The 110,626-nt window shown below is 63.1% G+C and carries 110 protein-coding genes, 1 pseudogene and 2 riboswitches (2 of these 113 cut by a window edge); of the genes and pseudogenes, 50 read left to right on the top strand and 61 right to left on the bottom strand.

What is annotated here, in order from left to right; translation table 11 throughout:
- A protein-coding gene (locus tag ACTJKM_RS09950; RefSeq protein WP_057251792.1) for an outer membrane protein crosses the window boundary here: on the top strand, positions 1 to 459 show its 3' portion. Its footprint begins 168 nt before the window's first position; 459 of the gene's 627 nt are visible here — the last part of the coding sequence; the start codon falls outside the window, past its left edge; the stop codon is at positions 457 to 459.
- A gap of 106 nt (positions 460 to 565) precedes the next feature.
- Here ACTJKM_RS09950 and ACTJKM_RS09945 read toward each other — a convergent pair whose 3' ends face one another.
- From ACTJKM_RS09945 to ACTJKM_RS09910, 8 genes are all read right to left on the bottom strand, one after another.
- Positions 566 to 2,095 carry an FGGY-family carbohydrate kinase gene (locus ACTJKM_RS09945; RefSeq protein WP_057251793.1) on the bottom strand — a complete coding sequence of 510 codons (1,530 nt, stop codon included), beginning with the start codon at positions 2,093 to 2,095 and terminating at the stop codon, positions 566 to 568.
- A gap of 126 nt (positions 2,096 to 2,221) precedes the next feature.
- Positions 2,222 to 3,064, bottom strand: a complete 843-nt coding sequence (locus tag ACTJKM_RS09940) for a class I fructose-bisphosphate aldolase (RefSeq protein ID WP_057251794.1) — start codon at positions 3,062 to 3,064, stop codon at positions 2,222 to 2,224.
- Positions 3,037 to 4,785, bottom strand: coding sequence for a glycerol-3-phosphate dehydrogenase/oxidase (locus ACTJKM_RS09935; RefSeq protein ID WP_057251795.1), 1,749 nt, complete (start codon positions 4,783 to 4,785; stop codon positions 3,037 to 3,039). The genes ACTJKM_RS09940 and ACTJKM_RS09935 overlap by 28 nt, the downstream gene beginning before the upstream one ends.
- Positions 4,786 to 4,797: 12 nt before the next feature.
- Positions 4,798 to 5,793 (bottom strand): aldo/keto reductase, encoded by a 996-nt coding sequence (locus ACTJKM_RS09930; protein WP_440660280.1) that lies wholly within the window; start codon positions 5,791 to 5,793, stop codon positions 4,798 to 4,800.
- Complete coding sequence (locus ACTJKM_RS09925) at positions 5,790 to 6,800, bottom strand: sugar-binding transcriptional regulator (protein WP_058322903.1); 1,011 nt, start codon at positions 6,798 to 6,800, stop codon at positions 5,790 to 5,792. The genes ACTJKM_RS09930 and ACTJKM_RS09925 overlap by 4 nt, the downstream gene beginning before the upstream one ends.
- A 2-nt stretch (positions 6,801 to 6,802) precedes the next feature.
- A complete protein-coding gene (locus tag ACTJKM_RS09920) occupies positions 6,803 to 7,792 on the bottom strand; it encodes an ABC transporter permease (RefSeq protein ID WP_440635677.1) in 990 nt (329 codons plus the stop codon).
- A gap of 28 nt (positions 7,793 to 7,820) precedes the next feature.
- Positions 7,821 to 9,365, bottom strand: a complete 1,545-nt coding sequence (locus ACTJKM_RS09915; protein WP_440660279.1) for a sugar ABC transporter ATP-binding protein — start codon at positions 9,363 to 9,365, stop codon at positions 7,821 to 7,823.
- 59 nt (positions 9,366 to 9,424) lie between these two features.
- Positions 9,425 to 10,453: a substrate-binding domain-containing protein gene (locus ACTJKM_RS09910; protein WP_057251800.1), complete on the bottom strand. Its 1,029-nt coding sequence runs from the start codon at positions 10,451 to 10,453 to the stop codon at positions 9,425 to 9,427.
- Between the two features lie 236 nt (positions 10,454 to 10,689).
- Between ACTJKM_RS09910 and ACTJKM_RS09905 the strand changes: the two genes are divergently transcribed.
- Entirely contained in the window at positions 10,690 to 11,676 is a 987-nt protein-coding gene (locus ACTJKM_RS09905) for a substrate-binding domain-containing protein (protein ID WP_057251801.1), read from the top strand.
- 64 nt (positions 11,677 to 11,740) lie between these two features.
- On the opposite strand, the gene ACTJKM_RS09900 is transcribed toward ACTJKM_RS09905, so the two are convergent.
- From ACTJKM_RS09900 to ACTJKM_RS09880, 5 genes are read right to left on the bottom strand one after another with little or no spacing between them, the layout of a single operon-like run.
- Positions 11,741 to 13,006: an ABC transporter substrate-binding protein gene (locus tag ACTJKM_RS09900; RefSeq protein WP_058329781.1), complete on the bottom strand. Its 1,266-nt coding sequence runs from the start codon at positions 13,004 to 13,006 to the stop codon at positions 11,741 to 11,743.
- A gap of 24 nt (positions 13,007 to 13,030) precedes the next feature.
- Complete coding sequence (locus ACTJKM_RS09895) at positions 13,031 to 13,867, bottom strand: carbohydrate ABC transporter permease (RefSeq protein ID WP_057251803.1); 837 nt, start codon at positions 13,865 to 13,867, stop codon at positions 13,031 to 13,033.
- On the bottom strand, positions 13,864 to 14,778 hold the full coding sequence (locus ACTJKM_RS09890) for a carbohydrate ABC transporter permease (protein ID WP_058329780.1): 915 nt from the start codon (positions 14,776 to 14,778) through the stop codon (positions 13,864 to 13,866). The genes ACTJKM_RS09895 and ACTJKM_RS09890 overlap by 4 nt, the downstream gene beginning before the upstream one ends.
- Positions 14,771 to 15,937 (bottom strand): ABC transporter ATP-binding protein, encoded by a 1,167-nt coding sequence (locus ACTJKM_RS09885; protein ID WP_058329779.1) that lies wholly within the window; start codon positions 15,935 to 15,937, stop codon positions 14,771 to 14,773. Before ACTJKM_RS09885 ends, ACTJKM_RS09890 begins: the two co-directional genes overlap by 8 nt.
- A complete protein-coding gene (locus tag ACTJKM_RS09880; protein ID WP_440660277.1) occupies positions 15,934 to 16,776 on the bottom strand; it encodes a metallophosphoesterase family protein in 843 nt (280 codons plus the stop codon). The genes ACTJKM_RS09885 and ACTJKM_RS09880 overlap by 4 nt, the downstream gene beginning before the upstream one ends.
- Before the next feature lie 421 nt (positions 16,777 to 17,197).
- Here ACTJKM_RS09880 and ACTJKM_RS09875 point away from each other — a divergent pair, with 421 nt between their 5' ends.
- The 5 genes from ACTJKM_RS09875 (at position 17,198) to ACTJKM_RS09855 (ending at position 22,308) form a co-directional block, all read left to right on the top strand.
- Positions 17,198 to 18,286, top strand: a complete 1,089-nt coding sequence (locus ACTJKM_RS09875) for an ABC transporter ATP-binding protein (RefSeq protein WP_113132486.1) — start codon at positions 17,198 to 17,200, stop codon at positions 18,284 to 18,286.
- Between the two features lie 33 nt (positions 18,287 to 18,319).
- Entirely contained in the window at positions 18,320 to 19,618 is a 1,299-nt protein-coding gene (locus ACTJKM_RS09870) for an ABC transporter substrate-binding protein (protein ID WP_057251808.1), read from the top strand.
- Between the two features lie 209 nt (positions 19,619 to 19,827).
- Positions 19,828 to 20,742, top strand: a complete 915-nt coding sequence (locus tag ACTJKM_RS09865; RefSeq protein ID WP_057251809.1) for an ABC transporter permease — start codon at positions 19,828 to 19,830, stop codon at positions 20,740 to 20,742.
- 1 nt (position 20,743) lies between these two features.
- Complete coding sequence (locus ACTJKM_RS09860; RefSeq protein WP_058322891.1) at positions 20,744 to 21,565, top strand: ABC transporter permease; 822 nt, start codon at positions 20,744 to 20,746, stop codon at positions 21,563 to 21,565.
- 5 nt (positions 21,566 to 21,570) lie between these two features.
- A complete protein-coding gene (locus tag ACTJKM_RS09855; RefSeq protein WP_440660276.1) occupies positions 21,571 to 22,308 on the top strand; it encodes an aspartate/glutamate racemase family protein in 738 nt (245 codons plus the stop codon).
- Here ACTJKM_RS09855 and ACTJKM_RS09850 read toward each other — a convergent pair.
- Complete coding sequence (locus ACTJKM_RS09850; protein ID WP_057251812.1) at positions 22,266 to 23,210, bottom strand: LysR substrate-binding domain-containing protein; 945 nt, start codon at positions 23,208 to 23,210, stop codon at positions 22,266 to 22,268. The genes ACTJKM_RS09855 and ACTJKM_RS09850 overlap by 43 nt on opposite strands.
- Between ACTJKM_RS09850 and ACTJKM_RS09845 the strand changes: the two genes are divergently transcribed.
- The 5 genes from ACTJKM_RS09845 (at position 23,172) to nrdF (ending at position 28,389) form a co-directional block, all read left to right on the top strand.
- Positions 23,172 to 23,651 carry a hypothetical protein gene (locus tag ACTJKM_RS09845; protein ID WP_440660274.1) on the top strand — a complete coding sequence of 160 codons (480 nt, stop codon included), beginning with the start codon at positions 23,172 to 23,174 and terminating at the stop codon, positions 23,649 to 23,651. The genes ACTJKM_RS09850 and ACTJKM_RS09845 overlap by 39 nt on opposite strands.
- 289 nt (positions 23,652 to 23,940) lie before the next feature.
- Positions 23,941 to 24,165: riboswitch (cobalamin riboswitch) on the top strand.
- A 296-nt stretch (positions 24,166 to 24,461) separates the two neighbouring features.
- Positions 24,462 to 24,683, top strand: coding sequence for a glutaredoxin-like protein NrdH (gene nrdH / locus ACTJKM_RS09840; RefSeq protein ID WP_057251814.1), 222 nt, complete (start codon positions 24,462 to 24,464; stop codon positions 24,681 to 24,683).
- Between the two features lie 12 nt (positions 24,684 to 24,695).
- A complete protein-coding gene (gene nrdI, locus ACTJKM_RS09835) occupies positions 24,696 to 25,112 on the top strand; it encodes a class Ib ribonucleoside-diphosphate reductase assembly flavoprotein NrdI (protein WP_058322887.1) in 417 nt (138 codons plus the stop codon).
- A complete protein-coding gene (nrdE, locus tag ACTJKM_RS09830; protein WP_440660272.1) occupies positions 25,082 to 27,235 on the top strand; it encodes a class 1b ribonucleoside-diphosphate reductase subunit alpha in 2,154 nt (717 codons plus the stop codon). The genes nrdI and nrdE overlap by 31 nt, the downstream gene beginning before the upstream one ends.
- Before the next feature lie 179 nt (positions 27,236 to 27,414).
- Complete coding sequence (gene nrdF, locus ACTJKM_RS09825; protein ID WP_058329769.1) at positions 27,415 to 28,389, top strand: class 1b ribonucleoside-diphosphate reductase subunit beta; 975 nt, start codon at positions 27,415 to 27,417, stop codon at positions 28,387 to 28,389.
- Between the two features lie 83 nt (positions 28,390 to 28,472).
- On the opposite strand, the gene ACTJKM_RS09820 is transcribed toward nrdF, so the two are convergent.
- Entirely contained in the window at positions 28,473 to 29,669 is a 1,197-nt protein-coding gene (locus ACTJKM_RS09820; protein WP_440660269.1) for a multidrug effflux MFS transporter, read from the bottom strand.
- A gap of 207 nt (positions 29,670 to 29,876) precedes the next feature.
- On the opposite strand from ACTJKM_RS09820, the gene ACTJKM_RS09815 reads away from it, so the two are divergent.
- Positions 29,877 to 30,557, top strand: coding sequence for a TetR/AcrR family transcriptional regulator C-terminal domain-containing protein (locus ACTJKM_RS09815; RefSeq protein WP_058329767.1), 681 nt, complete (start codon positions 29,877 to 29,879; stop codon positions 30,555 to 30,557).
- A 115-nt stretch (positions 30,558 to 30,672) separates the two neighbouring features.
- Here ACTJKM_RS09815 and ACTJKM_RS09810 read toward each other — a convergent pair whose 3' ends face one another.
- The 4 genes and pseudogenes from ACTJKM_RS09810 to ACTJKM_RS09795 all read right to left on the bottom strand — a co-directional run bounded on the left by ACTJKM_RS09810 (position 30,673) and on the right by ACTJKM_RS09795 (position 33,082).
- Entirely contained in the window at positions 30,673 to 30,957 is a 285-nt protein-coding gene (locus tag ACTJKM_RS09810) for an acylphosphatase (protein ID WP_058322980.1), read from the bottom strand.
- A 204-nt stretch (positions 30,958 to 31,161) separates the two neighbouring features.
- Positions 31,162 to 31,317, bottom strand: a pseudogene (locus ACTJKM_RS09805) (FecR/PupR family sigma factor regulator); the annotation flags it as partial.
- 101 nt (positions 31,318 to 31,418) lie between these two features.
- Positions 31,419 to 31,925: an RNA polymerase sigma factor gene (locus tag ACTJKM_RS09800; protein WP_058329766.1), complete on the bottom strand. Its 507-nt coding sequence runs from the start codon at positions 31,923 to 31,925 to the stop codon at positions 31,419 to 31,421.
- Positions 31,926 to 32,164: 239 nt separating this feature from the next.
- Entirely contained in the window at positions 32,165 to 33,082 is a 918-nt protein-coding gene (locus ACTJKM_RS09795) for a LysR substrate-binding domain-containing protein (RefSeq protein ID WP_440660267.1), read from the bottom strand.
- 91 nt (positions 33,083 to 33,173) lie between these two features.
- Between ACTJKM_RS09795 and ACTJKM_RS09790 the strand changes: the two genes are divergently transcribed.
- From ACTJKM_RS09790 to ACTJKM_RS09770, 5 genes are read left to right on the top strand one after another with little or no spacing between them, the layout of a single operon-like run.
- Positions 33,174 to 33,566 (top strand): hypothetical protein, encoded by a 393-nt coding sequence (locus tag ACTJKM_RS09790; protein ID WP_058329764.1) that lies wholly within the window; start codon positions 33,174 to 33,176, stop codon positions 33,564 to 33,566.
- 2 nt (positions 33,567 to 33,568) lie between these two features.
- Entirely contained in the window at positions 33,569 to 34,246 is a 678-nt protein-coding gene (locus tag ACTJKM_RS09785; protein WP_440660265.1) for an SDR family oxidoreductase, read from the top strand.
- A 44-nt stretch (positions 34,247 to 34,290) separates the two neighbouring features.
- Positions 34,291 to 34,596: an oxidoreductase gene (locus ACTJKM_RS09780; protein WP_440660305.1), complete on the top strand. Its 306-nt coding sequence runs from the start codon at positions 34,291 to 34,293 to the stop codon at positions 34,594 to 34,596.
- Positions 34,593 to 34,970, top strand: a complete 378-nt coding sequence (locus tag ACTJKM_RS09775; protein ID WP_058329762.1) for a hypothetical protein — start codon at positions 34,593 to 34,595, stop codon at positions 34,968 to 34,970. Before ACTJKM_RS09780 ends, ACTJKM_RS09775 begins: the two co-directional genes overlap by 4 nt.
- Positions 34,967 to 35,983, top strand: a complete 1,017-nt coding sequence (locus ACTJKM_RS09770) for a zinc-binding alcohol dehydrogenase family protein (RefSeq protein WP_440635621.1) — start codon at positions 34,967 to 34,969, stop codon at positions 35,981 to 35,983. The genes ACTJKM_RS09775 and ACTJKM_RS09770 overlap by 4 nt, the downstream gene beginning before the upstream one ends.
- A gap of 17 nt (positions 35,984 to 36,000) precedes the next feature.
- Here the strand turns inward: ACTJKM_RS09770 and ACTJKM_RS09765 are convergent, their stop codons facing one another.
- The 3 genes from ACTJKM_RS09765 to ACTJKM_RS09755 form a co-directional block, all read right to left on the bottom strand.
- Positions 36,001 to 36,495: a GAF domain-containing protein gene (locus ACTJKM_RS09765; protein ID WP_058329760.1), complete on the bottom strand. Its 495-nt coding sequence runs from the start codon at positions 36,493 to 36,495 to the stop codon at positions 36,001 to 36,003.
- 342 nt (positions 36,496 to 36,837) lie between these two features.
- Positions 36,838 to 37,887, bottom strand: a complete 1,050-nt coding sequence (locus ACTJKM_RS09760; RefSeq protein WP_440635617.1) for a serine hydrolase domain-containing protein — start codon at positions 37,885 to 37,887, stop codon at positions 36,838 to 36,840.
- Positions 37,888 to 37,986: 99 nt separating this feature from the next.
- A complete protein-coding gene (locus ACTJKM_RS09755; protein ID WP_058329758.1) occupies positions 37,987 to 38,559 on the bottom strand; it encodes a TetR/AcrR family transcriptional regulator in 573 nt (190 codons plus the stop codon).
- 87 nt (positions 38,560 to 38,646) lie between these two features.
- Here ACTJKM_RS09755 and ACTJKM_RS09750 point away from each other — a divergent pair, with 87 nt between their 5' ends.
- The 4 genes from ACTJKM_RS09750 to ACTJKM_RS09735 all read left to right on the top strand — a co-directional run bounded on the left by ACTJKM_RS09750 (position 38,647) and on the right by ACTJKM_RS09735 (position 42,213).
- Positions 38,647 to 39,555: an SDR family oxidoreductase gene (locus ACTJKM_RS09750; RefSeq protein ID WP_058329757.1), complete on the top strand. Its 909-nt coding sequence runs from the start codon at positions 38,647 to 38,649 to the stop codon at positions 39,553 to 39,555.
- 159 nt (positions 39,556 to 39,714) lie between these two features.
- The gene (locus tag ACTJKM_RS09745; protein ID WP_057251839.1) at positions 39,715 to 39,969 is read left to right on the top strand and encodes a hypothetical protein; all 255 of its coding nucleotides are present in this window, start codon (positions 39,715 to 39,717) and stop codon (positions 39,967 to 39,969) included.
- A 332-nt stretch (positions 39,970 to 40,301) separates the two neighbouring features.
- The gene (locus ACTJKM_RS09740) at positions 40,302 to 41,291 is read left to right on the top strand and encodes a L,D-transpeptidase family protein (RefSeq protein ID WP_113511482.1); all 990 of its coding nucleotides are present in this window, start codon (positions 40,302 to 40,304) and stop codon (positions 41,289 to 41,291) included.
- A gap of 82 nt (positions 41,292 to 41,373) precedes the next feature.
- A complete protein-coding gene (locus tag ACTJKM_RS09735; RefSeq protein ID WP_440660264.1) occupies positions 41,374 to 42,213 on the top strand; it encodes a L,D-transpeptidase family protein in 840 nt (279 codons plus the stop codon).
- A gap of 48 nt (positions 42,214 to 42,261) precedes the next feature.
- Here ACTJKM_RS09735 and ACTJKM_RS09730 read toward each other — a convergent pair whose 3' ends face one another.
- Both ACTJKM_RS09730 and ACTJKM_RS09725 read right to left on the bottom strand, forming a co-directional pair.
- Positions 42,262 to 42,978 (bottom strand): L,D-transpeptidase, encoded by a 717-nt coding sequence (locus tag ACTJKM_RS09730; protein WP_440660262.1) that lies wholly within the window; start codon positions 42,976 to 42,978, stop codon positions 42,262 to 42,264.
- A 185-nt stretch (positions 42,979 to 43,163) separates the two neighbouring features.
- Entirely contained in the window at positions 43,164 to 43,919 is a 756-nt protein-coding gene (locus tag ACTJKM_RS09725; protein ID WP_440660261.1) for a L,D-transpeptidase, read from the bottom strand.
- Positions 43,920 to 44,034: 115 nt separating this feature from the next.
- On the opposite strand from ACTJKM_RS09725, the gene ACTJKM_RS09720 reads away from it, so the two are divergent.
- The 3 genes from ACTJKM_RS09720 (at position 44,035) to ACTJKM_RS09710 (ending at position 46,635) form a co-directional block, all read left to right on the top strand.
- Entirely contained in the window at positions 44,035 to 44,697 is a 663-nt protein-coding gene (locus ACTJKM_RS09720) for a response regulator (RefSeq protein ID WP_057251842.1), read from the top strand.
- Complete coding sequence (locus ACTJKM_RS09715; RefSeq protein WP_440660259.1) at positions 44,697 to 46,070, top strand: ATP-binding protein; 1,374 nt, start codon at positions 44,697 to 44,699, stop codon at positions 46,068 to 46,070. The genes ACTJKM_RS09720 and ACTJKM_RS09715 overlap by 1 nt, the downstream gene beginning before the upstream one ends.
- 130 nt (positions 46,071 to 46,200) lie before the next feature.
- Positions 46,201 to 46,635 (top strand): GFA family protein, encoded by a 435-nt coding sequence (locus ACTJKM_RS09710; RefSeq protein WP_057251844.1) that lies wholly within the window; start codon positions 46,201 to 46,203, stop codon positions 46,633 to 46,635.
- A 1-nt stretch (position 46,636) separates the two neighbouring features.
- On the opposite strand, the gene ACTJKM_RS09705 is transcribed toward ACTJKM_RS09710, so the two are convergent.
- Positions 46,637 to 48,313 (bottom strand): SulP family inorganic anion transporter, encoded by a 1,677-nt coding sequence (locus ACTJKM_RS09705; protein WP_112996264.1) that lies wholly within the window; start codon positions 48,311 to 48,313, stop codon positions 46,637 to 46,639.
- Positions 48,314 to 48,627: 314 nt separating this feature from the next.
- Between ACTJKM_RS09705 and ACTJKM_RS09700 the strand changes: the two genes are divergently transcribed.
- Positions 48,628 to 48,945, top strand: a complete 318-nt coding sequence (locus tag ACTJKM_RS09700) for a potassium channel family protein (RefSeq protein ID WP_058329749.1) — start codon at positions 48,628 to 48,630, stop codon at positions 48,943 to 48,945.
- Positions 48,946 to 48,996: 51 nt separating this feature from the next.
- Here the strand turns inward: ACTJKM_RS09700 and ACTJKM_RS09695 are convergent, their stop codons facing one another.
- The 3 genes from ACTJKM_RS09695 to ACTJKM_RS09685 form a co-directional block, all read right to left on the bottom strand.
- Entirely contained in the window at positions 48,997 to 49,599 is a 603-nt protein-coding gene (locus tag ACTJKM_RS09695) for a nitroreductase family protein (RefSeq protein WP_057251847.1), read from the bottom strand.
- Between the two features lie 46 nt (positions 49,600 to 49,645).
- Positions 49,646 to 49,858 (bottom strand): hypothetical protein, encoded by a 213-nt coding sequence (locus tag ACTJKM_RS09690; protein ID WP_057251848.1) that lies wholly within the window; start codon positions 49,856 to 49,858, stop codon positions 49,646 to 49,648.
- Between the two features lie 288 nt (positions 49,859 to 50,146).
- A complete protein-coding gene (locus ACTJKM_RS09685) occupies positions 50,147 to 50,341 on the bottom strand; it encodes a hypothetical protein (RefSeq protein ID WP_058322977.1) in 195 nt (64 codons plus the stop codon).
- A gap of 106 nt (positions 50,342 to 50,447) precedes the next feature.
- Here ACTJKM_RS09685 and gcvA point away from each other — a divergent pair, with 106 nt between their 5' ends.
- The 5 genes from gcvA to ACTJKM_RS09660 all read left to right on the top strand — a co-directional run bounded on the left by gcvA (position 50,448) and on the right by ACTJKM_RS09660 (position 56,719).
- Positions 50,448 to 51,347, top strand: a complete 900-nt coding sequence (gene gcvA / locus ACTJKM_RS09680) for a transcriptional regulator GcvA (protein WP_058329747.1) — start codon at positions 50,448 to 50,450, stop codon at positions 51,345 to 51,347.
- A 130-nt stretch (positions 51,348 to 51,477) separates the two neighbouring features.
- Entirely contained in the window at positions 51,478 to 52,302 is an 825-nt protein-coding gene (locus ACTJKM_RS09675; RefSeq protein WP_440660256.1) for an N-formylglutamate amidohydrolase, read from the top strand.
- Positions 52,303 to 52,316: 14 nt separating this feature from the next.
- Entirely contained in the window at positions 52,317 to 54,182 is a 1,866-nt protein-coding gene (locus ACTJKM_RS09670; RefSeq protein ID WP_440660254.1) for a flavohemoglobin expression-modulating QEGLA motif protein, read from the top strand.
- 8 nt (positions 54,183 to 54,190) lie between these two features.
- Positions 54,191 to 55,237 (top strand): glutathione synthetase, encoded by a 1,047-nt coding sequence (locus ACTJKM_RS09665; protein ID WP_057251852.1) that lies wholly within the window; start codon positions 54,191 to 54,193, stop codon positions 55,235 to 55,237.
- A gap of 207 nt (positions 55,238 to 55,444) precedes the next feature.
- Positions 55,445 to 56,719: a sugar MFS transporter gene (locus ACTJKM_RS09660; protein ID WP_440660304.1), complete on the top strand. Its 1,275-nt coding sequence runs from the start codon at positions 55,445 to 55,447 to the stop codon at positions 56,717 to 56,719.
- A 110-nt stretch (positions 56,720 to 56,829) separates the two neighbouring features.
- Here ACTJKM_RS09660 and ACTJKM_RS09655 read toward each other — a convergent pair whose 3' ends face one another.
- The 3 genes from ACTJKM_RS09655 to ACTJKM_RS09645 are packed head-to-tail and all read right to left on the bottom strand — an operon-like array spanning position 56,830 to position 59,752.
- The gene (locus ACTJKM_RS09655; RefSeq protein WP_440660253.1) at positions 56,830 to 57,582 is read right to left on the bottom strand and encodes an ABC transporter ATP-binding protein; all 753 of its coding nucleotides are present in this window, start codon (positions 57,580 to 57,582) and stop codon (positions 56,830 to 56,832) included.
- A complete protein-coding gene (locus tag ACTJKM_RS09650) occupies positions 57,576 to 58,643 on the bottom strand; it encodes a FecCD family ABC transporter permease (RefSeq protein WP_440660251.1) in 1,068 nt (355 codons plus the stop codon). Before ACTJKM_RS09650 ends, ACTJKM_RS09655 begins: the two co-directional genes overlap by 7 nt.
- Complete coding sequence (locus tag ACTJKM_RS09645; RefSeq protein ID WP_440660249.1) at positions 58,643 to 59,752, bottom strand: ABC transporter substrate-binding protein; 1,110 nt, start codon at positions 59,750 to 59,752, stop codon at positions 58,643 to 58,645. Before ACTJKM_RS09645 ends, ACTJKM_RS09650 begins: the two co-directional genes overlap by 1 nt.
- On the opposite strand from ACTJKM_RS09645, the gene ACTJKM_RS09640 reads away from it, so the two are divergent.
- Complete coding sequence (locus ACTJKM_RS09640) at positions 59,739 to 59,891, top strand: hypothetical protein (RefSeq protein ID WP_162733605.1); 153 nt, start codon at positions 59,739 to 59,741, stop codon at positions 59,889 to 59,891. The genes ACTJKM_RS09645 and ACTJKM_RS09640 overlap by 14 nt on opposite strands.
- A 50-nt stretch (positions 59,892 to 59,941) precedes the next feature.
- Here ACTJKM_RS09640 and ACTJKM_RS09635 read toward each other — a convergent pair whose 3' ends face one another.
- Complete coding sequence (locus tag ACTJKM_RS09635; RefSeq protein WP_440660246.1) at positions 59,942 to 61,075, bottom strand: ABC transporter substrate-binding protein; 1,134 nt, start codon at positions 61,073 to 61,075, stop codon at positions 59,942 to 59,944.
- Positions 61,076 to 61,180: 105 nt separating this feature from the next.
- Here ACTJKM_RS09635 and ACTJKM_RS09630 point away from each other — a divergent pair, with 105 nt between their 5' ends.
- Positions 61,181 to 61,984 (top strand): class I SAM-dependent methyltransferase, encoded by an 804-nt coding sequence (locus ACTJKM_RS09630; RefSeq protein WP_058329741.1) that lies wholly within the window; start codon positions 61,181 to 61,183, stop codon positions 61,982 to 61,984.
- A gap of 402 nt (positions 61,985 to 62,386) precedes the next feature.
- On the opposite strand, the gene ACTJKM_RS09625 is transcribed toward ACTJKM_RS09630, so the two are convergent.
- From ACTJKM_RS09625 to nirK, 3 genes are all read right to left on the bottom strand, one after another.
- A complete protein-coding gene (locus ACTJKM_RS09625) occupies positions 62,387 to 63,085 on the bottom strand; it encodes a Crp/Fnr family transcriptional regulator (protein ID WP_245296285.1) in 699 nt (232 codons plus the stop codon).
- A 229-nt stretch (positions 63,086 to 63,314) separates the two neighbouring features.
- Positions 63,315 to 64,232 (bottom strand): SUMF1/EgtB/PvdO family nonheme iron enzyme, encoded by a 918-nt coding sequence (locus tag ACTJKM_RS09620; RefSeq protein WP_058329740.1) that lies wholly within the window; start codon positions 64,230 to 64,232, stop codon positions 63,315 to 63,317.
- A gap of 101 nt (positions 64,233 to 64,333) precedes the next feature.
- On the bottom strand, positions 64,334 to 65,470 hold the full coding sequence (gene nirK / locus ACTJKM_RS09615) for a copper-containing nitrite reductase (RefSeq protein ID WP_058329739.1): 1,137 nt from the start codon (positions 65,468 to 65,470) through the stop codon (positions 64,334 to 64,336).
- A gap of 339 nt (positions 65,471 to 65,809) precedes the next feature.
- On the opposite strand from nirK, the gene ACTJKM_RS09610 reads away from it, so the two are divergent.
- Entirely contained in the window at positions 65,810 to 67,033 is a 1,224-nt protein-coding gene (locus tag ACTJKM_RS09610) for an NnrS family protein (protein WP_058329738.1), read from the top strand.
- Between the two features lie 68 nt (positions 67,034 to 67,101).
- Here ACTJKM_RS09610 and ACTJKM_RS09605 read toward each other — a convergent pair whose 3' ends face one another.
- From ACTJKM_RS09605 to ACTJKM_RS09590, 4 genes are all read right to left on the bottom strand, one after another.
- Positions 67,102 to 67,428 (bottom strand): metal-sulfur cluster assembly factor, encoded by a 327-nt coding sequence (locus tag ACTJKM_RS09605; protein ID WP_113511459.1) that lies wholly within the window; start codon positions 67,426 to 67,428, stop codon positions 67,102 to 67,104.
- Complete coding sequence (locus ACTJKM_RS09600; RefSeq protein ID WP_058329736.1) at positions 67,415 to 67,945, bottom strand: DUF2249 domain-containing protein; 531 nt, start codon at positions 67,943 to 67,945, stop codon at positions 67,415 to 67,417. Before ACTJKM_RS09600 ends, ACTJKM_RS09605 begins: the two co-directional genes overlap by 14 nt.
- On the bottom strand, positions 67,926 to 69,305 hold the full coding sequence (locus tag ACTJKM_RS09595) for a hypothetical protein (RefSeq protein WP_113511457.1): 1,380 nt from the start codon (positions 69,303 to 69,305) through the stop codon (positions 67,926 to 67,928). The genes ACTJKM_RS09600 and ACTJKM_RS09595 overlap by 20 nt, the downstream gene beginning before the upstream one ends.
- A 143-nt stretch (positions 69,306 to 69,448) precedes the next feature.
- Entirely contained in the window at positions 69,449 to 69,727 is a 279-nt protein-coding gene (locus ACTJKM_RS09590) for a DUF2249 domain-containing protein (protein ID WP_093235290.1), read from the bottom strand.
- Positions 69,728 to 69,949: 222 nt separating this feature from the next.
- Between ACTJKM_RS09590 and hemN the strand changes: the two genes are divergently transcribed.
- Complete coding sequence (gene hemN, locus ACTJKM_RS09585; protein ID WP_113511455.1) at positions 69,950 to 71,302, top strand: oxygen-independent coproporphyrinogen III oxidase; 1,353 nt, start codon at positions 69,950 to 69,952, stop codon at positions 71,300 to 71,302.
- Between the two features lie 79 nt (positions 71,303 to 71,381).
- Here the strand turns inward: hemN and ACTJKM_RS09580 are convergent, their stop codons facing one another.
- The 6 genes from ACTJKM_RS09580 to ACTJKM_RS09555 all read right to left on the bottom strand — a co-directional run bounded on the left by ACTJKM_RS09580 (position 71,382) and on the right by ACTJKM_RS09555 (position 77,002).
- Entirely contained in the window at positions 71,382 to 73,283 is a 1,902-nt protein-coding gene (locus ACTJKM_RS09580) for a nitric oxide reductase activation protein NorD (protein ID WP_058329733.1), read from the bottom strand.
- Positions 73,284 to 73,291: 8 nt separating this feature from the next.
- Complete coding sequence (locus tag ACTJKM_RS09575) at positions 73,292 to 74,104, bottom strand: CbbQ/NirQ/NorQ/GpvN family protein (RefSeq protein WP_058329732.1); 813 nt, start codon at positions 74,102 to 74,104, stop codon at positions 73,292 to 73,294.
- 62 nt (positions 74,105 to 74,166) lie between these two features.
- Entirely contained in the window at positions 74,167 to 75,513 is a 1,347-nt protein-coding gene (locus ACTJKM_RS09570) for a nitric-oxide reductase large subunit (RefSeq protein ID WP_058329731.1), read from the bottom strand.
- 24 nt (positions 75,514 to 75,537) lie between these two features.
- Complete coding sequence (locus ACTJKM_RS09565) at positions 75,538 to 75,990, bottom strand: c-type cytochrome (protein ID WP_057251870.1); 453 nt, start codon at positions 75,988 to 75,990, stop codon at positions 75,538 to 75,540.
- A 170-nt stretch (positions 75,991 to 76,160) separates the two neighbouring features.
- The gene (locus ACTJKM_RS09560) at positions 76,161 to 76,439 is read right to left on the bottom strand and encodes a cytochrome C oxidase subunit IV family protein (protein WP_058322845.1); all 279 of its coding nucleotides are present in this window, start codon (positions 76,437 to 76,439) and stop codon (positions 76,161 to 76,163) included.
- 5 nt (positions 76,440 to 76,444) lie between these two features.
- On the bottom strand, positions 76,445 to 77,002 hold the full coding sequence (locus ACTJKM_RS09555; RefSeq protein ID WP_057251872.1) for a cytochrome c oxidase subunit 3: 558 nt from the start codon (positions 77,000 to 77,002) through the stop codon (positions 76,445 to 76,447).
- 176 nt (positions 77,003 to 77,178) lie between these two features.
- On the opposite strand from ACTJKM_RS09555, the gene ACTJKM_RS09550 reads away from it, so the two are divergent.
- The 4 genes from ACTJKM_RS09550 to ACTJKM_RS09535 all read left to right on the top strand — a co-directional run bounded on the left by ACTJKM_RS09550 (position 77,179) and on the right by ACTJKM_RS09535 (position 79,659).
- Complete coding sequence (locus ACTJKM_RS09550; protein WP_089044838.1) at positions 77,179 to 77,334, top strand: hypothetical protein; 156 nt, start codon at positions 77,179 to 77,181, stop codon at positions 77,332 to 77,334.
- A gap of 280 nt (positions 77,335 to 77,614) precedes the next feature.
- Positions 77,615 to 78,298: a DUF1326 domain-containing protein gene (locus ACTJKM_RS09545; RefSeq protein WP_058329729.1), complete on the top strand. Its 684-nt coding sequence runs from the start codon at positions 77,615 to 77,617 to the stop codon at positions 78,296 to 78,298.
- Positions 78,299 to 78,527: 229 nt separating this feature from the next.
- Positions 78,528 to 78,956: a hemerythrin domain-containing protein gene (locus tag ACTJKM_RS09540; RefSeq protein WP_058329728.1), complete on the top strand. Its 429-nt coding sequence runs from the start codon at positions 78,528 to 78,530 to the stop codon at positions 78,954 to 78,956.
- 10 nt (positions 78,957 to 78,966) lie between these two features.
- Positions 78,967 to 79,659 (top strand): NnrU family protein, encoded by a 693-nt coding sequence (locus tag ACTJKM_RS09535; protein WP_058329844.1) that lies wholly within the window; start codon positions 78,967 to 78,969, stop codon positions 79,657 to 79,659.
- Here the strand turns inward: ACTJKM_RS09535 and ACTJKM_RS09530 are convergent.
- Together ACTJKM_RS09530 and ACTJKM_RS09525 are read right to left on the bottom strand one after the other, a co-directional pair.
- Entirely contained in the window at positions 79,656 to 80,234 is a 579-nt protein-coding gene (locus ACTJKM_RS09530; protein ID WP_058329727.1) for a UbiX family flavin prenyltransferase, read from the bottom strand. The genes ACTJKM_RS09535 and ACTJKM_RS09530 overlap by 4 nt on opposite strands.
- A complete protein-coding gene (locus tag ACTJKM_RS09525; protein ID WP_058329726.1) occupies positions 80,231 to 81,742 on the bottom strand; it encodes a UbiD family decarboxylase in 1,512 nt (503 codons plus the stop codon). Before ACTJKM_RS09525 ends, ACTJKM_RS09530 begins: the two co-directional genes overlap by 4 nt.
- A gap of 127 nt (positions 81,743 to 81,869) precedes the next feature.
- Here ACTJKM_RS09525 and ubiT point away from each other — a divergent pair, with 127 nt between their 5' ends.
- The 3 genes from ubiT to ubiV are packed head-to-tail and all read left to right on the top strand — an operon-like array spanning position 81,870 to position 84,308.
- Positions 81,870 to 82,388 carry a ubiquinone anaerobic biosynthesis accessory factor UbiT gene (gene ubiT / locus ACTJKM_RS09520; protein WP_058329725.1) on the top strand — a complete coding sequence of 173 codons (519 nt, stop codon included), beginning with the start codon at positions 81,870 to 81,872 and terminating at the stop codon, positions 82,386 to 82,388.
- Positions 82,379 to 83,356 carry a ubiquinone anaerobic biosynthesis protein UbiU gene (gene ubiU, locus ACTJKM_RS09515; RefSeq protein ID WP_440660243.1) on the top strand — a complete coding sequence of 326 codons (978 nt, stop codon included), beginning with the start codon at positions 82,379 to 82,381 and terminating at the stop codon, positions 83,354 to 83,356. The genes ubiT and ubiU overlap by 10 nt, the downstream gene beginning before the upstream one ends.
- A 7-nt stretch (positions 83,357 to 83,363) precedes the next feature.
- Positions 83,364 to 84,308, top strand: a complete 945-nt coding sequence (gene ubiV / locus ACTJKM_RS09510) for a ubiquinone anaerobic biosynthesis protein UbiV (RefSeq protein WP_440660241.1) — start codon at positions 83,364 to 83,366, stop codon at positions 84,306 to 84,308.
- A 57-nt stretch (positions 84,309 to 84,365) separates the two neighbouring features.
- Here the strand turns inward: ubiV and ACTJKM_RS09505 are convergent, their stop codons facing one another.
- The 4 genes from ACTJKM_RS09505 to ACTJKM_RS09490 form a co-directional block, all read right to left on the bottom strand.
- Complete coding sequence (locus tag ACTJKM_RS09505; RefSeq protein WP_440660240.1) at positions 84,366 to 84,836, bottom strand: RbsD/FucU family protein; 471 nt, start codon at positions 84,834 to 84,836, stop codon at positions 84,366 to 84,368.
- A 135-nt stretch (positions 84,837 to 84,971) separates the two neighbouring features.
- Positions 84,972 to 85,985, bottom strand: coding sequence for an ABC transporter permease (locus ACTJKM_RS09500; protein ID WP_057251881.1), 1,014 nt, complete (start codon positions 85,983 to 85,985; stop codon positions 84,972 to 84,974).
- Position 85,986: 1 nt separating this feature from the next.
- The gene (locus ACTJKM_RS09495; protein ID WP_058329843.1) at positions 85,987 to 87,549 is read right to left on the bottom strand and encodes a sugar ABC transporter ATP-binding protein; all 1,563 of its coding nucleotides are present in this window, start codon (positions 87,547 to 87,549) and stop codon (positions 85,987 to 85,989) included.
- Positions 87,550 to 87,667: 118 nt separating this feature from the next.
- The gene (locus ACTJKM_RS09490) at positions 87,668 to 88,600 is read right to left on the bottom strand and encodes a sugar ABC transporter substrate-binding protein (protein ID WP_057251882.1); all 933 of its coding nucleotides are present in this window, start codon (positions 88,598 to 88,600) and stop codon (positions 87,668 to 87,670) included.
- Positions 88,601 to 88,896: 296 nt separating this feature from the next.
- Here ACTJKM_RS09490 and ACTJKM_RS09485 point away from each other — a divergent pair, with 296 nt between their 5' ends.
- Positions 88,897 to 89,898, top strand: a complete 1,002-nt coding sequence (locus tag ACTJKM_RS09485; RefSeq protein ID WP_058329721.1) for a LacI family DNA-binding transcriptional regulator — start codon at positions 88,897 to 88,899, stop codon at positions 89,896 to 89,898.
- 62 nt (positions 89,899 to 89,960) lie between these two features.
- On the opposite strand, the gene ACTJKM_RS09480 is transcribed toward ACTJKM_RS09485, so the two are convergent.
- The 5 genes from ACTJKM_RS09480 to bioB are packed head-to-tail and all read right to left on the bottom strand — an operon-like array spanning position 89,961 to position 95,005.
- On the bottom strand, positions 89,961 to 90,950 hold the full coding sequence (locus ACTJKM_RS09480; protein ID WP_058329720.1) for a beta-ketoacyl-ACP synthase III: 990 nt from the start codon (positions 90,948 to 90,950) through the stop codon (positions 89,961 to 89,963).
- Entirely contained in the window at positions 90,947 to 92,215 is a 1,269-nt protein-coding gene (locus tag ACTJKM_RS09475) for an adenosylmethionine--8-amino-7-oxononanoate transaminase (RefSeq protein ID WP_058329719.1), read from the bottom strand. The genes ACTJKM_RS09480 and ACTJKM_RS09475 overlap by 4 nt, the downstream gene beginning before the upstream one ends.
- Positions 92,212 to 92,850, bottom strand: coding sequence for a dethiobiotin synthase (gene bioD, locus ACTJKM_RS09470; protein ID WP_440660238.1), 639 nt, complete (start codon positions 92,848 to 92,850; stop codon positions 92,212 to 92,214). The genes ACTJKM_RS09475 and bioD overlap by 4 nt, the downstream gene beginning before the upstream one ends.
- Positions 92,847 to 93,992 (bottom strand): 8-amino-7-oxononanoate synthase, encoded by a 1,146-nt coding sequence (locus ACTJKM_RS09465; RefSeq protein ID WP_440635580.1) that lies wholly within the window; start codon positions 93,990 to 93,992, stop codon positions 92,847 to 92,849. Before ACTJKM_RS09465 ends, bioD begins: the two co-directional genes overlap by 4 nt.
- Positions 93,989 to 95,005, bottom strand: a complete 1,017-nt coding sequence (gene bioB / locus ACTJKM_RS09460; RefSeq protein WP_440660236.1) for a biotin synthase BioB — start codon at positions 95,003 to 95,005, stop codon at positions 93,989 to 93,991. The genes ACTJKM_RS09465 and bioB overlap by 4 nt, the downstream gene beginning before the upstream one ends.
- A 412-nt stretch (positions 95,006 to 95,417) precedes the next feature.
- A riboswitch (TPP riboswitch) is annotated at positions 95,418 to 95,538 on the top strand.
- 160 nt (positions 95,539 to 95,698) lie between these two features.
- On the opposite strand from bioB, the gene thiO reads away from it, so the two are divergent.
- Genes thiO through ACTJKM_RS09440 form a run of 4 tightly spaced genes read left to right on the top strand, consistent with a single transcriptional unit; the run spans position 95,699 to position 98,243 of the window.
- Positions 95,699 to 96,670: a glycine oxidase ThiO gene (gene thiO / locus ACTJKM_RS09455; protein WP_058322830.1), complete on the top strand. Its 972-nt coding sequence runs from the start codon at positions 95,699 to 95,701 to the stop codon at positions 96,668 to 96,670.
- Positions 96,667 to 96,864, top strand: coding sequence for a sulfur carrier protein ThiS (gene thiS, locus ACTJKM_RS09450; RefSeq protein WP_057251890.1), 198 nt, complete (start codon positions 96,667 to 96,669; stop codon positions 96,862 to 96,864). Before thiO ends, thiS begins: the two co-directional genes overlap by 4 nt.
- 3 nt (positions 96,865 to 96,867) lie before the next feature.
- A complete protein-coding gene (locus ACTJKM_RS09445; RefSeq protein ID WP_440660234.1) occupies positions 96,868 to 97,641 on the top strand; it encodes a thiazole synthase in 774 nt (257 codons plus the stop codon).
- Positions 97,638 to 98,243, top strand: coding sequence for a thiamine phosphate synthase (locus ACTJKM_RS09440; protein ID WP_058322828.1), 606 nt, complete (start codon positions 97,638 to 97,640; stop codon positions 98,241 to 98,243). The genes ACTJKM_RS09445 and ACTJKM_RS09440 overlap by 4 nt, the downstream gene beginning before the upstream one ends.
- Before the next feature lie 41 nt (positions 98,244 to 98,284).
- Here ACTJKM_RS09440 and ACTJKM_RS09435 read toward each other — a convergent pair whose 3' ends face one another.
- Positions 98,285 to 99,970 (bottom strand): amidohydrolase family protein, encoded by a 1,686-nt coding sequence (locus ACTJKM_RS09435; protein ID WP_440660232.1) that lies wholly within the window; start codon positions 99,968 to 99,970, stop codon positions 98,285 to 98,287.
- A gap of 171 nt (positions 99,971 to 100,141) precedes the next feature.
- On the opposite strand from ACTJKM_RS09435, the gene ACTJKM_RS09430 reads away from it, so the two are divergent.
- The 3 genes from ACTJKM_RS09430 (at position 100,142) to ACTJKM_RS09420 (ending at position 107,055) form a co-directional block, all read left to right on the top strand.
- On the top strand, positions 100,142 to 104,257 hold the full coding sequence (locus ACTJKM_RS09430; RefSeq protein ID WP_058329714.1) for an AAA family ATPase: 4,116 nt from the start codon (positions 100,142 to 100,144) through the stop codon (positions 104,255 to 104,257).
- Positions 104,254 to 105,813: a B12-binding domain-containing radical SAM protein gene (locus tag ACTJKM_RS09425; RefSeq protein WP_058322824.1), complete on the top strand. Its 1,560-nt coding sequence runs from the start codon at positions 104,254 to 104,256 to the stop codon at positions 105,811 to 105,813. Before ACTJKM_RS09430 ends, ACTJKM_RS09425 begins: the two co-directional genes overlap by 4 nt.
- Before the next feature lie 168 nt (positions 105,814 to 105,981).
- Positions 105,982 to 107,055, top strand: a complete 1,074-nt coding sequence (locus ACTJKM_RS09420) for a glycoside hydrolase family 25 protein (protein ID WP_058322823.1) — start codon at positions 105,982 to 105,984, stop codon at positions 107,053 to 107,055.
- A 109-nt stretch (positions 107,056 to 107,164) separates the two neighbouring features.
- Here the strand turns inward: ACTJKM_RS09420 and ACTJKM_RS09415 are convergent, their stop codons facing one another.
- The 4 genes in view from ACTJKM_RS09415 to ACTJKM_RS09400 are tightly spaced (at most 4 nt apart) and all read right to left on the bottom strand, a layout consistent with a single transcriptional unit that may run on beyond the window.
- Positions 107,165 to 108,172, bottom strand: a complete 1,008-nt coding sequence (locus ACTJKM_RS09415) for a ScyD/ScyE family protein (RefSeq protein ID WP_058329712.1) — start codon at positions 108,170 to 108,172, stop codon at positions 107,165 to 107,167.
- Positions 108,151 to 108,924, bottom strand: coding sequence for a formylglycine-generating enzyme family protein (locus ACTJKM_RS09410; RefSeq protein WP_245299169.1), 774 nt, complete (start codon positions 108,922 to 108,924; stop codon positions 108,151 to 108,153). The genes ACTJKM_RS09415 and ACTJKM_RS09410 overlap by 22 nt, the downstream gene beginning before the upstream one ends.
- On the bottom strand, positions 108,911 to 109,972 hold the full coding sequence (locus tag ACTJKM_RS09405; protein WP_058329711.1) for an ABC transporter ATP-binding protein: 1,062 nt from the start codon (positions 109,970 to 109,972) through the stop codon (positions 108,911 to 108,913). Before ACTJKM_RS09405 ends, ACTJKM_RS09410 begins: the two co-directional genes overlap by 14 nt.
- A 4-nt stretch (positions 109,973 to 109,976) precedes the next feature.
- Positions 109,977 to 110,626: the 3' portion of a carbohydrate ABC transporter permease gene (locus ACTJKM_RS09400; RefSeq protein ID WP_057251899.1), read on the bottom strand. 217 nt of this gene lie beyond the right edge of the window; only the last 650 of its 867 coding nucleotides appear in the window; its start codon lies off the right edge, out of view — the gene reads right to left on this strand; its stop codon occupies positions 109,977 to 109,979.

The following is a 110,626-nucleotide window of genomic DNA, read 5'->3' as shown; positions in this document are numbered from 1 at the left end:
GGCAGCCCCAATCCCTTCGCCGATCGCAATGGCGTCGCGCTCGGCGTCCAGGCCGGCTACAACATGCAGGCGGGCCCGGGCATCGTCGGTGCCGAGATCGAGGGCTCCTACCTCGGCGACACGGAGCACAAGGTCAATGGTGGCAAGCTCAAGGAAAAATGGCGCGGTGCGATCAAGGCGAAGGCCGGCCTCACCTTCGACCAGACGCTCGTCTACGGCACAGCCGGCTATGCGATGACCAACTACAAGAAAGGCGGCGATGTTCGCAACGACGTCGGCTTCAAGGGCGGTTATCTCGTTGGCGCCGGCATCGAGCAAGCCTTCGCAGGCGGCCTGTCGGCCAAGCTTGAGTACAACTACATCATGACGCCCGATGTCCGCACCAGCACCGTTTCAGGCTCCAGTGAAAAGGACATCAACAGCCACGTCATCAAGGCCGGTATCAACATGCGCTTCTGACGGGGCCGCCGGTTCGCAGCGGCGCCCTGCTAAGCCGACGACCTTCCCGAAAGGGGGCCTGCCGTTGCAGGCCCGGCAAACGGCAGGGCGTCACGCCGAAATCGGATCACTCCGCCGCTTCCCTCGCCAACGGCTCTGATGTCGCCAGCCGGCGCCAGATCGGCGCCATGGCGGCGGCGATCTCACCGTAGATCGCGAAGCGCCGGTCATAGTGTGCACCGAGCGCGGCATTCGGTCGGTAGTGGCGGTCGGTTTGCACCATCGCCGCAGCTCCGGCGGAAATGTCCGCAAAGAGACCGATGCCGGCACCCGCGGTGATCGCAGCACCAAGCGCGCCGGTCTCGCGCGAACGCGCGACCGTCACCGGCACATCAAGCACATCCGCAAAGATCTGCGGCCAGATCAGGCTGCGCGATCCGCCGCCTGAGAGCACCGCCTCGTCGAAACCCGCGCCTGCAGCTCGCATCGTCGCGATGTGCTGCCGATGTCCGAAGGCGACGCCTTCGAGCACGGCACGGACCAGATGGCCCTTGGTGTGCCAGCCGGCGACACCGTAGAAACCCGCCCGCGCGTTGCCATCCTGCTGCGCTCCATAGAGAAACGGGTGGTAGAGCGGATCGTTCGCCGCAGGCGCGACCTCGGCCGCCAATTGGCAGCACAGATCGAAGGGTGAGCGGCCGTCCTTGCCGTCGTGTGGAAACAGTTCCCGTACCAGCCATTCGAGATTGGCGGCAGACGTCGCGCTCGCCTCGATCGCCATGTAGCGGTTTCGATCGAAGGTCGAGAACATGAAGATCGGATTGCTGAGGTCCGGCTTTTCGATGATGACCTGGTTGATGCTCCAGGTACCGGCAATGATCGAGGCCGCTCCGGTCTTTGTCACGCCGGATCCTATCGCCGAGGCGACGACGTCGAAGAGGCCGCCGACAACAGGCGTACCGGCCGCCAGTCCCGTTTGCACGGCTGCCTCTTCACTCACCCTTCCAACGATCGCGTCGCTTTCGGCGAGATCGGGCAACAGATCCATGCAGTCGTGAAGGCCATAGGCCTTCATCAGCCCATCGTCATAACGTCGCCCGGCGACGTCGAGCAGCCCCGCTCCACTCATGTCGGAGACGTCGCTGACGCGGGCACCGGTCAGGCGATTGACGACGAAGTCCTTGCAAAGAAACACCGTGCCGATCTTAGCGAAGAGGTCCGGGCGAAAGCGTTTCAGCCAGGCAAGCAGCGTCGGCGTCTGCGATGGCCAGGGCCGCTGCCCGGCGATCGGATAGGTGCGCTGGCCGACGCCTTCGGCTTGCCATTCCTCCACGAGGCCGGCTGCGCGGGTATCGAGCGACTGGATGCCGATCAAAGGCGCGCCGCTACGATCGAGCGCATAGAGGCCGTTGCCATGCCCGGCGCAGCCGATCGCAGCGATCTCATCAGCACGGATACCGGCACGCTCGATACAGGCGCGGATCACCACCTTTGCGTGGCTCCAGAGCTCACCGAGCCCTCGCTCGACATGGCCGGGCGTCGGAACCTGGCTATGCCCTTCCTCAGCGGCCATCGCGATCTCGTTGCCCTCTCGGTCAAATAGAACCGCCTTGATCACGGTGTTCCCGGCGTCGATCCCGAGCAGATACTCTCCCATGCGCGAACCCCTCCCAAGGTTCTAAATCCGTTCGACCGAGACGTCGCCGCTGTCCTCCACGGCGACGCGCTCCACCCTGTCACAAGAGGCGTCGCGCCCTGAGGCGCGATGCCGTCCCAGCGCTTCTCAGCCGCGCTGATAGAGCGCGTAAGCTTCTTCGCCGCCCGCATCCTCATGGATGATCGCCATCAGCCCGCGCACGACGGCGCTCGGATTGGCGTGCTGGTAGATGTTGCGGCCATAGACCATGCCCATTGCGCCCTGGCGCATCAAGGCCGCCGATTTGGCAAAGACGTTGCGCAGATCTTCTTTGCCGCCGCCGCGCACCAGGACCGGGCAGCGCGCCGCCTCGACGACCCTGTGGAAATCTTCCGCGTTGGTGGTCGGGTCCGCCTTGACGATATCGGCTCCCATCTCGCGCGCAAGCCGGGTCAGGGTCACGATCTTCTCGGCATCGCCATCGACCATGTAACCGCCCTGTTCGGTCACCGGCTGCATGACCAGGGGCTCGATCATCAGCGGCATGCCGTATTTGTCGCAATCGGCCCGCACCCGCGAGATATTGGCGACGCATTGGCGGAAGAGATCGGGCTCGTCCGGCAGCATGAACAGGTTGACGACGACGCAGGCGGCGTCCATCGCCAGCGCGCCGATCAGCGGCTCGGCCTCGTTCTGCAGCACCGCCCACATGTGCCGGTGGCGGATGCGGTTATAGGGGTTGCCCATGTCGAGACGCATGACGAGCGCCGGCTTGTCCTTGCCGGGCACGTCCTGCAAGAGGTCAGCCTGGCCATAGTTCATCTGGATCGCGTCCGGTGCCGCCGCAACCAGAGCCTTCACCACGGCGGACATGTCTTCGAGACCATTGAGGAAGGACGGTTCATTGCAGACGCCGTGATCGATCGCGACATCGAGGCAACGTCCACCACCGAAAAGACGGTTCATCCGGACCTTGCTGTTGTTTCGCATAATGCACTCCTTTGTTCGTTCCGTGCGGAGAGGGTTTCCTCGTCGACGCCATGGCGCTCGGCGAGGAGGGTGAGAAAGCGTTTGCGCTCGTGATCGGCGAGGGGCAACGACCAGTGTTTTTCGCTCGCGAGCAAGGCGAGTGCGGCGTCGGCCATGTCGAGCGAGAGTTCGCCAGATATCGCCAGCGTCGTGCGGCGCAGCAGGAGATCGTCGAGATGCTCGACGGCCTCGTTGCGGACCAGGAACTGCAGCTCCCGCGCGGAGTAATCCGGATATGGCAAGGCGTGATCGGCACCGCCAGCGATGAAATCGGCGATCTGCCTCGAGCCCGTTCCATAACGCGTAAACAGCGTGCGCATGCGCTCGCGCGAAAGTCCGGTGGATGCCGCGACGTCGTCGATCCATGTATCGCGATCGGACGGATACTGCCGCCCGCCGCCAATGGCGCGTTCGCCGGTACTGACACGGCGCGCCCGGCCCAGACGCTCCAATGTGAGATCTGCCGCCATTTCGCCGAAGGAGCGGAAGGTCGTCCACTTGCCGCCGATCATGCACAGCACCGGCGGGCCATCGTCGACTGCTTCGACGAAGGTGCAGAAATGGTCGCGCGGGATGCGTCCGGTAAAACTGTCCTCGCTTGCCGGCAGCGGCCGCACGCCCGAGAACTGGAAGACCACCTCCTCCCGCCGGATCTTGATATCAGGCAGAACCCAGGCGAGCGACTGCAGGATGTAGTCACGCTCGTCCGGTTCGCAGCGCACCGTTTCCGGGTCGTCGACGCGGATATCGGTCGAGCCCACCAGCACCTTGCCGAGATAGGGAAAGAGGATGCAGATGCGGCCATCCTCGTTCTCATAATAGATCATATGGCCGTCGAGCGCTTCCATCAGCGCCGGGTTGTCGATGATGAGATGCGATCCCTTGGTGCCGCCCATCAGCGGCGCCGGCTTTGACGTCGAGGGAAACAGCGCTCCGTTGGCGATATCGATCCAGCCGCCAGTGGCGTTGATGATAAGGGTGGGCTCGATCGTAACGACCGCGCCGCTGACACCGTCCTTCAGCTCGTATCGCCCGGGCGCCGCAAGGACCAGTTCGGCATAGTTGAGCGCATGGGCATGTGGGCCGGCAGCAAGTCCGTCCTTCAGGAGCTCGAGACCGAGACGCTCCGGCTGGCTGACCCAGGCGTCGTAGTAGGTGGCAGAACTCTTGATGTCGGGATTGAGCGCCGGCCAACGGGCAAGCGTCGCGCGCCGGCCTCGAAAGGCGTGCTTCGGCATCAGGGCCCGCTTGCGCGTCAGGAAATCATAGATGCCGAGGCCCAGCTTGACCGCAACGGCGCCGCGACGGCTCGGACGGCGGGTCAGCCCCATAAACCGCACGGCCCCGTTGGCGAGACCGGAAAAAATATCGAAGATCGGCACCGTCGTTGGAAGCGGCGCCACGTAATGCGGCGCGTTCTTGAGCAACCGGTCACGCTCGACGAGCGATTCCCGCACCAGGCTGAACTCGCCGTTTTCGAGATAGCGAAGGCCGCCATGCACCATGCGCGACAGCGCAGCACTGGCGCCCGAACAGTAGTCGTGCTTCTCGACGAGCAGCACGTTTATCCCTTGCAGCGCCAGCTCTCGAAAGACGCTGAGGCCGTTGATGCCGCCGCCGAGGACGCACACGTCCACCTTCGGGCTCTCTACGAGCCCGTTGAAAATCTCTTCACGGTTCATGATGCCAGCCCGTTACCTGTCCATGTTGACGAGCTTCGCCGCGATCGCCGCGTCGATTCCCTTAAGGTCTTCTTCGTCGAGCCGGATCGTACCCGCTCGGGCATTGTCGAGCGCCTGGCCCGGATTGCGTGCACCGCAGAGCGCGAAGGTCACGCCCTCCTGTGCCAGCGTCCAGGCAATCACGATCTGGGCAATCGTCGCGCCATGTTTCTCGGCGATCGACCGGATCGACTTGGCAAAGGCTGCGACCTTCTCGCGATTGCCGACGGAGAAACGTGGATTATCGCGCCGCTGGTCGTCGCCCGAGAAGACGCGCTCCGGCCCGATGCCGCCCGAAAGAAGACCGAGCGCCAGCGAGGAATAGCTGAGCGTCGCGACGCCGTTGCGCCTCGTCAGTGGCAAAAGATCGGCTTCGATCACGCGATCGATCATGCTGAAGCGTTCCTGGATCGCATCAAGCCCGCCGATCGCGATGTATTGTTCCAGTTCGCCGCGGCCGACATTGCTGGCGCCGATCGCCCTGATCTTGCCCGCCTGGCGCAGCTCTTCGAGGGCGGCCATGGTTTCCTCAATCGGCGTCGTCGGGTCCTGCCAGTGGGTGATGTAGAGGTCGATATAATCGGTGCCGAGCCGCTTCAGGCTCTGCTCGACCTCATGGCGGATGGCGTCGCGGCCGAGGTAGCGATGCACCGGCTTGCCGTCCTGGTCGAAGAAGTGTCGTCCCTTGTCCGTGTGCCAGACGAGCCCGCATTTGGTGGCGACGATCGCCTTGTCGCGTCGGCCGGCAAGCGCCTTGCCGACGATTTCTTCCGAACGCCCAAGGCCGTAGGCGGGCGCCGTATCAATCAGCGTCACGCCGGCGTCGAGCGAGGCCTGGATCGCGGCGATCGATTCCTGCTCGTCGGTGCCGCCCCACATCCAGCCGCCGATCGCCCAGGTGCCGAGCCCGACGGCCGAAGCCTTCACACCCGATCGGCCGATCTCGCGCATCAACTGTTCCCCACTCATGCCAGAAGTCCCTTTTCGCTTGCCATGGCGAGCACACGCTCACCGGTCGCTTCGTCCGTCACCAGTGTGTCGAGATGCCGCCCGCGCATGACGCTGAGGATCGGTCCCGCCTTGTTCGGCCCACTCGCCACGCCGATCTTCGTCGGGATCGAGGCAAACTCCTCAAGCGTCAGCGACACCAGCGAACGGTTGAGGCTGTAGTCGCAGACTCGGCCCTCATCATCGAGCAGATGGGCGAGCAGTTCGCAGCTTGCGCCGGAGCGTTCGATCGCCGCCCGGTCGGTGCTCGATGACGGATGCAGGTCGTAGTAACTCGAATCGTCCGACAGGATCGAGCCGATGCCGACCACCGCGACCTTCGCCTCGCGCGCCCTTCCGAAAACATCGGCCACCGCGCGCATATTGATCAGCATCGCCCGCTCGGCGGCGCTGTCGGCAAAGAGCGGCGCATGGATCTGGAACGAGCGGCCGCCGAGCCGGTCGGCCATCAGCGTCGAGACGTGGTTGACGTCGGTATAGTGCTTGCCCTGGACGCAGCCGGTCGCCGGGATGACCTCGACATCGAAGCGGCGCGGTGCCTGCAACCCGGCGACGACGGCGCTGACGCCCTTGCCGCCGGTGATGCAGATGGTGTCACCATCGCCGATCTCTTCGAGCAGCAGACGCGCCGCCGCCTCGCCGACCGCCTGAAGGGCGGTCTGCTGGTTGTCGGAGACAGTGGGCACGACGATCGCACGGCGGATGCCGCCGATCGCCAGCAGCTGCTCTTCCATGTCGACCAGCGGCTCGATCGGCGATTTGATCTTGATCTCGACCAGGCCGAGCTGGCGGCCGCGCTTGATCAGCCGGTTGACGGTCGGCTGCGAAATGCCGAGCCGGTCGGCGATCTGCGACTGGGTCAGCCCTTCGAGGAAATGCAGGACGAGCGCCTGGTGCATCTGCCTTGCGACGACAAGTTCTTCGCGCGCATTCGAAACCGGGGACAGCGTGGATTTGGCAATCGGCATGTTCAGACGGCCTTCCGCTTGTGCAGCAAGTGGTCGATGGAAACGGCAGCTAAGAGAATGCAGCCTTTGATCATGTCCTGCCAATAGACGGACACGTCGAGCAGGATCAACGAACTGGTGACGACCGAAAGCAGCGCGATGCCGAGAATGGCGCCGAGGATCGTGCCCGAGCCGCCGTTGAGCGAGGCGCCGCCGATGACGGCCGCCGCAATGATGTTGAGCTCCATGCCGACGCCGAAGGTCGGCGTCGCGGCTCCGAAGCGCGACATGTAGATGACGCCGGCGACACCGGCGAGCGTCGAGCAGAGCACCGTCACCCAGAACTTCACCTGCTTGGTCTTGATGCCAGAGTAGAGCGCCGCCTTCTCGTTGCTACCGGTATAGAACACCTTGCGGAAGGCGGTTGCCCGACGGAGCAGGAAATCGAAGAGGATGACGACGGCGACGAAGATCAGGATGACATAGGGGACACCATGGAAGGTGCCCTGCCCCACGGCCTTGAACGAGGCCGGCAGCGTGAACAGTGACAGAGGGGTGCCCTTGGTGATGACCAGGCAGAGACCGCGCACGATCACCATCGCCGCCAGCGACGTGATGAAGTGGTTGAGGCCGACGATGGTGACGAAAAAGCCCATGATCATGCCGATCATGCTGCTTGCGAGGATGCCGACCAGGGAGGCCGTCCAGGGATCGACGCCGGCGAGAAACAGCGAGCCGGCAAGCACCATGGCGAAGCAGACCACCGAGCCGACGGCAAGGTCGATGCCGCCGACGATCAAGAGGATCGTCATGCCGACGACGACGATGCCTTCGACCGAAAAGCTCATCAGCATGGCGCGCATGTTGCCGAAGGTGAGAAAATGCGGCGAGGCGAAGCTCATGACGAGCCCAAGCGCCAGGATGATCGCGATCAGCCCGGCTTCGCGCATCGTGCCAATGCGTTTCCAGGCCGGCGCCTGCCTCTCGGTTGCAACCATCGTATCAACTGCCATTTCCGCCTCCCCGGCTCTTTCCGTTCTTTCAGGCGACATTCGCTGTCCTGCCCGTCGCGATCAGATCCGTCGGCGTCACGCCGGACGCCAGGCGGATCACCGCCTCCTCGCTCATTTCCGTGTCATCGAGCTCGCCGGCGATCGCCCCCTCGCGCACGACCAGCACCCGGTCGCAGAGCCCGAGCAGTTCCGGCAGTTCCGACGAGATCACGACGATGCCGATGCCGGCTTCGGCGAGCTCGCGCAGCAGCCGGTGGATCTCGGATTTCGCGCCGACGTCGATGCCGCGCGTCGGTTCGTCCATCAGGATGACCTGCGGGCGAACGGCCAGCTGCTTGGCGATCGCCACCTTCTGCTGGTTGCCGCCCGAGAGCGACGACACCGGCATGTCGATGCCGCCCATGCGCACGCCAAGGCGCCGGACATAATCACGCGCCAGATCGGCTTCTGCCCTGGAATTCAGCAATCCGAGCGGGCCTGTCAGCGTCTTCAGATCGAGGACCGAAATATTCTGCGCGATCGACAGGTCGATGAAGACGCCTGAGCCCTTGCGATCCTCGGAGAGGTAGACGATGCCGGCGTTGACCGCGTCGCGGTAATTGGCGATGCGCTGCGGCTTTCCGCGCAGAGCGACCTCGCCCGTCGATTTCGCCCGCAGACCACAGATCGCTTCGGCGATTTCGGTGCGCCCCGAACCGATCAGGCCGCCGATGCCGAGGATTTCGCCGCGCTTCAGATCGAAGGAAACACTGTCGATGCGGTCGCCGTCGCTCAAGTTGCGGACCGAAAGGATGGGTTCGCCCGAGCGCGCTTCCGGCGCCTGTTTCGGCGGATAGAGCTGGCTGATCTCGCGGCCGACCATGCGGCGCACGACGTCATCAGGCGTGACGTCCGCAATCTTCTCGGTGACCACATGGCGACCATCACGAAACACGGTGACCCGATCGCAGAGCGAAAAGATCTCCGCCATGCGGTGGCTGATATAGATGATCGAAATGCCCGCGGCCTTGAGATCGCGGACGATGCCGAACAGCGCCTGGGCTTCCGCTTCCGTCAGCGCCGCCGTCGGTTCGTCGAGGATCAGCACGCGGCAGTCGAGCGTCAGCGCCTTGGCGATCTCGACGAGTTGCTGGCTGGAAATGCCGAGGTCGGCGACCTTCCGGCGGACGTCGATCGGTGCCAGCCGGTTCATCACACCTTGCGCCTCGCGCTCAAGCGCGCCGTAATTCATCAGCGGCGAGCGGCGGCGATTGGTGGCGGCCATGAACATGTTTTCTGCCACCGTCGCGTCCGGGCAGAGCGCGATCTCCTGGTGGACGAGGCCGATCCCGAGCGTCTGGGCGATCGCCGGAGAGCCTATTTTGACAGGTGCTCCGTCAACGAGGATCTCGCCCTCGTTCGGCTGCAGCACACCGGCAATGATGTTCATCAGCGTGGATTTGCCGGCGCCGTTTTCGCCGCAGAGCGCGTGGATTTCTCCCCGCTCCAGCTGGAAATTCACCTCGGTCAACGCCTTCACCGCACCGAAATGCTTGGTGACGCGCCGGACCTCCAGAACCGGTTGTGCTGTCATGCCGTCCTCCACCCGTATCATTGGCTGCCCGGAGCGGACCGGGCAGCCATTTTTCGCCCTTACTCGTCGATACCCTTGGTACCACGACGCTTCAGGTACTTGTCCCAGTAGAAGTCGTCGGCATTCTCGGCTGTGACGATCGAGAGACCATTGTCGACGAAGGGGATGCTCATCGGGTTGAAGCCGGCGCGCTTGGCGTCGTTCATCGGGTCGATCAGTTCCGGGTGCTTGGCCATCCACAGCAGCATGAAGCCCATATAGCCCTGCATGCCCTGGTTCGGGTTGATGGAGCCGAAGACTTCGCCGGCCTTGATCATGTCAAGGATGTTGGCGTTGACGTCGGCGCACATGACGAGCACCTTGCCGCCGCTTTCCTTGCTGGCCTGGGCCGCACCGATGGCAGAGTTCGCTTCCGGCATGAAGACTGCGCCGAGGTTCGGATTGGCCTGGATGATGCTCATCAGGCCCTGATAGGCCTTGTTCGGATCCTGGTTCGAGGCGGCGCGGCCGACGAGCTTCATGTCAGGCCACTTCTCGGCCATGCGATTGACGAAGGCGGTGATGCGCTTGTCGTGGTTGTCCTGGCCGGGGTTTTCGAGAACCGCGTACTCGCCCTTGCCGCCCATCTTCTCGGCGATCGCGTCGGCGGCGTAGGTGCCTTCGCGGCTGTTGTCCGAGGTGATGAAGGAAACACGCTTCGACAGCGGCGAGTCCGCGGCGAAGGTGACGACGGCCGTGCCCTGGTCGATCGCCCGGTTGATCGGCTCGATGAACGGATCGGAGTTCATCGGGTGCACCAGTATCCCGGCCGGATTCTGGGCGAGCGCCTGGTCGAAGGTGGCGATCTGCTTGTTGACGTCATACTCCGGCGTGCCGGTATATTCGGTCTCGCAGCCGAACTGCTGGCCGGCCTGCTTGAACATCTCATAGACCGGGAACCAGTATTCGACGCCGGATACCATGACGTTCATGACGTATTTTTCGCCGGGCTGGCAGCGAAACGGGTTTGTCGTTTCGGCGCTTGCCGAACCGGCCCAGAATGACGTTGCAATGACCGCCAGAGCGGTCGTGCTGAAAAATTTGCGCACGCGTTCCTCCTCGGGGCCGAAGCCCCTCCCAAAAACCGATGGACCGCCTGTTTGCGGCCGCTGAATATGTGAGTTCGCCGGAACTCCTCCTCGACTTCCGACGATTGCGATTAAAGCCGCGGACTCACCGTCTGTCAATATAATTCATGGCATGAATAATAATTCATGCGCGATGTGAAAAAACAGCGAGGGGTGGCCTTCAATCTGCTGTCACGGGGATCGGCTAGGGGGCAGCGATGGCTACCCTGCAACAGATCGCCTTTCATGCCGGCTGCTCGCTGGCGACCGTCTCGCGCGTGCTCAACGGCGAAGGCCCCGTCAGCGACGAGATGGTACGGCGCGTGCGTCGGGCCGCCGCCGAGCTCGGCTATCGGCCGGCGACGGCCGCGGGGCGCACCGCCAGCCGCAGCCAACCGGTCGTCGGCGTGCTGGTGCCGAGCGTCACCAACCCGGTCTTCGCCGCCTCGCTTGCCGGCATCCAGCACCGCATGCAGGTAGCAAGCCATGGCGTTCTGATCGCGCAATCGAATTATGATCCCGCACTCGAGGCGCGCGCCGTGCGCTCGCTGCTCGAGCAGCGCCCGACCGGGCTGATCCTGACGCTCTGCGACGCCCGCACCAGCGAGGCGCTTTCGGCGGCGCTGCCGCCGACCGTGCTTCTCAACAACCGGCCCGTCGCCCGCTTCGCCGCCGCCGTCACGGTCGACAATTACCGCGCAGGCTACGAATTGACCCGGCATATCCTTGCGCATGGGCATCATCGCATTGTCGTGGTCACCGGCCATTTCCACTCCTCCGACCGGGCGCGCCTGCGTTACGACGGATATTCCGCCGCCATGCAGGAGGCAGGCGTCCAGCCGATGGAGGCTGTCGAGATCCCCTTCGTCGACGGTTACGAGAACCTCGACCTCGCGGCGGTCCTCGCGCATCACCGCCCGACGGCGATCATCGCCTCCAACGACCTTCTCGCCCTCGGCGTAATCGCGGCGCTCCGACGCGAAGGCCTTTCCGTACCGGATGATGTCTCGGTCGCCGGCTTCGACGGCATCGCCCTCGGGCGATTGATGAGCCCAACACTCACCACGATAGCGATGCCCGACGGAGACATGGGGCTTGCGGCGGCGGCGCTATTGCTCGACATGGCCGAGAACGCCTCCGGCTGCCGCCATCTCAACCTCGACTGCCGCCTCTACGCGGGCGGGACCGTTCGCCACCTCGTCTGAGCGACACAGGAACGCCGCCCGCGGAATTTCCTCCGGGGCGGCGACAATCATCAAGGAAATAGTATCAGCTACGCGGCAGCAGGCTTTCGACTTCGGCTGCAGCCTCGTCCAGCGCTTCCTTCGGCGTCGTCGACTGCTCAACGATGCGCGACAGGTTCTCGACGATCGTCTGCGTGACCTTCACGCCGTTGCTGCCGGGGAAGGCATACCAGGGGCGCATCAGCGGCATCTGCTCGAGACCGGCGCGGAACAACGGGTTTTCCTTGTAGAAGTTGGCGAGATACTCCGGCGACTTGGCGGCGAGCTCGTTGTTCGGCACGTAGCCGGTACCGGGAACGACGACCGAGGCGCCATAGGGGCCGGCGGCGAACTTCGCGAATTTCCAGGCCGCTTCCTGCTTTTCGGCATCGCGCGTCAGGATGACGACGGCATTGCCGCCGGTCGGCAGCTTGCCGTTTACCGGATCGATCAGCGGAATGTGCGCGGTGCGCAGGTCGAACTTGCCGCCAACATTCTTGATCGTGTTGCGCAGCGCCCCGGTCGTCTGGAACGCAAAGCCGATCTTGCCGGCAACGAAGGCCTGCTCGCCAGCCTGCTTGGTCAGAACCGGCAGCCCTCCTTCCTTGACCATGCGGTCGAGCACGTCGACGGCCTTCTGGCCCTCCGGCCCGTTGAAGGCAACCTTGCTCTCGTCTGCACTCAGCATGTCGCCGCCGGCGCCGAAGAGCAGTGCGGAGAACATCCAGTCGTCGCCCTGCCAGCGGAAGTCGATGCCCTCGTTGCCGTCGCCGAGCGCCTTGATCTTTGCCCCGAGCGCGATGACCTCGTCCCAGGTCTTCGGCGGGCTGTCCGGGTCACCGCCGGCTTTGCGCACCAGATCGGCATTGTAGTACATGATCGGGTTGGAGGTGGCGAAGGCCAGGCCCACCTGCTTGCCGCCCACCTGGGCGAGCTTCAGGATGTTTTCTGAAAAGCCCTGCTCGGCCATATTGCCGTCCTTGGCAATGAACGGGCCGAGATCGACGGGGATGTCGCGCTCGTTGACCATGCGCAGGCGGTTGAGGCCGATGAAGGTCAGATCGGGCATCTCGGCCGTGCCTGCCTGACGCATGATCGTCTGGATGCCTTCCTCATAGGTGGCCGACGGGTTGGCGAAGGTGATCTTGATGTCGGGGTTTTCTTCCATGAACTTCTTCGAGATCGTGTCCATCACGTCCTTGAAGAACCCGGGCATCGGATAGTGGACCGTAAGCTGGGTCTCGGCGTAGGCAGGGGCTGCGAGCATCAGCGATGCGGCAGCCGCGGTGAAAAGCTGTCTCAGATGTTTCATGGGGTGCGCTCCAGGTTGGACCGTTCAGCCTTTGAGACCGGTCATGGTGATGCCCTCGACGAAGCGCTTCTGCGCCAGCAGAAATGCAGAAACGAGGGGAAGGGTAATGATGAGGGTCGCCGCCATCAGCGCGCCGTAGTCGTCGCCGGCTTCAGCCGCGCGGAAAAAGAGAAGGCCGAGCGGCGGAGTCGCGTAGTCCTGGTTGGTGACGACGATCAGCGGCCAGAAGAGGTCGTTCCAGTGGGCGACCACCGAGAAGATCGCAAAGGCGGTGATCGCTGGCCAGGCGTTCGGCACGATGACCCGTGCGACGATGCCCGCCTCCGACATGCCGTCGAGCCTTGCTGCGTGGATCAGGTCGTCGGGCATGGCGCGGAAGAACTGCAGGAACAGGAAGATCGCAAAGACCGAGATCGAGAACGGCGCCACAAGTGCTGCGTAGCTGTTCAGCACCGACAGCTTGTCGAAAGCGACATAGATCGGCAGCGCCGTCGCATGGATCGGTACCAGCAGTCCGAGCATGACCAGCACCATCATGGCGCGGGCCGCGCGAAACTTCAGCTTCGCCATGGCATAGGCGCACGGAATGGCGACGACGATCTGGATGACGAAGATCAGTGCGCAGACGACAACGCCGTTGAAAAGCAGGGTCGTCATCGAGACGCGCGACAGAGCCTTGGAGAAGTTCTCGATGTAGGACCACTGCTCCGGGATCAGCGACAGCGACGAGGAGAAGATCTCGCTTTGCGCCTTGCCCGCGGTCGAGACCATGAAGATGTAGGGCGCGAGGAAGAGCAGCGCGCCAAGCGACAGGACCGCGAGGCGGACGATACGGGCGACGGAAAGAGCGTTCGTGATCATGCGTAGTGCACCTTCCGGTCGAGCACGCGGTACTGCAGGAACATCAGGACGACGAGGATCAAGAGGAAGACGACGGTCATCGCCGAGGCGTAGCCGACGCGCAGGTAGACGAAGCCCTCCTGGTAGATGGTGAAGAGCAGCACTTCCGATGCCTTGTTTGGCCCGCCCTCGGTCAGCGTCTTCACCGTCTCGAAGACCTTCACCGAATTGATGATACTGATGGTGGTGACAAACAGCGTCGTCGGTCCGAGCATCGGCCAGGTCACCAGGCGAAAGCGGTCGAACCAGGATCTCGCACCGTCGACTTCGGCCGCTGAATAGAGCTCCCGCGGGATGGCGGTGAGACCTGCGAGGAACAGCACCATGTTGAAGCCGACCGACTGCCAGACGCCGATGATCGAGAGGCCGTAGAGCACCGTGCCGGAGGCGCCGAGCCAGTTGGGGCCGGCAATGCCGAAGAGGGCAAGGAAGGTGTTGATCGGGCCGATGGTCGGATGGAAGAGGAACTGCCAAACGGTCGCCATGGCGACGAGCAGCGAGGCGACCGGCAGAAAATAGACCGTGCGGAAGAAAGCCCGGCCCTTGGTTTCCGCTTCGATCAGCATGGCGATCGCAAGCGCCAGAACGATCGAGACCGGCGTGACGATCGCCGTGTAGACCGCGGTGTTCCAGAGCGACCGGCGGAAGGTGCGGTCGCCGAAGAGTTCGGCGTAATTCTCGAAGCCGACAAAACGAAAGCTGCCGTAGCCGAGCTCGAAATCGGTAAAACCGAGCACGATCACCGCAAGCGTCGGCAGCAGGATGAAGAGAAAGAGGAGGAGGATCGCCGGAAGCGCGAGCAGCCAGGCGATGCGGGCCTCGCGCGTCGCGGGCTCGGCGAGTGCGGTTTCGAAGGTCGCGACGCTAGCCATGAATCTTCTCCCGCGTCGCCGCAACAGCAAGCGGTTCGGCCGGAAGCCGCGCACCTTCGTGATCGAAGAGCATTGCGCGTTCGGGCATGATCTCGACGTCGACAGGCTGGCCGATCGCAAGCGATGCGGCCTCGGCAGGCGCCAACTTGGAGGTCATCACCTCGCCGATCGCATCGAGGCGGGCATGGACGATCACTTCCGAGCCGAGGAATTCCATCCGCTCGACCCGCGCGCTCAGCCGGCCGGCACCTTGCGGACTAAAGCGAACGAATTCCGGGCGGACTGCAAGCTTCACCGGCGCGTCAGGTGCCTGCCCCCGGTTCGCCATCAGCACCAGATCACCGAAGCGGACGATGCCGGCGGCATCAGTGCGGGTTTCCACCACGTTGATCTTCGGCTGGCCGAGGAAGCGCGCGACTTCGACATGGGAGGGGTTGTCGTAGATCTCCTTCGGGTTCGCCAATTGCAGCAGATTGCCGCCGATCATGACGGCGACCCGATCGGCCATCGACAGCGCTTCCGACTGGTCGTGGGTGACATAGAGCGTCGGCACGCCGGCGCGGCGGTGGAGATCGACGATCTCGCCGCGGGCATGGACGCGCAGGTTGGCATCGAGATTGGAGAGCGGCTCGTCCATCAGGAAGACGGCCGGACGCCGCACCATGGCGCGGGCGAGCGCCACGCGCTGGCGCTGGCCGCCCGACATCTGGCCCGGTTTGCGGTCAAGCAGGTGGTCGATCTTCAACGCCAGAGCCATTTCCTTGACCTGACGCTGGATATCGGTGCGGATCTGTTCCTGCCCCGGCAGGACATTGCCAACGAACGGCAGACGCTGCGCCGCCGTCAGGCGCCGCATGGCGAGCGGCACAGCGATATTTTCTCCGGCGGTCAGGTGCGGATAGAGGGCATAGGACTGAAACACCATCGCGACATTGCGATCGGCCGCAGCCTTGCGCACGACGCTGCGGCCACCGATGACGATCTCGCCGGTATCGCCGTGATCAAGCCCGGCCACGATTCGAAGAAGCGTGCTCTTGCCGCAGCCGGAAGGACCGACAAGCGCGATGAATTCGCCCACTTCGGCCTCCAGGCTGACGCCTTTCAGGATGGCGTTGCCGCCATAGGATTTGGTGATGCCGCGCAGCGAAAGCACGCTCATTGCGCCGCCTCCACCTTAAGCTTCTTCTTGGCGGCGAGCGGATAGACCTCCTCGACGATCGGATCGAGCACGTGGCTGACGAGCCCCGGAACGGCAACGATCTCGCTCACGACGCCGGCTTCGCTGAACGTGTGCACGACAGCACCGACCAGCCGTTCGCCCGGCATCGGCCGCTCCAGGGTGTCGATGATGAAGGAGGTCGGCGGCGCCCAGACGAGCGACATTCCGGCGTGTTCCCCCGTCCAGGCCCAATGCAGATGGCCGCTTGCATGCAACGCCACGCCGGACGCGGCGAAGAGATCAAACAGACGCCGGCGCTGGCGGGGGCGGATGCCCCAGTAGCCGGTGTCGCCTTCCTGCGGTCCATCGACGAAGAGCGGCTTGTGGGCAAAGACCGCCACCTTGCGCCCGTCGCGGTCTCGCAACTGCTCTTCCAGCCAGGCGAATTGCTTCTCCTCTTCCTCGTCCTCGAAGCCCACAAGAAGGCTGTTGAAGCCGACCAGTCGCCAATCACCGTGATCGGAGACCCAGTAGTCCGGGCCGGCGAGTCCGCGCCAGCGGGCAAGACGCTCCGGGTCGACCGGTTGGTGCGAGCCCGGCAGATGGCCGACGTCATGATTGCCGGGAACGACGAGCACCGGCATCGAGAGCCGGTTGGTCAGGCCCAGCGAAAAGGTGATGTCGTCTTCACGGTCGGCGCCGTCGATCGTGAGGTCGCCGGTGTGGATGACGAGATCAGGCGCCATTTCCTCGATCCAGGCGCGAACCGGCTCCCAATTGTTGTTGAAATGGCTCTTGGAGGGGCTGAGATGGGTGTCGCTGATCTGGACGATCTTCATGGGAACGGGCCTCCGACGATGGCTTCAAGGCGTGCCTCATCGGATGGATTTCTCTCCCCTCCGATGCGGTTGGCCGCAGTCTTTAGGGGCTTGCCATGTCAGTTTGGTAACAGTCGTTCTCAGCTGATTTTCAGTTTCTCCATGAAAGCGTCACCTTCAGGAAAGCCAACCGGTCGCGAAGTTCACCCTTGCGCGTCCCGATGGAAGCGTTGCGGTGGGTGTGCTCAAAATTTCATACTATTGTATACAATAATTTGCGCATATTGACGACGAAAAGCTCAATTCGTGAGCAGTCGCCCTAAACCGATAACGACTGCAGCCGGCAACCGAAACGGCCATTCTCGCGCGAAAACATAGCCTTAGGCTCGGCGAACGAAATTGGCACGATTGATGCTTCTTCTCTGGTGCAAGGAGAACGCTCATGTCGAAAGCCGCAGAGATCGATATCGTATCCGTTTCCAAGATGTACGGTGCGACCACCGCCGTGCACTCGATCAGCCTGAAGATCCCCGCGGGCAGTTATTGCTGCTTCCTCGGCCCTTCGGGCTGCGGCAAGACCTCGACGCTGCGCATGATCGCCGGCCACGAGAGCATCTCCTCAGGCGACCTGCGGCTCGGCAACGTCGTCGTCACCGATTTTCCGCCGGCCAGGCGCAGCACAGCGATGATGTTCCAGTCCTATGCGTTGTTCCCGCACCTCGACCTCGTCGACAACGTTGCCTTCAGCCTGAAGATGAAGGGCGTAGAACGCGACGCGCGCCGCGCCAAGGCACTCGAGATGCTGAAGTTGATGCAGATGGAGGCCTATGCTTCCAGGCGCCCGGCCCAGCTTTCCGGCGGCCAGCAGCAGCGCGTGGCACTCGCCCGTGCGCTCATCACCGAGCCGGAAGCGCTGCTGCTCGACGAACCGCTGTCGGCGCTCGACCCGTTCCTGAAGATCCGCATGCGGGCGGAATTGAAGAAGCTGCAGAAGACGCTCGGCATCACCTTCGTGCATGTCACCCATAGCCAGGAAGAGGCGATGGCGCTCGCCGATCTTATTGTCGTCATGAACAGCGGCCGGATCGAGCAGGCGGCCGCACCTCGTACGGTGTTCGAGCACCCGGCCACTGCCTTCGTCGCGCGGTTCATGGGCGACCACAACGTTCTCTCCGGAAAAGTCCGCGCGATCAGCGGCGATGTCGTCGAAATGGAGACCGCCGAAGGCCAGACCTTCGCGGTGCGCGACATCGCCCAGGAGGTCGGCCGGCCCATCGACATCGGCATCCGCACCGATCGCGTGCGGCTCGACCCGCCGGGCGAGAAGGGCCTCGGTTTCCAGGCGGTGGTTTCCAACATCGAGTACCGCGGCGCCTCGGTGAAGCTCACCGCCATCGGTGCCGGCAGCGACGACTTCACGCTGATCGTCAGCGACGCTGACTATTTCAGGAAGCCTGTCGCGGTCGGTGACGCGGTGTCCCTGAGCTGGACCCTGGAGGACGTCGTCCCCCTCGGCCGCCTTTCCGCATGAGCTAATCAACCATCACAAGAAGGGGAACTGCACATGACGACTGAAACTAAAACCGAAAAGCCTGGCGCCGGCCTGACACGCCGATCGTTGTTGAAGACCGGCGCTGCCGCCGTCGGCGCCATCGCCGGATCGGGTGCCATTACCGGCTTCCCTACCATTTGGGCCCAGAACCCGATCACGCTTCGCCAGTTCGGCACCGGCGTTTCCAACATCAATGCGATTGCCGAGAAGTGCAAACAGGACCTCGGCATCACCTTGGAAATGACGGCGACCGATTCCGACGCCGCCGCCCAGCGTGCGGTGACCCAGCCCGATTCCTACGACATCGCCGACATCGAATACTGGATTGCCAAGAAGGTCTTCCCAGCCGGCGTGATGCAGCCGATGGACGTGAAAAAGATCAAGTACTTCGACAAGATCGTGCCGCTGTTCATCGACGGCAAGCTGAAACCCGAAAGCGTGGTCGCCCAGGGGACCGCACCGCACACCGTCGGCTTCGTCGAGGCGCAAGATTCCAAGACCTTCGCCAAGTCGCCGACCGACTGGATGACGCTGATCCCGACGATCTACAACGCCGACACGCTCGGCATTCGCCCCGATCTCGTCGGGCGCGAGATCTCGACCTGGGCCGACATCATGGACCCGGCGTTCAAGGGTAAGACCGCGATCCTCAACATTCCTTCGATCGGCATCATGGACGCCGCGATGATCATGGAGGCGCTCGGCAACATCAAATATGCCGACAAGGGCAACATGACCACGGACGAGATCGACAAGACGATCGACTTCCTGATCAAGGCCAAGCAGGACGGCCAGTTCCGTGCCTTCTGGAAGTCCTTCGACGAGAGCGTCAACCTGATGGCTTCGGGCGAAGTCGTCATCCAGTCCATGTGGTCGCCGGCCGTCGCCGCCGTCCGTTCCAAGGGCATCGCCTGCAAGTACCAGCCGCTGAAAGAAGGTTATCGCGCCTGGGGCGGCGGCCTCGGGCTTGCCGCCCATCTCCAGGGCGCACAGCTCGACGCGGCTTATGAGTACATCAACTGGTACCTCTCCGGCTGGGTCGGCGCCTACCTCAACCGTCAGGGCTACTACTCCGCCGCGATGGAGACCGCCAAGGGCTTCATGTCCGAGGACGAGTGGGGTTTCTGGGTGGAAGGCAAGCCCGCCCAAGGCGACATCCTTTCGCCGGAGGGCAAGATCATGGAGAAAGCGGGTGCGGTGCGCGACGGCGGCTCGTTCGAGGAACGCATGGGCAAGGTCGCCTGCTGGAACTCTGTGATGGACGAGGACCGTTACATGATCAAGCGCTGGAACGAGTTCATCGCGGCGTAATCGCCGGCGCGGAAGCGCCCCCCTCACCCTAACCTTCTCCCCGCAGGCGGGGAGAGGGGACGTGCCACATCGGCCGGCCGAGCGTGCACATAGGCGATCAAGAATGAGCGGGACGGCGACGCATCTCCCTTCTCCCGCAAGCGGCGAGAAGGTGCCGGCAGGCGGATGAGGGGCGGACCCCGATCGCAGAAATCCAGAGAGGAACGACGATGGCGACACTTGCGACGTCCCAGCCAGGGGAAATCAGGACAGAGAAGGCATCACGTCGCCGGGGCGCTCCGCGCGCGCTGGCCTCCCATCTCCAGGCAACCCCTCTCCTTTTGATCCTCGGCTTCTTCTTCGTGCTGCCGATCCTGACCATCATCGTCGTCAGCTTCTGGGACTATGACTTCGCCGGTCTCTATCCGGACTTCCTGACGATGAACTACGCCGATACGCTCGGCTCGTGGGTCACCTGGAAGACCTATCTCAACACGCTGAAATTCACCGTCCTCGTCTGGGCGCTGACGCTCTTAATCGGCTTCTGGGTCGCCTATTTCCTCGCCTTCCATGTCCGCACAACAACCATGCAGATGGTGCTGTTCCTCGTCTGCACCGTGCCGTTCCTGACCTCGAACATCATCCGCATGATATCCTGGATCCCGGTGCTCGGCCGCAACGGCCTTGTCAATTCGACCCTGATCGAGCTTGGCCTGATCCCACAGCCGATCGAGTGGCTGCTCTACTCCGACTTTGCCGTGGTGCTTGCCATGGTGCATCTCAACACGCTGTTCATGGTCACGCCGATCTTCAATACGCTGATGCGGATCGATCGCTCGCTGATCGAGGCGGCGCGCGACTGCGGCGCTTCCGGCGGCCAGATCCTCTGGAACGTCATCCTGCCGCTCGCCAAGCCGGGCATCGCGATCGGCTCGATCTTCGTCGTCACGCTCGTCATGGCAGATTTCTCAACGGTGCAGGTCATGTCCGGCGGCCAGAGCGCCTCCGTCGCGCTGATGATGAAAAACCAGATGTCTCTGCTGCAATATCCGGCAGCGGCCGCCAATGCCGTGGTGCTTCTGATCGTCGTGCTCTTTATGGTCGCCGCGATCCTGCGCGTCGTCGACATCCGCAAGGAGCTTTGACATGAACCACGAGAGACGCGGCAAGGAATTCTACCTGCTCGCAATCTTCTTCACGCTGTTCGTGCTGTTTCTCTACGGCCCGCTGTCGGCCGTGCTGATCCTGTCCTTCCAGGGACCGGACGGCGGCCTGACCTTTCCGCTGAACGGCCTATCGCTGCACTGGTTCTACAACCTTTTCGAACGGCAGGCGGTCGGGGACTTCGGCGCCTCATTCCGGCGCTCCTTTACGCTCGGCCTGATGGTAATGGCGGTCAACGTCGTGGTCGCCCTGCTTGCAGGCCTTGCCTTCCGCCGACGCTTCCGCGGCGCAACCGCGCTCTTCTATCTCACCGTCGCAAGTCTCGTCGTGCCGTCGATCATCATCTCGCTCGGCATCGGCGTCGTCTTCCAGCAGTTCGGCCTGAAGCCCGCCTGGTACTCCTCCGGCTTCGGCGCGCATCTCACCTGGACACTGCCTTTCGGCGTGCTCATCATGTTTGCGGTCTTCAACCGGTTCTCACCGGCCTACGAAGAAGCGGCGCGCGATCTCGGGGCGACGTCCTGGCAGACCTTCCAGCACGTTCTCCTGCCGATGATCGCGCCAAGCCTGATCGGCGTCGGCCTCTTCGGCTTCACGCTCTCCTACGACGAATTCGCCCGCACGCTGATGACTTCGGGCAGCTACAACACTCTGCCACTCGAGATCTACGGCATGACTACGAATGTGACGACGCCGGTGCTCTATGCGCTCGGCACGGTCACCACCCTCTTCTCCTTCACCATCATCCTCGTCGCGCTCGCAGTCATTCTGACCTTGCGACGCCGCCAGGCAAAGCTGAGCTAGGCTAGATGCGCATCCTGATCATCAATCCCAACACCACCGCGTCGATGACGGCCAAGGCAGCCGCGGCCGCTCGGACTGTCGCCAACCCTGCCACGGAAATTCTCGCGCGCACCTCCAGATCGGGACCGGCCTCGATCGAGGGGCATTATGACGGCGCCGTCGCCCTGCCGGGCCTGCTCGCCGAAATCCGCGACGGCGAGGCCGCAGGCGCCGATGCCGCGATCATCGCCTGCTTCGACGACACCGGCCTCGAGGCGGCCCGTGCGCTCGCCCGCATACCGGTGGTGGGGCTCTGCGAATCCGCCGTCGCGACCGCTGCCATGCTGGCGCAACGTTTCACCGTGGTCACCACGCTCGAACGGTCACGGGTGCTGATCGAGAATCTCGTCCGGCATTACGGCATGGGCGACCGGGCAAGGGTCCGCGCCGCCAACATCCCGGTGCTCGAACTGGAGGACAAGGCATCAGACGCGCTCGCCAAACTCCGGCGCGAGATCGAGCTGGCGCTCAATCAGGATGGCGCAGAAGCGATCGTGCTCGGCTGCGCCGGCATGGCCGATCTCGCCCGGGCGCTCCAAGCGGACTATGACGTCCCTGTCATCGACGGCGTTTCGGCCGCGGTCAAGCAGGCGGAAGCGCTCGTGTCACAGGGACTTATGACCAGCAAGCGCGGGGCCTATGCGTCGCCGCTCAGCAAGCCCTATTCAGGTTTCATGAGCGCGCTCGCTCCGACCCCGGCTTGAGGTGATGCCGACCTGGAATCGCCCACGACTGTCGCCAGCAGCGCATTCGATGCGTCGGCCTCGGCAATAATCCAATCGCGAAAAGCCTGGATCTTTTTCTGCCGCCTGCTGCTCTGCGGATAGACCAGCCAATAGGCGCGACCATCTCTTACCACATGGTCGAAGGGCCGGATGAGCCTGCCGCTCTTCAGTTCGTCCATCAGGAAGGTTGAAACGGCAATCGCGATGCCATGGTCGTTCAAAGTCGTCGTGACGTCCATCGCCTGGACGTCGAAGATCAGTTCGGTACCGTTGCTCGCCGGTGGCTCCACCCCGGTTTCGATCATCCATCGCCGCCACCAGCTGGCGTTGCCGAAGCGCCGTACACGCAGGACGTCCGAGGGATGCCTGAGCTGGTGCTTCTCCATGAAAGACGGCGTGCAGACCGGCATGTAATCGATAGGGAAAAGCGGGAACACGTCGTTGCCGGGCCAGTCGCCGTTGCCGCTGCGCACCACGAGATCGATGGCGTCACGCTTGAAGTCGATCAGCTCGGTCGACATGTGCACCCGGATGCTGATGTTCGGATGGGCCGTCTGGAACGAGGCGAGCCGCTGGCCGAGCCAGCTCGACACGACGGTCGGCAGCACGGAAATGTGCAGGTGGTGTTCGGTCTTGTCGGCAATCTCCGAGAAGGCCGCCCCGAGAAGGTCGATCGCTTCCGTCACCTTCGGCGCCAGCTGCCGCCCGGCCGCCGTCAGCCGAACCTCGCGCGGAAGACGAACGAAGAGCGGCGTGCCGATGCGCTCCTCCAACAGCCGGATCTGGTAGCTGACCGCCGCCTGCGTCATGCCGAGCTCGTCGGCGGCGCGGGTGAAGCTCAGATGTCTGGCGGCCGCTTCGAAGGCGCGCACGGCACTCATGGGAGGAATCTTGCTCATGGCCCTGACATAAGCATTCTTTATGCCAGCATGCGAGAAATCGCTTTGCGCGAAGCAGCAAAAATCCTCACTTTTTTCGCGAACACAACAGCAAAAACAAAGAGGATAGCAATGCTTAGCGCAGTGCGATCAACGATCCTTCATGCCCTGAACTGGGCCGGGAACGCGCTCAACCCGACCATCGACATCGATACGTTCAGCGAATTCCAGCTGAAGGATATCGGATTGACGCGGGATCACGAGACCGTCCGGGCGCACATCGGCGATATTGCCGATCCGTGGCATTGGCCGACGGACGGCAATCCGCGCAAGTCACCGCCCTCGTCGGAGCGGGATTGCGGCGACGCGCCGCAAATGGCAAGGGCTTCGCCTCGAGCCCAGCCCGGAGAAAACAAAGACGTAAGCATGTCGCTCTGCGATTGACGGAGCGCAGAGGCAAGAGACAGCGCAGTTGTCGTGATCTGCCACCTGCCAGCACGTGGACCGAATTCGGGAGAGATCCGGCGTGGCGTTTCTAAAAGCGACGTGCCGGAGCCTCTTCGCAAGTGATCGGCAACGGAGCGAGCGCCGGGCTCGAAGCCGAGAAGCTCTCCACCCACAGGTTTCGCCGCATCCCGTCGTTTACTCCTTGTTATCCACACGGCGAAAGAAATCACCTTCTCTCCCCGGCTTCAGGCACCTCGAACCTATTGACGCAGATTTGCGATGAACTACTATATCTAGTGTTCGAGGTTCTTTCGATTCGCAGGGATTGAGAGCTAAGACGGGAATACGGTGCGTCGGCGAGTTTTCGCCAGGCTATGCCGTAGCTGCCCCCGCAACTGTAGACGGCGAGCGACTGTCCGGAATTGGACCACTGAGGCATGAGGCCTCGGGAAGGTCGGGATGGAAGCTGAGACCCGTGAGCCAGGAGACCTGCCTCGAGCAACAAACGTCCACGGGCGGGGTGTCCGGAGGGGTTGAGTTGCGTGCGGCAGGATGAGCCTGCCTGATCGTCTCGACATCTCCCCGGCAGCCTTTCCAAAGCTTCGGGGTGAAGTCATGTCCGCGTCATTGAAATTCTATCGCTCGCCAATCAAGAGGCGCGGTTTCCCGCGCAACTGACGAAGAGGCATGCCCGGGCGTCGAGATCCGAGCGAGCCACAGCCATGACAGCCCTGCATTTCGCCGGATCGCGGTTGCGTGTCCGTGCACCTTCTCATGCTCTCATCCAGCCGACCAAACGAGGAAGAAATGAACGTTACCGTCTATAGCAAGCCCGCCTGCGTCCAATGCACCGCGACCTACCGGGCGCTCGATCGCCAGGGTGTCAACTACGAGGTCATTGATATCTCCATCGACCAGGACGCGCTCGAAACGGTCAAGGGCCTCGGTTACATGCAGCTTCCCGTCGTCGTCGCCGGCCCCGAACACTGGGCGGGTTTTCGCCCCGACAAGATCAGCGCGCTTTCCTAGAGGAGACAGGCGGTGGGCCTGATCGTCTATTTTTCCAGCCGCTCGGAAAACACCCATCGCTTCGTCGAAAAGCTCGGCCTTCGCGCAGCGCGTATTCCGCTCAAGGAAAGTAAGGCTTCGCTTACGGTTTCCGAGCCCTTCGTGTTGGTCGTGCCCACCTATTGCGGCGACGACGGCCGGGGTGCCGTGCCGAAACAGGTCATCCGCTTCCTCAACGATGCGGGCAACCGCTCTCACATCCGCGGCGTCATTGCTGCGGGCAACAGCAATTTCGGCGCGACCTACGGGATCGCCGGCGACGTCATCGCGGCCAAGTGCCGGGTGCCCTACCTCTACCGGTTCGAGCTGCTCGGAACCGAGGAGGACGTCGCCAATGTCAGAAACGGGATGGAACGATTTTGGACGTCTCAACACTCGAACGCCCCCTGAAGGCGACGGAACCGGCGCTCGACTATCATGCGCTGAACGCGATGCTGAACCTCTATGATGAAGAGGGACGGATCCAGCTCGACAAGGACCGGCTGGCGGCGAAGCAGTACTTCCTCCAGCACGTCAACCAGAACACCGTCTTCTTCCATAACCTCAGGGAGAAGCTCGATTATCTGGTGACCGAGGGCTACTATGAACAGCAGGTGCTGGATCAGTATTCCTTCAACTTCGTGCGCGATCTCTACGACCACGCTTATGGGAAGAAGTTCCGCTTCCCGACTTTCCTCGGCGCGTTCAAATACTACACGTCCTATACGCTGAAGACCTTTGACGGAAAGCGCTACCTGGAGCGCTACGAAGACCGCGTCTGTATGGTGGCGATGACGCTGGCGCGCGGCAACGAACAGCTTGCCCGCGATCTCGTCGACGAGATCATTTCCGGCCGTTTCCAGCCGGCGACGCCGACCTTCCTCAATGCCGGCAAAAAGCAACGCGGCGAGCTCGTCTCCTGCTTCTTGCTTAGGGTCGAGGACAATATGGAAAGCATCGGCCGCGCGATTAATTCCGCGTTGCAGCTCTCCAAGCGCGGCGGCGGCGTGGCGCTGTCGCTCACCAACATCAGAGAGATGGGCGCACCGATCAAGCAGATCGAAAACCAGTCCTCCGGCATCATCCCGGTGATGAAGCTCTTGGAAGACAGCTTCTCCTATGCCAACCAGCTTGGCGCCCGCCAGGGAGCAGGTGCTGTCTATCTCCACGCCCACCACCCGGATATCATGCGCTTCCTCGATACCAAGCGGGAAAATGCCGACGAGAAGATCCGTATCAAGACGCTGTCGCTCGGCGTCGTCATCCCGGACATCACCTTCGAGCTCGCCCGCAACAACGAGGACATGTATCTGTTCTCGCCCTATGACGTGGAGCGCGTCTACGGCGTGCCGCTGACCGAAATTTCGGTGACGGAGAAGTACCGCGAGATGGTCGAGGAAGCTCGTATCCGCAAGCGGAAGATCAAGGCGCGCGATTTCTTCCAGATCATTGCCGAAATCCAGTTCGAGAGCGGATACCCCTACATCATGTTCGAGGACACGGTGAACCGGGCGAACCCGATCGCCGGGCGCATCACCATGAGCAACCTCTGCTCGGAAATCCTGCAGGTGAGCGAGGCGAGCGAATTCAACGACGACCTCTCCTACGCAAAGATGGGCAAGGATATCTCTTGTAATCTCGGCTCGCTGAACATTGCCGCGGCGATGGACAGTCCGGATTTCGGCCAGACGATCGAGACCTCGATCCGCGCGCTCACCGCCGTCTCCGAAATGAGCCACATCTCTTCCGTGCCTTCGATCGAGAAGGGCAATGACGACAGCCACGCGATCGGCCTTGGCCAGATGAACCTGCACGGCTACCTCGCCCGCGAGCGCGTCTTCTACGGCTCCGAGGAAGGCATCGATTTCACCAACATCTATTTCTACACGGTGACCTATCACGCCATCCGCGCATCCAACCGGCTGGCGGTCGAGAAGGGCGTGACCTTCAAGGGCTTCGAGAACTCGAAATACGCGTCAGGCGAATATTTCGACAAATACACCGAAGCCGAATGGCTGCCGGCGACGGAGAAGGTGAAGGGCCTGTTCGAAGCGGCCGGCATCCGCATCCCGACGCAGGACGATTGGCTGGAACTGAAACAGGCGGTCACGCAAGGGGGCCTCTACAACCAGAACCTCCAGGCGGTGCCGCCGACGGGCTCGATCTCCTACATCAACCACTCGACCTCCTCTATCCACCCGATCGTCTCGAAGATCGAGATCCGCAAGGAAGGCAAGATTGGCCGCGTCTACTATCCGGCCGCCTTCATGACCAACGACAACCTCGAATATTACCAGGACGCCTACGAGATCGGGCCGGAGAAGATCATCGACACCTATGCGGCTGCGACCCAGCATGTCGATCAGGGCCTGTCGCTGACCCTGTTCTTCCGCGACACGGCGACGACGCGCGACATCAACCGCGCGCAAATCCACGCCTGGAAGAAGGGCATCAAGACCATCTACTACATCCGCCTTCGCCAGATGGCGCTTGAGGGCACGCAGGTCCAAGGCTGCGTTTCCTGCGCGTTGTAGCGCCGCGTTCCCATTAAGTGCCCCTCACCCTAACCCTCTCCCCGCCTGCGGGGAGAGGGTACCTGCCACACTGACGGCCCAGATTATGCGAGATGGCGCGGCATACACCTTCTCCCCGCAAGCGGGGAGAAGGTGCCGGCAGGCGGATGAGGGGCGTCCACGCCCGAGAGGACAACGAAATGAACATGCACACCAAGCCAGCAAACCGCATCCGCGCCATCAACTGGAACCGCATCGAGGACGACAAGGATCTGGAGGTCTGGAACCGGCTTACCGGCAATTTCTGGCTGCCGGAGAAGGTGCCGCTCTCCAACGACATCCCCTCCTGGGCGACCCTGAAGCCGGAGGAGCAGAAGCTCACCATCCGCGTCTTCACCGGCCTCACGCTGCTCGACACGATCCAGAACGGCGTCGGCGCTGTCAAGCTGATGGAGGATGCCATCACTCCGCACGAGGAGGCGGTGCTTTCCAACATCTCCTTCATGGAAGCGGTGCACGCGCGCTCCTATTCCTCGATCTTCTCGACGCTGTGCCCGACGCCCGATGTCGACGATGCGTACCGCTGGTCGGAGGAAAACGAGTTCCTGCAGAAGAAGTCGGCGCTGATCATGGAGCAGTATGCCTCCGCCGATCCGCTCAAGAAGAAGGTCGCCAGCGTCTTCCTCGAAAGTTTCCTGTTCTATTCCGGTTTCTATCTGCCGATGTACTGGTCGAGCCGCGCCAAGCTCACGAACACCGCCGATATGATCCGGCTGATCATCCGTGACGAGGCGGTGCACGGCTTCTATATCGGCTACAAGTTCCAGCGCGGCCTGGAGAGGCTGACCGAGGAACGCCGGCAGGAAATCAAGGACTTCGCCTTCGACCTGCTGCTCGAACTCTACGACAACGAGGCGAAATACACGGAAGCCCTTTATGACGGCGTCGGGCTTACCGAGGACGTGAAGAAGTTCCTGCACTACAACGCCAACAAGGCGCTGATGAACCTCGGCTACGAGGCGCTGTTCCCGGCTGAGGCCTGCAAGGTCAATCCGGCCATTCTCTCCGCGCTGTCGCCAAACGCCGACGAGAACCACGACTTCTTCTCCGGTTCCGGCTCCTCCTACGTCATCGGCAAGGCGGTCGCGACCGAAGACGAGGACTGGGATTTCTGAGGAACCCCAGGCACCTGCGGGAACATGAAGAACCGCCCGAGGACATGATGTCTTTGGGCGGCTCCGCGCATCAAAGGGGTTCGTTATTCCGCCGCGACCACCCGGCTGCGGCCGATCGTTGCCTGCGTCAGCAGGAAGGCGGCAAGCGCGCAAGCCGCGATGGCTCCGGCCATCGGCAGGGCGGTTCCGTCGAAGAAGAAGCTTGCGACAACCATCGCGACGGCGGCGGTGACGAAATGCAGCGTGCCCATCAGTGCCGATGCGGTGCCGGCGATTTCGCCGTGGTCCTCGAGGGCCAGCACCGCCGATGTCGGGATCACCAGGCCGAGCACACCGTAGCCGACGAACAGGAAGGCGGCCATGACGGGCAACTGGTTGAAGCCGAGGCTCATGACGATGAACATGCTGGTCATGGTGAGCGCAAAGGCGGCGACGGCGAGGTGCATCACCCGCACCAGGCCGAAACGCTCGCCAAGCCAGCCGGTCGCCTGCGACACCGCGAAGAACGAAACGGCATTCATCGAAAAGGCAATGCTGTATTGCGTTGGCGTCAGCCCGTAATGGTCGATCAGCACGAAGGGCGAGTTGGCGAGATAGACCAGGAACCCGGAGATCCCGAGCCCGCCGATGAAGGTGAGCGTCAGGAAGTTGCGATCTCTGAGCAGCAGGCGGTAGGCGGCGAGTGCGCTCCCCAGGCTGCTATCGGCGCGGTCCTTTTTGGGCCGGGTCTCCTGCAATTGCGTCGACAGCAGGATCAGCCCGATGAAGGCGGCGATCATCACCGCATAGAATACGCCGCGCCAGCCGTAGAACTGGATCACCGCGCTGCCGGCCAGTGGCGCCAGGATCGGCGAAATGCTGAAGACGAGCATCAAGAGCGACATCAGCCGCGCCGCCTGAACGCCGGTGTGCATGTCGCGGACGACGGCCCTTGGAATGACCATGCCGGCAGCGCCGCCAATGCCCTGCAAAAAGCGGAAGGCGATCAGGGTTTCGATGTCGGTTGCGAGCGCGCAGCCGACGCTGGCAACGGTGAAGAGGCCGATGCCGAGATAGAGCGGCGCCTTGCGTCCCCAGATATCGGAAAGCGGTCCGTAGAGGAGCTGCGAAATGGCAAAGGAAATGAAGAACGAGAGCAGACTGAGCTGCACGACGCCGGTTTCAGCAGCCAGGTCTTTGCCGATCGACGGCAAGGCAGGCAGATACATGTCGATTGCGAAGGGACCGATCGCCGAAATCAGACCGAGGACGATGGCCGTGCGAAGGAAGGACGCTGTCATGGCAATGATCTTTCAGAAATGGCGACAACGCTCCGGCACGAGGCCAGCATTGCTGCCGCCAGGATTGAAACTCGAAAGATGACGGTCGTGCCAGGATCGAACGTTTGGGAGACGCATCCTGCGCTGACTACTTAGTCCATTAATTTGGACACAGCTGTAAAATTAGACAGCATTGTCTAAATCGTCAATGGGCTCTATCTTCGCTCTATGAAAAAACATGACTTCGCCTCGCCGGACCCCCGCGTGCAAAAAGGACAGCTGGCGAAACGCGTCTCGATCCTGGAGGCGGCAGCCGAGGTGTTCTGCCGGGAGGGCTTTTCCGGCGCGGCCATCGACGAGATCGCCGCCGAAGCCGGCGTGTCGCGCCAGACCATCTACAACCATTACCGCGAAAAAGAGACGCTGTTCATGGCGGTGATCCAGGACATTATGGATCGCGCCAATGGCGTGCTCTTTTCGATCCTCGCGACCTTCCCTGAAACCGCCGACAATCTCGAAGACGAACTTGTCGCCTTCGCCGTCCGCCTCAACAAGAACTGCATCTGCAATCAGGATGCCAAGTTCATCCAGAAGCTGATCGCGACGGAGGGCAACCGCTATCCGCATCTTTTCCAGTTCTGGCGCGAACAGGGACCGGGCAAGACCGACAGGGCGCTGGCCGCACTCTTTGCCCGGCTCGCCCACTCAGCACCGCTCGACATCGATGACTTCGACCTCGCCGCCCGGCAGTTCATCGCGCTGATCAAGGCAGACTTGCAGATGGGCGGGCTTTTCGGCGAGGCCCCGAGCGAAGCGGAACTGGAAGTCAGCGCCCATAAGGCGGTCATGACGTTTCTCCGTGCCTATGGCCGCGAGCAGAGAACGAGCAGTCTCGAAGCGCAACATTGATATCCCGCACGATCGCCGCAGGGCTGTGCCCATTGCGACAGCCGCGCACGCTCTAATGCGGCAGGAGAACTGAAGCTCAACCTGTATTAGGCAGCATCACTAGAGGCACGAATGCCTATCTGGTGATCCGAAAGCCGCTGACGCCTTCCGGCGCTTCGACGAACTCGGCAACGACCTTCGAAACCCACGCGGCCGGGGGCCCTTCATGCAGGCGCTCGAGCATGAGGGTGATTGCCTCCTCCGGGCCGCTGATCAGAGCGGCGACCGAGCCATCGGCTTCGTTTCGAACCCATCCGACGAGACCGAGCTTCTGCGCCTCGTCACGGGCCCAAACCCTGAAGCTAACGCCTTGTACCCGCCCGAGGATTCGGACCAACGCCGTCTTGCTGGTCTCAGACATGATCTCGTCTCCGTCACCGTTTGCCACGCTATCTGGCGCGAGGAGGGGCAAAGGCAAGTCATCCGCGAGCGAGAGCATGGCGAAACCCGCTGCAAGACAGAGCCCGACGAAACCGCCGACCCGACGGCGGCGTTGGGCGTGCAATTCACCGAGGCGCTCGCTGGGGATCGGCACGTCTCCGAGATCGCTCCAGAGCGCCCGCAATTCTTCATAGGCCATCCGGTGATCGGGATGTGCGCAAATCCAGAGCTCGAACGCCGCACGGTCGGCGGCCGTCGCGTCGTCGGACTGCAACTTCGCAACCCACGTCGCCGCCGCTTCCAGAACGCTGTCATCGATGGTCTGGCGATTGCCGTTCATGCGCGTCTTCCGGTCGAACTGAAAATGCCGTCAAGCGAACCCTCCAAGGGAATCGCCTCAATCATCTTAGAGTTGAAAGAACGGTTTGACCTGACGTTCGCTCAGAAAATAATCTCGGCGCGCATCTTCCGGCATTCGAGCAGCGCTCGAATGATATGCTTTTCGACCATGTTTCTCGAGATGCCGAGCTCATCGGCGATCGCGCCGTTGCTCAAGCCGTGCAGGCGGCTGAGGATGAAGACCTGCTGGCAGCGGTTCGGAAGGCCCTGGATGGTGCGCGCCATGATCAGCAGGCACTGGCGGGCGTTGACGATGCGATCCTGGATCGGTCTGTCCTCCGCATGCTCCAGGCCTTCGCTGTCCTTGACGAACATCGCTCGCTCCCGCGCTGCTCGCTCGGACGCGACCCGCGCGACCGAGCGAGCGACCTGGAACAGGTAGGCCTGCGGGTTCTCGATCAGCGTCGAGCGCGATGCCTCCAGCATGCGCACGAAGGTCTCCTGGGTGGCGTCGACGGCGTCCTCGCGGTTTCTGAGGCGGCGGCTGAAGAAGCGACGGATCCTGCCCTCTTCCCGCTCGTGAAGCCCCCGCACCATCGCATCGGTCATCAATCTGCCTCTCCAGCGTGCGGCTGTCGCACCATCATCCTGAACGTACGGCTCGATCGCTGCCGCTTATCTTGAATACGTTACTCATGTTTCATAAGTGAAGCGGAGGTGTGCTGCAATGCACTGACGTGCGGCATGACGAACCGAAACTGCGTCAGACCGGCCGCGCCGTCTATTGGAAAAGGACTGTTGCGCGAAGGCCACGGCGTCTGGTACGGGCGCGACCCTGATTGGCGGCTTCAGGTTTGTCCCTTGCTCGGCAAAACACTCTCGATGGAACTCAGCTCCGAGGCGATGCGGTCTATCAGCAGTCGCACCCGGCGCGGCTGGACGGTGAGCGGCGGATAGACGATCTGCAATCCCGTCCCACCTATAGAGAAATCCTTCAGGAGTTCGACAAGGGCACCGGACGCCAGGTCCTCGGCAATGTCCCAGACGGATTTGAGCGCGATGCCGTGCCCCGCGCGGCACCATTCCCCAACCACCCCGCCGTCATTGGCGACGCGCCTGCCGCGCACCATGACCTTGTGCGGCTTGCCATCGACCTGAAAAGCCCACTCCCTGTCGAGATTGGAGCCGAAGCGCATGATGATGCAGTCGTGACGGGAAAGATCGTCCGGATGCTCCGGTCGGCCCCTGGCCTCCAGATAGGCGGGTGCGGCGCAGGCGACCCGACGGTTTTCGCCGAGCGAGCGCGACCGGAGCGTACTGTCGGCAAGCACGCCGTGGCGGATGGCGAAATCCATGCCCTGCCCGACCAGATCGACGTAGCCATCGGTAAGGTTGAGATCCACCGTCACGTCGGGGTGCTCGGCAAGGAAGCGGTCGAGGATCGGTACGACGTAGCGTCTACCCATGTCCTCCGGCGCGCTGAGCCGGATCGGACCGGAGATCATGCGGGCGCCCGAGCGAATTCCGCTCTCGAGTTCGTCGGCCTCCGCCAGCAGCCGGCGGGCACCATCGACCAGCAGGCGCCCCTCCTCCGTCAGGCTGATTGCGCGCGTCGTGCGTTTCAGAAGGGCAGCACCGTAGTGGGCTTCAAGCGCCGCCAACCGCTCGGAAACAGAGGCCGGCGACAGGCCCTTTTCGCGACCTGCGGCGGAAAGCCCGCCCTTTTCGACGATCAAAAGGAACAGAGCCAGATTGTCGAGCAACATTTTTCGCCTCTTCCGAAATATACTTTTGGAAATAAGCCAATTATCCGGATGCGCCGCAAGAGCTAAATTCCTTCCCGAAAGGAGACGCGGCATGCATCTCGACCACGTGACCATCCGCACAGGCGACATCGCGGGCACGCGCGCGTTCTTCGAGACGGTCTTCGACCTGACCGTCGGCGAGCGCCCGGCGGCGATCCGGCGCATCCCGGGCTACTGGCTCTACGCCGACGGCAAACCGATCGTGCACATCATCGGCAGCCAAGGCAGCGGTTTCGACCGGGCCGCCGAGGCTATCGATCACGTCGGCTTCCGGCTCGACAACTACGCAGCCTTCCGGGCCAGGCTCGACCGGCTCGCCATTCCCTACTCGACCATGGACCTTGCCGACATCGGCGAGCGCCGGCTGTTTCTACGCACGCCCGGCGGTCCGTTGCTTGAAGCCGTCTTTTCCGAACCCGTTCCCCCACATTCCCCTGGAGCATGAGAATGACCATGACATTCAATGACAATACCGTTTCCGTCGTCATCGGCGGCACGAGCGGCATCGGCGCCGCCGTTGCCAAGGCGCTGACCCAGCGTCCCGGCCGGGTCGAGATCGCCAGCCGCGCCACCGGCCTCGATATCGCCGACGCCGCTTCCGTTGCCGCCTACTTCCGCAAGCTCGGGCCGATCGACCATCTGGTCGTCACGGCCGGTTCTTCGGCCCCCGGCGGCAAGGTTGCCGATATCGACCTGGATGCCGCCAAGGCCGCCTTCGACGTCAAGTTCTGGGGCTCGATCGTGCTCGCCCGCGAAGCGGCCAGGTATATACGTCCAGGCGGCACGATCACCTTCACCTCAGGTTTTCTCGCCCGCCGGACTGTTCCCGGCACCTTCGTCAAGACCGCGATGAATGCCGCTCTCGAGGCCGTGGCGAAGATCCTGGCCAGGGAACTGGCGCCGCTGCGCGTCAATGTCGTCAGCCCCGGACTGACGCAGACCGAGGCCTATGCCGGCATGGCCGGCGACGCCCGCGAGGCCATGTTCGATCGCGCCGCAGCGACTTTGCCCGCCGGCCGGTACGGGAAGCCAGAGGACATCGCCCGTGGCTACCTCTTTGCCATCGACAATCCATTCGCCACCGGATCCGTCATCGACATCGAAGGCGGCGCGCTCATCAACTGACGCAAACGCCCGCTCCGACGTTTCGCCCGTAAAAGGACCGCCCCATACCGACAACACTCTTTTCTCCTGTCTCCCTCGGCTCGTTGACCCTGCCGAACCGCATTGCGCTCGCGCCGATGACGCGGGCGCGCAGCAACCAGCCGGGCAACGTCCCGAATACACTGATGGCCGATTACTATGCCCGGCGCGCCTTGGCCTCGACGCAGGGTCAGGGCTCCTTCATCGCCAATCCGGACCTGCCGCGCCGGCTGAAGGAGGGCCTGCCGCTTGCAACGTTCGACAGAACCAAGCTTTTCGGCGGCAGTACCGACGGATATTCTACCTATCCGGCGCTGGAGGACGCCGCATGAGCGCGCCATTGACGGAACACGAGCGCGCGGAAGCCTTGGTCAACGATCGCATTGGCACCGAGCTGGTACTAAAGGAAGAGAGCCTGCGCGTCTGGCATCTGCGGCTGAAGCCCGGTGAAACGCTTCGCCCCCATCGCCACGACCGGCCCTATTTCTGGACGGCGCTGACCGACGGTACGGCACGGTCGCGCTCGGGCGACGGAAAGGTCACGGACGTGGTCTACCGCGCCGGCGACACGCGCCACTTTAGCGACCTGACGCCGGAGACCGCCTTCGTGCACGATCTGACCAATAGCGGCGGCGCCGAACTCGTCTTCGTCACCGCCGAATTCACAGCCCAAGACCATTCGTCCATGACAAGGAGCAAGCCATGAAAGCCGTCGCCCTCACCCGTTATCTCCCGGTTTCCGACCCGCAGTGCTTCCTCGATGTCGACCTGCCGAAGCCGGAAGCCAAGGGGCATGACATTCTGGTGGCCGTCCATGCGGTCGCCGTCAATCCGGTGGATGTGAAGATGCGCGCGCCGAAGGACAAGATCGAGGAAACGCCGCGCGTACTCGGCTGGGATGCCAGCGGCGTGGTCGAAGCGGTCGGCCCCGATGTGACCCTGTTTAAGCCCGGCGACCATGTCTACTACGCCGGCGACCTCACGCGATCCGGCACGAACCAGCAGTATCAGCTTGTCGACGAACGCATCGTCGGGCGCAAACCGAAGTCGCTAAGCTTCGCCGAGGCAGCCGCCCTGCCGCTGACGACGATCACCGCCTATGAAGCCTTCTTCGACCGGCTCGGGATCGACCGGGACGGTGCGGATCGCGGCCAGTCGATCCTGATTGTCGGCGGCGCCGGCGGCGTCGGCTCGATCGGCATCCAGCTTGCCAAGCGCGCCGGACTTACCGTGATCGCCACGGCCTCGCGGCCGGAGACCATCGCCTGGGTGAAGGAACTCGGCGCCGACCACGTCGTCAGCCACCGCGAGCCGCTGGTTGCCCAGGTCAGGGCGCTCGGCTTCTCCCATGTCGACCACATCGCCATCTTCAACGACATGCGCCATTGGGACGACGCGGTAGAGCTGATCCGGCCTCAAGGGGGCATCGTTTCGATCGACAACACCGACGTGCCAATGCCGATGGCGGGCATGAAGACCAAGGCGGCGAGCCTGCATTGGGAATTCATGTTCGCACGCCCGATGCACCAGACGCCTGACATGATCGAGCAGCATCGGCTGCTGTCCTTCGTCGCCGACGAGATCGATGCCGGACGGCTGAAAACGACGCTTGCCGAGGTGCTGTCGCCGATCAATGCCGCAAACCTGCGCGAAGCGCACCGGCGCGTCGAGACCGGTGCTGCCAAGGGCAAGATCGTCATCGAAGGTTTTGAAGGCTAGCGCGCCCAGCTACCGATCTAACTGAAATCGCTCGCCGCGACGTAAATCGCGGCGAGCACCTCGAAACCAGCCTGATCCTCGGCATCAAAACGGTTGGGGCTCGGGCTGTCGAGATCGAGCACGCCGAGCACTCTGCCATCCTTGAGCAAAGGCACGACGAGCTCGGAGCGGGACCCGGCATCGCAGGCGATATGCCCGGGAAAGGCATGCACATCGGGCACCAGCATCGTCTGCCGTTGCGTGGCGGCAGCCCCGCAGACCCCTTTACCGACCGGAATGCGCACGCAGGCGACCTTGCCCTGAAACGGCCCGAGCACCAGTTCGTCATTCGGCCGTAGGAAATAGAAGCCGGCCCAGTTCAGATCCGGCACCAGATCGAAAACGAGGGCGGAAAGATTGGCGGCATTGGCGATGAAGTCGCGCTCGTCATGCAGAAGCCCGCCGAGCTGGCTCGCCAGTTCGCGGTAGAATTCGGGTTTGTTGCCGGTCTCGATTGTCTTCGTGGCAAACACTGTCTTACCTTTCAATTCTTCGCATACTTTGGCGCTCTGTGGCGGCGCGGCAATGGTTGATCGCTCCTGTGCGACAATTCGCGTGCAGCAATATCACCAACCTCGAACGCAGCAAATTGCGATCGCTCGTATGCAATCGATATATCCAATCCGACATATCGATTGCATATGCACGCACGGGACTTTCGCGGCAATTCCCGACACCAGGTCGCCGGTATCGAGCTTGCAGAATTCGAGGCGTCTCAGGACGATTTGAAGGACGCGTCCGCGATCGAATGCCTGCCCGATATCGTGGGGCAGCTGTTGGGCACGCGCCAGCCGGCATGAGGCACGGCAGGCTTGTCATCCGTCCGTTTCCGGAGCGGCCTCCACCCTTGTGATGATCTCGCCGAGCACAAAGTGTAGAGCATCGCGGTAGCCGTTGCGGGCTGACGGTCCGCTCTCGGCCGAGGTCATCACCACGGTCAGATCGAGGCTCGGCACGATGTAGAGCATCTGCCCGCCGTAGCCCCAGGCGAAGTGCACCTCCTCGCCAGCGATCTGACGGTCGAACCAGCCGTAACCGTACTCGTCCCCGGAGAAACGCGAATTGGTGCGGTGCTGCCAGGATGCTGCGATCCATTCTGATGACACAAGCTGCTGGCCTGAGGTCGCGCGGCCGCCATTGCGGTAGAGTTCGCCGAAGGCAAGCAGGGAACGGGCGCTCATCGCCATCTGGTTGCCCCCGAGATAGATGCCTTGGGGATCGCGATCCCAGGATCCGATGCGAAAACCCTCGAGTAGCCCCAGCCAGTCGCTTGCCAGCGCCAGGGTTGACTTGCCGCTGACCTTCGTCAGGATCGCCGAAAGCAGGTGGGTCGATGCGGTGGAATAGAGCATCTCACCGCCCGGGTCGTCGTCGAAGGGCTGAGCGAGCGCCGTACGCACCCAGTTGCTGCTCGCGACCCATCGGCCATAGTTCGGCCCCGACAGCCGGCCAAGCCCGGCCTGCATCGACAGCAGGTTGCCGATGGTGATGTCGTTGATGCGCGGATCAGGCGAAGCCGGCAGGTCCGTCTTCAGGATCGGCGCGATCTTCTGGTCCGGCCCTTCGAGCAATCCCTTGTCGATCGCAATGCCGACCAGCGCCGAGATGATCGATTTTGACGCCGACTTGATGTTGGTCGAGTCGGTCACGCGGTTGCCGCGATAGCCGCGCTCGGCGAGGACCTTGCCGTCACGCGCGACGATCACGGTCTTCAGGGGCTCAAGCTCCTGCCGCGAAGCCAGTTCTTCCAGCAAGGTCGAAACCGGCGCCACCACCTGGGCAGCCGCCGGCAAGGTGAGCAACGTCAGGACGACGAGTGCCAAGGCGACGATCCGGGCGAAGAGAACGGCAGCAAATCTGAACATGGAACAGCATCTAAGACGATCTTCCGCCGCCGTCATCCACTGCACGGCCATCTCACGGCGATTTGACAACCGGGTGACTGAAAGGCCGTGGCGCTGACCTCAGGCCGTCGGTTGCCTTGCAAAGGCCTCAACGAAACGCCGCAGGCTCTGTTCGACGAACTCCGCGACAGGCACTTCTGGGTCGAAACTCCACCAGAGCAGCGATCCCTGCCATTGCGATGCCATCAGGAGTCCGAGTCCAGGGGCAGCGGCGGGCAATCCCGAAAGACATTCGTCGAGCACGCCGGAAAGCACGTCGCGCCATTTCGCTCCCCGCGCACGCAGCAGCGGGTCCCGCAGGTCTTCCCTGAGAATCCGGAGATCGTCGGCATAGGATTCGATGGCGCCATAATCGCCGGACAGGCCGACGAGCAGCGCGATGGCTCCCTCCGGCGTTCTCGGCACCGTCGCCACCAGCTCCGCCGTCTGGCGGTCAAGGCCGTCCCAGGCCTGGTTGAGCGCGCGCTGGATCAACTTCGTTTTGTTTTCAAAGCGCTGCACGAGCGTGGCGCCGGAAAGGCCGGTCCTTGCGGCGAGCGCCGCGAAAGTCAGGCCATCCGGCCCTTCGGCCCGCATCAGCGCAAATGCAGCCACCAGCACCTCTTCGTCTGGCATCGTTTTTGGTCGTGGCATCTTGACTCTCATTTATAACCGAACAATCATTTATATATCCCATTCAAGAGAGAGCACCAGCGGCTATCGGCCCCAAGGAGGAAAACAATGACGCTCGAAGGAAAAATCGCGCTCGTCGCCGGCGCGACACGGGGCGGCGGGCGCGGCATCGCCGCGGAACTCGGCGCCGCCGGCGCCACCGTCTACGTGACCGGCCGCACCACAAGGCAACAGCAATCCGAATACAAGCGGCCCGAAACGATCGAGGAAACGGCCGACATCGTCACCAGCCTCGGCGGCAAGGGTATTGCCGTTCAGGTCGATCATCTCCACCCGGCCGAAGTCGCAGCGCTGATCACGCGCATCCGCCGTGAACAGGGGCGGCTCGATATCCTCGTCAACGACGTCTGGGGCGGAGAAAACCTGTTCGAGTGGGAGAAGTCCGTCTGGGAGCACAATCTGGAGAACGGCCTGAGGCTTCTGCGCCTCGGCATCGACACCCACCTGATCACCGCGCACTACGCCCTGCCCCTGATGATAGAGAAGCCGGGCGGGCTGCTCGTCGAGGTCACCGACGGCACCGCCGAGTACAATGCCACTCACTACCGCATTTCCCCCTTCTACGACCTCGCCAAGGTGGGGGCCAACCGCATGGCCTGGGCCCATGCCAAGGATCTGGCGCCGCACGGTGCGACCTCGGTTTCGATCACGCCCGGCTGGATGCGCTCCGAAATGATGCTGGAGCATTTTCAGGCGACCGAGGAAACCTGGCTGGAGGGGGCAAAGGTCCAGCCGCACTTCGTCATTTCCGAAAGCCCGCGCTTCGTCGGCCGCGCCGTCGCGGCGCTGGCGGCCGATCCGGACAGGGCGCGCTGGAACGGCCAGTCGCTGTCGAGCGGTGGACTGGCTCAGGTTTACGGTTTCACCGATCTCGACGGCTCGCGGCCCGATTGCTGGCGCTATATGCGCGAGGTGATGGAGGCAAACAAGCCGGCCGATGTCACTGGATATCGGTAAGCCTGATGTCGCATGCCGCTGCGGCTTCTCGATGCATCCCGCCCAATAGAGCGCGAGAAATGACGGTCATGACAACGGCCGAGCTTGAACCGAAAGGCGGGCTCCTGTAGGTCCGGGTTCGACGGAACGGCGCGGCAGCGCAATCAGGTGTGATGGAAGATGGCGTCGCGGGATCGTTATTCGAGAAAGCTGGAATGCGCGAAATGCGGAGCGTCCGGTTTCGCCGAAGCCTCTGAAAATGACAAGGCGAAGGGCGGCAATCGCGGCTTTCTCATCGACGTCATGCCCAAGGGCTTTTCGACCGAGCGCACCTCTCCCGACCCCGCCAAGCACATGGTCCGCTGCCGCTGCGGCAACGTTTTTGCGTTCAGGCAGAAGACCGTCTACGCGCCCGGCAGCGAGCCACGGGACTGACGCGCCTGGGGCAATCCGGCGCCCGCGTTGAGAAAAAATTCACCATCTTGTCTCAACATCGACCCCATCGGCGGGCAGCTATGGCGGCGCGTGTTCAAGTATTGTTGATCGCCAGTGCCCAGGACAAAGGCTTGCAGCCAGGGCTGCCACCGCTTAATCGCTGAACTAAAGCCGACCCGCTGTGCGTCGAACGCATGCCGTCGGTAACCGCGCCGAACGCAAGACGCTGGGCGGCGGCAGCATAGCCAGGAGCCCGCATGCGGCGCGAGACGATACAGAGCCCCTCTTCCCAAACGCCCTCCACTGGCAAGTTTTTCACGCAGGTGCGTCGGATGCGGCATGCTCTGGCGATCGGCGCGCTGGCACTTGCGCTTTCCAGCTGCATGGCGCTCGATGCCGACGACGTGCGCGAACCGCCGCCGATCCCGGCCAAGCTGATCGCCGCCATGGCGAAGAACGGCAGCAAGCCTGAAAGCCCGGTTCTGGTGCGCATCTTCAAGCAGGAAAGCGAACTGGAGGTCTGGAAACAGAACAAGCAGGGCCAATACGCCCTGCTGAAGACCTACCCCATGTGCCGCTGGTCGGGGAAGCTCGGCCCGAAGACGAAGGTGGGCGACCGCCAGGCGCCGGAGGGTTTCTACCATGTCTCGGCCGGCATGCTGAATCCGAAGTCGCAGTATTTCCTGTCCTTCAATCTGGGCTATCCGAACCGGCTGGAATCGGCGCTCGGCTACACCGGCGAAGCGCTGATGGTGCATGGAGCCTGCTCGTCGTCGGGCTGTTACGCACTGACAGACCAGGGCGTCGGCGAGATCTACTCCGTCGTCCAGCGCGCGCTTGCCGGCGGCCAGGGCACCTTCCAGGTTCAGGCCTATCCTTTCCGCATGACCGCCGAAAACATGGCCAAGCACCGCGGTGATCCGAATTTCGAGTTCTGGAAGAACATTAAGCAGGGCTACGACATCTTCCAGACGACGAGGCGCCAGCCGAAGGTTTCGGCCTGCGGTCGCCGTTATGTCTTCAACACCGAATTCGCCGATGGCGAGCCGTCCGATCCGCTCGCGGCCTGCCCCGCCGCTGCGACGGCGCCAGACGCCGGGCTCGTGGCAAAGCTGCAATCGGAGGACGCGAAGCTCGCGGGCCTGATGGCAAACCAGACGTCGGCGCCGCTCAACGCCTATGTCGACGGCGGCATGCATCCGAGCTTCCGGGCGCTCCTTGAGAAAAACGGCGCCGAAAAGCTGGCAGCGAAGATCTCGGGAACTAAGTATCCTATTAGCCGACCCGAAGCGGCGCTGGCGGATCCCTACGCTGGCCTGTGATCGTTCGTCGGCTGGCGACGCACAATTGGCCTGAAAGATCGGTTGCATCGCCAGAAGCGAACACAGGACAATCGAGGGTTCTATGCCTGAAAGAGAGATCCGCCGCCGCACCTTCCTGCAACTCTCCGCGGGGCTCGCGGCCGCCGGATTGGCAGGCTGTGCCTCGACGCGGCCGACGGTGACGCGCTCCTATGCGCCGGAACCTATCCCCGAGATGAACGCCTTCCTTGCCGATATGTACGGCGAGAAGCCGAACGAACCCTATCCGCTGCCGGCCATTCCCTACGAGAAGATCGATCCCCGCTTCTATCGCCAGATGGTCGCCGACCCCACCGGCGAGAGGCCGGGAACGCTGGTCGTCGACGTCGGCAACCACTTTCTCTATCGGGTCTACGAGAACGGCCAGGCGATGCGCTACGGCGTCGGTCTCGGGCGCGCCGGCTTCGCCTGGGCCGGGCGCGGCGTCATCCAGTACAAACGCGAATGGCCGCGCTGGAAACCGCCGAACGAAATGGTGGCGCGCCAGCCCGAGCTGCAACAATTCAGCATCGAGGCCGGCGGCATGGACCCCGGCCTCAAAAACCCGCTCGGCGCGCGCGCCATGTATATCTTCCAGAACGGCGAGGACACGCTCTACCGCATCCATGGCTCACCGGAATGGTGGACCATTGGCAAATCGGTATCCTCGGGTTGCGTGCGCATGATCAACCAGGACGTGGTCGACCTTTACAATCGCGTGCCAAACGGCACGCCGATCGTCGTCACCGATCTCACGGGCGGGGGCATGGTGCAATCGCAGCCGATGCCGGAAATACAGCCACTTCCGGACTCCCAGCCACTTCCGGATTCGCAGCCACTGCCGCAGCCGCAGGACTACATGCAGATGGGACCGGACGGACTTCCGCCGCCTCAACCGCTCTGAGGCAAGCCGTCCGGTGATAGCTGGAAGGTCACGCCAAAGCGTAGCGCGTCACAAGACGAGCAGCAGCGTCTTACCTCTGACGCGATCGTAGAGATCGATCGCGTCCTGCTGCAGCATGCGCACGCAGCCGGCGGATGCGTTCTTGCCGATCGAGCGCCACTGCGGCGAGCCGTGGATGCGGTAGAGCGTGTCCTGACCGTTCTGGAAAATGTACATGGCGCGCGCGCCGAGCGGATTGTCGAGGCCCGGATCCATGCCGCCGGCGTCGATGCCGTATTTCTTGAGGTGCGGCTGGCGCGCTACCATGTCGTCCGGCACCGTCCAGCGCGGCCACTTGCGCTTCCAGTGCACGACCGCGCGCCCCTTCCAGGCGCGGCCCGCAGCACCGAGACCGACGCCGTAGCGGATGGCGCGACCGCCCGGCAGTACGTAGTAGAGGAACATCGTCTGGGTATCGACGACGATCGAATAGGGCGGCTCGTTGGTGGCATAGGCCACTTCCTGGCGCAGGAACTGCGGCTTGATCTCACCGTACTGGATGCCTGGAACGTCGTAGCCCTCGTCCTTCACCGGCGCATAGGCCTTGGCGTAGTCGAAGGTCTTCGTCGCCACGCCCGAGGCATCGGCTGCCTTCTCCGGCGAGCCACCGTCCCCGGCGATCGGCTCGATCAGCTTCGGCTTCGGTTCTGGTTTCGGGATCTGCGTGCAAGCGCTCAAGACAGAGCTGGCGATCACCGCGAGCAGCGAGCGGCGGGACAAATTCATCGACACGTTATTCTATTCCAGGTTGGGGATTTCGGTAGGAAATGTTCTGAGGAGAGGCCCGAGGCTGTTGGGCCGAACCGTGACCGAAATGTGGTGATAATCATTCTTTGGCGTGGATCGCCGCCCGCTGCGAGCACTCGTTTCCGGAGTGTTGCAGAATTCCCGCGCCACCTCTGTTGGCTGCCTTAGCCGATGGCCAGATCGCCCTTCGTGGGATCCGGAATGACGACGATGGTGCTACCGTCCCGCACCTGATCGTAGAGATAGACGACATCCTGATTGAGCAGGCGAATGCAGCCCGACGAGACCGCCTTGCCGATCGAATGCGCCTCGGGACTACCGTGAATCCGATAGAGCGTGTCCTTGCCGTCCTTGTGGATGTAGAGCGCACGGGCGCCGAGCGGGTTCTTGATGCCCGGCGGCATGCCGCCATTGGCGATGCTGTAGGGCGCGAGCTTCGGCTGGCGCGCGACCATCTCATCGGGCGGAGTCCACCGCGGCCATTTGCGCTTGTAGGCGACAATCGCCCGCCCGGACCACGCGAAACCCTCGCGGCCGACGCCGATGCCGTAGCGCATCGCCCGCCCGCCGGGCAGCACATGATAGAGATACTTCGCCGGCGTATCGACGATGAGCGTGCCGGGCCGCTCGCCGCTCGGATAATCCACCTCCTGTCGCCAGAACTTCGGATCGATCTCGGCGACCCTCACCTCGGGGATCGGAAACTCTTCATCCGGCATCGCGTGGTACATCGGCGGCACGACCGGCCCGGCCGCGGCGCGGACGGGTGTTGCCGCCGGCACGACCGCCGGCGTCGGACGCGCGGTCGCGCAACCGGTGACGAACAGCGAGGCTGCTCCGACGACAAGGCTGCGGCGGGTGAGCGTGATGCCGGTCTTGTGATCGGCCGTGGATGAAGAGGGCTCGTTTGGTTCGGTCATATCGGGCATTCAACGATTCGATTGTTGCAATGCCGCTTCAGAGGGAAGTCCTACCTTAAGGCTGCCTTAAGGGAGCGATTTAAGAGTTCCGCTCTCAAAAATGTGAGGAATAGCAATGCGAGTCCTGATCGTCGAAGACGACGATATCCTCAGAGACGGCCTGAAGGTCGGCCTGGCGCTGGCCGGATTTACCACCGATGCGGTCGGCACCTGCGACGCGGCGGCGACGGCACTCGCCGCCAACAGCTTCGACGCGATCGTACTCGATCTGATGCTGCCGGATGGTTCCGGCATGGATATCCTCAAGGACTTGCGCTCCAGCCAGAATGACACTCCCGTGCTCCTGCTGACGGCCCGCGACACAGTTCGCGATCGCGTGGCCGGCCTCGACACCGGCGCCGACGACTACCTCGGGAAACCCTTCGACCTCGACGAAGTGGCCGCACGGTTGCGGGCGCTGTCTCGGCGGTCTACCGGCCGTGCGACGGCGGCGCTCGAATGGGCAGGCCTGCGGCTCGATCCCGCCCGGCAATCGGTGGAACAGGCCGGCAAACCGGTGCAGCTCTCGCGGCGTGAGTATTCGATCCTGCACACGCTGATGGCACATCCCGGCGTCATTTTTTCGAAAACCAAACTCGAAGACAGGCTCTACGGCTGGCAGGAGGAAATCGAAAGCAACGCCGTCGAGGTCCACATCCATCATTTGCGCAACAAACTCGGCCCCGGCCTGATCGAAACCGTCAGGGGCATCGGCTATCGGCTGGGTGGGGCCGGCTGATGCGGTCGCTGCGCACCCGCCTCTTCGCCATACTGTTGATCACGACAGGACTGCTGTGGCTGTCAGCGACGGTGTGGATCTTCCTCAGCACGCGCGCCGAGGTGGAGCGTGTGCTCGACGCGCGGCTGATGGAGGCCGCGCGCATGGTGAATTCGCTGATCGTCAGCCCAGACATGATGAAGGAGGAAGGCGACGGTGACGCCAACCGTCCGGCGCAGAGCGCGATCAAGATTCCGATTCTGGAGCACCCGCACTACGACCGGCAGCTCTCCTGCCAGATCTGGTCGCTGGACGGCACGCTGATCGGCAAGTCGGACAGCGCTCCCGACACGACGCTCGCGCCGCATGCGATGGGCTTCTCGGAAACCGTCATCAACGGTGAGACCTGGCGGGTTTTCGCGGTCGAGAATGCCAGCCTCGGCGTACGCGTCCTCGTCGGCGACAACCTTCGCATCCGCGACCGGCTGGTCAACGATCTGGTCAAGGGGTTGCTGCTACCGGCGCTGCTGATCATCCCCCTTCTGGCCGTCTTGATCTGGCTCAGCGTCGGGCGCGGGCTGGCACCGCTCCGGAAACTTGCGGGCGATCTCGCCGCGCGCGAGGCTTCGGATCTGCACGCGATCGAAGACGTGGGCACGACGCGCGAAATCAGCCCGGTGTTGAAATCGCTGAACGGCCTCTTCGCCCGCGTCGCCGGTGCCCGCGAGCGCGAACAGAACTTCATCGCCTTTGCCGCCCACGAACTGCGCACGCCTCTGGCCGGCCTCAAGACGCAAGCCCAGGTCGCGCTTGCCAGCGACGACGGCGAGATCCGTGAAAAGGCGCTCGGCCAGATTGTCGCCGGGGTCGACCGGACCGGCAAGCTGGTGCGGCAACTGCTCGACATCGCCTCCGTCGAGGCCTCCGAGAGTGCCAAGCCAGCAGGAGCCTTCAATGCCGGTGAAATATTGACAGGTCTTCGGACCGAACTCGCCGGCCAGGCTCACCGGGTCGACGTCGCCATCGACCCGCACCTCTTCGGTGTGAAGATCGAGATGGATCCGGACCTGTTTCGCCTGGCGGCGCGCAACCTCCTGGAAAATGCGATCAACCATTCGCCGCCTGGCGCAACAGTCTCCTGCACCTGCGAGATGGCGGCCGGCCGCCTCGTCATTGTGATCAACGACACAGGCCCTGGCATTCCCGACGAGGAGATGCCGCACGTGACCGAGCGCTTCTTCCGCGGCCGCTTCAAGACATCGGTCGGCAGCGGCCTGGGCCTCAGCATCGTCGAACGGGCGCTGGATCGTACCGGCGCGGAGCTCGAGCTCCGCAACCGGCAGGGCGGCGGTTTGTCGGCTCGCATCGTGCTGCAGCAAAGCCTCATCCGGTAACCGGCTATAGGACCTAGCTCGAAAGGAGGCGTTGACCTCAGGATCAGGCGTGACACGCTCAGGCTTGGGTTCATATCGGCCATCCGCGAGAGCCCATTCTCCGGATGACGCGAACCGAAAGGAGACAGTCATGGCAGCGAACGGCAGCTACAACGGAAAGTGCTTCTGCGGCGCAGTCGAGATCGAAGTGAGCGGCGATCCGGCCGCCATGGGCTTCTGCCATTGCAATTCGTGCCGGACGTGGTCGGCGGGACCCGTGAATGCCTTCACGCTTTGGCCGCCGGAGAAGGTCCGCATCGTCAAGGGCGCGGACAATCTTGTCGGCTACCAGAAGACCGCGACGAGCGTGCGCAAATGGTGCAAGGCCTGCGGCGGTCACCTCATGACCGAGCATCCGCTCTGGGGCGTGACGGACGTCTTTGCTGCGGTCATCCCGGCACTGCCGTTCAAACCCGCGCTCCACGTCAACTATCAGGAGACGGTGCTGCCGATGAAGGACGGCTTGCCCAAGTATCGCGACTTCCCGCCGGCATTTGGCGGCACCGGAGAATTGATCGCGGAGTGAATCAGGCCGCTGCCGGAGCGATGCTCGCCAGATAGTGCTGAAGGGCTGTGCGCGTGTTGACGAACAGGCGATCGGGGCCGAGCTGATCGGCAAAACCGGAGGCCCGCACATAGGCGAGCACATCCGGGTTCAGCTCGGCCAGCCAGACGGTGACCCCGTGCTCGCTGATGCGACGCTCGCCCTCCGTCATCATTTGCAGCGCGGAATATTCGATATCGAAGACCCGGCTCATGTCGAGCACGAGAACCTTGGGCTTGTGCTTGGCGACCAGCATCTGCGCCTGGTCTGCCACTTGCTGTGCATTGGCAAAGAACAGGCGCCCCTCCGGCCGAAGGATCAGCAGCCCTTCGAAGGTCTCGTCGTCAGGATGATCCGGCGACAGCGGCCGGAGCCGATCGGTGCCGCGCTTGCGGCCGACGACATAGACCTTCGCCGATGCTGCCTGGCGGGCCAGTCCGATGAAGGAAAGCACGATCGCAACGATGATGCCCTGCAGCGTCCCGAAGAGCAGCACGCCGAGGAAAGCCGCCAGCGCCCACTGAAACTCCATTCGCCGGACCTTGCGGACCGACCAGAAATCCGCCGGTTTGATAAGCCCTATCGAATAGACGATGACGATTGCCGCCAGCACCGCCTGCGGCAGCAGACCCAGCATGGGCGCCAGCACCAGCATCGTGGCAGCCGCTGCCGCCGCGGTGACCAGCGACGCCACCTGCGAATGTCCACCGACGGCACGCACGACGGCCGTCTGTGATGTTCCGCCGCCGGCGCTCATGGCGCCGAAAAGCGCGCCGCCGAGATTTGCAGCGCCGGTTGCCAGTAATTCACGGTTCGCCCTGATCGGCGGGTCGGAGGGGGCGGCAAATGCACGCCCGGCGGCGATGGTCTCGGTGAAACTCATTAAAGCGATGCCGAGCGCGCCGGGCAGAAGCTCCTGCGCAAGACCGAGGCTCGGAAGCGTGATCGAAGGCAGAGACTGCGGGATGAAGCCGACGGTGGAGACACCGAGCGCCTCGAGGCCGGCGAACCAGGAAAGCGCAATGCCTGCAGCCACCGCCAGAAGCGGCGCCGGCGAATGCGGCCAGAGCCGCTCCATCGCAAGAAGCGCCACCAGCGCCGCAGCCGCAATTGCAAGCGTCAGTAGCGAGGTCTCGGACAGATGGCCGGCGATGCTCAGGATATCCCGGAAGAAGCCTTCCTTGGTGAAGTGAAGGCCGAGCAACTTCGGCACCTGGTCGAGCACGATGACGAGGCCGATGCCGGCCTTGAAGCCGATCAGGACCGGCGAGGAGATGAAGTTGGCGACGAAGCCGAAGCGGAGAAGCGAAGCCAGGATGAGAAGCCCACCGGTCATCGCCGTCAGCGTCGCGGTTGCCGTTATCAACTTGCCGGGATCGCCATCCGGGACGGCAAGGCCGAGCTGTGTTCCGGCGAGAATGGCAAGGGTCGTGGTCGACGAGACGCTCAGCACCCGGGACGTGCCGAGAAGCGCGTAGATGATCATCGGCACGAAGGCGGTGTAGAGACCGACACTGACAGGCAGACCGGCGACCGTGGCATAGGCCATCGCCTTTGGCAGAACCACGGCAGCGGCCGTGAGACCTGCAGTCACGTCGAGCCGGAAACCCGCAGTGGCACCGCGACCGTCGCCGACAGGCGAATGCTCGTTCGATGCCATCCGGACTATCCTCTGGCAGGAGCTTTCATGAAGTTATTCTAAAGCGATAGCACTGGGTAAAATCCGTTGCAAGGAACGCCTCAGCCACACTTCGGGCATCACTTGTCGCCTACCAAAGCAGACGCTGGCAGGCTGCTCGACTTGCGGATATCTTGAGGACTGCGGGTGCCGGGCCGAGAGGGGATTTCGGCGGCAGGGAGCGAAGCCAAGGCGGACCGTCGCAGGCGTACGGAATCGTTAGCACGGCGGGCTTCCTACCTGGCGAGAGGGAGGGTTGCGTGGCGAAATCTCATCGCAGGAGCCATTCAAAAAGAATGCGGCGCCTGTTCTTCTCCAATCTCTACCAGCAACTTCAGGTGCTCTGGCCGATCTTCTCCGCAATCCTGATCGTGATGACCGGATGCGGTGTCATCATTGGCCGCATCGAGGAATGGCGGCTCGATGAATCCCTCTATTTCACCTTCGTCACCGGGCTGACGATCGGCTACGGCGACATCACGCCCAAACACCTGAGCGCACGGCTGCTGGCTCTGGTGATCGGCTTTTCCGGCATCGTCCTGACCGGCCTCGTCGCGGCCATCAGCGTTCAGGCGCTGAACGCGACGAGCAAGGATGAAACGGACGATCGCTGAGGAGAGCGGGCCGGCAATGTACCCCCGCTCCCCGTCCAAGTCTGCCGAAGCTTAGCCGGCCACGAAGCGCCCTTCAGACACGATTTCGGAGAGGGCTTTGCGCGGGCTTGGTTGCTCGCGCTGTTGCAGAGCCTCCGGAAGCAGAGCCTTATCGCCGAGGCGTCCGATCGCGACGGCAGCCTCGATCCGGTAGTTTTCGGGAACTTCGAGTTCGGCCCGCGCGCGGTCGTAGTCGATGCCGGCCATGCCGTGCGCCTGCCAGCCGGAATGGGCCGCCTGAAGGGCGAGTGCGCCCCAGGCGGCGCCCGTATCGAAGGAATGGGTGTAGGAAGGCACCTCCTTGCTGGCGCCTGGCGGCAGCAGGGAGGTTTTCGACAGCACGAAGATGAGGGCCGAAGCCTCCTTTGCCCAACTGCGGTTGAACTCGTTCAGAAGACCGAGCAGCTTCTCCCAGTCCTGTCCGCCGCGGCGGGCATAGACGAAATGCCAGGGCTGGGCATTGTAGGCTGATGGCGCCCAGCGGGCGGCCTCCAGGATTTCGAACAGTTCGGCCTCGGAAATCTCTTCGCCCGAGTAGGCCCGCGGCGACCAGCGTTCGAGAAAAAGCGGATTGATCGCGTGATCCGCGACGCGTGAATTCACATGCAAGGTCATGGGGATGGTCCATTCATCGGCGACGTGCTGCCGCCTTTCGGGTTGGTCATTGACGGCCGAAGCTTTCGTATCGGTCGCAACGACTTCTTAAGGTCGAGATTTCATCGGAGAGTTCGGCGATGCGGTCCCTGAGCTCATTGGCCGTGCCGTCCTCGACATCGTCGAAGCCGAAACAGTCCCGCGCCTCGTGCAGTTCCAAACGGCCCTGCAGGACCTCGCGAATTGCGCTCAAACGCTCAAATTGCCGCAGCATACTCATCTCGGACCTCATTTTCAGCCGATCAACGCAAACCTGCGCCGACCGGAGGGCGTTTCTGCCCAGCTCGATTCCTGACCGAGCCTTCCGAGATTATCCACTCAAATAGTAGATTAAAGGAATTCTGACCCAAAGAGCAGGCGAGAGATGAAAAAGTGCTCCGCTTTTGGCGCACGTCAAAGCCGCGAGTGAAGGGGCAGTGCAATGGAGGAAGGAGGCCGCGGTGATGGTGATGCGCTCAGCGGAATTGACGGACCTGGGCGATGGGAGGCTCGCCCAGGTCGGAAGCGGTCAAGCGGTCGGGAGGTCCTTCGCGTCGGGGCGGTTGCCATCGAGGAAGCCCATGTCCCGTTTCAGGTGATCCGACAGGTCTCTGACGTCGACGACATCGAGCGCGCGACGCTTCCGCGCGAACAGAAGCGCCAGCCAGGAGCGCGCGGAAAAATCGTTTGTCGACGAAAAACTACGTACTTGAATGGTTGTCATAGCCGTCATCCTCTTCATCAATCCGTCTAATGGACGGACCTTGAAAATGGTTATGAACAGCATCACCTTCCAATCGAATATCGCTTACCATGCATAAGGCCATTTAATGCATAAGACCCTTCCGCTTCCACCATTGACGGCGATCCGCGTCTTCGAGGCGGTCGCCCGGCATGGAAGCTTCACCAAGGCCGCAACCGAGCTCGGCATGACCCAGGCCGCGGTGAGCTATCAGATCAAGGTTCTCGAGGATCGGCTCGGCGCGCCCTTGTTTTTGCGCCGACCGCGCCAGATCGCCTTGACAGAAGTCGGACAGCGGCTCGCTCCGGCGGTCACGCAGGCTTTCGAGCAGCTCAGCGAAGCCTATGTCACGGCGCGCGGCGGCGCCCAGGGAACGCTTGTCATCAGCACGATCGCCACGTTCGCCTCCAATTGGCTGGCGCGGCGTCTTGGCTCCTTTCAGATCGCCCACCCTTCCCTTGCCGTCCGCCTTCAAACGGAGCCTCACCTGGTGGACTTCAGCCGCGAGGAGGTCGATATCGGCATTCGCTCAGGCCGCGGCGACTGGCCGGGGCTTACGGCGCACCGGCTGATCAACGCCGACTTCACCCCTATGCTCAGCCCGAGCCTCGCGGCCAGTATCGGCGGGGTGAAGGAGCCGGCCGATCTGTTGCGTCTGCCGCTGCTCGATCCCGGCGATCCCTGGTGGGCGAAATGGTTTGCGGCCGCGAATGTGCCAGCAGAGGGGCTTTCCAGTCGTCCCGGCGCCAGCATGGGCGCGCAGGCCTATGAGGGCAACGCCGCCACGGCCGGCCAGGGCGTGGCGATCCTGACGCCGGCGTTCTTCGCCGCCGAGCTGGCCGATGGGCGCCTCGTCCAGCCCTTCGATCTTCTCTGCAACGACGACCATGCCTACTGGCTGGTCTACCCGGAGACGCGGCGCAATTCACCGAAGATCAGCGCCTTCCGCCAATGGATCCTCGGCGAAATCGGGGTGTCATCGCGCTGAAGCGGGAACCGAGAACGGCACCCCGAACCGGACTGATCTGCCATGGAATTTTGAATCATTGCGGAACTCTCGGGCGTGCCCGGGAGTTGCATTCCCGAAGCGCCCATAGTGAGGGCATGCGGGAGCGAACATGCAACGCGAGCCGACGGAACAGTTCCGTTCAGCCACGCAGAACGCCTGGTGGACCGTAAATCGCGGCGATGGACCGATCGTCGGCACCGCGATCCACAATGGGCATGCCATGCGCAGCGATGCCCGGGCGCTGGTGGCGTTGACGGAGGAAGAAAGGCTGCGCGAGGAGGACCCGTTCACCGAATTCATCATCCGGGACCTTGCCAACCGCATCGTCGTCCATCGCTCGCGCTTCGAGGTCGATATCAATCGTGCCCGTGCAGGCGCCATCTATCTCCAGCCCGCACAGGCTTGGGGCCTTTCCGTCTGGCGGGAGCAGCCGCCTGCAGAGTTGATCGAAACATCCCTTGCCGTGCATGACGAATACTACGCCATGCTGCGGTCGATGCTGACGGCGATCGAACGGCGCCATCAGCGCTTCATCGTGCTCGACATACACAGCTACAACCATCGGCGGCAGGGGCCGGAGGCCGAACCGGCCGATATCGCCGAGGCACCCGAGATCAACATCGGAACCTCCTCCATGGATCGGGCCAAATGGGCCGACGTGATCGATACGCTGGTCGCTGCCATCAGCGCCACCACGCTCGCGGGTCGGCCTGTGGATGTGCGTGAAAACATTGCCTTCCAGGGACGCGGAGAACAGACGCGCTTCATCCACGAGCACTTTCCCGATACGGGCTGCGCGATCGCGATCGAGTTCAAGAAGACCTTCATGGACGAGTGGACCGGCAAGCCAGACCTCGAAGCGCTGAGGTCGCTGCGCACACTGGTCGGATCACTCGTTCCGATCCTGACCGAGGCGCTCGCGAGGCAGCGATGACGGACGGGAGACCCATGCGCGCGAGCCCTGACCCGGAGTGGCTCGATGAAGCCATTGCCCGACTGAAGGATGGTCGCGCCGTGCGACGGGACTTCGGCGAGGGTGGACGGCTGCACATCGACCGCCTGCTTCCCTTCCTCTGCGTCCATATCGCAGCCGAGCACCAGCAGCCGGTCGCGCGCGATATCGCCCAGGCGAATGCCGCCTATCTGCTGGCGCCTAGCGTCGATATCGCCGCCGTCGTCATCGAGCGGGTCGGCCGCGTGATCGAAGAGCGGCAGGGCATGTTCATCGTTCTCGAGTTTGCCGAGCTCGAAAGCGATGACCCGCCGGCCAAGGACGCGCCGTTCCTGCCGCCCTTCCTGATCGAGGTCGTCGCCGGGCTAAGCGGCGCCGAGCAGGTTGCCGCGAAAGCACTGATCGAGACCGCTGCGACGATCGAGGGAAAGTTCCGGACCCCGCATGTGACGCTTGTCGAGCGGCAACCGGAGGCACGGGCAGGGCGAAAGACCCTGGCGCTCGACTATCCCCATCTCACCGTGCGTTTTGCCCCCATCTACTGCGAGCCGGGCACCCGCCGCATCTATCCGCAATTGCGCGAGCGGCTGGTTGCGAGCGTCTTCGATGCTGGGCTCCGCGCCGTTGCGGCCTTCGCCCGCGCGCGGTCCGATGACTTCCGGCTACCGACGCATCGCGCCCTTGGCCGGAAAGCCTTCGTCGACGCGGTCGTGCGTGCCGACCGCGGCATCGACGAGATCGCCTCGAGCTTCGATTTCCTGCTCGCGGTGACGCCGATCAACGCCGAAACCGCCTGGGCGGAATTCGCGTCGAGCGGCTTTTCCAGAAGCCCCCGCCTCTACTATCGGCCGCTGGCGCTGCAGATCGAAACGGCCAAGCGCAAACTCTTCACCCTCAACTTCGAACACCTCGAAGATCCGCTGCTTTATGCCCTCTATCGGGAAAAGCAGCAGGAGGTCGATCTGCAGCTCTCGATGATATCCGCGCGCGAGACCCGCAAATTCGTCGAGCTCGGCCGCGCACTCTACGGCCCGGTGGAAAGCGAACTTCTCAACGCCGCGTCCGACATCCTTGCACGCACAGCAGCCGATGGCGACACGTCGCCGGCATCCGGCAACAAGCGCGACTGCGACTACATAAGGGAGCGTGCCCAGGCGATGATATCAGCCTATCGGCGCCAGTCGGCCGATTTCACCGCCTCCGTCGAAATTCGCGACGACCTGCCAGCCGGCCTGCTCGTCTCGCGCGGCCAATTGCTGATCGCGCGAAGCTCGGCACTCGACCCCGATCGCGTCGAGGCGCTGCTCAACCACGAGGTCGGCGTGCACCTGCTGACCTATTTCAACGGCTCGGCCCAGGGCCTCCGAATCCTCCGCTCCGGGCTTGCGGGTTACGAGGGCATGCAGGAAGGGCTTGCCGTTTTCGCCGAATACTTAAGTGCCGGCATGACCGCGGACCGGCTGCGGGTGCTTGCGGCGAGAGTCGTCGGCTGCGCCGCCCTGCTCGACGGTGCCCTGTTTCCGGAGACCTACCGGCTGCTCGTCGACGGCCACGGCTTTAGCACGGCAGAGGCCTTCAACATTACGCTGCGCATCTATCGCGGCGGCGGGCTGGTCAAGGACGCGATCTACCTGCGCGGCCTGTTGCAGCTTCTCGAGCATCTCGCCGACGGCGGCAGTCTCGAGCCCTTCTGGATGGGCAAGATCGCCGCGTCGCATTTCGGTGCGATCCAGGAACTCAATTTGCGCGGCCTCCTTGGTGCCGCGGCCATTCGCCCTATTTTCCTCGATGACGTCAAAGCGCGCGACCGACTTCAGCGAGCCCAGAGGGGAATTACCCCGCTCGACATGGTCGCAGAGTAGGAAACTGAATGCGCATCGCCTTTTTCGTCAACTCCATCGAGGGCGAAGAGACGGTCTATGCGACGACATCGCTTGCGCTTGCGGCACTCGCCCGTGGCCACGAGATCGTCTACGTCACCCCTGGTGATTTCATCCTGAGGCCCGATGGCCGCCTGATGATCCACGCCCTCAACCTCGGCGCGGCGAAGCCGCGCAAGGCCGAAACCTTCATCGCCGCGTTGCGGAGCGGCGCCACGCGGCGTGAGACGCTGGACATCGCCGACGTCGACGTTCTGTTTTTGAGAAGCGACCCGTCGGAAGACGCCGGTCCGCGCCCCTGGGCCACCCAGGCGGGCGTGATTTTCGGGCGGCTTGCGGCCGAGCGCGGGGCAATCGTCGTCAACGATCCCGACGGGCTCACGCGGGCGCAGAACAAGCTCTATCTCCAGGACTTTCCCGAGATGGTTCGGCCGACCACGCTGATCTCGAAGCATATTGAGGAGATCAGGGCCTTTGTCGACGAGCACCCGGAAGGTGTCATTCTGAAGCCGCTGCAGGGCTCCGGCGGCAAGAACGTCTTCAAGGTTAGCTCCAGCCACGAGACGAACCTCAACCAGATCTTCGAGGCGGTCAGCGAGATGGGCTATGTGATCGCGCAGGAATATCTGCCGGCAGCAACGGAAGGCGACGTCAGGCTGTTCCTGATGAACGGCCGGCCGCTCAAACGCGGCGATACCTACGCTGCGGTTCGGCGCGTCCCGGCGGAAGGTGAGCTACGTTCCAACATGCATGTCAACGGCAGGCCCGTCGCCGCCGTCGTCACGCCGGAAATGCTCGCGGTGGCCGAGCAGATGCGGCCGAAGCTGGTGCGCGACGGCATGTTCCTCGTCGGTCTCGACGTGGTCGGCGACAAGCTCGTTGAGGTCAACGTCTTTACCCCGGGAGCACTGCCTGAAATCGCCGAACTGACATCGATCGAGTTCAGCGAGGACATCATGGCGGCGCTCGAACGGAAGCTCGACATCAAACGGGCCCATGTCGGCACACTTACCAATCGCGAACTGGCCACGCTCTGACCGATAGCCGGCCTGCGACCGGGGAAATCCTACCTTTCACACTGTCAAAGCCCTGTGCGCGCGGTATAAGCGCCGCGCAACCGGATATCTTCGTGCTCTCCCAAGTGAAGATCAACGGCTGCCGCCGGCGCGTCCAATGCGACGCCCTCCCAAGGCCCCAAGCTCCGGCGTCAACGACATCATGAGGTTAAACCATTGGCAGGTATCATCACCAAGGGCGCTGAGCCCACGCGCGCGGCCTCATCCGCGTCACCGGACGCGACGGGCTATCGATTTGCCCTCTTCGCGCTCACCTCACTGTTCTTCATGTGGGGCTTCATCACGTGCCTGAACGACATTCTGATCCCGCATCTGAAGAACGTCTTCTCGCTCAACTACACGCAGTCGATGCTGATCCAATTCTGCTTCTTCGGCGCCTATTTCATCGTCTCGCTGCCCGCCGGCGCGCTCGTCAAGCGCATCAGCTACAAATGGGGGATCGTGCTCGGCCTCGTCATCGCCGCCATCGGCTGCGCGCTGTTCGTCCCGGCGGCAAGCTATCGCATCTATGCGCTGTTCCTCGGTGCTCTCTTCGTGCTGGCAAGCGGCATCACGCTGCTGCAGGTTTCGGCCAACCCCTATGTGACCGTGCTTGGTCCGCCGGATACGGCCGCGAGCCGCCTGACCCTGACCCAGGCCTTCAACTCGCTCGGCACGACGCTGGCCCCGATGTTCGGTGCAACGTTGATCCTGTCGGCTGCTGTCGTCGCCACTGCCGGCGCGACGCCGGAGCAGCTCGACGCGCTGAGGCTCGCCGAAGCAAGCGCGGTCAAGATGCCCTACCTGCTTCTTGCCGCCGCCTTCCTGCTGCTTGCGGCGCTCTTCGCCGCCCTGAAGCTGCCGACCGTCGAAGTGCATGACGAGATCGAGCCGATCACCGACGGCAAGTCGGCTTGGCACTACCGCCACCTGGTCCTCGGCGCCATCGGCATCTTCGTCTATGTCGGCGCGGAGGTCAGCATCGGCAGCTTCCTCGTCAACTTCTTAAACCAGCCCGATATTGCCGGCCTCTCCGAAGCCGAAGCCGCCCATTATGTGATGTATTTCTGGGGCGGAGCGATGGTCGGCCGGTTCATCGGCGCGGTTGCGATGCGCTTCGTCGACGACGGCAAGGCGTTGGCCTTCAACGCAGTCGCAGCGATCGTGCTGTTGCTGCTAACCGTCTTTGCCGGCGGCAGCGTTGCCATGTGGTCGGTTCTGGCGATCGGGCTTTTCAACTCGATCATGTTCCCGACGATCTTCAGCCTGGCGCTCTACGGCCTCGGGAAATATACGAGCCAGGGCTCCGGCATCCTGTGCCTGGCAATCGTCGGCGGCGCGCTGTTGCCGCTCGTTCAGGGCGGCCTTGCCGACAACATCGGCATCCACCTTGCCTTCCTGATGCCCGTCGCCTGCTATGCCTACATCGCCTTCTACGGCCTGAAGGGGCACAAGCCGACCTGATCTCAGAAGCCGCACTTCGCCGCCTCGGCGGCGAAGTGCTTTCCAGCCTCTTGAATTGGTGCAGTTCCAGACGGAAACCGCTTCAAATTTTCATGGAATTGTTCTGGCGCCTAAAGCGACTCATCGACGATGACGACCGGGCGCCCCATGGAGCAAGCCTCCACACGCGCCTCGACGCGGTAGACCGAGCGCAGCATGTCCGCGGTGATGACCTCATGGGTCGGGCCGCTCGCCAGCACCGAACCGCCGCTGATGACGATCGTGTCGTCGCAGTAGCGCAGCGCATGGTTCAGGTCGTGCAGCGCGATCAGCACCGCCATGCCCGACTGCGCCGACAGGCGCTTCATGAAGCCGAGTACCTCGATCTGGCGGAAGAGATCAAGCGCCGAGGTCGGCTCGTCCATCAACAGCACTTCGGGCTTGCGCACCAGGGCCTGGGCTATGGAGACAAGCTGGCGCTGGCCACCGGAAAGCTCGCCGAGGCCGCGAAAGGCGAGGTCGGCGATCCGGAGCTCGGCGAGCACCCGGTCGATCTCGGCGAGTTCGGCGTCCTTCACCTTCCAGCCGGAACCCTGCTTGGCCGACAGAAGCACCGACTCGTAGACGGTGAGCACGGCATTGGCGCCGGTATCCTGCGGCATGTAGCAGATGCCCTCGGGCCCCTTGGACGTGTCCGAAAGGTGGACGGTGCCGGGCCCGGACGTCAGGCTTGCGATGCGCTTGAACAGCGTCGACTTGCCGGCGGCATTGGGACCGATCACCGCCGTCAGGCCACCGCCCCTAAGGACACCTGTATTGACGTCCGACAGCACCACGCGCCGGCCATAGTTCGCACCAACCTTTTCCAGCGTCAGGCTTACCATGCACGCCTCCTGTTGGTGAAAATCAGCACGAAGAAGAAGGGCACGCCGACGAGCGCGGTGATGACGCCGATCGGAAGCACCGCGCCCGGAATCAGCATCTTGCTGACGACCGAGGTGACCGAAAGCAGCAGCGCGCCGCAGAGCACCGAGGCCGGCAGGAAGAAGCGCTGATCCTCGCCGACCAGCATGCGGGCGATATGCGGCCCGACGAGACCGACGAAACCGATCGTGCCGACGAAGGAGACCGGGATCGCCGCAAGCAGGCTGACGGTCATCATCGCCTCGAGCCTTAGCCGGCGAACATTGATGCCGAAGCTCGCCGCCTTGTCGTCGCCGAGCCGAAGCGCCGTCAGCGCCCAGGCGTGCCGTGCAAAAAGCGGCAAGGCGAACAGGAGCACGGCGCCGGTGATCCAGACCTTCGGCCAGGTTGCCTTGGTGAGGCTGCCCATCGTCCAGAACACGACCGCGGCCAGCGCTTGCTCGGAGGCGAGGTATTCGAGCAGCGACAGCGCAGCATTGAAGGTGAAGACGAGCGCGATGCCGAGCAGCACGATCGTTTCCACTGTGACGCCGCGCATGGTGGAGGCGAAGTGGATGAAGAGCGCCGCCAGCATCGCCATCAGGAAGGCGTTGATCGGCACCATGTACTGGACCGCAACCGGAAAGACCGCGACGCCGGCAACGAGGCCGAGGGCCGCGCCGAAACCGGCAGCGGCGGAGATGCCGAGCGTGAACGGACTTGCCAGCGGGTTGGCGAGGATCGTCTGCATCTGCGCGCCGGCGACCGACAGCGAGGCGCCGACCGTCACGGCCATCAGCGCGATCGGCATGCGGATGTCCCAGATCACCACCCGGAGCTGGTCGCTCACGGTTTCCGACCGGAACAGCGCCGTCAGCACATCGGCAAGCGGATAGTTCGCGGGGCCGAGCGCCATGTCGACAGCGACGGACGCAAACAGCGCGCCGATGAGACAGAAGATCAACACCAAACGGCGCAGGACGAGGGCGCGGTAGCGCCCTCGTCCTTCCATGCCGGAAACCTGGTCGGTCATGGCAACCATCACTCACCATCCTTCGGAAGCGAAACGAAATAGCCCGGGCGATAGGTCACCGGCAGGAACTTCTCGTGAAACTCTCGGAAAGTCCGATCCGGGTCGAGGTCGGCAAAGAGCTCCGGATGGAACCACTTGGCAAACTGCTGGATCGGAATGAACTCGTAAGGCGCGCCATAGAACTGATGCCAGACGGCGTGAACGTTGCCCTCCTTCACCGCCTTCAATCCGGGAAAGCCCGGGCGCTGCATCAGGCCGCGCAGACGCTCTTCAGCCGCCGCCGTATCGGCGCCACGGCCGACGCTGACGAACTGGTTGAGATCGGATTCCGCCGACCAGTTGCTGCCGGTGATGATGACATGGTCGGGATCGCTGACGATGAGCTGCTCGGGATTGAGGTCGCCGAAGGTGCCCTTGATCACGTCCGAACCGATATTGTGGCCGCCGGCCTCTTCCACCATCTTGCCGAAATTGGCCGGACCGAAGGTTCGGCAGCAGACGACGTCGCCGGTGATACCGGGAGAGCGCTCGATAAAGACTTTGGGGCGTGCGATTGCCCCCGCCTTCTTCAGACGGTCCGTCACCAACGCGATCTGGGCATTGCGGTATTCGATGAATTCACGCGCCTTTGCCTCGGCGCCGAAGAGCTGGCCGAGGATTGCGACCGATTTCTCGCTGTTGGCAGCCGGATCGACGCGGAAATCGAGATAGACGACGGCGATGCCGGCGGCCGCCGCCTTCTCGATGAAGCCGGATTCCTCGACAGCCTTCTCAGCCTCGAGGTTCAGAGTCAGTACATCGGGCTTCAGCGCGATCGCCGCTTCGAGGCTGAAATCGCCTGAAGGGATATAGCCGAAACGCGGCAGCTTCTCGATCTCGGGGAAGCGCTCGACATAGGCGGCGTAGGAATCCGGGTCCTTTTTCACGAGGTCGTCGCGCCAGCCGACGATCGTGTCGAAGACATGCTCGCCTTTCAGCGCCGCCGCGACATGGATCTGCCGCGCCTCGCCGAGCAAAATGCGCTTGGCCGGAAGCGCGATTTCGACCTTGCGGCCGGTCACGTCGATGATTTCCGCGGCACTAGCCGGCAGAGCCGCCAGCACTATGGCGGCGATCATCGCCGACGCGATTTTCCTGAAGATCGGCATTCTCATTCCTTTCGATCGCGACGCTGCTGCTGTTTTTTTAAATCGCATGCGATTTAAGGGCGAAAACATGCAGCAATTCAAAGTGCTACGGCGACCTTTGCGCGTCTAATAAGACGCGCGGCGCCGTAGAGACCTCCCCTCCTCCGGCTGTCGATCTGCTTACTTGCTGGCCGTCAGCGAAACGAAGTAGCCGCTCTCATAGGGAAGCGGCAGGAAGCGCTCATGCAGCTCCTTGAACGTCGCTTCCGGGTCGAGGTCGGCGAAGAGATCCGGATGCAGCCACTTGGCGATCTGCTGGATCGCGACGAACTGGTAGGGATTGTTGTAGAACTGGTGCCAAATGGCATGGACCTGGCCGTCCTTGACCGCCTGGACGCCGGTAAAGGCCGGGCGCTTGGTCAGGTTTTCGAGCTTGCGGGCCGCTTCCTTTACATCCGCGCCATAACCGACCCCAACCCAGGCGCCGCCCGGCACGTAACCCTGCCAGTTGCCGCCGGTGACGATGATCTGGTCCGGGTTCGCAGCGATGATCTGCTCCGGATTGACCGTGCCGAAGGTGCCGGGAATGATGTCCTTGGCCATGTTCACGCCGCCGGCGAATTCGACCATCTTGCCGAAATTCTCGTTGCCGAAAGACATGCAGCAATCGTCGGAGTAACCGCCGGCGCGCTCGACGAAGACCAGCGGCTTCTTCGGGTTGGCCTTCGCCAAAACGTCGGTCACCTTGGCGATGCTGTCGGCGCGGAACTTGATGAACTCCTCGGCCTTCTCTTCCTCGCCGAGCAGCTTGCCCATTACACGCATGCTCGGCTCGGTGTTTTCCATCGGCTTTTCGCGGAAGTCGACATAGACGAGCGGAATGCCGACCTTGGCGAGCTTCTCGATGTAGCCGGCCTCCTCCGTCGCAGTCTTGGCATCGACATTCATCAAGACAACATCGGGCTTTAGCGCCACCGCCTGCTCGATGTCGAAAGTGCCGTCCTTCATGCCGCCGAAGGTCGGCAGCTTGGCGATATCAGGGTATTTCGCGAGATAGGCGGCGTAGCTTTCCGGGTCAGCCTTGGAGAGATCGTCACGCCAGCCGACGACGCGTTTGAACGGCTCGTCACGGTCGAGCGCACCGAGGAAATAGATCTGGCGCCCTTCGCCGAGGATCACGTGCTCGACCGGTACATTGACCTCGACATCGCGGCCGGTCACGTCTTTCAGCGTCACGACATCAGCGAAGGCTGCCGTCGAAAAAAGCACGCAAAAGCCCGTGGCGGCCGCAGCCACCCTGTTGAAAAACCGCATTGTTTTCTGCTCCGCTGGAAAAATCGACGCGATCTAATGTTTCATGACTTTATTAGTCAACATTTATCTTTTAGAACGCCTCCAAACAGAGACGGCGGTATCGACATGAGCGATGTAACGGATCGGCAGAACTACAACCTGCGGGATGAGATTAAGGCCTACTGGTCGGAGCGCGCCGCGACCTTCGATCTGTCACCGGGACACGAGATCTTCTCGGAGGAGGAGCGCGCGGCCTGGCACGCGTTGTTTCTACGCCACCTCGGGCCTGGCGCCGGGCGCGCCGCGTTGGACCTTGCCAGCGGGACGGGCGTCATCTCTCACCTGCTCGACGAACTCGGCTTCAAGGTGCAGGGCCTGGATTGGGCCGAACCCATGCTCGAACGCGCCCGCGAAAAGGCCCGCAAGCGTGGCCGCTCCATCCGCTTCGCCCTTGGCGACGCCGAAAATACCATGGAGCCCGACGGCCATTACGATGTGATCGTCAACCGGCACTTGGTGTGGACACTCGTCGATCCGGCCGCAGCCTTTGCCGAATGGCTGCGTGTCATGAAACCGGGCGGCACGCTGCTGATTGTCGATGGCGACTTTGTGAACACCACAGCACTCGAGCGGCTGTTCTCGAAGCTCAGCGCCTGGGGACAACGCCTCGGCCTCTTCAGGGCGGAAACGTCGACCGGTTCACCGCAGATGATGGCGACGCATCGCAGCATTCTCTCCCGCGTGCATTTCTCAGAGGGCGCCCGCGCCGAGGCCGTCGTCGAACTGTTGCAGAAGGCCGGCTTCGTCGACATCACCGTCGACAGGGACCTCCGTGAAATCCATCGCACCCAGGCCAGGAACTGGAATGTCTTCAAGGGTCTGGCACGGCAGTCCCAGCATCGCTACGCTGTTCGGGCGGAAAAACCCTAGCAAAATCCTGCCATTGGGATTGCCCGATATCGGTTGATCCCCCACATGATAGGTCGGAATTTCGACAGCCCTGTCGTGAACGATGAACTGAAAAAGGTAGAAAAATGCGCGCTACAATCTTGTTGGCAATAGTTCTGGGCCTCGCCGCATGCTCCCAAACCGGCGGTGGCGATTACAGCGGCAACTACGAAGGCGGCGACGGTGACTTCTATCCCGGGATCGTCGCTCCAAAGTAGACCCTGAACCACCGTAAACCGTGATCTGAGATCCCTTCCCGTCGACATTGTGCAATCTTGCCATTGGCGGGGTGGGTTCTCAATAGCTCGTCACTCGCAGGTGAATGGCCGTCATGCGATGTGGAAGAACGTCGCAGGATCGCGCTCTGGTGTACGGCCGACCATTCTAGCCGCCAATCCGCTCCGCCAGGCGCCGCAGGCCTGGAATGTCCTTGAGCGTCAGCTTCTGCCGCCCGCCCTGGACGAGACCCTGCCCTTCCCAGGCGCTGAGGATGCGCGAGACCGTGTGCAGCGTCGTCCCGGTCATTTCGGCGATATCCTGGCGCGAGATCGGGAAGTCGATGCGGATGCCGCCGCCGTCGGGTTTACCGGCCTGTTCGGCGAGCCGCAGCACCGTGTGCGCGACGCGGCGTTCGACCTCTTCCGTCGACATTTCGCGGATGCGGGTATGCGCCTCGTCGAGACGCTGCCCGATCGTATGCATGGCGTTGACGGCGAGGTGAGGGTTCTTCTCGACGAAGACGTTCCAGAGCTCCGTCGGCCAGGCGAGAACCAGGCTCTCGGTCGCGGCTGTCGCCGTTCCCGGATAGTCCCTGCGCTGCAGCGCACGGGCAAAGCCGAAGAGGTCGCCGGGATTGACGACCCGGACGATGATCTGCTGCCCGTCCTTGGTGACCTGGGTCACCTTCAGCCGGCCGTGCAGCAGCAGGAAGAAGAAGTCGGCCTGCGCACCCTGCTCGAACACGGCTTCGTTCTGCGGAACACGCCGCACCGTGGCGCGCGTCAGCAGCGAATCCAGTTCCTGATCGCTCATTTTCTGGAAAAGAGGGAGCGATTTGACGAGTGTGCGATCGAGTGCAGCCACTTTGGCCCTACATCCTGCCGTTTGAGTTGCTCTGCTCTAGCACAGCCCGGAACCCTGCAAAAGGACCACGGCGCCGCACGTCCTGTCAGATGCGCAAAGGACGCTATCGCACCACGATCGCCACATGCTTTTGCCCCTGGATCGATGACGATCCAGGGGCAAAAGCATGTATCGGACCCTATGTCGGCTGAGACGGACAGGCCCCAGCGGTTTCCCCGACCACGCCATGTCACCCGGCGCCCTGGAGCCGGCGTTCGAAGGCGTAGAGGAAGCCCGAATACCAGCGGCCATCGCGCACGAGCCGGAAGCCGAGATTGTCCGGCGGCACGCCGACGGCGCAGCCGCCGCTTTTCGGATCGCGGATGAAGAAGCTCATCGACGCCCGGTGCTTGCCGTTGACGACGAAGATGCCGCAGGCGGGCTGCTCCTTCAGCACCTCGCCATCGTCGCCGATCGTCACGCGGCGGTGGCAAGTCTCTGTCCATTCCCAGACATTGCTGTCCAGATCCGCAACGCCGTATTCGTTCTCGCCGAAAGCGCCCGAAGGCTGCGGCAGCGGGTCCTTCGCCCGCTGCCGGCTCGCCTCGCGCTCGTAGTCCGCCAACCAACGCAGCGCCGGATTGTCCTTGCTGCCGTCGATCCCGAGCGCATCGTCAGGAAACTTGGAGCCGGCGGCAAAGGCCCATTGCTGGTCGGTCGGCAGACGCCAGATTTCGCCGGTCTTCCTGGTCAGCCATGCTGCATAGTCGTTCGCGTCGGTATAGTTGACCCCGGTCATCGGCACGCCCGACAGGCCGGCACCATGGCCGCCCTCCGGCTGCTGGCAGGCGCCGTCGGCGATGCAGCGTTCAAAATCCTGACGCGTCACCTGGTACTTCATGATCTCGAGCGGCTGCTCGAGCGCCGCAACGACGATGGGCGCATCGACAGCAAAGCCGTTCTTCAGGAAGTGTCCCTCCGCCCGATAGCTCATTTGACGCGGTGCGATCGTCACGGTCACCGGCGGCCTGATCGACAGGTCGACGCCGTCCTTGAGATCATCGAACAGCCCCACCTTCGCCGAAAGCACGCCACCGATTGCGGCCAAAAGGACGGCCGGGGCCGCGAGCGAGAGGAGCGAAACCGCAGATTTCTTGTTGCTGGCCATGGGAGGTCTCCGGGGAAAGGGCACGCGCTGACGAGCGCGTGCCTTTGTTCGCGTGCGGGATCGCGCAGATCGCGGCCCCGCAATCACCTTGCTTCAGCCGTCTACATCGACGCCGGCTTGACGACCGAAGTCATGAGGTCGTCGTTCCAATCGCCGGTGACCTTGAAGTGGCCGGCAGCACCTAGTTCGAAGGCCTCGATCAGGTTGTGGTTGACGTAGGCGTACACACCCGGCTGGCGGAATGTGTAGAAGGCAGCGCCCGCGGTTCCGCCCGGAATGAGCCAGGTTTCCTGGTCGAGATCCGGCGGGTTGCGGAACTTGCCGGTCGCCCAGACGTAATCACCATGCCCACCGATCAGGTGCGGCCGCGTATCGCGGTTGGCCTGCGAATGGACGACGAGCACGCGCTCGCCCACAGCCGCTGTCAGAGCGTTGTCGCCGGTCAGCGCGCCGACCGCGCCGTTGAAGACGATGTGGGTCGGGGTCAGCGTGCGCATCGCCTTCACCGCATCTTCGTAGGCATCACCGGGGGTTTCGTACTTCTTGTAGTTCCCGGCCTCGTCCTTCGGCACGTAGAAATCCTGCTCGCCGACATAGTAGATCTTGTCATAGGTCAGCGGCTGACCCTTCTCGTCCTTCAGGCCCTCGCGCGGCAGCACCATGATGGCGCCGTTCATGCCCGAGGTGACGTGCCAGGGCACCATGCCTTCGGGCGCGCAATGGTAGACGAAGACACCGGGCTTGGTGGCCTTGAAGCGAAGCGTGGTTTCCTCGCCCGGGTTGACCTGCGTCAGCGCACCACCGCCCAGCGCGCCGGTTGCGGCGTGGAAGTCGATGTTGTGCAGCAGCGTGTTGGTCGCCGGGTTGATCAGGCGGAGCTCGACATAGTCGTTCTCATGCACCACCATCAGCGGGCCAGGCACCGAGCCGTTGAAGGTCATTGCGTGGATCTCGGTGCCCTCGCGGTCGATCACCAGCTTCTTTTCCTCGATCGTCATGGTGAACTCGACGACCCGCGGTCCGGTCTTGGCGACCTGTTCATGGGCGTGGACGAAAGGCGGCTTGACGAGGTCGACCTTCACGCGCGGCAGGGTCGAGATATCGACGGGGGCAGCGCCCGCTGCCGTGACGGCGCCGGCCGCCTGTGCCGAAGCGGTATGGAGAAGCGGCGCAACCGCGCCCGCCAGGGCAGCGCCGGCAAGCATCGTCCGGCGGGTCATCTGAAGTTGTTCAGTCATCTTGCTCTCCTTCGACGCGCTCCAGCGGCCGGAATTGGCCTTCTGCGAAACGCGCCTGTATTCAACGAGTTAGGGTGGGCGGCGCCGACTTGGGCGGCCTCACCTCCGGTCTCGACCACCGGTCCCCCAGCAGTCACAAGAGGAATAGAACCACAGACGAATCGCGTCTTTGTCTTGGAACAAATCGTTTCGAGGCGATCGTTTTTCTTTGTCCCCCATGAACACACCTGGCGAAGCGGGGCCGCGATACTTGCGTTTTCGCAAAGAGCCCCTCTGAAGCCATTGATAGATCAAGCCTCATCCGCAAGTCCGCAAGCACCCACGACGAGGACGACGATCATGTTGGACAGACTCATAAGACCGAAACCGAGCGGCGGTATCCCGCGCGGACTCTCCACCACCGGGCCGGTGCTTTTCTCCTATGGCTTCCGGCCGTTCTTTCTCGGTGCCGCGCTCTGGGCGATCGGTGCCATGGTGCTGTGGATCTCGGCACTGATTCTCGGGCTCGATCTTGCCGGCAACTACGGGGCCGCCCACTGGCACGCGCATGAGATGCTGTTCGGCTTCTCCTCCGCCGTCCTCGGCGGCTTCCTTTTGACGGCGATCCCGAACTGGACGGGAAGGCTGCCGGTCTCCGGCGGTCCGCTCGCCGCCCTCTTCGGGCTCTGGGTGGTCGGCCGGATTGCTCTGCTATCGAGCGGTTTGATCGGCCTGCCTGTCGCGGCCGGTATAGAAGCGTTGTTCCTGCCGGTGCTCCTGCTGATCTGCGCGCGCGAGGTGATCGTCGGTCGCAAATGGAAGGATCTGAAAGTCATCGGCGGGCTGGTGCTCCTGTCCGCCGCCAATATCTGCTTTCACCTTTCGGTTCTCAGCGACCTCGACGTCGATGCCGCGGCGCGACTGGCGATCGGCGCCTACACCATGCTGATCATGATCGTTGGTGGACGCATTGTGCCGAGCTTCACGCGCAACTGGCTGAACAAGGTCGGGCGCACAAATTTCCCGGTGCCCTATAACCGCTTCGACACCGCGGCGATCCTGATCGGTGTCGCGGCGCTCGCTGCCTGGACCTTCGCACCTGATCACATCGTCACGGGGACGATCGCGCTTGTCGCCTGCGCCTTCCACATGGTGCGGCTGTTCCGCTGGCGCGGATGGGCGACCCGGCCGGAGACGCTACTCTTCGTGCTGCACGCAGCCTATGCCTTCGTGCCGCTCGGCTTCCTGGCCGTCGCCGCCGGAGCGGTCGAACTCCTGAGCGAATACCCGGTCATGCACGTGCTGACCGTCGGCGTGATTGCCTCGATGATGCTCGCCGTCATGACCCGCGCCAGTCGCGGCCACACGGGACGGCCCCTGGTGGGATCAGCACTCACCACCGCCTCCTATGTCGCCATCATGGCCGCAGCACTGATCCGGCCGCTGGCAGAGGTGCTGCCCGCACACTATCATCATCTGATTGCACTTTCGGGCGTGTTGTGGATTGCCGCCTTCGCGCTGTTCGCGCTCGAATACGGGCCGATGCTGGTCTGCGATCGCCGATCGCCCCGCGCGTCATCCTGACTGCACGTTCGAACCCAAAACAAAAGGCGCCGCATCAGCGGCGCCTTTTGTTTGTTACAAGACAACTCTTAGAAGATGCCGCCGTGCGCGAATTCGATCGCACCGCCAGCCATCATCTCAGGCGTCCAGGGCGGCTCGTAGGTCAGGCGGACCTCGGCATATTCGACACCTGGCACATACCAGACGCAGTTTTGCACGGCCTCCTTGAGGAAGGCCGTCGCAGGGCACCCTTTGATCGTTGTCGTCATGGTGACGCGGGCGATGCCGCCTTCCTGGACGTCGATGTCATAGATCAGCCCGAGATCAACGACATTCTTGCCCATTTCAGGATCGATGATGATGCGCAGCGCATCGCGGATCTTCGCTTCGAGGTCCAGTGTTTCAGGCGCCGACATGAGATTGCCTCCCGCCAATGCGAACAAGGATGCGGTAGGTCTCGCCGGTCGCATCGAAATTGCCGGCCCATTTGTGCCCGCGCTTGGCGAGCTCCGGATAGAGGAACAGCGGCTCGCGTGCGAGCAGCGCGAACAGCACTTCACCCTCCGCCATTTTCTCGGCCGTCGCCAGAATGCGCACCATCGGCTCGGGCGGATCGAGTTCCGTCAGGTCGAGCTGGCGGCTCGGGTCCGGCCAGGTGTCGAGATCCGTTTCGCCGACCGAAAGCCTAATCTCGTCGACGTCTCCTTCGGGCGTGAACAGAACCTCCCAGTCGCCATTGTCGAGCGGGCGGTCCTGATGGGTGAAGCCACGCCCGGCCATGACGCTGTAGAGCGGAACGGGCCGGAAGGTTGCAATCAGCTTCAGCGCCTGGCCCGGCGCCAGACTGTCAACGGCATTCATGATGGCCTGGAACGGGTCGCTGCCACCGCGCAACAGCGGTCGGACATCGAGTTCATAGGGATCTTGGCTCATGGGAACCTCCGTGAGGAATGGATGGCAAAAACAGGCCTGGCCGAACAAGTCCATCAGGCAATCGAAGTTCAGCCGGAACGTTGATCAGACGCCGTGTTCGCACGAACTCCAGGATGAGCGCATTGACGGCAATCAATTGGCCGAGGCTCGCAAAGCGAAAGAGGACAACACTACCGATCAGCAGGGCCAGAGTACCGAGCGCTACCGTCAGATAATAGAGCCAAAACCAGCGAAGGGCCGAGACCTCGACGACGAGGTCCTGAACCCTTGGCGTTGGCATACGCCCAAGCGCCGGCCCGTAGCATTCGAGCCAGGTCATGAACGGCACGATCTTGTAGAGCTGGGCAAGGCCCATGCCCGTCAGCCAGCCGAAGGCGACGAGATAGATAACGGCACCGGAACCCGCGTCGAGACGGCCGGTCGCGAGCAGCGCGACGAACAGCGCAGTCGCAGCGATCAACGACGCGAAGGCGCCGATGCTGGCGCGGCTGTTGAGCTCGATCGCCTTGCGGCGACGCTCCCGATAGATCCGCAGGATATCGGCGATATAGATCGCCACCACGGCAGCGCCGGAGCCAACGGCGAGGAGTAGGAGCGAGGAGCGACCAAAAGTACCCGCGAGAATGACCGGCACCGCCGCTGCAAGAAGGCCGAGGCAAAGGGCACCAAGCGCGAAGACCACGCGACTGCTCGTCCGCTCCTTGTCCGGCGACAGCATGAACATGGTCAAAAGCCGATAACTGACGCCCATGGTGGTGAAGCTCAACCAGCCGCACAGGCCCAGGGAAGCATGCAGTGAAAGCCCATCGATCGTCAGGTCGATCGCAGCTTCCGCATCGATCAACCCCGACAGTACCCCGGCATAGACGCCGCCGAGCAGCATCGTGCCGAAGAGCGCAGCAAGACCGACGGCGACGAAGCGGGCCGGGAGCGGCAGGGGGCGGGCATGCCAGAGCGTGGCTGCGAAAGCAAAGCCAAGCACCGAAAACCCGACAATTGAGAAAGCGGCTCCCACAGGAAGCAGCATCACCGGAAGATCTATCGCGCCGGACAGGCTGACGAAACCAAGTGTCAGGCCGGCGATGCCGGCGATGAGGAAGAGGAGCGCCGGCAGCGCGACGCTCGGGAAGGAAAGCGGCCGGCCGACGAGGACGGGCACGAACTGCAGCAGCGCGCCGGTCATCAACAGGCTCAACCAGCCTAGGACGACGACATGGACGAGCGCCAGCGTTTCGGGCGCCTCGAGGGCTGAGACCGGGTAGCCGTAGCCGAGAACCATCATGATCTCGCCAAGGACGAGAAAGATCAGCGCCGCCGCGAAGTAGGACATCGTCCAGCGGGATAGCGTTGCTGCGAACATGGCGGTTCATCCCCTAGATCACGATGGCTTTGGTCGCGCCGACCAAAAACCAGAAACGTAATCGATTCTCGTAAGTTAGAGCGGGATGTGAGCGGAAATCCGCATCCACTTTTCCCGATCCCGCTCTTGAGGCGCACTGGGGCTCAGTGTCCGCCGCAGCAGCAATCGCAGCCGGAGGACTGCTGCCGGCCGATTTCGACACGCCAGACAGCCGGTCCCTGCTCGAGATACTCCCAGGTGAACTCGCCCGGATAGCGCGTCTCCAGCTGGTAGTGCAGCGGGCGCGGATCGTGGTCGTTGATGATGATGAAGGCGCCGCCCTCGGCAAGGGCATTCAGCATGCCGAAGATTTTCGGATGGCGCTCCACCGGCGGAATGGTCCGCACATCGATGAAGGGCTTGTCGGTCTCTGCAATGGTCATGGTCATCCGCTCTAGGCGCCGTTGTTTGATGATGGTCCGGGAAACGCCGGCGCACACGCCCCGGATTTCCGCAACCTAGCGACGATGGCCCCGCGACATTTTGTCGAAGCGCAAACAAATCCCGGTTTGGCCGAGACCACCCCCGTCCTTGACTTTTCGCAAAGAGTTGCCGGGCCGCGAGGCCTAGAAAGGTGCATCCATCGGCACCCAGATGAGGACGAAATGTTAGCTTCCGCGCTCCTGAAATACGGTGAAATGCGCCTGCCGCGCTACACGAGTTACCCGACCGCCCCACGCTTTGCCGCAACGGTCGACGACCACACCTACGGCGACTGGCTGAACGCGATCCCCGCAGGTGAGGACGTGTCGCTCTATCTGCACATCCCTTTCTGTCGCTCGATGTGCTGGTACTGCGGCTGCCACACGACGATCACCAAGAAGGACGATCCGATCCTCGATTATCTCGACGTGCTGAGAGACGAGATCCGCATGGTCGCCGACACCGTCGGCAGGCCGCTGCCTGTCGCGGAAGTGCACTTCGGGGGCGGCACGCCCACGATCATCGAGCCGCGCGAATTCCTCGCGCTGATGACGCTGATGCGTGAGCGCTTCGCACTGTCGCCGTCGGCCAACGTCGCCGTCGAGATCGATCCGCGCCGGCTGACACTCGCCATGGCCGAGGCGCTCGGCGAAGGCGGCGTCAAGCGCGCCAGCCTTGGCGTGCAAAGCTTCGATCCCGTTGTGCAGAAGGCGATCAATCGCATTCAGAGTGAGAAGCAGACGGCCGAAGCGGTCGCCCATTTGCGCGGCGCCGGCATTGGCGGGATCAATTTCGACCTGATCTACGGCCTGCCGCATCAAACGGTGCGCTCCTGCATCGAGACTGTCGAAGCGGCCGTCACGATGCGTCCGGAGCGGTTCGCCGTTTTCGGCTACGCCCATGTGCCAAGCTTCAAGAAGCATCAGCGCATGATCGACGAGACGGCACTGCCGGACAGTAGCGCCCGCGCCGAACAGGCGCTGGCCATCGGCGAGGCGCTGATCAAGGCCGGCTACCGGCAGATCGGCCTCGACCATTTCGCCTTGCCTGACGACGATCTCGTCACCGCCCAGGCGACCGGCCGGCTTCGCCGCAACTTCCAGGGCTATACCACCGACAACTGCGAGACGCTGATCGGTTTCGGCGCCTCGGCGATCGGCCGCTCGCGCGACGGCTATGTGCAGAACGAGGTGCCGCCCGGTGTCTATGCGAGCCGGATCGCCTCGGGCCGCCTCGCAACCACCAAGGGCTACCGGCTGACCGACGAGGACCGGCTGCGCGCCGCGATCATCGAACGGCTGATGTGCGATTTCAGTGTCGATATTCCCGCGATCGCCGCGGCGCACGGCCGGGACGGGCAGTCGCTCGTCGAAGGCAACGGCAAATTGGCCGAGCTGCGGCAGGATGGCGTGATCGACATTGCGGCTGGCGTCATCGCGGTCCGCCCCGAACACCGCTTCGTCATCCGCGCGGTGGCGGCCGCCTTCGATGCCTATATCGACGAGTCCCAGAGAGTACACAGCAAGGCGGCTTGAGCGATCTTATCCCGTCTTGAACGCGAAAGGCCCGGCGATTGCCGGGCCTTCTTGTCTTCTCGGCTGATTACCACCTCCACTATCCCACCAGATTGCGGTAGATCGCCGGCAGTGCCGCGGGCAGGCGCGAGATGTTGCCGACCACGGCGTAGCCGTTCTGGCCGAACATGGCAGGCACATAGGACTTCGCCTCGCGGTCGACCGTGACGGCGAAGGTATTGATGCCGCTGCGCCGTGCTTCCGTGACCGCGCGACGGCTATCTTCGAGTGCGAAGCGCCCCTCGTAATGGTCGATGTCGTTGGGCTTGCCGTCGGTGAGAACCAACAAGAGCTTCTTGCGGTTCGGTTGTCGGCGAAGCTCGGCCGAGGCATGGCGGATCGCAGCGCCGATGCGGGTGTAATAGCCGGGCTTCAGCGCCGCGATGCGCGCTTCGACCAGAGGTCCCATCGCCTCGTTGAAGGCTTTCACCGTTTCGACCCGCACCCAGTCGCGCCGTCGCGAGGTGAAGGTCAGGATCGAGTGGTTGTCGCCACAGGCCGACAGCCCGTGCGCAAGGATCAGCAGCGCCTCCTTCTCGACGTCGAGCACCCGCCGATTGTCGGACCAGGAATCGGTCGACAGCGAAACGTCGACGAGGATCGTCACCGCCAGGTCGTGCACCTGCGGCCGGCTCATCAGATGGATGCGGTCGCTGCCCTGGCCGCCGGCGGCGAGATCGGTGCGGGCGCGCACGACCGCATCGAGATCGAGATCGGCGCCGTCGAGTTGCGCGCGCAGCATCTCGTGCCGCGGGCGCAGCACTTCGAACTGGCGCCGCACCCGGCGGATCAGGCTCTTGCTTTCCTCCGTGAGCTCGGTCCGCTCTTCCTGGGCCGAGGCAGGCGTCGCCAGCACCCGGCAATGGTCCTTGAGGTATTGTCCGGTTCGGTAGTTCCATTCGGGATAGTTGAGCTCGGCCGTCAACGGCGTCGCATCGACGGCTTCCGGCGGCAGGTCGAGATCGAAGCGGAAGCGTGCCGAGGGGCGTCCCTTGCGCTCGCCAAGCGTCATGTCGTCGAGTTCCTCGGCCGCCTTGCTGTCGTGGTCGTCGCTGTCGTCGCCGGGACGGTCGACATTGACCATTTCGGCCATGGCGAGGATCTTTTCGAAGCGGTTGAGAATGAAGGGGCTGCGCTCCCCCTTGCGGTTTTCCGGATTTTCGCGCACGGCGACGTGGCGTTCGACTTCGGCAACCGCACTCTGAGTGCCCGGTGTCGCGGCGACATCCTCGTCGCGCGTGGTCGTCGTTTCTGTGCGCAGCAACGTGTCTGGCCAAAGCGGCATCGGCAGCATCGGCAGGTAACCGGGCGGCGCGCGATGCGGGAAGATCACCGGCAGCGTCGCATCCGCCTCACCTACGACCTTGCGCAACAGGCGCAGGATACGATTTTCGAGATGCTGCTCGATCGATGGCAGCGCGCCACGCTGCCGCTCGGCAAGCGTCGCCTCGGCCAGGCGCCGATAGCGCCGCCGGAGACCGGGGAACCGCTGGAATACTTCCTCGACCGTTTCCTGGGCGCGCGATACCAGCGCCAGGTCGCGACGGAGCGGATCGGTTTCGTCGATGGGATCAACGGGCATCGTCGCCATATAGGCGACGAGCCAGTGATAGAGATCCCGGTTCAGGTCTTTCGTCGGAAAGATGTCGATCTCGCCCGGCAGCATCAGCGACGCGTGGTCGCGCGCCGGCTGGACGAGCTTCTCTTCGCCGAGCCCCATGCGCTGCCGCCACCGCAAGCGATGGCCCGACGTGCGACCGCGGGCCGGCACGATCTGCACCGCCGCCTCACCGCCGTGACCGCGAAAGCATACGGCGAGCACCGGCATCATGTCGGCGAGCTTCACCGCCTCTTCCGGGTAACGTCGCCAGGTTCTGGTATTGCCGACGAAGCGGTGCCAGGCTCGTCCGACGGTCTCTTCGAGCTCGAGGAAATCAAGCATGGTCCACCTCAGGCAATCAGCGAACCGGCCACTTCGAGAAGTGCCGCACGCACATCCGGTTCATCCGTGAGCGGCTCGATCATCGCTGCCCGCACCGCGTCCCTGACCGGCGTGCCGGCATCAATGAGGGAGGCGCAATAGACGAGCAGCCGGGTCGACACGCCTTCTTCCAGGTCATGCCCCTTAAGCGCGCGCAGCCGCTGCGCGAGATTGACGAGCGGCGCCACCTGGCTTTCCAGCAATCCACTTTCCTGGGAAACGACTGATATCTCTTCGTTCCGCGGCAGAAAGTCGAACTCGATCGCCACGAAGCGTTGCCTTGTGCTGGGCTTCAGGCTCTTCAGAAGGTTCTGGTAGCCGGGATTGTAGGAAACGATCAGCATGAAGCTCGACGGGGCTTCGAGCAGTTCGCCGGTGCGTTCGAGCGGCAGCATGCGGCGATCGTCTGTCAGCGGGTGCAGGACCACGGCGACATCCTTGCGGGCCTCGACGATCTCGTCGAGATAGCAGACGCCGCCGTTGCGCACGGCGCGGGTCAGGGGGCCGTCGACCCAGACGGTGTCGCCGCCTTTCAGCAGATAGCGGCCGGTAAGGTCGGCGGCGGCAAGGTCGTCGTGGCACGAAACGGTCGAAAGTGGCAGGCCGAGCTTCGCTGCCATGTGGCTGACGAAACGGGTCTTGCCGCAACCGGTCGGTCCCTTGAGGAGCAGCGGCAGTTGCCGCACCCAGGCGCTTTCGAAAAGCGCGCATTCATTGCCGGAGGGACTATAAGCGGGAATATCGAGCGCCGCGCGGCTGACGGCGGTTTGGACAGGGCTCATTGCAAGTCTCCATGGTGGGAATTCTTGGGGTGCCGGCGCGGCAAGCCGCGCCGGTTGGCTCGTCATTCGGCAGGCTGGACGATGCCGGCGAGCTTCTCGCTGCGCTCGCGGCCGGGGACGAGAACCGCCCAGATGAACATCAGCGCCGAGATCAGCACGACGGCACCAGAGCCGAGGCGGATCCAGTAGAACAGCGCGAGCTGGTCCTGGACGTCCATGTAGCTTTCGCCGAGCACCCGCTGCAGATGCGCCTGGAGGACGCCGGCGAAGGTGAGCGCGAAGGTCATGACCGACATGGCGGTGCACATGGTCCAGAAGCTCACCATCGACAGCCACTGGTTATAGGGCGCGCGGCCGCGGATCTCCGGGATGGCATAGGCCATGACCGCCAGGTTCAGCATCACATAGGCGCCGAAGAAGGCGAGGTGTCCGTGGGCCGCGGTCACCTGCGTGCCGTGGGTGTAGTAGTTCACCGAAGACAGCGTGTGCAGGAAGCCCCAGACGCCGGCACCGAAGAAGGCCATGACCGAGCAACCGATCGACCAGAGGAGGGCTGCGCGATTCGGATGCTTGCGGCCGGCCTTCCAGGTCATCACGAAGGTGAAGATCACCATGGTGAAGAAGGGGGCCACTTCGAGCGTCGAGAACAGCGAACCGATCCACTGCCAGTAGCCCGGCGCACCGATCCAGTAATAGTGGTGGCCTGTGCCGAGAATACCGGAGAAGAGCGCCAGGCCGACGATGACATAGAGCCACTTCTCGACGACTTCGCGGTCGATGCCGTTGAGCTTGATCATCAGGAAGGCGAGCACCGATGCCATGATCAGCTCCCAGACGCCTTCGACCCAGAGGTGAACGACGTACCACCAGTACATCTTGTCGAGCGCCAGGTTGATCGGGTTGTAGAAGGCGAAAAGGAAGAAGATCGCCACACCCCAGAGCCCGAAGATCAGGATGTTGGTGACGGTGGTCTTGCGGCCTTTCAGCACCGTCAGCGTGATGTTGTAGAGGAACATCAGCGCGACGATGACGATTCCCACCTTGATTGCGAAGGGCTGTTCGAGGAATTCGCGCCCCTCATGAATGTGCAGGAGGTAGCCGACGACGGCGACGGCCGCGGCGATCAGGAAGATCCAGAACTGCGCAATGGCGATCTTCGTGCTGTAGAGTTCGGTTTCCGCCTCTTCCGGCAGCAGGTAATAGGTCGCGCCCATGAAGCCCATGAGCAGCCAGACGATCAGCGCGTTGGTGTGGACCATGCGCACGATATTGAAGGGAAGGAGCTCGGAGAGCGTATTGGGTAGGACATAGATGGTGCCGGCAAGCACGCCGAACAGCACCTGGGCGAGGAACAGGCCGAGCGCTCCGTAGAAGTAGAGCATCGCGACCTTCTGGGTTTGGTATTTCATGGTGTCACACTCCAATTGCTCTGCTCAACCCGCCTCGTTCGGCGGCCAGTTCTGGGTCTTGATGCGGCTCGTCCATTCGAGGAAATCGGCGAGGTCGTTGAGTTCCTGTTCGGAGAGGTTGAACTGCGGCATCTGTCGCCGCCCCTCGATGCCGGTCGGCTGGGCGGCCATCCAGGCTTTGAGCGTTTCGCGGGCGCCGTCTCGATCGGCCTCGCCGCCGAAGCGCTTCCAGACATTGCCGAGCTCGGGCGCGAAATAGGCGCCCTCGCCCAGGAGCGTGTGGCAGTTGATACAAGAGTTCTTTTCCCAGACGTGTTTGCCGCGTGCGACCGCATCGGTCAGCGTCGTTTCATCCGTCGAGGTCGTCCGCATGTAGTAGTGGCTGTGAGCTGTCAGCCCGACGAAGATTGCGAAGAAAAAGAAGGACCCGCCGTAAAAGACGTTACGGGCCCCGGTTTTGGTGAGGCGTTCTGCCATCACGTGGTCCTTTCGATTTCAGTTGGCCGCGAAGAGCGCGGCCGGCTGATCTGATCCCCTCCCCGTGTGGCGTCGGTACTTCCAACGCCGGCAACAATCGGGGCGAACCCATGTCTAGGGAAATCGGCGGCGGCTTCTTTGCGTTTCGGCAAACAAGTCGGCGGGTGAGCTCAGATGAAGAGAACAGTGCTCAACACCAGCTTCGCTGCGGCGAGCAGGACGAGCGTTACGGGCCAAATCAAAAGGCCTAAGCGAAGGGCGGACGGCGCCTGCCTGAGCCCCATGAAATCGAGCGCGACGAACCGGCATTTGACGACGGCGAGCCCGAGCAAGACCGCGATGACGGGAGCTGTCGGCCCGGCGATCGCCATCAACGCCATGCCCGCGATCACGACCACGGCGAGCACGAGCCAGGTGTTGAACAATTGTCGGGGATTTCGGTCGGTCATGGCACTCACACGAGATAGACGAGCGGAAACATCACGATCCAGACCAGATCGATCACATGCCACAGCGTGGTGATCAGGGTGACGTTGCCGGATGCCGGGCGCCACGCAACGATGAGCAGCACAAAGGCACCGAAGACGACGTGCAGCAGATGGAAACCGGTGACGAGGAAATAGAGTTCGAAGAAGGAGCCGAATGCAGGATCGCCGGCGACGCCCGCCTCCGTGCTGTATTCGAAGAGCTTGATCGCCACGAAGGCAAAGCCGATAAGCGCGGCATTCACCAGCGCCCGCCGGCGCTGCCCGAGCGACGCCCTCGGCCTTGTCGCCAGGGCCGCCTGCCAGCCGCTGGTCAGAAGAACAAGCGTGTTGATACCGGCAAGCAGCGGATCGAGATGCAAACGGGCGGCAACGAAAGCGTCCGGCTGGACGAGACCGACAAGCAGAAAACCGGCAAGCAGAATGCCGAAGGCGGCAAGTTCGCTCCAGACGAGCACCCAGAGCAGCAGTGTGTCCGTCGTGTCCTCTTCCGCCGTCGCGGCAATCGGATGACTGCGCGCATCCATGTCAGCGCCTCCGTGGGCTAGAGCGGGATGCGGGCGGAAAACCGCACACACTTTTCCTCATCCCGCTTCAAAAACTTGAGGCTTGAGCTAGGCACGGGCGCCCACCCTGTCTTTGCGATTGAGCAAAGAAGGCGGCAGGGGGCGGGGCTATTGGCGGGCAACAAAGGAGCCTTCCGATGACAGACGCACAGATCGGCCTTTCCGTCGCCACCCCCATCATCATCGTCTTCGCCCTCGTGCTCTACCGCATGGGCGTGCTTCAGCGCGGCGCGACGTTGTCGGCGATCCTTTCCTCTGTTGCCATCGCGATCGTTCTCTTCCTCGATCGCTGAGGCACGAAGTCTTCCGCGGCGCCAGCTGCCTGGACGCAAGGAAGTGGACTCATAACCACGCTCGCGGACGGCTTGTCAGAGTCCTCTTTTGGAGCGGTGAGCGGCCCTTCCGAGTCATGCTATAATGGGAGTTCGAGCCTCGCGGTTGACACATTGTCAGCACTGCTCAGGTTCGGTTTCTTCCGCATCCAAACTGGGCGTGTGTCGCGGGCGCGGAGCGATGCAGAAGAGTTCAGCCTGACGAGCTGCCCTCTCTCACGGACTAGGGGAGGATCAGGGTATGATCGACCAATGGCTATTCAAGAGCGAGACTTACGATAACTGCAATTGCGCCATGAACTGCGGCTGCCAGTTCAACCTGCCGAGCACCCACGGCTATTGTCAGTCGGCATTCGTCGGCAACATTGTGGAAGGCTACTTTGGCGATACGCCGATAGCGGGCCTGAACTGGGCGGCGATGTACAAGTGGCCAGGTGAAATCAAGGATGGAAACGGCCAGCGCCTGATCGTTATCGACGAGCGTGCGGATCAAGCGCAACGGAGCGCGCTTGAAGCGATCATCTCGGGCGAAGCAGGCGCACCACTCAGCAATCTGTTCTCCGTGTTCGCATCCACATGCTCGGAGTTTTGCGAGACATTGTTCCTGCCGATTTATCTTGAAGCGGACCTGGAACTCAGAACCGCCAGAGTAGAGATACCCGGCGTCATGCGCAGCAGCGGTCGGCCGATGATCAACGAGTTTACTGGTCAACCGTTCCACATTGCGATGGCACGTCCGAGTGGCAGTTTCGAGTTTACCTACGCAGAGATCGGGCTAGGCACGACTGCGGTCACCGGAGGTATGGAGATGGCCTACGAGGATTCATGGGCGCATTTTTGTGTTCACCACTTCAATCAGAATGGTTTGGTCCGCGAAAGATCAAGACTGACTGCATGGCTTGATCGATTGACACCGCGTCCGTGAATGACGGCGACGGAGCCAAGCCCGGCCAAAGGCCGCGGCCGTGTTCCGGGCTTGCAAACTCCAAGTCACAATCTGATTGCTGTGACAAGGACGCCCGTCGCCAACGCGTTCGTATCGCGCGAGACAAGCGTCCGAGCCATGAACGGTCACGCCGCAGACTTTGAGAAATGTCAAAGAGGACCGTTGCCGTTGGGTGTAGTTCAAGCACGACACTCAACGGAGCAGATCGATGCAGCAGCAATTTTCGGAACACCACGAGCTGGGACAGGCTTACCGCGAGCTTCTTTCGCTGTGCGATCGCCTCGAGACGCTCGCCGATTCCATTCCGCGCCGCATCGACCTGACAAGCTGCCGCGTGATCATGACGGAACTTCCGGAAAAGCTCCGGCGCGTCCACGCGCTGGAGGAAATGATCCTGTTTCCTGCAGTCGAAGGCCGGCGAGCGACTGATGATCGCGACGCCTTGATCGCCCGACTGCGCGCCGAACACGACCAGGACGATCGGGCAGCCGCCGAACTGGTGCACGTGCTGAAGGCCGTTCTCGACAACAGGGCTTCGCTCAGCTGGGATGCGATCGGCTACATGTTGCGGGGCTTCTTCGAAACCGTTCGCCGCCACGTGGCAACGGAACGCCTGCTTCTCTGGCGCCATGCGTGAGGAGATCGACATGACCTATTTCCTCCTCGCCTTCGCCGTCTTCCTCCTGCTCCATCTGGTGCCGGCCTGGCCGGCGCTGCGCCAGGGCCTGATCGACCGGCTCGGCCGCTCGACCTATTTCGCGGTCTACTCGCTGCTGTCGCTGCTCGCTCTCGGGTTCGTTTTTCACGCAGCGCTGCAGCTCGATTTCATCCCGCTCTGGGAACCGGCCGCCTGGCAGGCGTGGATGACCTTCATGCTGGCGCCGCTAGGGATCTTTCTCGTGCTGGCCGGCCTCTTCAGCGAGAACGCGCTGTCGATCTCGATCTACCAGGGCAACGAGCGGCCCGGCGCCATCGTGACGATCACCCGTCATCCGGTGCTCTGGGGCTTCCTCCTCTGGGCCGCCGGTCACATCGTGCCCAATGGCGACCTGCGCTCGCTCGTGCTTTTCGGCGGCTTCGCGCTGTTTTCCGTCGGCGGTTTTTTCATGCTCGAAAAGCGCGCACGCCGTCGTCTCGGTGACGGCTGGCAAGCGGCCTCGAAGGGCACATCGGTCTGGCCCTTCGCAGCGATTCTTCGGGGCGAAACCCGTTTGCGTGCCGATCCGGTGATGATCATCGCCGCCTTTGCCACCGTCGCGATTGCCGTCTGGCTGCTGCTTGGCGGTCACGAGGTCCTCTTCGGCGCCGACCCGCTGCTCCAGGCTGCTGCCTTCGACTAGCCTTCACCTTGCCAGGCCCTTGCCAGCGGGGCGATCGGCAGCGCCAGGAGGTCGATAGCCCGCGCCGCCAGATGGTCGACGATGGCGTCCACGGTTTCAGGTCGATGGTAGAAGGCCGGCACGGGCGGCATGATGATCGCCCCCATTTCCGTGACGGCGCACATGTTGCGCAGGTGACCGAGATGCAGCGGCGTCTCTCGCGCCATCAGTATCAGCCTGCGGCGCTCCTTCAGATGCACGTCGGCGGCGCGAACCACAAGGTTGTCGGCCATGCCGGCAGAGATCGCAGCAAGCGTGCGCATGGAGCACGGAGCAATGATCATGCCCGCCGTCGAAAACGATCCGCTCGCAATCGCCGCACCGATGTCGGCGTGGTCATAGGTTCGGGTAGCCCTACGTAACAGCGACGGAAGCGCCTCCGCGCCAACTTCGTGCGCGAGTGTGCGGTGCGCCGCCGGCGACAGGACGAGATGCAGCTCGACGCTTTCGATATCGCTGAGCCGCTCGGCGATGCGCACCGCAATCGCTGCACCGGAAGCGCCGGTGACGCCGAGCACGATCTTCATTCGGGTCATCGTGTCAGTCCTCCAAGCCCGAGACCGGCCCAGATCGCATCGACCTGACCGATGACCTCTGGCGACATTTCGAGGACCCGCCCCCAGTCGCGATCGGTTTCGGTGCCTATCTTGTTGGTGGCGTCGAGCCCGAGCTTGCCGCCGAGGCCAGAGCGCGGCGAGGCGAAGTCGAGATAGTCGATCGGCGTGCCCTCGATCACCGTCACGTCGCGGCTGGCATCGAAACGAGTCGCCAAGGCCCATATCACATCGGACCAGTTGCGCACGTCGATATCGGGATCGACGGCGATAATCAGCTTGGTGTAGCTGAACTGCGGCAGCATCGACCAAAGCCCCATCATCACACGCTTGGCCTGTCCCGGGTAACGTTTGTCGATCGAGACGACCATGGCCCTGTAGGAACAGGCTTCCGGAGGCAGCCAGAGATCGGATATCTCCGGAAACTGCTTGCGAACCAGCGGCACGAACAGCCTGTTCATCGCTTCACCGAGCCGCGAGGGCTCATCCGGCGGCCGGCCGGTATAGGTCGAGAGATAAAGCGGGTTCCGGCGCATGGTGATCGCCGACAGACGCATGACCGGGAACGGCTCGACCGAATTATAGTAGCCGGTGTGGTCGCCATAGGGACCCTCCTCTACCGTTTCGACGGCAGAGACGGTACCCTCCAGCACGATCTCCGCATTGGCCGGCACCGAAAGCGGCACGGTCTTCGCCTTCACAAGCTGTGTCCTGCCGCGCCTCAGCAGTCCTGAGAAATTCAGCTCGCTCAACCCGTCGGGCAGCGGCATGACGGCAGCTAGGATCGTTGCCGGGTCGGCGCCAATAACGACCGCTATCGGCATATCCTGACCCAGCCGTTGCCACAGACGGTGGTGGCGGGCGCCGCCGCGGTGCGCGAGCCAGCGCACGATGGCACGATCGGGGCCGAGCACCTGCATGCGATAGATGCCGACATTGACATCCAGCGGATCATCCGGGGCGCGCGTGATCACCAGCGGCCAGGTGATGAGCGGCGCCGGCTCGCCCGGCCAGCACCATTGGACCGGAAGGCGCCCGAGGTCGATTTCGTGATCACGCCAGACGACCTCCTGGCAGAGTGCGCGCGTTACCTTTCGCGGCCGCATATACATCGCCGATCTCAATAGAGGCAGCCGATCCCAGGCGTCGCGCAGCGACTGCGGCGCTCTGGGGTCGCGCAGTTCCGCCAGTTCGGCGGCAAGCGCATCGAGCCCTCCCGGCATCAGGCCGAAACCGCGTTCGATCCGGCGTTCCGACCCGAAGAGATTGGTGAGAAGCGGGATCGGCTGCACGGCGCCAGAGGCATCGATCGGCTGCTCGAAAAGAAGCGCCGGCCCGTCGTCCGCAAGCACGCGGCGGTGGATCTCGGTCACCTCGTGCACCAGCGAAACCGGCCGTGAGATGCGCTTCAGGTCGCCCTCGCGCTCGAGCGTATCGACAAAATCCTGAAGCGTTGCAAAGCCCTGGGACGGGCGGAAGGTCCTGTTCATGGAGCCTGTTTGTGGCGGCGAATGGCCCTTGTCTTTGACGTGGCGCAAACAACCGCAGACGGCGGGCGACTAGCATGCGCCGCATCGTCCGATTCCGTCGCTTCGCAGGTAGCCCCAAAAGGTAACAATGTCACTTCCGCTCGCGATCACCGCACCTCTCAGCTTCGTTCCCATCATCGCCATCGAAAGCGTGGTGCAACGTGTCTTCACCCGCGTGATCGAGACCCATCCCGGCCTCTTCGATCGCTTGGCTGACCATGCCAACAAACGCTACGCCTTCCTGCCCTCCGATCTGCCGATCGGCTTTCTCGTCGAACCGGCCGTGCCGCGCATTTCCGTCCATCGCAAGGAGCGCGCGCCGGCTTCCGATGCCTGCATGGAAGGCGAATTGGTGCTGCTGCTGGCGTTGCTTGAAGGCCGTATCGATGGCGACGCCGTCTTCTTCTCGCGCGATCTCACCGTCAGCGGCGACATGGAGGCGATGCTGGCGCTGCGCAACGCACTCGACGATTGCGAAATCGATCTCCCACGCGATCTTGCTGACATGAGTGGGCCGTTCGCACCGCTCGTGCGCCGCGCCACGGAGGAAATCCGCGAGCGCGCACTTGGCCGCGTTCTAAAGGAGGAGGCTCCCCAATGGAACTGATCTGCCCCGCCGGCACGCCGGCCGCCTTCCGCGAAGCCGTCGATGCCGGCGCCGACGCGGTCTATTGCGGTTTTCGCGACGAAACCAACGCCCGCAATTTTCCCGGGCTGAACTTCTCCCGAGAGGAACTCCGGACGGCAATTGCCTATGCCAAGCAGCGCAAGGTGATGACCTTCGTCGCGATCAACACCTTCATGCGCGCCGGCCAGGAGACGCTCTGGCACCAGGCGGTGGACGACGCCGTGGCACTCGGCGCCGATGCCGTCATCCTCGCCGACTTCGGCCTGATGGCCTACACGGTCGAGCGCCATCCGCAACAGCGGCTGCATGTCTCCGTGCAAGCCTCCGCCTCCAATGCCGATGCCGTTCGGTTCCTTGTCGAGGCTTTCGCGGCAAAACGCGTCGTGCTGCCACGCACGCTGACGATCGCCGACATCGCCCGGCTAGCCAAACAGATCGATTGCGAGATCGAGGTCTTCGCCTTTGGCGGCCTCTGCGTCATGGCCGAGGGGCGTTGCTCGCTCTCTTCCTACGCCACGGGCAAGTCGCCCAACATGAACGGCGTCTGCTCGCCCGCAAGCCATGTGCGCTACCGCCAGGACGGGCGCGAACTCGTCTCCGAGCTCGGCGACTACACGATCAACCGCTTCCCGGCCGGAGAGGCCGCCGGCTACCCGACGCTCTGCAAGGGGCGCTTCGATATCGCCGACGAACGCGGTTATGCCTTCGAGGATCCGGTTTCGCTCGACGTGATGGACCATATCGATGCGCTGCGCAGCGCGGGCGTCAGCGCGCTGAAAATCGAAGGGCGGCAGCGCGGCAAGGCCTATGTTGCCGAGGTCGTCTCGGTCATACGGCGGGCACTGACCGCCGGCGCCGCCGAGCGGCCCGCTTTGGTATCGCGGCTGAAAGCGCTGAGCGAAGGCCAGAAGACGACAACAGGCGCCTATGAAAAGCGCTGGAGGTAATCGGCCCATGACCACATCTACGAGCCCATCCAAACCCGCCTTGAGCCTCGGCCCAGTCTATTATCTCTGGGACGGCCCCAAGTGGCGCGACTTCTATTTCCGCATCGCCGACGAGGCGCCGATCGCCCATGTGACGATCGGCGAGGCCGTCTGCTCGAAACGGCTGCATTTCATCGAACCGCATATCGGAGACGTCATCGAGCGGCTGGAGAGTGCCGGCAAAGAGGTAAGCCTAGCCTCGCTGGCGCTGGTGACGCTGGAACGCGAAAGCCAGCTGGTGCGCGGGCTGGTGCGTGACAGCACCTACCCGATCGAGGCCAACGACCTATCCGCGCTGCACCTGCTTGCCGGCAGGCCGCATTCGATCGGACCACTGGTCAACGTCTACAATGGCGCCACGGCCCGGCTATTGTCCTCGAGGGGCGCAACGAGCATCTGTCTGCCGCCCGAACTGCCGATGGCGTCGGTGCGCGGCATCATCAAGGAAAATCCGGGCCTCGCTTTCGAGATCTTCGCCTTCGGCCGCGTGCCACTGGCGATCTCGGCACGCTGCGCCCATGCGCGCTCCAAGAGCCTGATCAAGGACAATTGCCAGTTCATCTGCGGCGAGGACACGGACGGCCTGACCGTCGAGACGCTCGACCGTCAACCTTTCCTCGCACTGAACGGCGTGCAGACCATGTCGCACACCTGCCAGGCGCTGATGCAGGAACTGCCTGAACTTGCCGCCGCCGGCGTCTCCCGGATCCGGCTGTCCCCACAGGACTGCGACATGGTCGCCGTCGCCGAGATCTATGGCGACGCGATCGCCGGCCGGCGCGCCATCGACGAAAGCCTGGCACGCCTCGAGTCTGTCTATCCGGGAGTCCCGTTTTCCAATGGCTTCCACCACGGCCAGACGGGAGCGGCCTGGGTCAAGGTACCAGCGTCCTTGGCGCTTCCGGCTGCCTGAGTCACGGGCCGGGCACGATTGTGCCGGGCGGCGAGGAAGCAACGATGCCGACTTCCGTCACATCGCCTCGTCCCAATGGCTGGCGGGCGGCACCACGCCCTTGGTGAACAGGAAGCAGCCATAAAGGCGCGCCTCGCCGGTCACAATGATGCAATAGGCGCGTCTTGCTTCCTCGTAGAAGGCGAAGCGTTCGATCGCGTACATCTTCGGCGCGTCACCATCCGCGCGTGCGATTTCGGCCTGCACCTCCCGCTGGACATCCGGCAACTCCCCCGCCTTGGCTTCTGGTGCCATTCGAGCGGCGGAAGGCTGCAGCGGCGTATCGAGCGGCATGACGGAGAGGATGGCTCTGGCTGCGCGCGCAGCGGAAACATTGGCAATGTGCAGCGGCAGGCCAAGCCGGGTGTTGCGGGCAATCGTGTCGGCCGGAAAGTTCGCGTCGACGAGTGCGATCCGGTCTCCGTGGCCCATGGAGCGAAGCGCGTGCAACACGTCCGCATTCAGTGCCGGGTCAACATTCATAAGCATCAGCCTATCCTTTCCTCAGCTTGTCTCTGCCCACGGAAATCCGGGCACGAAACTGCGATGCATGCGGGCCCTATCGCCCCAGCAGCGCGCATGAACGTTTCTCTTTGGTTGGGAGCGGGCGGCAAGCCGCCCCGATCAAATGCCCGTCAGCCGCTCGCGATATTTGTCGATGATCACGGCGAGGATGATGACAACGCCTGTTATCATCTGGCGCATGAAGTCGCTGAGCCCGAACAGGATGAGGCCGTTGGCCAGAACCCCGGTGATGCAGGCGCCGAGCAATGTGCCGATGACCGTGCCCCGGCCGCCGTTGAGACTGGTGCCGCCAATGATGACTGCCGCGATCGCATTGAGCTCGAAGCCGATGCCTATGATCGGGCTCGCGATGTTGAGGCGGGCCATGTAGACCATGGCGGCAATGCCGACGAGCGCGCCGGCGATGGTGAACGCCGCCACCTTGTAGAACATCAGCGAGTGGCCGGCGAGGCGCACGGCCTCCTCGTTGTTGCCGATGCCATAGAGCAGCCGGCCGAACACCGTCTTCGACAGCACGAACCAGGCGATCGCGACGAGCACCAGTGCGATCAGGAAGACCACGGGTATGCCGAGGATCATCTGCGAACCGAAGGCGTTGAAGCTCGGCGGGAAGGAATAGATCGTCCGCGCATCCGTCACCTGAAGTGCTGCGCCGCGCGCGATATTCAGCATGCCGAGCGTGACGATGAAGGAGGGCAGCCCCCAGAAGGCGCTGATCCAGCCATTGAGGAAGCCGCAGACCACGCCGGTGCCGACGGCCGCAAGGGTCGCAAGGGCTACTGCCTGAAACACAGAGAGATCGGGGATCGTCAGCACCGTGCCGCCGACGACGGCGCAGAAGGCGAGCATCGAGCCGACGGAAAGATCGATGCCGCCGATCAGGATGACGAAGGTCATGCCGACGGCGAGGATCAGGTTGATGGTGATCTGCGTCAGGATATTGGAGATGTTGTTGGGCGTCAGGAAATGCTCGGTGCTGACCGAGAAGAACACGATCAAAAGCAGCAGCGCCAGGCCGATACCGGCATCGCGCAGGAGCACCTTCGGCGACCAGCCCGTCAGCCGGCGCGTATCGGCGGTGTCGCTTGCTTGTGTCTTTTCGAGTGCTTGCATCTCAGTGCCTCGCCTGTTGCTGCTCGCCCTGGTAGGCATATTGCAGGATACGTTCTTCGGAGAATTCCGGCCGCGACAGTTCGCCGACGACGCGGTGCTGCGACATCACCAGGATGCGGTCCGACAGCGTCATCAGCTCCGGCAGTTCGGAGGAGACGACCAGCAGCGCCAGGCCACGCTCGGCGAACTGGCGGATCAGCGCATAGATTTCAGCCTTCGCGCCGACGTCGACGCCGCGCGTCGGTTCGTCGAGCAAAAGCACTTTCGGATTGCGCGCCAGCCACTTGGCGAGCACCACCTTCTGCTGGTTGCCGCCGGAAAGGGTCGCGGCATTCCTGCCCGGCCCGCCATATTTCAGCTTGAGCTCGGCACCGAGCCGCTCCGTCACCGCGATCTCGGCCTTCCTGTCGAGGATGCCGGCGCGCGACACGTCCGAGAGAGACGCGAGCGTGACATTGGCGGCGATCGGCATGTTGAGGATCAACCCCTCTTCCTTCCTGTCCTCGGTGACGAAACCGATGCCGGCATTGATCGCCTCGCGCGGCGAGCGGAAGGAAACGGGCGCACCCTCAAGACGAAGCGCGCCGGAGAGCGGTGGCTCGGCAGCGGCGATCGCGCGCAAGAGCTCGGTGCGCCCCGAACCCACGAGACCGGCAATCCCGAGGATTTCGCCTTTGTGCAACTGAAGCGAGATGCCTTGGGCATGGGGCGATTGCGGATGGCGGAAGTTGACGAGCGACAGCGCTTCTTCGGGGCGCGCCAACGACACCATTTCGCTCGCCATCTGCTGTTGCAGCTTGCGGCCGACCATGGCGCGCACCAGTTCGTCCTGGTTGGTTTCGGCAATCGGCCGCGAGAACACCGTCTCGCCATTGCGCAGCACCGTCACTCGGTCGCAAATGCGGAAGACCTCGTCGAGGTGATGGGAAACGAAGATGATCGACACGCCGCGACTGCGAAGCTCGTTGATGATCTTGAACAGCCGCTCGGTCTCGCGCGACGTCAGCGTTGCCGTCGGTTCGTCCAGTATGAGGATGCGGCTTTCCGTCATCAGCGCTCTGGCAACTTCGACGAGCTGGCGATGGGCGATGCCGAGCCGCTCGACCGGCCAGCGCACGTCGATGTCGCTGAGTCCGATGGCGTCGAGCGCGGCACGCGCGCCGGCATGCATCTCCTGCAGCCTGACAACGCCAAGTGCATTGCGCGGCAGATGTTCGATGAAGATGTTTTCCGCCACTGAGAGATAGGGCAGCAGGTTGAATTCCTGGTGCACGACCTGGAGGCCGTTGGCCTTGGCCTCGCGCGGCGTCGTCGGCGCATAGAGCCGTCCGGCAAGGTTGATCGCGCCCTCGTCCGGACGGACGATGCCGCAGAGAACCTTGATCAGTGTCGATTTGCCGGCACCGTTCTCGCCGATCAGGCCATGCACTTCGCCTGGCTCAATAGAAAGGCTGACGCCGTTCAGCGCCTTGGTGCCGCCGAAGGCCTTCCTGACATCGTGCAGCTCCAGAACGGGCCGCGTCGAAATGTCAGCCGCATCCGCGCGCACTGATTCCGTGTTCATCATAATCTAGCCCTTTGAAACGCAGCAGTTCCGAACGGGAGCCAATCGCATCCCGCGTCCGCTGTTCCTGCCTAAGCCGCACCGGGCGACACCCGGTGCGGTAGAAGCAATCTCTGGGCTATTTCACGTCGTCCTTGGTCACGAGTTTGATGTCGGTCTTGACCCAGCCTTCAAGCTTGGGACCGCCGGCGACGACGGCGAGCGCCTTGTCGATCGCATTGGCCGCCATCTCCGAGCCGAACTGGTCGACGGTCGCGAGCAGCTTGCCGTCCTTCAGCATGGGCGCGACCGCTGGCACGTTGTCGAAGCCGACGACCTTGATGTCATTGCGGCCGACCGCATCGAGCGCCTTGACCACCCCGATCGCCATCGAATCGTTGGCCGCGAGCACACCCTGGATATCGGGATGCGCCGTCAGCATGGTGGAAAAGACGGCATTCGCCTCTTCCGTTTCCCAATGAGCCGTGCGGGAATCGAGAAGATCGAGCTTGCCGGCGGCGACCGCGTCTTCAAAACCGAGCTTGCGCTGCGCCGCATTGTCGGCGCCCGGGTTGCCTTCGAGGATCACGACCTTGCCGCCGGCGCCAAGGTCCTTGGCGAGCGCATCGCCGACCATCTTGGCGCCGCCGCGGTTGTCAGGACCGACGAAGGCGAGGTCGACACCCGCATCCTTCTTCGCCTGCTCGTCGAGCGAGACGTCGAAGTTGACGACGACGATGCCGGCGTCCATCGCCTTCTTCAGCGGCGCGACCATGGCGCGGGAGTCGGCTGGTGCGATGACGATCGCGTCGACGCCTTGGGTGATGAAGTTTTCGACGCCGTTCAATTGGCTCTCGAAATCCGTCTCGTTCTGCATGCCGATGGCTTTGAGCTCGTAGTCGCCCCGCTTCTTTGCATGCGCCTCTGCGCCTTCGAGCATGTTCTTGAAGAAGTCGTTGGCAAGCGACTTCATGACGAGGCCAACGACGGGTTTGTCGGCGGCCATCGCGATCGTCGGGAGCGCAGTGGCAACAGTGAGCGCGACGATAGATGCGAATCTTGAAAGCTTCATGGGTTCTCCTCCGGTGAAACGACGGTCCTCCAACCATCGATGAAACGTTTCATCAAGTGAATGCGAATGAACCGCTTCTGCCGCCAAGAAGAGCGAAACATCTCTCTGCTGTCAATATGAAACGTTTCATCGCGGTGAAATTTGTGCTGGAAGTCGCTATCTGTTGCCGGCATTCTCTGATTTAAAAGGAAGAAGCCAGCCGCCACCCGATACCCCGGGGGCTTGCGATAACGCTTTGATCTGCTGCATGATTTCTAACCGCAGCCGATGCGGAAAATGGGACTGGAGCCGACCGTTTGAACCCGACGATTAAGGATGTTGCCCAGCGTGCCGGTGTCTCCGTGGGCACCGTTTCGCGCGTCCTTGCCAAGAACAAGACCGTCAGCGAAGACATCCGGAAGAAAGTGGAAGCAACGATTGAGGCAATCGGCTATCGCCCGAACATCCTCGGCCGCAGTCTCAGGCTCGCCAAAACCGACATCATCGGGCTCGTCGTGCCCGATATCACCAATCCCTTCTTCGCTGAGCTTGCCAAGCATGTCGAGATGCTTGCTTCGGCCGAGGGATATTCGGTCCTGCTTGCCAACACCCATGACGATCCGGAGGCCGAAAGGCAGCAGATCGAGACACTGCTCGGGCGCCTGCCCGCCGGTTTGATCCTCGTTCCCGTCAGCAACAGTCTCGTCGACGGACTTGTCGCCGGCACGCGGACGGTAACCGTCGACCGGCCCTTGAGCGGGCATGCACTCGTTGCCGTCGACAACAGGCAGGGCGGCTACCTCGCCGCCGATCATCTGCTCGCACTCGGGCATCGCCGGCTCGGCTACATCAGCGGACCGAGTTCGACCGAGGTGTCGGGTGAGCGCCGCGATGGCTTTAAGCAGCGACTCGAGGAATTCCGCACGACCCATCCAGGCGAATACGTCGCACCGCAGGTCGTCGAAGGTCACTTCGACTACCGCTCGGGCGAAGAGCTCGGTAAGCAGATGCTGACACAAGCGGCAGCAACGCGCCCGACGGCGATCGCCACTGCGAGCGATCAGCAGGCGATCGGTCTTCTGCGCGCCGCCGGCGACATGGGCGTGCGCGTGCCGACCGATCTTTCGATCGTCGGCTTCGACGACATCCCGCTTGCCTCGCTGGTGCTGCCGCGCCTGACGACGATCCGCCAGCCGATCGACGAGATCGCTCGGCTGGCGCTGGACGGCGTGCTCGGCAGCCACGCGCTGCAGGAGGAATACAAGCTGCAGCCAGTCCTCATACGCCGCGGATCCTGCGCAGCGCCTGGGACGCCCTGACTGCGAGCCTGCCAAGTGAGGCGCGAAAATTTCGCGCGATTTCCGCACCCGTCTCGCACCGGCTAACAGCCAAGCACCACCGCGCCTCCGGTGAGCCCGGCGCCCGCTGCCGTCAACAGCAGCTTCTCCCCGCGAGCGAACGGCCGATTTTTATGCGTCAGCGATAGTGACAGCGGGATCGTCGCGGCGGACGAGTTGCCGTAGTCCGCGATGATCCGTACGGTTCTTGCAGGCTCGATGGCAAGGCGATCGCAGACGGCGTCAAAGATCCGGGCATTGGCCTGATGCGGCACGAAGCGGCTGATCTCTTGGGGATTGCAGCCGGCGGCATCCATTGCGCGGACGGCACAGGCTGTCATCATCTCCACCGCCTGGGCGAACATCTCCCGCCCGTCGCGCATCGTCATCAGGAAATCCTCGGGCTGCAGGCCCGGTGAGAACGGTTGGCTGCTGCCGCCGGCTGCGATTGAGATCAGGTCGTAGCGGCTGCCGTCGGCGGCAAGGTCAACGCCAAGCAAACCGGTCTGCGGATCATCGGAAGGCGCGACGACAACAGCCCCGGCTGCATCAGCAAAGAGAACGGCGCTTGCTCTTTCCGCCGGATTGATGCGTCGGCTGAGGATGTTGGCCGCCACCACCAATACCGGTTTTCCCTGCGAACGGACAAAGCCGTCGGCAAACGTCAAAGCATAGAGGAACCCCGAGCACGCACCGGCCAGATCGATCGCGCCGGAACGGGTGAGCCCGAGCCGGTGGGCGAGCAAAGGTGCGGAAGGCGGCAGGAGATGATCGGGCGTGGAGGTCGCCAACAGGGTCAGTGCGACATCGCCCCGCGGCATGCCGGCATCCTCGAGCGCCGCCGCGCCGGCGCTCGACGCAAGTCCCGTCAATGTCTCGCCATCCTCGACCCAACGCCGCTCGCGAATGCCGGTACGACGCTCGATCCAGCCGGGATCGAGACCGAGCTTCGTTTCGATCTCGGCATTGGCAACGCGCCGTGCCGGCACGGCATGGCCGAAACCGACAACGCGAGATGACCGTGCGGCGCTCACAGCCGCCCTGCCGCGAAAAGCGATGCCGCCTCGTCGATCGCTCCAAAGGCCCGGTCGAGCTCATCGGCGGTCACGCAATAGGGTGGCATCAGATAGATGACATTGCCGAGCGGGCGTATCAGCAATCGCCGCTCGCGGAAGAAGGCCCTGAGCCGCGGGCCGATCTCGGAGAGATAGCCACCTGCTGGAACCTTGAGATCCAGCGCGGCAATCGTTCCGAGCTGGCGGGTATCGCTGAACCGGGGATCGTCGGCGAAGCGAGCGACATGCCGACGCTGCTGCTCCGTCAACGCGTCGATCCGTTCTCGCACAGGCTCTTCTTTCCAGACGGCGAGATTGGCGAGCGCTGCCGCGCAGGCGATAGGATTGGCCGTATAGGAACTCGAATGGAAGAACGTCTTGCGTCGATCTGTCGAGAGATGCGCCTCGAAGATCTCGGCCGTGCAGAGTGTCGCCGCCAAGGGCAGCGCGCCACCGGTCAGTCCCTTCGAGGTGCAAAGAATATCGGGCGTGATGCCAGCCTGCTCGCAGGCAAACAGCCTGCCCGTCCTTCCCCACCCGGTCATCACCTCGTCGGCGATCAACAGGCTGCCGTGCCGTTCGGCGATCCGTTTCAACTCGGCAAGCACGGAAGGCTCGTAGGTTTTCATACCGCCCGCACCGAGGAGCAGTGGTTCGATTAACAGGGCCGCGACCTCGCCGGTGGCACAGGCCGCCTCGAAGGCATCGAGCGTCGTCTGCTCTTGATCCAGCTCCGGAAACGGTAGCCGATCGACGGCGAAGAGCAACGGCGCGTAAGGCGCATTGAAGACGCCCCTTTCCCCCGCCGACATCGTGCCGATCGTATCGCCATGATAGCCATGTTCGAGCACGCAGATACGGTTTCGCGGCCGGCCGAGATTGTGGAAGAAACCAAGTGCCATCTTCAGCGCGACTTCGACCGCGGTCGAGCCGCTGTCGGAGTAGAACACATGGGCGAGCCCGGGTGGCGCGATCTCGATCAGCCCTCTCGCCAGGTCTTCCGCCGGCGCGTGGGTGTATTCAGCGAAGATGATCTGATCATGGGTCTCCGTGGCCATGCGGATCGCTTCCATGATGGCGGGATGCCGGTGGCCGTGGGTGATGACCCACCAGGACGAAATCGCATCGAGGATCGCCGCCCCGTGTTCGTCGATGAGATAGGCGCCCTCGGTCCGGACGACGCGTCGCATCGCCGGCTCCAATGCATGCTGGGTGAAGGGATACCAGACGGTGGAATTTCTCATGCCGGCACCTCCAGCAAATCGTCGACGTTGAAATTCTCGCGAAACGCCTGCCGCAGCCGTTCCGGCGTCAACGGGTCGAGCCGCGGCAGCCGCCCAAGCCGTCGAACCTCCCCCAGTTCCGCGATGATCGCCTCGCTATCCGCCTGCTCGTCGCCGATGAAGGCGACACCCAGGACCGGGATCGCACGGCTTCGGAGCGCCTCGAGCGACAGCAGCGTGTGATTGATCGTGCCGAGCCCGGTGCGGGCACAGAGAATGACCGGGATTTGCCAGCGCGCGAACACATCGGCAAATACGCTCCGCTCGGTGAGAGGCACCAGAAGCCCGCCTGCCCCCTCGATGACGAGCGGGCGGTCGACCTTGGGCGGCAAGAGATGTTCAGGTCGGATCGACACGCCATCGATCCGCGCCGACAGATGTGGAGAAGCCGGTGTCCTCAGCCGATAGGTCTCAGGCAGGATGCGCTCGGGCAGGATCCGACCGAGCCGCGCTACAGCCTCGCTGTCGGTGTCTTCATCGAGTCCCGACTGCACCGGCTTCCAGTAGCAACCGCAAAGCGCGTCGGTCAGCGCCGCGGAGAATATCGTCTTGCCGATGCCGGTATCCGTGCCGGTAACGACGAAACGGGGCATCATGACCGCTCCTCCGCCATCGCCACTTTCAAGCGCTCCAACATGCGCGCGATGACCGGCCGGTCGACATTCAACGTGATCGCGATCCGAAGCCGCGCCGTCCCTTCGGGAACAGTCGGTGGACGGATCGCCCTGATATCAAAACCCTCGGCGCGCATCCGCGCCGCAATCCGCACGGCGCGACCGTTGTCGCCGATCAGGACGGGCTGGATCTGCGAGCCGCTGCCTTCGACGCCGAGGGTTTCGGCAAGCGCCCGATTGGCGAAGGTCCGGAGATCATCGAACGCTGCCCGGCGCTGCGGCTCATCCGCCAGTGTCACAAGCGCCTCGCGCACGGCGGCAGCGATCAGCGGCGATGGCGCCGTGGAATAGATGAAATTGCGGGCACGGTTGACAAGATAGTCGCAAAGCACGGCGTTTGCGCCAACGAGGGCGCCGGAAACGCCGAGCGCCTTGCCGCAGGTATGGAGCACAACGAGATTCCGTCGGCCTTCCAATTCCTCGGCCAGACCACGGCCGTCGGGTCCGAAAACGCCGGTCGCATGCGCTTCGTCGACCACCAGAAAACCATCATGCCGCGCGGCCAGTGCAGCGAGATCCGCAAGCGGCGCCCGGTCGCCATCCATGGAATAGAGGCTTTCAACGGCAATCCACGGATGTCCCATGCCGCCGCGCTTTCGCCAAGTGCCGATCGCATCGGCGAAGGCGTCGACGTCGTTGTGCTTGACCGCGACCGCGCCGGCCCTGCTTGCGGCGATACCCTCATGGGCACTCGCATGGATCAGGCTATCGTGGACGATGATGTCGTCGCGCTGCGGCAGCGTCGAAAACAAGGCGGCATTGGCCGCATAACCGCTGCCGAAGAGTAGCGTTCGCTCCACGCCAAAGAACGCTGCCGCCTCCGCCTCCAGCGCCTCATGTTCCGCATGGTTGCCGCGCAACAGCCGCGAACCGCCGGACCCGACCGGCAGGCCGCGGTCGATCGCTGAGGCAATTGCGGCCTTCAGCCGCGGCGATCCGGCGAGCGCCAGATAGTCGTTGGAGGTGAAGTCAACGCCACCAACCGCGACAAGCTCGCGCCGACGCCCTTTGCGTTCAAGGCCGTGAAGCGTCTTCTCGTAGCGGTGGAGCAAGCCCGCGGTCATTCGGCCGCTTCCGGTTCTGCCGTAGGCGCCATCGGCTTCAGCCCGAGGCGGCGGAAGAGTGCCGCATCGTGATCCTCGCCCGGGTTGTCGGCGGTCAGCAGCGTTTCGCCGACGAAGATCGAATTGGCGCCGGCGAAGAAACAGAGTGCCTGCATCTCGTCGCTCATGTCGGTGCGGCCGGCTGAAAGGCGGACGTGAGACGCGGGCATGAGTATGCGGGCGAGTGCGATGGTGCGGACGAAATCGATCGGATCGACGGGCGCCGCATCGGCAAGCTTCGAGCCTGGGATCGGAATCAGCATGTTGATCGGCACGCTTTCGGGGGGCACCGGCAGATTGGCGAGCGTCACCAACATCGAGATCCGATCGTCAGCCGTCTCGCCCATGCCGAGAATGCCGCCGGCGCAGACCTTGATGCCGGCCTCGCGGACGTTTGCCAACGTTTCCAGCCGGTCGGCAAAGCTGCGGGTGGTGATGATCTCGCCGTAGAAGCGCTCCGACGTATCGACATTGTGGTTGTAGTAATCGAGCCCGGCATCTGCGAGCCGCCCGGATTGTTCCGGCGTCAGCATGCCAAGCGTCATGCAGGTCTCTATGCCGAGCGACCGGACGCCGCGGACCATGGCGACGATCGCCTCCATGTCGCGCTCCTTCGGGCTGCGCCAGGCGGCGCCCATGCAATAGCGCGTCGCGCCGCCATCCCTCGCTTTCCGTGCCTCTGCAAGAACCCGTTCGACTTCCATCAGTTTCGACGCTTTCAGCCCCGTCGGGTAGTGCGCCGACTGGCTGCAATAGCCGCAGTCTTCGGCACAGCCGCCGGTCTTGATCGAGAGCAGGCGGCTCATCTGGATGGCATTGGGGTCGAACTGGGCGCGGTGAACGGACTGCGCACGATACAGAAGGTCGTTGAACGGCAAATTATAGATTTTTTGCGCGTCGGCCAGATTCCAACCGGTTTTGGCGGATTTGGTGGCTCCCGAGGTCGGCTCGGTCGATGTGTTTGTATCCAGCATGTTCGTTCACTTCCCTGTTTGCGGCAAAGCAAAATAGATAGAATCCATTATTATCTATAATTTTCACGGGCACCGCATCAAGCAACCACCCAAAAGGAGAGCGCACTCTACTACTTCAATCATAGCGTGCTTTTATATGATTCAACGGATGCGGCGAGAAGGGCAAATGCCGCAACTCTCCGCCTTGGCGGCATCAGCTGATGGCAATGAGAGCAGCCGCCAAATGCCCAGATTTGCGGACCTTGCGCCTCGCACCATCCGCAGATCTCCCGACCGATGCCCGCTACCGACACCGCCGAGCCGCAAGAACACATGCCTCTTCAATTTTTATAGATAATTTTCAACCGAAGAACCGCACGCGAGGTACACGCCGGCAGCCCTTGACAAAATCCGCTCCAGCCGCTCAGTTTGAAGCATTCACCAGGGGTGTCCCGACAAGGGGCTGAGATTCTGCTAGGCGACTTCCGCGGCGCAGTGACCCGTTGAACCTGATCCAGTTCATACTGGCGTAGGGACGGTGCAGACATCGCTGCCGCATTCGCGTTCGCGCGAGCAGATCTCGGCAAGGCGTCCTTCCCTCTCTTCCGGTCCGAACTGGGTCTCCAACAATGGAGCCTCGGCAATGCGTATCTTCATCGCGATTCTGCTTCCTTCAGACCGACGTTCGGCTCGCCGTAGCTGGGCGCATTGACCATGCGCGTCCTGATCAAAGGCGCCGGCGTCGTCGGGCTGACCTTGGCACATGAGCTGATCGGCCGTGGCGTCGAGGTGGCCGTTGCCGAGCGGCAGCCGGACTTCGGCGGGGCGGCGTCGTGGTTTGCCGGCGGCATGCTGGCGCCCTGGTGCGAACGCGAGAGCGCCGAGGAAACGGTGCTGACGCGCGGCATCGGCGCCATCGACTGGTGGGACCGTGCGCTTCCGGGCGAAGTGTCACGCAACGGCACCCTCGTCGTCGCTCCGCCGCGAGACGTCGGCGAACTCAAACGCTTCGCTTCGCGCACGTCCGGCTTCGAATGGCTCGACGGAGAAGCGATCGCGAGACTGGAGCCGGCGCTTGCCGGTCGCTTCCGAGAGGCGTTGTTCTTCCCCGGCGAGGCGCATCTCGACCCGCGCCGGGCGCTTGTCTTGCTGCGGCAAAAGCTCGTCGAGAACGGCGTCGCCTTCATCGGCGAGGCGGATAATAGCAGCGACAGCGATCTGATCGCCGACTGTAGCGGCGCTTCGCGGATCGGCGCCATCGCCGGCCTGCGCGGCGTGCGCGGCGAGATGCTCTATCTGCAGACCGGCGAAGTGGAATTGTCGCGGCCAGTCCGTCTCATCCACCCGCGCATCCCGCTCTACATCGTACCGCGCGGCAATGGTCTGTTCATGTGCGGCGCGACCATGATCGAAACCGACGACGGCGGTCCGATTGCCGCCCGTTCGCTGATGGAATTGCTGAACGCTGCCTATGCGCTTCACCCCGCCTTCGGCGAGGCGCGCCTTCTCGAAACCGGCACCGGCGTCCGGCCGGCCTTTGCCGACAATCTGCCGCGCGTCATGCGCGCCGGAAACACCATCACGCTCAACGGGCTCTATCGCCACGGCTTCCTGCTTTCACCGGCCTTGGCCGAGGAAGCGGCGAACCTTGCCCTTGCCCAGAACCTGAAGGGAGACGCCGCATGAAATTGACCGTCAACGGCGAGGATCACGACCTCACAGTCACGACCCTTGCCGAACTCCTGGCCGCACTCGACTTCGAAGGGGATTGGCTTGCCACCGCCGTCAACGGCGAGCTGGTGCACCGAGCCGACCGCTCGGCCCATTCCCTCAGCGATCGCGACCGGATCGAAATTCTCTCGCCGATGAAAGGAGGCTGAGACATGCTGACGCTTTATGGACAGGAACTGCGTTCCCGCCTGCTTCTGGGCACCGCCCGCTACCCCTCGCCTGCCGCGCTCGAAGACGCGGTTCGTTCGTCGGCGACCGAGATTGTCACGGTTTCGCTGCGCCGCGAAACCGCCGGCGGCCGTCAGGGCGGCGCTTTCTTCGAACTGATCCGGTCGCTCGGCGTGCACGTGCTGCCCAACACCGCCGGCTGCCACTCGGTGTCGGAGGCGGTGCTGACCGCCAAGATGGCGCGCGAGGTCTTCGGCACCAACTGGATCAAGCTCGAAGTCATCGGCCATCAGGATACGCTTCAGCCCGATGTCTTCGGGCTGGTCGAAGCAGCACGCATCCTTTGCGCCGAAGGCTTCGAGGTCTTCCCCTACACCACCGACGACCTCGTGGTCGGCGAGCACCTCGTCGAGGCCGGATGCAAGGTGCTGATGCCCTGGTGCGCGCCGATCGGCAGCGCCATGGGGCCACAGAACATCCCGGCGCTGCGCGCCATGCGGGCCCAATTTCCGGATATGCCGCTGATCGTCGATGCCGGCATCGGCCGGCCCTCACACGCAACGACAGTGATGGAACTCGGCTTCGACGCGGTTCTGCTCAACACCGCCGTCGCCGGGGCAACGAAACCGGCCCTCATGGCCTCCGCCTTCGCCCGGGCTATCGAAGCCGGACGCGACGCCTTCGAGGCCGGCATGCTCGAACCGCGCGATTTTGCCGTTCCCTCCACGCCCGTCATCGGAAAGGCGGTGTTCGCGTGAAACTCGACCCCTTCTACCTCATCGTCGATAGTGCCCAATGGATCGGGCGGCTGGTGCCGCTCGGCGTGAAACTGGTGCAGCTTCGCGTCAAGGACCGTCCGGAAGCAGAGCTTCGCGATGAGATCCGCGCGGCCAAGGCGATCTGTGACCGTCATGGGTGCCAGCTCGTCGTCAACGATTACTGGCGCCTCGCAATCGACGAGGGCTGCGATTTCGTCCATCTCGGCCAGGAGGATCTCGCGGATGCGGATCTTGCCGCAATCCGCTCTTCCGGCGTGAAGCTCGGCCTCAGCACCCACGACGAGAGGGAGCTGGAGACGGCGCTTGCCGCCAAACCCGACTATGTCGCGCTCGGACCGATCTATCCGACGATCCTCAAGCAGATGAAATGGGATCCGCAGGGGTTGCCGCGCCTCTCCGCCTGGCGGGAGCGCGTCACGCCGCTGCCGCTCGTTGCGATCGGCGGCCTCAATATCGACCGGATTGCCGGCGTCTTCGAGCATGGCGCCGACAGCGCCGCGGTCGTCACCGATATCACGCTGAATGCCGATCCAGAGGGGCGGACGCGGGAGTGGATTGCACGCACGGCGCCGTGGCGCTGATCGAGGGAAACAGCGGGATCACCTGACGCCGTGGCTCTGCCTCAGGCAATCGCCAGTTCTGAAAGCCAGGCCGAACCCAGGCCGTGCTTGTCGCAATAGGCGGTAAGCCGGTCGCGGGTTTTGCCGGGCCGGTCGAGACCGAGAAAGCGGGAAGCGTTCCTCCAGAGGATATTCTGCTGGTGCTCGTCGCTGACGCTGGCGAGCGTCAGTTGCTCGACTATTCTCGAAACATAGGCGTTGTAGTCCTTCTCCAGCGCCATCATCGACCAGTCGGTGCCGAACATGAGATGGCGGGCGTCCGGGTCGTAATCATCAAGCCATTCGTCCAACAGCTGCCGGATCTTCGTGTGAAGATTCTTGTCGTCGCTGCTGACCAGTTCGCTGAGATAGCTCAGATCCGCAAACAGGTTCGGGCGACGCTCGTGATCGATCGTCCTGCCGATGATCTCTTCCCAGGTCGGCGGCCCTGAAAACTTGTCCTGGGCACAGGAGACCATCACGCCTGTCGGCGCCCCCGGGCGCAGGATTTCGTCGAAGGCGCCGAAATGCGCGAGATTGATCCGCAGCTTATCGTACTGGTTCGTGTCGAGCAGCTTCTTCCAATAGGCGGGGCTTGCAAGATTGCCGTAGCCGCAGCCGGCCCCGATGCTGTTTTCCGCATGGGCCATGATCGGCACATCGTTGTCGCGACACCAGGCGTAGAGCCGCTTCAGCGCGCCATCGATCGCCGGATCCGCATTGCCCCATGCCTTGAAGCCCATCGGCGGGTAGATTTTGACACCGATGAAGCCCTTTTCCGTGATCGCGTACTGGACGTTTGCCAGCGATGAACCCGGCCTTTGCGCTTCCCGATGCGGATCGAAGCCGACGAAGCTGTGCATGCGGATGCCGTGCTTCCTGGTGACGATCTGCTGGACCTCGTCCATGACGTCGACCTGGTCGCGCTGTGGCGATGATGTCCCGTGAAGCGATTTATCGAAGTCCAGGATGCTCGGCGTGATCAGAGAGAGCCGACATTTGGAAGCGAAGATCTTGACATAGGCTTCCGCCAGGTTTTCCCGGTAGTCCTGCATCAGCCGGACGAAGGAAAGATAGGTTCCGATCTGGTCGTGCGCCTTTGCGGCGGTGGCGACGGTATCGACATCCGCTTCACTCACGCCGCCGCCCGAACGCCGCTGGAATGTCTGGGGCAGATCGGGAGTTCCGCCGAGCTGGCGCAGCAAACCGTCATAGTCAGGGGATTCGCCAAGACTGCGCCTCGAAAACGTCGATCGTTGCTCGCCTGCGCGCGCGATCAGATCCCTTACCGCGACGCGCAATTGCTCGTCCTTGCGCCGCGCGAGCTCGGCGTCGGAAAGGCGCCGAGCGCCTTTTTTCAGAACAGCAAGTTCATGTTTGGCTTTGGGCGCGACATCGCCAAGCGCTGTCACGAGAAAGACCACCAGGGCATTTTCCAGCCCCTTCGCCTCCTCAGCGTTCGCGGAGAGCCTTTTCTCCGGCATCTTCTCCCGCAGCGCCACGTAGCGAACCAGGCCATCCACCGGCACATCCGCCGCGTTGAAGAAATGGCAATGGACGTCGATGATCGGGTGACTGAGACTGCAGGCGCCGGGCAAAGGCAGATGCCGGCATCCGGAAAGCACATTTGCAAGCACGCCCGCCGAAACCAGCCGCAAGACATCGCGGCGCGTCACGGCGGCAACCGGACCAGCCCAGTCGACCTCCATTGTCCCCTCCTGTTGCGAGACCCCCTCGAACAATCGGGCAAACATTACTCCGTCCGAAAGCCGCGCGAAACAGATATTTACTTGCCGTTACTGGGGTCCCGTAGATCAGCGTGAGTCGACTTTCAGTCAGACGGGAGGCGTGTTACTCTAAAATCTTGGGGAGAATTTTGCGTGGTTGGTGGCGCCGGCAAATATGAGTTCCAACGTTACCTGTCCGGAGCCCTGGTCCAATGGTCCTCCCCGGCAGCAACGGAATCGGCTGCCCCCGCTCGGGAAGACTTTCTCGGCTCGCTGCTTTTCGCCGACATTTCCGGCTTTACGCGTTTGACCGCCAAATGGTCCGAAAGCGACCGCGCTGCCGGCGCCGAACGCGTCAGCCTGCTTCTGAACGCCTTCATGGGCGAGCTCATCAACCATATCGAGGAGCATGGCGGCACGGTCTTGAGTTTCGCCGGCGACAGCCTGATTGCCGGCTGGCGGGCACCATCCCCGGATGAGCTCGAACAGACGGCCTGGCGCAGCTGTTATTGTGCAGAACGTATCCGCGAGCAAATCGGCGGGCCGGGCAATCCCGAAGACGCGCTTCAACTGCGCATCGCCGTCGGTGCCGGCGCCATTACGCTGCTGCATCTGCTGCCGCGCGCGGACCAGCGTTGGCTGATCGTCGGAGGCGACTGCCTGGCCCAGGCCGATCATGGCGGCCAACTGAGCGACGCCGGAGAAATTCTTGTCTCCGATGCCGCGTGGCAGCTGATCGGCAGGCGCGCCAAGGGCGGGCTGAACCGGGAAGGGACCACACGCCTCGAAAGCATCGAGCCCTGCTCGGCCACGAAGGAAGCGCCCCGCACTCAGCCGGGCTCCGCAACCGACCGGCTTGAAGCCTATCTACCGCTTTCGCTGCGCAGCCGCCTGCTCTCACCGCTTTCACAATGGCTCGCAGACCTCAGGATCGTGACCGCGCTTTTCGTGCATATCGTCGGGCGCGATCTCGATACGGATCTCGATCGGTTGAACAAGCTCGTAGCACGATCGATTGCCGTCGTCGGCCGCACCGGTGGAGAGATCCTGCACACAGCGCTCCATTCCGGCGGGCTCGAAGTCTTCGCCGTTTTCGGCCTGCCCGGCAAAAAACATGCCGACAATGCGCGCCGGGCGATCATCGCCGCCCTTCGCCTGTCGAACGAACTCGACGAGCCGGATCTCGGCCTGTCGGCCGGCATCTCGACCGGCGAGAGTTTCTGCGGCGCGCTCGGGACGATCCATCGTGCCGACTACACTGTCGTTGGAGCCGCCGTGAACATGGCCTCCCGGCTGGCGAGCGTTGCCGCAGGCCGCATTCTCGTCGACCAGGCAACGGCGAAGGAGACTGCCGGCCAGATTGCTTTTTCCGGTCCCTGGACACTTGCCGTGCCCGGCATGCGCGGCGGCGTGGTCGCCTTCGCGCCAATTGCCGAGACCGTCGCGACCATCGACACCAAGTCCCCCGTTCTTTTCAACCGGGCGGCCGAACTTGCAGCACTCAACGCGTATGTGGAGCGCGCAGGCAGAGGACAGGCCACCGGCGTGATGATCGTTAAGGGTGATTCCGGCGTCGGCAAATCGGCGCTGCTTCGTTCCTTCGTCGAAACCTGCCGTGACCGTGGAAGCCAGGTTCTGGTCGGCAATGCCGACGATATCGAAAGCGACGTGCCCTATTTTGCCTGGCGCGGAGTGATCCGCGACCTGCTTGGTATCGGCGACCTGCGCGGCGCCGAAGCCTCGGATCAGGTGATGCAGTTCTTCGCCCACCGACCGGAACTCGCACATCTGGCGCCGTTGCTGAACGATGCCATCAACCTCACCTTGACCGACACGGTCGAGACCCGGGCGATGTCAGGCGACGGGCGGTCGCACCGGCTGCGTGAATTGCTGCGCGATCTGATGACCGACAGCCTTTCCTGGGGGCGCGGCCTTGTGGTGCTTGAGGACGTCCACTGGCTGGACGAGGCATCCGGTCAGCTGCTCGGCCGATTGGTTTCCGGAACGGCGCCGATCCCGGTCGTTGTGTCAACCCGCACGGCCAGGACGCAACAGGACCTGACGCGGTGGACCGGACAACATTACAATGGTGCGCAGACACTTGATCTCTTGCCCCTCGATTTCGAGGGCACGATTTCACTGGTGCGCGCGTCGATCGGCAGCAACTCCCCGGCAGATGGCTTTTGCGAAGCGGTCTATGCACAGTCGGCGGGAAACCCGCTGCTCATACGCGAAATCTGCCGGATGATCGGCGAACGGCGATTGCCGAAGGCTGCGGAAACCCAGGTCCCCCTGTCGCTCGCCGAAGCCCGTTCGAACGAAGCGACCTTGCTCAATACGGCCAAGGTCACCGTGATCGCCCGAACCGACCAGCTCCCGGCTGAGCTCCAGGCTCTCCTGAAGATCGCAAGCGCCATGGGCGCGACCTTTTCCATCGCCGAACTCCAGGCGCTTTCACCGATCAGGAAGTCCGCCTTGGACATCGAGGCAAGCATCGAGCGGCTGCAGGCGGCCCATCTAATCAAACCCATGGACGACCGTCCGGGCCGTTTCACATTCAGCCACGCCGTCATCCGCCAGGCCATTTACGACAGCATGCTGTCGGAACAGCGCCGTGAGGCACATCGCGCCATCGCCCAGGCGATGGAAGAGAGCGGGCAGCCCGACAATGCGGAAAATCTGCCGCGCATATTGAGCCATTGGGAGCGCGCCGGCGATGCAGCGCTGGCATTCAACTACCTGGATCGTGTCGCCGAGCTGCGTCTGCGCCAGTTCGACAATGCCGCTGTCGTCGACCTGATCGAGCGCTTTTTCAAGACCGCGCGCGAGCTCTCCATCACGATCACGCCTGCCCGACGGGCGGCCGCCTGTTTCCTGCTCGGGGAGGCCAGTCTCAACCTCGGCCGCGCCGAAGCTGCAAGGCATGCCTATGAGGAGGGCCTACGGCTTTCCGGCCTGCCGCTTCCGCGCACCTCCGCCGGCCTCGCGCTGCATCTCGTTCTCGATCTTGCCGAACAGGTGTGGCGTCGTGTGACCCATGGAGACAAGGACTGGATCCTGGAACGCGAGATCTCGCGGTCGCCATCCGATCCGTTCCTTCTCGCGGCAAAGGCGCATGAGGACCTGACACGGATCTACTACTTCACCAGCGAGAAGCTGCGGCTGATCCATGCGACGCTTCGGGCGACGAACCTTGCCGAAAGAAACAAATATGTCTCGCCGACGACCGCTACCAATTACGCGAGCCTCGGCGCCATATGCGGCGTGATCCCGCTTCACAAACAGGCGGAGCACTACAGCCGATTGGCCGCCGCCCTTTCGGAGCGCGTGGATCAACTGGGAACGCGTGTGCGCGTCGACCTTTTGTCGGGCATGTACCAAATCGGCATAGGCCATTGGCGTGAAGGCAAGCGGGCGTTCGAGGCCGGCCTCAACAACGCCTCGACCGTCGGCGATTTGAGACGCTGGTGTGAAGTGGCCGTTGGCCTCGAGACGATTTCCGGCCCCTGGCTGCTGACCTCCGCTTTCGAAGGCATAGCACCATGGGAAATCCTGGTTCAGCGCATCTGCGAAGAGGGCCGCAGGCGCGGCGACACCCAGGTGCTTGGCTGCGGCCTGCTCGGCCGCCTCAGGGGCCATGCGGCGCTTGGCCGGTGGTCCGCCATCGACGCCGATCTCGATGAACTCAGGCAGATCATCACCGCAAAGCCCGAAGGACTGGAACTCGTGCACTGCATCGAGGGCGCATCGCTTCTGGTGGAAGCCGCCCGGCGGCAGGGTGACGCGGGCGAAGCAAAGGCGTGGTTCGAACGGGCATTCTCCTGGTGCCAGACGCTCAACCCGGCAATGAAGACGCGAACCCTGCCGGCGCTTGCCCGGCTGTTCGACGTCGCGAGCGACACGGAGGGCGGCGACCCGGCAGCGGCGCAGCTTGTCCTGCGAAAGCTCGAGCGGTTCGCGCGCGTCTATCCGATCGGCCGCCCAACGGCAGCACTCGGCGAGGCGACCCTTTACCTGCATCACGGCCAGCAACGACGCGCCGAGCGGGTGGCGCGATACGCCTTCGCAGAGGCGATACAATTGGAGATGCCGGCCGTGGCGCTCGCCTCGTTGCGCCACCCGGCGGGGCCGAAGGATGCTGCGGCGCGGCAGGCCTTGGAGACAATGTTTGCCGTTCGGCAAAACACCTGGGGCCAAGTCCTCCAGCTCGATCAGCCCGAGTTTCCGCCCCATGTCCCGGTTGTTGCGTTCGAGGGAGGCCATGCGTGAACCAGTATCGAGTGCCGCGCGTCCTGATCGTGCTTGCGCATTTCGACGAGACCAGAAATCCGGAAGGTCGCCCCGACTTCATCCCGCAGGGAACCGGCCACCTGTTCCTGGCGGGGGCCTTTGCCCGCAATCGCGTGAGCCTTCGCGCCTACAGCGAATTTCACGACGGACCGCTCGTCGACGAGGCGGCCTTCGCGGAACTGGACATGCTGGTGCTGACGGGCGTCACCGCCGCCTTCGACCGGATGCGCCATCTGACCGCCTATGCCCGCACGAAATCGCCAGGCTGCGTCATCGTCGCCGGTGGACCGGTCGTCCGCAATCTGCCGGTTTCGAGCGCCGAAACCTTCGACTACGCCTGCGAAGGTGACGTGGAGGAGATGCAGGCCGTTATCAAGGAAGTTTTCGGCGAATGGGCCGTCTCCGAAACGATCCTGCCGCGCTTCGACCTCGCCGGCTGGGGCGGCCCGGTCAGCTATGTCGAGACGAGCCGCTACTGCAATTTCAAGTGCAGCTTCTGTGCGCTCACCGCCGAAGGCCGGCGCTATCACAGCTACGACCTCGGCTATATCGAAGCGCAATTGCGCAATGTCGCGGCCAAGAAATACGTGCTGTTCATCGACAACAACTTCTACGGCAACAGCAAGGACGCCTTCCATGCCAAGCTCGACCTGATCCGCTCGTTTTGGAAAGAGGGACTGTTTCAGGGTTGGATTGCACTTGTCACCGGGGATTTCTTTCGCGACCCCGACAATCTCGAAGCGGTGCGCGCGGCCGGCTGTCTCGGCCTCTTCAGCGGCGTCGAGACGCTGAACGAAGCGCAGTTGAAGCGCTACCAAAAGAAACAGAACCTCGTGGTGCCGCAGCTGGAAGCCATTCAGACCTGCCTCAAAGCCGGAGTCGCCTTCCAGTACGGGCTGATGTTCGACCCGTCTTCGCAGACGATGCAGGCGATGCAGGACGAACTCGCCTTCATCACCGGCGAGAGCAGAATGCCGTTGCCGGCCTTCCTGAGCCTGACGATCCCGCTGCTGGGCACACCCCTGTTTGACGAATGCGCCGCAGAGGGCCGCTTCCTTCCTTCTGCCAAACTACGCGACATGGATGGGTTCACGCTGATGACCCATCCCCTCGACAACCTTGACGATGTCGCCTTGTTTGCCCGCAAGCTATCGCGCCTCGACGGCAACCGGACCCAAATCCTGCGCCATTGCCTGGGCTTCTACCGCAATTACCGTCGCTCGCTCTCGGGCCGGCAGATGATCCATCTGCTGGCCAACAGCCTGCGCCTCGCCTTGCCCTCTATCATGCATCGCCATGGTCTTCCGACCCGTTCGGGCAGCGACGACAATCTCACCTATGTCACGACGACGCAGCCGCTTGGACCGCTCTACACGCCGGCCTTTCGGGTCGGCGAAGGCTTCCGCTCGCATTTCGCGCCAACGATGATCACCGACGCCTCGGGTGCGCTTGACGAAACCATTGCCCGCAATCTCGAATATCGGACCGGCAAGCGGCAACGAACGAGCCTCGGCGTCGAATATAGCCCTGGTTGAGAGCGTCCCGGCGCCTGCGTCAATCTGCCCCCCGATTGCAACCTCCAGTGCGTGAAGTTGGGTCGGCTTGGTAAGATTGGATTCAAACTTTTTGGGTAAGCTTCCGTTAGCTATTTCACACCTGTCGGCCGGCGATTGCCGTCGACGTTGTTTTGCGTACGGGTGCCCATGCGTCTTTCAGCTGCGACCGCAATCATCTTTGCCGGCCTTGTCTCCGGCTGCTCTTCCAGTTCGAGCCTGGACACGATCGCACCGCGGCCGTCGCGAGAAACGACCAGTTCGGTCGTGCTTTCGGCCGCGCCGGTACCCGTCGCCAATGTCGGCGCAAGGGTGGCCGAGGTCACGCCGCCGCAGAACGTCCAATCCGCACCGCCGCAGGAAATGCTCGCCTGGGCCGGGCCGGTTCCGGAACCCGAAGCCTTCGCGCCCGCGGCCAATACCACGACGACAACCACGACCCTGGCCATGCCCGTTCCGGGCGCGCGCCCGGTCGCCTTCGTCGCACCGGACAATCCGGTGACGCAGGCAATGCCGCAGGGGCGCTCACGGATCTATGGTCACCGTTTCCGTGACGCCAAGCCGATCAATTTCGGCCGCGCCAAAAATCCGCGCAAGATGGCCGTTCACGGCGTCGATGTCTCCCGCTGGCAGGGCGAGATCGACTGGCCAAAGCTGCGCACTCAAGGGGCCAACTTCGCCTTCATCAAGGCGACCGACGGCGGCGACCATCTGGACCCGATGTTCAAGAAGAACTGGCGCGCCGCCAAGGCGGCCGGCATGCGGCGCGGCGCCTATCACTTCTTCTACTGGTGCCGCACCGCCGGCGAGCAGGCCGACTGGTTCATTCGCAACGTTCCGCGCGAGCCCGGCGCGCTGCCGCCCGTGATCGACGTCGAATACAACGGCGAATCAAGCTGCAAGCGCCGCCTGTCGCCCGAACGCGTGCGCGAAAAGATGCAAGTCTTCATGGACAAGCTCGAGGCGCATTACGGCCAGCGCCCGATCATTTACACCGCCCCGGACTTTTATGCCGACAACCTGCAGGGCGCATTCCAGAAGTATCCGTTCTGGCTGAGGGCCGTGGCCCAGCATCCGTCCAAGGTCTACCCGAACCGCAAGTGGCTGTTCTGGCAGTATTCGGGCTCGGGCCTGTCGCACGGCGTCGACGGCAAGATCGACCTCAACGTCTTCCACGGCAGCGAGGCGGAGTGGCAAAACTGGCTGGAGGCGCGGGCGAGTTGAGGCTCGGCCACACTCTGCAGCGCCGCGCGTCATATCAGATGCGCAAGGTCGCTGTAGCACTTTGATTTTCTGCATGAGGTCACGATAGTCGGCCCCGGCAACTGCGACGTCAGCGCCTCTCCTCGCGTGTCAGGAAGAGGAGCGTGCCGCCAAGTTCGGAGATGACGATCTGCCTCACATCCCAGACGAGGATGGAAACCGGTCGCGTCAACCCACTGACAACCGTCTCCCGGCGGCCCGTCGCCTTGTCGAGCCGCAACAGCCGGCCGCTTCCTGACCGGAACCCTTGCTGCTGGTCGTATAGGCCGTGTTCGAGGATGAGCATCTGCCCCTCGTCGTCGAAGGCGATGGCGACCGGTGCGTTCAGGCCTTCAACGTCCAGCCGCACCTCCGTTCGCTCCCCTTTCTCGGCCATCGAAACGACCTTTCCGGCACCGGCGAGGAAGGGAAAGCCGCCGAACAGCGCGACATAGAGGCGCCCCTCGCGAAGCGCGATACCGGTCGGCACGGCGTCGACTTCGTAGCTGTCTTCACCCTTGAACTCCGTCGGCGAGAGCGTCTCCAACGCGGTCGCCTGTTGCGGCAGTCGGTGGAAGCTCATGATCGTCTGCTTGCGGCCATCGACCCCAAGACGCTCGACACTATTGCGCGCGGAGTCGACGACGTAATAGGCATCCTCGCCGGCGACAAGGTCGAACGGGTTCCAGAAATGGGCGCTGATAACATGGCGTCCGCCGGTACCGTCGATCGCGATGAGCGCATGATCATAGGGTCCCTCAGCGCCGTTTGCGGGCGTCCAGCCTTGGGCGACGATCAGTTTGTCACCGGCGCGAAACACGCGATAGGGACCGGTCGGATCGCCGATCACATCGAGCCCATGGGGAAAGACCGGACCGAACGCATCGAAATCGCCGCCCGGCATGCGGCGATAGAGCCGGCCACTGGCGAGATCGGTGACGAGCAGAGCCTCGCCGTCGCGAGAAAGGCCGGCAAAGGCGGCGCCGGTTTTGCTAAAGCTTTCGAGCCGATAGCCTGACGCGACCTTCGGCTCGGCAGCGGCATCTGCTGCCAGAAGCAAAAAGGCGACGAGGATCATCATCTGCCGGAACGGACGCATCGGAAGCCGCCATTGGCCGAGAACCGGAAATCCGGATCATAAGCCAAACGATAGGTTGTGGTAAGATGCGCGGGATCGCTGTTCCAGGACCCGCCGCGCAGTACGCGATACGATCTGCCACCCATGGCTCCCTTGGGTTCATAGGGCGCATAGAGATCACTGGTCCATTCCCAGACATTGCCGATGAGATTGAGTACCCCCTCGCCGCTCGCGCCGGCGGCAAACGACATCGCCGGCGCGGTCATCGGATAGCCGTCGCTCGCATCGCCGGAGCAACAGATTGTCGTGCCGGCATTGACCCGCCGATAATCTGCCGGCGCCATGCCCCAAGGGAACGCCCGTCCCTCGGTTCCGCGCGCCGCTCTCTCATATTGCTGCTCCGACGGAAGGGTGAGGCCGTAGTGACGGCAAAAGACATCGGCATCCGCCCAGCTTACGCCGACGACAGGATGATCGTCCAAACCAAGAAGCGGGTGGTCGGCATAGAACGCAGGACGATGACCCGTTGCAGCCACGAAATCCTGATACTGACGGTTGGTGATTTCGGTGCGGTTGATGGCAAAGACGTGGCCCAGCACCAGTTGGCCCGGACGTTCGTTGTCCGGGCCATCGTCACGGCCGAAGACGAAGGGGCCGGCGGGAATATCGACGAGCGGATTGCCGGTGATCGGGCCGTCATCAGCGACGGCTGCCCCTGCCGCAAACGTGATGGCGACGACTGCGGCCGCCACCCGGAAATCAGAAATCGACACGACGCTGAGACTCGCCATCGAAGAGAAATACCCGGTCGGCCACGACCTTGATGCCGATCGGCTGGTCGATCTGGCCGGCGAAATTCTTGTCTGCCCGCAAGGTCAGCAATTGAGCGCCGAGCCGCAGGCTGACCAGCGTGTTCTCGCCGGTGAGCTCGACCGAATAGATCGGCGCAACCAGATTGACATCGGGGTCTGCGGGGCTCGTTGCCTGGACATCTTCCGGGCGAACACCGAGGACGGCACGGGAAACGGTCGCCCGGCCTAGCCCACCGACCCTGAAGCCGGCCCTTGTGAACACTCCGTCGCGCGCCTCCCCCGGGATGAGGTTCATCGGCGGAGAGCCGATGAAGCCGGCGACGAACAGCGTGCGCGGATTGCTGTAGATTTCCCGCGGCGTTCCCAGTTGCTCGATCACACCCTTGTTCATGACCGCCACCCGGTGCGCCAGCGTCATCGCCTCGATCTGGTCATGCGTGACGTAGATCGTCGTGACCTGCAACTCGTGCTGAAGATGTTTCAGCTCCGAGCGCATCTGGGTGCGCAGCTTGGCGTCGAGATTGGAGAGCGGCTCGTCCATGAGAAAGACGCGCGGTGTGCGCACGATCGCACGGGCGAGCGCGACGCGCTGGCGCTGGCCGCCGGAGAGCTCCTTCGGAAGGCGGGAGAGCATGGTCTCGAGTTCCACCCGCCGGGCAACCTCGAAGATACGTTGCTTGCGTTCCTCCTCAGGCACTTTGCGGATCCTAAGCGGGTAGCCGATGTTCTCCTCGACGGTCAGGTGCGGATAGAGCGCATAGGACTGGAAGACCATCGCCACGTCGCGATACTTCGGCAGCACGCCATTGATGCGCTCCGCATCGATGAAGATGTCACCCGATGTCGCTTCCTCGAGACCGGCAACCATGCGCATCGTCGTGGTCTTGCCGCAGCCGGAAGGGCCGAGGAGGACGAGAAACTCTTTGTCCCGAACCTCCAGATTGAAGTCGGCCACCGCGAGGAATTCGCCGAACTTCTTGGAGACGTTGTTGAACGTGACGGACGCCATCGTCTCACCCCTTGACCGCCCCGAGAGACAGCCCCCGGACGAGATGCTTCTGAACGATGAAAGCGAAGATGACGATCGGCACGCAGGCCATGAAGCCGGCGGCGCTGATTTCCCCCCAATAGGTCTTGTACTGCGTCACCCGCCCGGCGATGCCGATCGGCAGCGTCTGCGACTGCTCGGTGAGCGTGATGATCAGGGAAAGCAGGAACTCGTTCCAGGAGATGATCAGGCAGAAGATGGCCGTCGCCGCAAGCCCTGGACGCGCGAGCGGCAAAGCGACATGGAGAAATGCGCCCCAGCGCGTGTCGCCGTCGACGATCGCCGCCTCTTCCAGTTCGACCGGCAGGTCCTGGAAATAGCTCTTCATCATCCAGGTGGCGAACGGCAGGTTGAAGGCCGTGTAGGCGATGATCAGCGCCGACTTCGTGTTCAGCATGTCGAAGTAGTTGAAGAACAGGTAGAGCGGGATGATGCTGACGATCGGCGGCATCATCCGCGTCGACAGTATCCAGAAGGAAATCTGCTTGCGCCATTGCCAGGGATAGCTGAAGCGCGCCAGCGCATAACCCGCCATCGTACCAAAAACCACGGAAACGATGGTCGTGCCAGCCGCGACGAGGAAGCTGTTCAGCGCGTAACGCAGGAACGGTCGCT

Source organism: Ensifer sp. 22460 (assembly GCF_052044935.1).
Lineage (GTDB): Bacteria > Pseudomonadota > Alphaproteobacteria > Rhizobiales > Rhizobiaceae > Ensifer.
Note: the sequence above shows the minus strand (reverse complement) of the source record. Positions and strands in the feature narration are given on the sequence as shown.

Coding starts and splice junctions, on each gene's coding strand:
- ACTJKM_RS09690 (WP_057251848.1), bottom strand. CDS start 49,858: ATGAGTATGCTGCGGCAATTTGAGCGTTTGAGCGCAATTCGCGAGGTC.
- ACTJKM_RS09795 (WP_440660267.1), bottom strand. CDS start 33,082: ATGTTGCTCGACAATCTGGCTCTGTTCCTTTTGATCGTCGAAAAGGGC.
- ACTJKM_RS09820 (WP_440660269.1), bottom strand. CDS start 29,669: ATGACAGCGTCCTTCCTTCGCACGGCCATCGTCCTCGGTCTGATTTCG.
- ACTJKM_RS09735 (WP_440660264.1), top strand. CDS start 41,374: ATGCCTGAAAGAGAGATCCGCCGCCGCACCTTCCTGCAACTCTCCGCG.
- ACTJKM_RS09530 (WP_058329727.1), bottom strand. CDS start 80,234: ATGACCCGAATGAAGATCGTGCTCGGCGTCACCGGCGCTTCCGGTGCA.
- ACTJKM_RS09435 (WP_440660232.1), bottom strand. CDS start 99,970: ATGGAGGTCGACTGGGCTGGTCCGGTTGCCGCCGTGACGCGCCGCGAT.
- ACTJKM_RS09565 (WP_057251870.1), bottom strand. CDS start 75,990: ATGGCAGAACGCCTCACCAAAACCGGGGCCCGTAACGTCTTTTACGGC.
- ACTJKM_RS09865 (WP_057251809.1), top strand. CDS start 19,828: ATGGCGACACTTGCGACGTCCCAGCCAGGGGAAATCAGGACAGAGAAG.
- ACTJKM_RS09560 (WP_058322845.1), bottom strand. CDS start 76,439: ATGACCGACCGAAATCCCCGACAATTGTTCAACACCTGGCTCGTGCTC.
- ACTJKM_RS09775 (WP_058329762.1), top strand. CDS start 34,593: ATGAGCGCGCCATTGACGGAACACGAGCGCGCGGAAGCCTTGGTCAAC.
- ACTJKM_RS09920 (WP_440635677.1), bottom strand. CDS start 7,792: ATGGCAGTTGATACGATGGTTGCAACCGAGAGGCAGGCGCCGGCCTGG.
- ACTJKM_RS09685 (WP_058322977.1), bottom strand. CDS start 50,341: ATGACAACCATTCAAGTACGTAGTTTTTCGTCGACAAACGATTTTTCC.
- ACTJKM_RS09750 (WP_058329757.1), top strand. CDS start 38,647: ATGACGCTCGAAGGAAAAATCGCGCTCGTCGCCGGCGCGACACGGGGC.
- ACTJKM_RS09880 (WP_440660277.1), bottom strand. CDS start 16,776: ATGAAGATCGTCCAGATCAGCGACACCCATCTCAGCCCCTCCAAGAGC.
- ACTJKM_RS09675 (WP_440660256.1), top strand. CDS start 51,478: ATGCAACGCGAGCCGACGGAACAGTTCCGTTCAGCCACGCAGAACGCC.
- ACTJKM_RS09730 (WP_440660262.1), bottom strand. CDS start 42,978: ATGAATTTGTCCCGCCGCTCGCTGCTCGCGGTGATCGCCAGCTCTGTC.
- ACTJKM_RS09695 (WP_057251847.1), bottom strand. CDS start 49,599: ATGACCTTGCATGTGAATTCACGCGTCGCGGATCACGCGATCAATCCG.
- ACTJKM_RS09630 (WP_058329741.1), top strand. CDS start 61,181: ATGAGCGATGTAACGGATCGGCAGAACTACAACCTGCGGGATGAGATT.
- ACTJKM_RS09620 (WP_058329740.1), bottom strand. CDS start 64,232: ATGGCCAGCAACAAGAAATCTGCGGTTTCGCTCCTCTCGCTCGCGGCC.
- ACTJKM_RS09925 (WP_058322903.1), bottom strand. CDS start 6,800: ATGCCGATTGCCAAATCCACGCTGTCCCCGGTTTCGAATGCGCGCGAA.
- ACTJKM_RS09855 (WP_440660276.1), top strand. CDS start 21,571: ATGCGCATCCTGATCATCAATCCCAACACCACCGCGTCGATGACGGCC.
- ACTJKM_RS09500 (WP_057251881.1), bottom strand. CDS start 85,985: ATGCAAGCACTCGAAAAGACACAAGCAAGCGACACCGCCGATACGCGC.
- ACTJKM_RS09935 (WP_057251795.1), bottom strand. CDS start 4,785: ATGAACCGTGAAGAGATTTTCAACGGGCTCGTAGAGAGCCCGAAGGTG.
- ACTJKM_RS09915 (WP_440660279.1), bottom strand. CDS start 9,365: ATGACAGCACAACCGGTTCTGGAGGTCCGGCGCGTCACCAAGCATTTC.
- ACTJKM_RS09640 (WP_162733605.1), top strand. CDS start 59,739: ATGGCGGCGATCATCGCCGACGCGATTTTCCTGAAGATCGGCATTCTC.
- ACTJKM_RS09815 (WP_058329767.1), top strand. CDS start 29,877: ATGAAAAAACATGACTTCGCCTCGCCGGACCCCCGCGTGCAAAAAGGA.
- ACTJKM_RS09545 (WP_058329729.1), top strand. CDS start 77,615: ATGATCGACCAATGGCTATTCAAGAGCGAGACTTACGATAACTGCAAT.
- ACTJKM_RS09670 (WP_440660254.1), top strand. CDS start 52,317: ATGCGCGCGAGCCCTGACCCGGAGTGGCTCGATGAAGCCATTGCCCGA.
- ACTJKM_RS09445 (WP_440660234.1), top strand. CDS start 96,868: ATGCTGACGCTTTATGGACAGGAACTGCGTTCCCGCCTGCTTCTGGGC.
- ACTJKM_RS09555 (WP_057251872.1), bottom strand. CDS start 77,002: ATGGATGCGCGCAGTCATCCGATTGCCGCGACGGCGGAAGAGGACACG.
- ACTJKM_RS09665 (WP_057251852.1), top strand. CDS start 54,191: ATGCGCATCGCCTTTTTCGTCAACTCCATCGAGGGCGAAGAGACGGTC.
- ACTJKM_RS09755 (WP_058329758.1), bottom strand. CDS start 38,559: ATGCCACGACCAAAAACGATGCCAGACGAAGAGGTGCTGGTGGCTGCA.
- ACTJKM_RS09650 (WP_440660251.1), bottom strand. CDS start 58,643: ATGGTTGCCATGACCGACCAGGTTTCCGGCATGGAAGGACGAGGGCGC.
- nirK (WP_058329739.1), bottom strand. CDS start 65,470: ATGACTGAACAACTTCAGATGACCCGCCGGACGATGCTTGCCGGCGCT.
- ACTJKM_RS09700 (WP_058329749.1), top strand. CDS start 48,628: ATGCGGCGCCTGTTCTTCTCCAATCTCTACCAGCAACTTCAGGTGCTC.
- ACTJKM_RS09605 (WP_113511459.1), bottom strand. CDS start 67,428: ATGTCGGCGCCTGAAACACTGGACCTCGAAGCGAAGATCCGCGATGCG.
- ACTJKM_RS09940 (WP_057251794.1), bottom strand. CDS start 3,064: ATGCGAAACAACAGCAAGGTCCGGATGAACCGTCTTTTCGGTGGTGGA.
- ACTJKM_RS09415 (WP_058329712.1), bottom strand. CDS start 108,172: ATGCGTCCGTTCCGGCAGATGATGATCCTCGTCGCCTTTTTGCTTCTG.
- ubiV (WP_440660241.1), top strand. CDS start 83,364: ATGACCACATCTACGAGCCCATCCAAACCCGCCTTGAGCCTCGGCCCA.
- ACTJKM_RS09810 (WP_058322980.1), bottom strand. CDS start 30,957: ATGTCTGAGACCAGCAAGACGGCGTTGGTCCGAATCCTCGGGCGGGTA.
- ACTJKM_RS09850 (WP_057251812.1), bottom strand. CDS start 23,210: ATGAGTGCCGTGCGCGCCTTCGAAGCGGCCGCCAGACATCTGAGCTTC.
- ACTJKM_RS09790 (WP_058329764.1), top strand. CDS start 33,174: ATGCATCTCGACCACGTGACCATCCGCACAGGCGACATCGCGGGCACG.
- ACTJKM_RS09900 (WP_058329781.1), bottom strand. CDS start 13,006: ATGAAACATCTGAGACAGCTTTTCACCGCGGCTGCCGCATCGCTGATG.
- ACTJKM_RS09590 (WP_093235290.1), bottom strand. CDS start 69,727: ATGACCATTGCAGAGACCGACAAGCCCTTCATCGATGTGCGGACCATT.
- thiS (WP_057251890.1), top strand. CDS start 96,667: ATGAAATTGACCGTCAACGGCGAGGATCACGACCTCACAGTCACGACC.
- ACTJKM_RS09770 (WP_440635621.1), top strand. CDS start 34,967: ATGAAAGCCGTCGCCCTCACCCGTTATCTCCCGGTTTCCGACCCGCAG.
- ACTJKM_RS09715 (WP_440660259.1), top strand. CDS start 44,697: ATGCGGTCGCTGCGCACCCGCCTCTTCGCCATACTGTTGATCACGACA.
- ACTJKM_RS09885 (WP_058329779.1), bottom strand. CDS start 15,937: ATGAGCGTGCTTTCGCTGCGCGGCATCACCAAATCCTATGGCGGCAAC.
- bioD (WP_440660238.1), bottom strand. CDS start 92,850: ATGATGCCCCGTTTCGTCGTTACCGGCACGGATACCGGCATCGGCAAG.
- ACTJKM_RS09505 (WP_440660240.1), bottom strand. CDS start 84,836: ATGCTTATGAATGTTGACCCGGCACTGAATGCGGACGTGTTGCACGCG.
- ACTJKM_RS09595 (WP_113511457.1), bottom strand. CDS start 69,305: ATGTTCGCAGCAACGCTATCCCGCTGGACGATGTCCTACTTCGCGGCG.
- ACTJKM_RS09860 (WP_058322891.1), top strand. CDS start 20,744: ATGAACCACGAGAGACGCGGCAAGGAATTCTACCTGCTCGCAATCTTC.
- ACTJKM_RS09800 (WP_058329766.1), bottom strand. CDS start 31,925: ATGACCGATGCGATGGTGCGGGGGCTTCACGAGCGGGAAGAGGGCAGG.
- ACTJKM_RS09465 (WP_440635580.1), bottom strand. CDS start 93,992: ATGACCGCGGGCTTGCTCCACCGCTACGAGAAGACGCTTCACGGCCTT.
- ACTJKM_RS09635 (WP_440660246.1), bottom strand. CDS start 61,075: ATGCGGTTTTTCAACAGGGTGGCTGCGGCCGCCACGGGCTTTTGCGTG.
- ACTJKM_RS09905 (WP_057251801.1), top strand. CDS start 10,690: ATGGCTACCCTGCAACAGATCGCCTTTCATGCCGGCTGCTCGCTGGCG.
- ACTJKM_RS09570 (WP_058329731.1), bottom strand. CDS start 75,513: ATGAAATACCAAACCCAGAAGGTCGCGATGCTCTACTTCTACGGAGCG.
- ACTJKM_RS09405 (WP_058329711.1), bottom strand. CDS start 109,972: ATGGCGTCCGTCACGTTCAACAACGTCTCCAAGAAGTTCGGCGAATTC.
- ACTJKM_RS09575 (WP_058329732.1), bottom strand. CDS start 74,104: ATGAGCCCTGTCCAAACCGCCGTCAGCCGCGCGGCGCTCGATATTCCC.
- ACTJKM_RS09540 (WP_058329728.1), top strand. CDS start 78,528: ATGCAGCAGCAATTTTCGGAACACCACGAGCTGGGACAGGCTTACCGC.
- bioB (WP_440660236.1), bottom strand. CDS start 95,005: ATGCTGGATACAAACACATCGACCGAGCCGACCTCGGGAGCCACCAAA.
- nrdF (WP_058329769.1), top strand. CDS start 27,415: ATGAACATGCACACCAAGCCAGCAAACCGCATCCGCGCCATCAACTGG.
- ACTJKM_RS09705 (WP_112996264.1), bottom strand. CDS start 48,313: ATGGCATCGAACGAGCATTCGCCTGTCGGCGACGGTCGCGGTGCCACT.
- ACTJKM_RS09655 (WP_440660253.1), bottom strand. CDS start 57,582: ATGGTAAGCCTGACGCTGGAAAAGGTTGGTGCGAACTATGGCCGGCGC.
- ACTJKM_RS09600 (WP_058329736.1), bottom strand. CDS start 67,945: ATGAGCCAAGATCCCTATGAACTCGATGTCCGACCGCTGTTGCGCGGT.
- ACTJKM_RS09495 (WP_058329843.1), bottom strand. CDS start 87,549: ATGAACACGGAATCAGTGCGCGCGGATGCGGCTGACATTTCGACGCGG.
- ACTJKM_RS09890 (WP_058329780.1), bottom strand. CDS start 14,778: ATGGCTAGCGTCGCGACCTTCGAAACCGCACTCGCCGAGCCCGCGACG.
- ACTJKM_RS09580 (WP_058329733.1), bottom strand. CDS start 73,283: ATGCTTGATTTCCTCGAGCTCGAAGAGACCGTCGGACGAGCCTGGCAC.
- ACTJKM_RS09930 (WP_440660280.1), bottom strand. CDS start 5,793: ATGAGTGGGGAACAGTTGATGCGCGAGATCGGCCGATCGGGTGTGAAG.
- ubiT (WP_058329725.1), top strand. CDS start 81,870: ATGTCACTTCCGCTCGCGATCACCGCACCTCTCAGCTTCGTTCCCATC.
- ACTJKM_RS09845 (WP_440660274.1), top strand. CDS start 23,172: ATGTCTGGCGGCCGCTTCGAAGGCGCGCACGGCACTCATGGGAGGAAT.
- ACTJKM_RS09760 (WP_440635617.1), bottom strand. CDS start 37,887: ATGTTCAGATTTGCTGCCGTTCTCTTCGCCCGGATCGTCGCCTTGGCA.
- ACTJKM_RS09740 (WP_113511482.1), top strand. CDS start 40,302: ATGCGGCATGCTCTGGCGATCGGCGCGCTGGCACTTGCGCTTTCCAGC.
- ACTJKM_RS09525 (WP_058329726.1), bottom strand. CDS start 81,742: ATGAACAGGACCTTCCGCCCGTCCCAGGGCTTTGCAACGCTTCAGGAT.
- ACTJKM_RS09490 (WP_057251882.1), bottom strand. CDS start 88,600: ATGAAGCTTTCAAGATTCGCATCTATCGTCGCGCTCACTGTTGCCACT.
- ubiU (WP_440660243.1), top strand. CDS start 82,379: ATGGAACTGATCTGCCCCGCCGGCACGCCGGCCGCCTTCCGCGAAGCC.
- ACTJKM_RS09745 (WP_057251839.1), top strand. CDS start 39,715: ATGGCGTCGCGGGATCGTTATTCGAGAAAGCTGGAATGCGCGAAATGC.
- ACTJKM_RS09785 (WP_440660265.1), top strand. CDS start 33,569: ATGACCATGACATTCAATGACAATACCGTTTCCGTCGTCATCGGCGGC.
- hemN (WP_113511455.1), top strand. CDS start 69,950: ATGTTAGCTTCCGCGCTCCTGAAATACGGTGAAATGCGCCTGCCGCGC.
- ACTJKM_RS09945 (WP_057251793.1), bottom strand. CDS start 2,095: ATGGGAGAGTATCTGCTCGGGATCGACGCCGGGAACACCGTGATCAAG.
- ACTJKM_RS09870 (WP_057251808.1), top strand. CDS start 18,320: ATGACGACTGAAACTAAAACCGAAAAGCCTGGCGCCGGCCTGACACGC.
- ACTJKM_RS09550 (WP_089044838.1), top strand. CDS start 77,179: ATGACAGACGCACAGATCGGCCTTTCCGTCGCCACCCCCATCATCATC.
- ACTJKM_RS09710 (WP_057251844.1), top strand. CDS start 46,201: ATGGCAGCGAACGGCAGCTACAACGGAAAGTGCTTCTGCGGCGCAGTC.
- ACTJKM_RS09725 (WP_440660261.1), bottom strand. CDS start 43,919: ATGACCGAACCAAACGAGCCCTCTTCATCCACGGCCGATCACAAGACC.
- ACTJKM_RS09720 (WP_057251842.1), top strand. CDS start 44,035: ATGCGAGTCCTGATCGTCGAAGACGACGATATCCTCAGAGACGGCCTG.
- ACTJKM_RS09420 (WP_058322823.1), top strand. CDS start 105,982: ATGCGTCTTTCAGCTGCGACCGCAATCATCTTTGCCGGCCTTGTCTCC.
- ACTJKM_RS09610 (WP_058329738.1), top strand. CDS start 65,810: ATGTTGGACAGACTCATAAGACCGAAACCGAGCGGCGGTATCCCGCGC.
- thiO (WP_058322830.1), top strand. CDS start 95,699: ATGCGCGTCCTGATCAAAGGCGCCGGCGTCGTCGGGCTGACCTTGGCA.
- ACTJKM_RS09895 (WP_057251803.1), bottom strand. CDS start 13,867: ATGATCACGAACGCTCTTTCCGTCGCCCGTATCGTCCGCCTCGCGGTC.
- ACTJKM_RS09645 (WP_440660249.1), bottom strand. CDS start 59,752: ATGATCGCCGCCATAGTGCTGGCGGCTCTGCCGGCTAGTGCCGCGGAA.
- nrdH (WP_057251814.1), top strand. CDS start 24,462: ATGAACGTTACCGTCTATAGCAAGCCCGCCTGCGTCCAATGCACCGCG.
- ACTJKM_RS09535 (WP_058329844.1), top strand. CDS start 78,967: ATGACCTATTTCCTCCTCGCCTTCGCCGTCTTCCTCCTGCTCCATCTG.
- ACTJKM_RS09875 (WP_113132486.1), top strand. CDS start 17,198: ATGTCGAAAGCCGCAGAGATCGATATCGTATCCGTTTCCAAGATGTAC.
- ACTJKM_RS09475 (WP_058329719.1), bottom strand. CDS start 92,215: ATGAGAAATTCCACCGTCTGGTATCCCTTCACCCAGCATGCATTGGAG.
- gcvA (WP_058329747.1), top strand. CDS start 50,448: ATGCATAAGACCCTTCCGCTTCCACCATTGACGGCGATCCGCGTCTTC.